Source organism: Bifidobacterium gallicum DSM 20093 = LMG 11596 (assembly GCF_000741205.1).
Lineage (GTDB): Bacteria > Actinomycetota > Actinomycetes > Actinomycetales > Bifidobacteriaceae > Bifidobacterium > Bifidobacterium gallicum.
In genome coordinates this window covers 115,343-230,685 of the sequence record NZ_JGYW01000004.1, presented here as the reverse complement: position 1 = coordinate 230,685, position 115,343 = coordinate 115,343, and the positions used below count along the sequence as shown (strand labels likewise).

Here is a 115,343-nt window from a genome sequence, read left to right as displayed (position 1 = left end):
TGCAACGTGAACGGTTGCGCCTGTCACGTGCCAACTTGAACGACATGCAAACCGCGCGCGCCGCCGACATGCAACGTGCACGCATGGCCGAGCGTACGCGCATCGCACGTGAAATCCACGACAACGTGGGACATTTGCTCACGAGCGCAATCATGATGGTGCAAGCCGACCAGGTCGTAGCCGCAACGATGGGTGACGACGAACATGCGCAATCGTTCGCGCGAGTCGGCGCCACGCTTGATGACGCGATGACCACTATCCGCCGTTCCGTCCATGATTTGCGTGATGAAGGCACTGATTTCACAGCTATGGTGGATGATGCCGTTGGTGTGGCCGCAGATGCGGCGTTGGACGTGCAGTTGCATAACAGCGTGGAGCATGCGCCGTCGCAAGTGGCGCATTGTTTCGCCGCAATCATCCGCGAATCGTTGACCAACACTATTCGCCATGGCACAGCACGGCACGCTTCCGTACGCATCAATGAATTGCCAGGTCTATGGCAGCTTGTGGTGCAGGATGATGGAGGACCTTCGGTAGGTGAACATGGGGACGGCACGCCTGGCATTGGTTTGCTCGATATTGAGGAGCGTGCGCGTGTGCTGGGCGGTCAAAGTCTATGCGGACCGCATGGCGAGGGTTGGCGCGTGTTCGTGTCAATTCCCAAAACGACAGTCAGCCCATGATGTTGACTCATGATTGTGCCCTACGATCCGCGTCACAGGCATACACACGCGAATGACGAACCGACGTTTCATACACAAAACACCTCCCCTACAGAAAGCGACACCAATGAAAGTAGCCATTGTTGATGATGATCCGATTGTATGCACATCGATCGGTACGATTCTCACGGCCACCAAAACGGCTGAAGTCATTTGGAGCGCACATGATGGCGTGGCCGCTGTGCGCGAGTATGAGCGTCACGAGCCCGATGTGCTGCTGATTGACGTGCAAATGCCTGATATGGATGGTTTGCAAGCCAGTGAACTCATCCTCAACGCTCATCCTCAGGCACGCATCCTGATCTTGACGACGTTCGCCGACCCCGAGTACATCCGTCGCGCCGTGGAACTGCATACCAAAGGCTATTTGATCAAGCAGGATGTGGCATCGGTCATCCCCGCCGTGCAAGCCGTGATGGCCGGCCAGGTCGTGCTCGGAGCCGAAGTGCTGCAACAGCTGCCAATGCTCGGAACGCAGGGGAGCGCCATGACGGATGCGGCGGCCATGGATGCCGGCCATAGTGATGAACGATTTGAAGGGCTCACCGAACGCGAACGTGACATTGCGGCGTTGGTGGCGGAAGGCCTTGATAACCGGCAGATTGCCGCGCAACTCTATCTCAGTGAAGGTACCGTCAGGAACCGCATCAGCGACATTCTTGCGAAAACCAACATTTCCAACCGTACCAAGCTGGCCGTTGAATGGCTGTCGTGCCACCAGTGAGCGCGCCAGTCGGCTGCGACAAGTGACCGAAAAGATCTGGACGGCGCAAGCAGTCCACACACACGCAAGATAAGGCGCGAGTAGGCGATTGCCAACCGGGCGCCTTAGGGGGAGGGGATGGGGTCGGGGACGTGCTGGGGCACGACACGGCGGAAATCGACAAAGCGGACCGCGCTCCGCCGCCTGCAGGAATCGTGCCGGAAGTATCATCGATTCGGGTCGATTGGTTCCTTCCCAACTCCCTGGTGTACAAACAGCGCCATTGACCCGGAAATGTTTATGCACGGACCCCGATGTCCATGACCTGTTCCGTTCAATGGGTTGCGTTCCACTATAGTCCGATACCCCCGTCGTGTCTGCCTGCGCGCGCGGAAATGAGCTATTTTGCCCGGAATATGAGTCAATTCAGAATTGTTGGAAACAATAGACGGATATCCCTGTGCAGATTTCTGCCACATTCAGCGAATTCACTGCTAACGTTAGTGTGAAGGAAGGGATGTCACCCGTACCATGGTGGCAGCAACACCATCATGGTGAACAGTAAAGGATGAATGTTATGACGTATGGACCGCAGCCCACGAACAATGGGCGCAACATGCCCAACTCCAATCCCTATGCGCAGCAGCCGTATGGTCAACCATACAATCCGCAATACGCGCAGGCCACCGCTTCGGCGCCGAACGCGGGCGCCTATCAGCAGACGCCGATCAACGCCATGTCGCAGGTCACCTATGAGCGCGCCACGCATGACGCGGTCACGCGCACGTATGGTGAAATGACAATCGGCCTGCTGATCACGGCCGCTGTGGCGTTCATCACGCAGATGACGGGAGCCTATATCAGCTTCATTCGCGCCACGGGCCTGATCGGCATCCTGCTCGTCGCCGGCGTGCAAATTGGCTTGGCCGTTTATCTGGGTGTGCGCGTCATGAAGATGCAAGCGTCCACGGCACGCATCTGGTTCTATGTGTTCGCCGCGCTGATGGGCTTTACACTCAGCACCATTTTCATGGCCTACAGTCTGGGCACGATTGGTGTGGCATTGCTCGTCACAGCAGGTTTCTTCTTCGCGCTGACCATGTTCGGCATGACAACCAAAGGCAACATGCTCAAGGCTGGTCCTGTGCTGCTGATCGGCTTGATTGTGCTGATTGTGGCGGAAGTCATTGTGATGTTCATCTTCCCGGGCGACACAGCCATGATGATCATCACGGCGCTGGGCATCGTGGTCTTCGCCGGTTTGACGATTTACGACACGCAGTTCATGAAGCGGGTGTTTGCCCAGTATTCCAGCCAGGGTCCGGAGGCCATCAAGCGTCTGTCGATTCTGTGCGCATTGAACCTGTATCTCGATTTCATCAACATGTTCCTCTACATTCTGCGCCTGTTTGGCAGCCGTGACTGATTGGTTGGCTCACTAATTCACTAGCGAGCTCATTCACTGAGCATGGTGTAGCGGTTGAACTGCACGGCAAGTAAGCAAAGAACAATGAAGGGCTTGGATGCTTCCTGACGGAACTCCAAGCCCTTCACTTTTTGTGGTATCGGTCGGTTGTTGATTGTTGATTGTTCGCTACAGCCACGAGAAATCGCTCAGGTCGTCGCCTTCCTCACGTCGCGGCATTTCCACAGGAGCTTCGCCCCCTTGCGGCGCGCCGTTGATGTCGCGATGGATTGTCTGCATTTGCGTTTCCACATTCTGCAACGATCTGGCGCAATCCAATAGTGTTTGCTCATGTTCGTTGAGTTTGGCGTCATCAATGTCCGATTTATAGCGCAACGCGTGCTCCAACGACGCCCAGTAGTCCATGGCAATCGTGCGGAACTGCACTTCCACAGGCGTGTAATGGGCGCCGGAAGACAAGAACACGGGCACGGCGTAAATCACATGCAATGACCGGTAGCCGTTCTGTTTGGGATTTTTGATGTAATCCTTGACACGTAGCACCTGGATGTCGGACTGGGCCGACAGGTAGTTCGACACGGAATACACATCATCACGGTAATTGCAAATCACGCGCACGCCGGCCACATCGAACAGATTGTTGCGGATCGACTCGATTGTCAACGGCAAGCCATGCCGTTCGAGTTTTTCCATGATCGAGTCCACTGATTTGAGACGGCGCTCCATATGGTGGATTGGGTCGTGCGCAAATCGCACTTGGAATTCAGTGTCGAGGATTTCAAGTTTGGTGCTGATCTCATACATCGCGCCTTCATAAATCTGCATTTGGTTCACAAAATCGGCGATTTCGAACAGCTGTTTGGGGGCGGCATCGTCCTCACCGTGTTCGACAAGTTGGTTCAGACGCATGCGCAGCTCGGCGGAGCTGAGGCGGTTTTGTCGATCAAGTATCACGGTGCCCATTCTAACGAACCAAGCTTGCATATTGTGTGAAATAGTGCTGGGTATGTGCGCAATACGGTGCGTCCGCCTGCCGGTTTTAGCCCGTGCGCGCTAGCATGGTGCCTCATGAATGAAGAGATGATGACGTCTGAGGAACGTAACGCCAGCCCGTCCGCTACCGCGCAAGATCGCGGCAAAGGCCTGTTTTATGTGCATACGCTGGGCTGCCAGATGAATGTGCATGATTCGGAGCGTATCGCCGGTGTGCTCGAAGCCGATGGCTATGTTCCGGCCACGCAAGAGCAGATGGACGCTCAGGATGTCGATCTCATTGTGCTCAACACCTGTGCCGTTCGTGAGAACGCGGCCGAACGCATGTATGGCACGGTTGGCTTGTGGTATCGGATCAAGCAGGAACGTCCGAATTTGCAGATCGCCGTGGGCGGCTGTATGGCCCAGCTCGACCGCGAGCGCATCTGCCGCAAGGCTCCGTGGGTTTCTGCCGTGTTTGGCACGAAGAACATTGGCGATTTGCCGGCGCTGCTTGACCAGAACCGTTTGACGGGGGAACCGCAGGTCAAGGTCAACGACAATCTGACCATGTTTCCGAGCGACCTCCCGGTGGACCGTGCGTCGAAGATTTCCAATTGGGTGTCCATTTCCGTGGGCTGCAATAATACATGCACGTTCTGTATTGTGCCGACCACGCGCGGTAAGGAGCATGATCGTCGTCCCGGCGACGTGCTCGCCGAAGTGCAGCGTTGTGTTGACAACGGTGCGAAAGAGGTCACACTGCTTGGCCAGAACGTCAATTCGTATGGCTATGGCATTGGCGACCGGTTTGCGTTTTCGAAGTTGCTGCGCGCCTGCGGTTCGATCGAAGGGCTGGAGCGCGTGCGTTTCACGAGTCCACATCCGGCCGCGTTTACGGACGATGTGATCGCTGCGATGGCCGAAACGCCGAACGTCATGCACCAGTTGCATTTCCCGTTGCAATCGGGTTCGGACCGCGTTTTGCGTGCGATGCGCCGTTCATATCGCACGTCCAAGTTCCTGACGATTCTCGACAAGATCCGTGCGGCCATGCCTGACGCGCAGATTTCCACCGATATCATTGTCGGCTTTCCTGGCGAGACCGAAGAGGATTTCCAAGCCACGCTTGACGTGGTCGAGCAGGCCCGGTTCGCTTCCGCGTTCACGTTCATTTATTCGCCGCGTCCGGGCACTCCGGCCGCCGCGATGGAGCAGATTGACCATGACGTGGTCCAGGAGCGTTTCGAACGTCTCGTGGCGCTGCAGGAACGTATTACCGCCGAGAATCTGGCTACGTTCGAGGGTCGCGACGTGGAGGTCATGATTACGGGTTCGGGTAGGAAAGATGACAATACGCATCGTGTCACGGGTCGCGAGCGCACGGGTCAGCTTGTGCATATTGGCGTGCCTGAAGGGTTTGACACGCCTCAGGTGGGTGATTTCGTCACGGCTACCGTCACGCATGCGGGCCGGCACAATCTGATTGCCGATCCTGATCCGTCGGCCGGTCAGACGTTCAGCATCCGTCACTGAACGTGGTCAGAATGTATTGATTATTGCCGTGTTGCCGTCCGTCGCCGTCACCCCGTCGGACAGCAACGCGTTGCGTAGGCGAAGGATGGAAGTGGCCATGAGGCAATCTGAGGAATCAATAAACGAACAACTGGAGGAAGTTCCACGTGTCGTGTCGATTGTGGGACCGACGGCCTCGGGTAAGACGGGACTGGGTATCGCTGTGGCGCAACGGCTTGCCCAACTGGGCCAATGCGCCGAAATAGTGAACGCCGACGCGTATCAAATGTACCGTGGCATGGATGTGGGCACGGCCAAAGCGAGCGCGGAAGAACGTGCCCAAGTGCCGCATCATCTGATCGACATCATCGAGCCGGATGACACGATGACGGTCGCACGGTTCCAAGAATTGGCGCGCCAGACGATCGCCGCATTGCAAGCGCAAGGCATCCGGCCAATCCTCGTGGGCGGATCGGGCTTGTATGCGCGAGCCGCCATTGATGACATTGCGTTCCCGGGCACGGACGCGCACATCCGCCAACAGCTGGAGCAGCGAGCGCAAACGGAAGGTCCGGGCGTGCTGTTTGCCGAACTCAAGACCAAGGATCCGCAAGCCGCGGCGCATATGGATTCGAGGAACGTGCGACGTACCATCCGTGCGCTGGAAGTCATCGCGTTGACGGGCCAACCGTTTTCCGCCACGTTGCCGCGCTACCGGTATGTGATTCCGTCCGTGCAGATTGGTCTGGACTTGCCGCGGCCCGAACTTGACGCCCGTATTGACAAACGTACGCAAGCGATGATGCACCAAGGATTTGTGGAGGAAGTCGAACGTATTCGGCCGCGGCTGGGCGCCACGGCGTCACGCGCGTTGGGCTACCAGCAGGTCATCGATTATGTGGACGGATTGCGTGACATGGACGAGACGATCGCCGATATCGCGCAGAAAACCAAGCGTCTGGCGCGCAAACAAATGGGCTGGTTCGGACGCGACCCGCGCATCCACTGGCTCAACGCGCTCAATCCCAAGCTCGTGGACAACGCGATGGCGATCATCGCCAACGCCGATGCCGGACGCTACGATGCGATCGACGCGAGGGCTGATGAGTATGTGCAGCATCATTTGGGCGCCGTGCAAGAGTGACGGACGAACCTGACGTACGTCCAGAATGCTGCTGCATGAGTATGCGCGACTGTCAGTGCGCGGGACCCTGGTCCCAACCCGCCACGAGAAACACGCGGCTCGGATTGGCCGGACGCGCGATGCGGTCGAACATGGCATGGAATCCTGACGTGTCACCGTGATAAGCCAGATGCTTGGCCTGCTCGTACTCGTCACGGTTAACCAGACCCCAATCCAAATCCCAACCGGCCGCATGCGTCAAACGCGAGATGAACATGCGCAGCACGGCCGCGTTTCCACCCACGAACGGATGCAAATAGCCGAGCTCATCATAAATATGGGCCAGCGCGTCAATCACGTCGGGACGGTCCAGACCGCGCAACTCGTGCAGTTCCTCAAGCTCACTGGCAATGTTGGCCGCACCCGTCTCAATCAGCGAAGCGGGAAAGAACACAATCGACGTGTCGGCACCGCGACGTTCGTTGGCGCTCGTACGCAGTTCTCCCGCATCATCGAACACGTCGTCATAGAGCCGGCGGTGAATCGCGACCAGTTCATCAAGACCACCCGATGGCTCCCAACCTTGTTCAGCCAGGCGCACAGTGCGTGCGAACACGGCATCGCGGTGGCTTGCGCCTTGTTCGTCGGCGAAACGCACAAGGTCGGCGCTGTCCACGTCGCCCTGTTCGTAACGCATGCAATAGTCCATGACAGGTTCGGAAGGCGTCATTGCCTCAATCGCGCAGTTTTTCAGTGCAAATGCGACTGCGCTCGCACGTTCTGCTGGTGTCATGCCCCTGAGTGTAGCGCAAGTCGGACGGGTGCAACAACGTAAATGAACATGGGTGACCCGATACGGGCGGCATTGTGAACGGAGCTGACATGCGGTGTCGCGCAACCGGTAGAATCGGGTACTGTTATGGCACGATCAACATCCTCAAAGCAATCCTCATCCGCCAGCAACCGTGCGGATGGCAGCAAACCCGTGCGCAGCGCGCAATCCGGTGGCGCCCAAACACAGGCGGACGACGAACAGGAATCCTTGGGCAAACGCATGTTGCTGGCCGTGCCGCGCGCGGTCGGATCGGGTGTGCGGCGAATCAGCGTGGGCGAATACGACCCTGCGTACCGGCGTGACGGCTTGTGCTTTGTGCTGATCATTTTGGCTGTGTTCTTTTGTGGTTCCGAATGGTTCCGCGTGGACGGCCCATTGGGCCAAGCTTTGCATGCGTTCGCTTCGGGGCTACTCGGCATATTCAGCATTGTGCTGCCCGTATTGCTCGTGATTGTGGCTGTTCGGCTGATGCGTAACGCCGGCAAGGATTCAGGCAATCCGCGCGTGATGTTGGGCTGGTTCCTGCTGTTGTGGTCGTTATGTTCGATCGTCGATGTGGCCATTGCGTCCAACCAGCATTCCTTCACGTGGGCGTCGGTGCAACGGGCCGGCGGGTTGCTGGGCTTCGCAATCGGTTCCCCGTTGGCGTGGGGACTGTCCCAAGGCTTCGCGATCGTTGTGTTTGTGGTGGTGGCAGTGTTTTCGATATTGCTGCTCACACAAACCCATGTGACTGATATTCCCGACCGTATTCGCACGCTGACTGGCAAGGGTGTGCCCGCGGACCATGCGTACGACGGTCTGGATGACGAAGACCGGTTGGATTCCAACGGGTTGCAGTTCGCCGCTGGAGTGCCGCTGCATGATGGCCATGACGATAATGAGGATGCCGTACCAAGCCGGCTGCCATGGTACAAGCGTCTGTTCCAACGGCGCCACCCACCGGCCGATGACACGATGCTTGACGAATATGCGGGCGATGAAGCGTTCCAACGCGCCGCCTCCCGGCACGGCCGCGCCGATGAAACCGAAATTGTGCCCAAAGCGCAGCGCGCCTCACAAACAATGGTCATGCCCACATCGAGCCGTGACCCCTGGGCCGCTATGGATGACGAACAAACAATGTTCGTTGACCCGGCCACCGGTGAACTGATGCCGGCCAGCGGTACGGCGTTGGCGGCGGCGCAATACACAGCGCCATCACCCACGCGTGTGATGCCCGTCTCGACAGGCCATGCGGATGCCGAAGCACATACGGTGCCCGATGCCGACGCGGCGCAGATGGAGACAGCCGCCGCGACGATGGCGGCCGGCCCGAATGCGGTTGGGCAGAATGCGACCGGAACCGCGCACGCTTGGTCCGGCGACGATGTTGATGACGATGGCGAGCATGGGGAAGCGCTCGCGCCCTACCAGCTGCCTGACCTTGGATTGCTGGCCAAAGGCAAGCCGCATGCGGCGCGCACGCCGGCCAATGATGCCGTGATTCGTTCGTTGACCAATACGTTTGAACAGTTCAACGTGGATGCCAAAGTGGTCGGATTCCTACGTGGACCGTCCGTAACGCAATACGAGGTTGAACTGGGACCGGGCGTCAAAGTCGAGAAAGTCACGAACCTGCAAAAGAACATCGCATATGCCGTGGCCAGCACGGACGTGCGCATTCTGTCGCCGATTCCGGGCAAGTCGGCCATCGGCATTGAGATTCCGAACGTTGACCGCGAAATCGTGCATCTGGGTGACGTATTGCGTTCGGGCAAAGCGCGTGAAGACCCCAATCCGATGATCGCAGGCGTCGGCAAAGACGTGGAAGGCCACTTTGTGACGGCCGATTTGACGAAAATGCCGCATTTGCTCGTGGCTGGTGCCACGGGTTCAGGTAAGTCGAGCTTCATCAACTCGATGCTGACCTCGATCATCATGCGAGCCACCCCTGACCAGGTGCGCATGATCATGGTCGATCCCAAACGTGTGGAATTGTCGGCTTACGCGGGCATCCCGCATCTGTTGACGCCAATCATCACTGACCCGAAGAAAGCCGCCCAAGCGCTCGAATGGGTGGTCAAGGAAATGGATGCGCGTTACTCGGACCTGGAATTCTTCGGCTTTAGGCACGTCAAGGATTTCAATGAGGCCGTGCGCGCAGGCAAAGTGCATGCGCCCGCAGGCTCGAACCGCAAAGTGGCGCCATATCCGTACCTGCTTGTTGTGGTCGACGAGATGGCCGATTTGATGATGGTGGCCAAAAACGATGTGGAAAGCTCAATCCAGCGCATCACGCAGCTGGCGCGAGCGGCTGGCGTGCATCTGGTGTTGGCCACGCAGCGTCCGTCCGTGGACGTGGTGACGGGTCTGATCAAGGCCAACATTCCTTCACGTCTCGCGTTCGCCACGTCGTCAGCCACGGATTCACGCGTCATCCTTGACACGACGGGCGCGGAAACCCTGATTGGTCAAGGTGACGCGTTGTTCCTGCCCATGGGCAGCGCCAAGCCGATCCGCGTGCAGGGATCATGGGTCAACGAGTCGGAAATTCGACGTGCCGTGGAATTCGTGCGCACCCAACGCAAACCGCATTACCGTGAAGACATTGAACAGATGGCCAAGGAAGTCGAGTCGAGCAAACTCGATCCTACAGAGGACATCGGCAACGATATGGATGAACTGCTGCAAGCGGCTGAACTCGTGGTATCAAGCCAGTTCGGTTCCACGTCGATGCTGCAGCGCAAACTGCGCGTGGGCTTCGCAAAGGCCGGTCGTCTCATGGATTTGCTGGAATCGCGTGGTGTGGTGGGCCCATCCGAAGGGTCCAAGGCCCGTGAAGTGCTCGTGCAACCCCAGGATTTGCCGCAGGTGTTGGCGTTCATCAAAGGCCAGACACCCACACTGACTACGGACCCGGACGGCCAGGAAGACGCCTGAGCGGACGGTGTGCAGTAAATGCTGTTGTCCGGTATGCTAGTTTGGCGTATCTTGGGGCAGCATAGCTTTATTATGGTGCCACATGGATGGTCGGAGCCTGCCAATGGCACGACCCACGATTGCATGATGAGGTGAGCGATAGTGCAACAAACGGATACTGCGGAGAAGCGTTCCCTATGGGACGGCTGGAATGCGCCACCGAACCTTGTGACCTTCTCACGCATCATCCTCGTCGTGGTATTTTTGATTCTCTATATTGCAGGCGGCCCTTGGGGATCGCATAATATGGCGCTGCGCTGGTGGGCCGGCGTGATCTTCATCATCGCCGCTTCGACCGATAAAATCGACGGCTGGATGGCGCGCAAATACAATCAGGTCACCGAATTGGGCAAGCTGCTCGACCCGATCGCCGACAAGCTGTTGACGTTGGGCGCGCTTGTGGTTGCCGCCTGTTTCAACGAATTCGGCAATCCGATTCTCGGTTGGGTTGTCACGTTGCTGTTTGCCGTGCGTGAGTTGGGCATCACGATCATGCGCTTCTTCGTGATTGAGGAAGGTGGCAAGGTCATTGCCGCATCCCAAGCCGGCAAATACAAGACGCTGACGCAATGCATTGGTCTGGGCATGTTGATGTTGCCCGTGTGGTCGTTGGCCGGCACAGGGCAGCCTGTATGGCTCAACATCTATCTGGTCATCATGTATGCGTTGATCTACTTCTCGTTGATCCTGTGCCTGTACTCGGGATGGGAGTACTTGTCAAACACGTTCGGCTGGGGCACCAAGCGCCAGTGAACCACCAAGCGTGATATCAGGGCCTGCAGGCGTTGCCAGCAGGCCCTGATTGCATATACCGGCAGATACGCACATGGCCAGTGAGGCGATGGCAATGTGGGTGGCAACGATATGGGAAAAGTGGGGAGATCATAATGAATGACAATGCGGCAGTGGATTTTCGGGCGAACTCGTTGACCACGGTGGACGAGCTGCAGCAGGCTTGTGATGAACTGGCTGCGCCGATCCTTGAATGGTGTGCCGAGCATGCGATCAAAATCGCGTGCGCCGAATCATTGACGGGCGGCCTGCTGGCAGACGCGTTTGTACGCATTCCGGGCGCGAGCCAAGTGTTTTTGGGATCGGCCGTAACGTACGATATTCGTGCCAAAGCAAGTGTGCTGCATGTGGACCCTGTTCTCTTGCAGGAAAGCGGCGCTGTGGACCCCCGTGTGGCCCGGCAGATGGCAAGGCTTACAGCGCAACTGTTTAGCCAACCGGAATATGACGGTCGCGTCATCGGACTGTCGACGACAGGCGTGGCGGGGCCCGGTCCTGACGGCGACAAGCCGGCGGGATTGGTGTATATCGGCGTGTCGTTTCCAACAATTTTCGACAATTTGCGCAACACCCCTGAAACGGCCTTACGCTTGCATTTACAAGGAACAAGAGAAATAATTAGACATAGGACTGTTTGCTGTGTTTTGGAAAACCTGAGCCATTTCACAGCTTGCTCACAGGATGCATTTCTGTACTGAATAGTGAATTGAGTGTTTGAAAGCGTGAAAGGGGATTGTCATGACCGTGGCAACAAAGGAAACCATCGAGGTTGAGAAGGTTGTAGAGGTCCCTTCTCCGATTCGCAGCGGCGGCGCCCGTATGCGCGAACTTACCCCTGCACAGCGTCGCGCTGTGATGTTCGCGCAGCAGCAAGTCCTGCGTGCGCGCGCCGCCAAGAAAGCCAAGGATGAGCGACAGGCCGCACTGGCCCGCATGTGGCAGGAGGAAGACGCCGAAACCAACAAGCCGCGTTCCGTCGTGCGCAAGCGCGAAATCATCGGCGGCGAAGTGAAGGAAGTTTCACTGCGTGAGGCCATCGGCCATGTCTTGCGTGATTTGCGCACACGTGACCACAAGACGTTGCGTGAGGTCAGCGAGAAGGCCGGTGTGTCACTCGGCTACCTGTCTGAAGTGGAACGTGGCCAGAAGGAAGCCAGCTCCGAGCTGCTCGCCTCCATCTCCGAATCGCTGGGCCTGTCCACCTCGCAGATGCTGCGCCTCGTAGCTGATTATCTGGATTCTGTGGAAGCCTGAAACGCCCCAAGCATTGCCTCGCTTCGTACGGGCATTGCATCATACATAGCACCAACGCCCCGCCACAACAGTGGCGGCGTTGGCGTTGGTTGGGTACGGCATTACGCCGGTTCGAACGATGGGCTAGTGTGGCGGCTATGCGTGAACGAGAGTTTTGGCAATTGGTTGAGGAAGTGTTCGGTCGCAGTTACGGCCGTGCATTGTCTCGCGACCAAGGATTGACGCGGTTGGATGGCATGACCGTCGTGGAAGCGCTGGATGCCGGCGTGGAACCACGCGTGGTGTGGAATGTGCTGTGCGACCAGATGGATGTGCCCGATGCCAAGCGATGGGGCAAGGACCATGCGGCACCGCCGCTGCCGGTGGATTTTCAAGGATGACCACGGGTTTGTGGTTTCTGTGGTTTCTGTAAATCCTGTGATTGCTATGGTCTGATCGTGTCGATTGCGTGTTTGCCACGACACGGCGCATAATGCAGCCATATTCGAACATTTGTTCGCATTGGTGCTATACTCGAATGCGGTACAGCTCATGATTGTGGCATGCAAGCGGTCATGGTGAATGTGGATGCGCGACTTGGTTCTCCACATTGCCCCTGCACTCTTGCCGGCCACAGGAGCCACACGGTAGCGTGACATGCAGACCGCTTGCATGGGTCATGCATGGCGCACTACAGCGAAGGAGAGGGCAATGGCTCAGTCGAAGAACGACCAGAAGAATACGGTGCAAGGCGGCATCGATCCCAAGCGTCAGGAAGCGCTGGACACGGCGCTCAAGCAAGTGGAGAAAAGCTTTGGCAAAGGGTCGGCCATGCGCTTGGGGGACCGTCCTGAACAGGATGTGGAAGTCATTCCCACAGGTTCATTGGCGTTGGACATGGCCTTGGGTATTGGCGGCCTGCCGCGAGGCCGCATTGTCGAAATTTACGGACCTGAATCATCGGGCAAGACCACATTGGCGTTGCATGTGGTGGCCAATGCGCAGCGCAATGGCGGTGTTGCGGCGTTTATCGACGCCGAACATGCGCTCGATCCCGTCTATGCGCGCAAGCTTGGAGTGGATACCGATTCGCTGATTGTCTCGCAGCCAGACAACGGTGAACAGGCGTTGGAAATCGCCGACATGCTGATCCGTTCGGGCGCGCTGGACGTGATTGTGGTCGATTCGGTCGCCGCGTTGGTGCCCAAGGCTGAGATTGAAGGCGACATGGGCGACAGCCATGTGGGCTTGCAGGCACGTCTGATGAGCCAGGCGCTGCGCAAGATGACAGGCGCTTTGGCGCAGGCCGGCACCACGGCCATTTTCATCAACCAGCTTCGCGAGAAAATAGGTGTGTTCTTTGGCAGTCCTGAGACCACGACGGGCGGCAAGGCGTTGAAGTTCTATTCGTCGGTGCGTCTTGACATCCGTCGCATCCAGACGATCAAAGCCGGTGATGAGGCTGTGGGCAACCGCACGCGAGTCAAGGTGGTCAAGAACAAGATGGCTCCGCCGTTCAAGTCGGCTGAGTTCGATGTGCTCTATGGTGAGGGCATTTCGCGTGAAGGCTCGATTCTTGATATGGCGTTGCAAACCGATGTGGTCAAGAAGTCGGGTTCCTGGTTCACCTACAATGGCGACCAGCTCGGCCAAGGCCGTGAGAACGTGCGCAAATACCTCAAGGACACCCCTGAACTGGCTCGCCAGATCGAGGACCAGGTCAAGGTGGCGTTTGGCCTGCTGGAGCCTGAGGAGCAGTTCGTGGAAGGCGCTGAAGGCGATGCCGAATTGGCGTCGGGCGCAACTGAGGATGTGGCATACTGAGCCAGACGGTTTGCACTGTCTGACACAGTTGCTCGTATTGAGGACCGGATTGGATCACCATGATTTCCGCTGAAGAATTCCTGTCACGCCATGCGGCGACATCACCGGGCGCCTCGGCATCGATGGATGCCAGCTCGGCCGATGCGTCGGACAATGGCGTCGTGACGGGAGAATGCAGTGTGGCGCGAGAATGCGGTGTGCCAGCAGAGTGTGGCATGTCGGCAGAACATGGTGGGCCTGCACGGTACGGCATGCCTGCTGGCGGTGCCCATGATGGCGTGCATCGTGGCATGCATGGTGATGCGCGCAAGCGTGACGGGAATCGCGGGACTCATGCCTCTCGGCAGGTATCGATGAAACGTCGTTCCCGCCACGGCGGATTCGCGTTTGTGCCGGCCGCCGATGGTATGGACCGGCAAGCCTGTATGGATACGGCATTGCGCCTGTTGGACGCGAGTTCGCGTTCCACGGGCGCCATGCGCGAACGGTTGGGTGAGCGCGGCTTCGAAGCTGAAGTCATTGAATCGGTCATGGACCGTCTCGCCGAGCTCGGATACATGGATGATGCTGCCGTTGGCCGCTCGCTCATGCGTTCATGCTTGCACAAGCATATGGGGGAGCAGGGTGTGCGCCATACATTGCTGCGCAAAGGCGTGGCGAGGTCCTGCGTGGATGCCGTGATTGCCCAAGGCCGTGATGAAGGCTTGTTTGAGCAAAGCGCGTGGGAGTTGGGACAAACCGTGGCTGCCAAGACGCGCGGGGTGGAGCGTCAGGCCAGGTTGCGTCGTTTTTGGAGCGCGGGCGCGCGCAAAGGCCATGGCAGTGCCGATCTGCGGCGAGTGGCCGATGAGCTGTTTGCCGCATAATCTGCTGCTTGATTCGGGAGTATGGGCCTAGGCTATAAGGCGCAGGCCATCTGGGAATGGTCATTCATGCACATGCGTCGAAGGCGCCGCAAGCTCTTTGCGGTTCTTGTTGCTTGGGATTGCCGATGAAGGTTGCTTGTAATCATTGGGAAGAATGAAGATGAGACCCCTCATACCCCGGGTTCTGTCGTACCGAATCGGTACGGATGGCCATCCATCTCGACCTGACGTCACCGCCAGGCTCTAGCAGCCTACCCGAAGGCATGTGGGCGAGCAACCCTGCCTTCTGCTTGGCCTTGCTCCCGATGAGGCTTGCCATGCGGCCGTTGTTACCAACGTCCCGGTGGTCTCTTACACCGCCGTTTCACCCTTACCTGCACGAGTGTGCAGGCGGTCTGTTCTCTGCTGCGCTATCTCTCAGGTCACCCTGGGCGGACGTTATCCGCCATCGTGCTCTATGGAGCCCGGAAGTTCCTCAACCATTGCTGATCGCGGCCATCGAGGGGTCTCAAGCACCCCATTGTAACCTGCCGATTGACAACGCCGTCACTCCCGCGCCGTCATACGGGCGATTGGTGCTCAAAATGACGACATTTTGACGACACTGGCATACAGTTGTCAGAAACTTCTCAGAAAACTTGCGTTTTATCTAGAACTGTCCATTACAATGTTTGAGTACATCGTTCGGGGGTTCCGAACGACCCATATATAGCGGGTAGCACCGCTTGAGTCTAGGGAGGTCCACATGGAGATCGTCATTACAGGGCGTCATACGCAGATTAAGCAGAAGTTCCGTGACGTCGTTGATAGCAAGATGAATCGTGTGACCGCTATCGCCCCCGATACACAGCGCATCCAGATTGTTGTGTCTCATGAGGGCAACCCGCGTCTGGCTGATACGGCCAAGCGCGTGGAAATCACCGTGATTGCCGGCAGCACCGTGGTGCGTGCCGAAGCTTCCAACGCTGACGAGTTCAGCGCACTGGACATGGCGCTCGACAAGCTGACGCTGCGTCTGCGCCGTACCCGCGACCGTCGTAAGGATCATCGTCGCGGTTACGCTCCAGTGCCGCTGGAGGCAGGCCACGAGGTGCCGCCGAGCGAGGAAACCGCCGATATCGAAGGTGATGTCGACGTGGAGAACAGCCCTGAAGCCGCTGTCGCTTCGGAGCTGGCACCGGGTGAGTCGGTTGAAGTGCAGGTTGGCGATACGCCGATTGTGATTCGTCGCAAGCTGCACGTGGCGGAACCGATGTCGATTGATGAGGCCCTCTACGAGATGGAACTCATCGGCCACGATTTCTTCCTGTTCGTCAACAAGGCCACGAACCGTCCGTCGGTCGTCTACCACCGTCACGGCTGGAGCTATGGCGTCTTCGAGATTGACACTCCTGAAAACGTGAAGAAGGAACAGGAAGCTCGCGAAGAGCACGAAGCCTGATTTCCGTAGATCCGGTTGAATACGCACGGGGACCCTTCGGGGTCCCTTTTTGTATGCATTGTTGCATGCATCAGTGTGTTGCTTACCGACGGATAGGCGCCGCTTCTCACATTGGAAGTGATAGCAATGGGCTGGTGTGGTGTGCAATGCGATTGGGTGGTGGGGGACGGTGATTGGCGGAACATGCTGTCAATATGACGCTGGGACAGCGCGTCGCAAGGGATGTATCGCTGTTTGTGCCTGGATAGAGAGGCGGGGAAATGGGGTGTTTGCAAAGCATTTGTGTGCGTGGCGGAAATAATTGAATAAAATGGTCGGAAAATGAGTTGTAGGGGGTATGAGAGCGCTAAGCTCTGAAGTGTTTTTGCAGCACCGAAACGAGGAGTAACTGTGGTTGATATTTTCGACAAGGCCCTGCGCATGGGTGAAGGCCACCAGATCAAGCGACTGGAGAACGTGGCCAAGGCAGTGAACGCGCTCGAAGATGAGATCAGCGCACTGACCGACGAGGAACTCAAGGGCCAGACCGCCAAGTTCAAGCAGCAGCTCGACAACGGAGCCAAGCTTGACGACCTGATGGCGGAAGCATTCGCCACCGTGCGTGAAGTTTCGAAGCGCACACTGGGCCAGCGCCACTTCGATGTGCAGCTCATGGGCGGCGCGGCCCTGCACTGGGGCAACATCGCCGAAATGAAGACAGGTGAAGGCAAGACGCTCGTGGCAACGTTGCCGAGCTACCTGAACGCGCTCGAAGGTAAGGGCGTGCACGTCGTGACCGTCAACGACTATCTGGCCAGCTACCAGAGCGAGCTGATGGGCCGTATCTACCGCTTCCTGAACATGAGCGTGGGCTGCATCGTGACGAACCAGCGTCCGCCGGAACGTCGCAAGCAGTACAACGCCGATATCACCTACGGTACGAACAACGAATTCGGTTTCGACTACCTGCGTGACAACATGGCGTGGGAAAAGGGTGAGCTCGTGCAGCGCGGCCACCACTTCGCCATCGTCGATGAGGTCGACTCGATCCTGATTGATGAGGCCCGTACGCCATTGATCATTTCCGGTCCGGCGGAAGGTGACGTGACGCGCTGGTACCGCCAGTTCGCAAAGCTCGTCGTCAAGCTCACGCGTGACGAAGACTATGAAGTCGACGAGAAGAAGAAGACGATTGGCATTTTGGACGCCGGTATCACCAAGGTCGAGGATTACCTCCGCATCGCCAACCTCTACGAGCCCGACAACACGGCTCTGATCGGCTACCTGAACAACGCAATCAAGGCCAAGGAACTGTTCCTGCGTGACCGTGACTACGTGGTCACGGGAGGTGAAGTGCTGATCGTTGATGAGCACACGGGCCGTATCCTGCCGGGCCGCCGCTACAACGAAGGCCTGCACCAGGCCATCGAAGCCAAGGAAAACGTGGAAGTCAAGGCCGAGAACCAGACGTTCGCAACGATCACGCTGCAGAACTACTTCCGTATGTACGACAAGCTGTCGGGCATGACCGGTACGGCTGAGACCGAGGCCGCCGAATTCATGGGCACCTACAAGCTCGGCGTACTGCCGATCCCGACGAACCGTCCGATGATCCGCCAGGACAAGGACGACCTGATTTTCCGTACGAAGAAGGAAAAGCTCGCGGCGATTGTGCGTGACGTGGCCAAGCGTCACAAGAAGGGCCAGCCTGTGCTGCTCGGTACGGCAAGCGTCGAATCCTCGGAAATCGTCTCGTCGCTGCTCGACGTGGCCGGCATCGAACACCAGGTGCTCAACGCAAAGCAGCATGAGAAGGAAGCCGCCGTTGTGGCCGTGGCCGGCCGCAAGGGAGCCGTGACCGTGGCCACGAACATGGCAGGCCGTGGTACCGATATCATGCTGGGCGGCAACGTGGAATTCCTCGCCGATGCCAAGCTCAAGAAGGAAGGCTACTCGCCGGAAGAAACGCCGGAAGATTACGAGCGCCTGTGGCCGCAAACCTTGAAGGAAATCAAGGATCAGGTCAAGGAAGAGCACGAGGAAGTCAAGGAACTTGGCGGCCTGTATGTGCTCGGCACCGAACGTCACGAATCGCGCCGTATCGACAACCAGCTGCGCGGCCGTTCGGGCCGTCAGGGCGATCCGGGCGAATCGCGCTTCTACTTGAGCCTTGAAGACGACCTGATGCGCCTGTTCAACACGCAGCTCGTGGCGCGCGTCATGGCCAAGGGCATGCCGGAAGGCGAGCCAATCGAGTCCAAGTCGGTGTCCAAGGGCGTGCGCACGGCACAGAAGGCTGTGGAATCGCGCAACTTCGAAATCCGTAAGAACGTGCTCAAGTACGACGACGTGATGAACAAGCAGCGTACGGTAATCTACGCCGAACGTCAGGCCGTGCTCAAGGGCGAAGACATCCATGAGGATGTGGAGCGTTTCATCTCCGACACGCTGGCCAGCTATGTGCGCGGCGCGAACCGTGGCTCCGACAAGCCTCGCGATTGGGATTTCGAAGGCCTAGTCAAGGCTGCCGCCGACCTGTACCCGACGACGGTGACTGTGGACCAGCTCAAGGAAGCCACTGACGGGCTCAAGGGCGAGAAGGCCGCGCAAGCCGCTGTGGACCTGCTTGTTGAAGACGCGCAGGACCAGTATGACGTGCTTGCCGAGCCGCTCAGCGACGACGATCTGCGCCAGCTGGAACGCCGTGTGGTTATGGCTGTGCTCGACCGCAAGTGGCGTGAGCACCTCTATGAGATGGATTACCTCAAGGACGGCATCGGCCTGCGTGGCATGGGCCAGCGCGACCCGCTCGTCGAATACCAGCGCGAAGGCTACCAGATGTTCAACTCCATGATTGAAGCGATCAAGGAGGAGACCATCCAGCTCATGTTCAACGTGGACATCCAGAGCGTGGCTCACACGCAGGATGTGACCGACGAGGATGAAGCCATTGCGATTGACGCCGACGTGGCGGAAATCACGGATGAGCAGACCCATGAGGATGCGCAGGGCACCGTGTCGAACTCGTTCGAGATTGACAAGGACAACGCCGAGGTTGAAATTGGCCAAAGCGAGGATGAGCGTATCGACGAGGCCGTGGACAGCGCACAGGAGGCCGAGGGTGATGACACGTCGCTCGAAGACGCGGTCAAGAACGTCGACACGGATCTGAGCGAACCGGCAGAGCCGGCCCAGATCGACAACCATGGTGATGAAGAGGCCACGGCTCAGGAGCTGCGTACCGAGCATGAACAGCGCCACTCGCACACGCGTGAAGGCAGCGTGGTGGGTCCCAAGCCTGTCTCGCATGCTGATGGCGCCGTCCCCGCGTCCAAGCGCCCCAAGAGCAACGAGCGCAAGACGCCGTGGGCTGACGGCCGCACGTTCCCGGGAACGGGTCGCAATGCCCAGTGCCCATGCGGTTCGGGTCGCAAGTACAAGCAGTGCCACGGTCAGAACGAGCAGTGAGCAGTGAGCAGCGAGTAGTGAGCTGTAGCAGTAGCAGTCCGCAGTGATGGAATTTCACTGCCCATGCGTGTCACTTGTAATGGCAATAAGCCACCGTGGCACGCATGGGGGAGCGGGCAGCAACGCAACAGAAGCGACACGAGCGACTCAAGCAACACAAGCGGCGTATTCGTTCCCAAGGGGGATGGGTACGCCGCTTGTGCATACGCAAGGCATAACGGGTGTCTCGGGTCCCTCGGGTGCGTCAAATAGACGGGCAGCATGGGAACGGGGTGCGGCAGTCCAGCATCTTAGGATGCGGACGAATATTTTTGACAATATATGGAATCGTTAAAATGATGCCACCTCGAACGGGGGCATTGGAAATGTAAAGGAAGTATGACCATGACACAGATCATGTGGAAATCGTTGTTGATGAAGCTGATGCACGGGGAGCATCTCAATGCCGACGAGTCCGAATGGTTTGTGGACGACTTGATGAAAGGCAACGCCAATCCGACGATGGTCGGTGCCGTGCTGGCCACACAGCAGAGCAACGGGTTGACGGCTGAGGAAATCGCCGGAGCCTCCAAAGCCATGGTCGGCCATGCCGTGCCATTGCCAGTAGCGGCGGAAGCCACCGATATTGTTGGCACGGGCGGTGACGGTGCGCACACGGTGAACCTGTCGACGATGGGAGCCATTGTGGCGGCCGCCGCAGGCGTGACAGTGGTCAAGCATGGCAACCGTGCATCATCGTCGCAGTGCGGAGCCGCCGACTGCCTCGAAGCGTTGGGCATGCCGCTGGACCTCTCGCCGCAATCCGTGGCCAAGATCGCCGGTGAAACGGGCATCACGTTCGCATTCGCCAAGACGTTCCATCCGGCCATGCGGTTCGTGGGACCCGTGCGCGCGGCGTTGGGCGTGCCGTGCGTGTTCAACGTGCTGGGACCGTTGACGAATCCGGCTCATCCCAAGCATGTGGCGATTGGCTGCGCCAACCGCGCGCTGAGCCCGATCATGGCCCAGGTGTACGCGGCCAACGGCCAGACGGGCATGGTGTACACCTCGGCGGAAGGCCTTGATGAAATGGCGCCGACCGGGCCAATTTCCGTATGGGAATTCCGTGATGGCACCGTGAGCGAGCAGGAGTTCGATCCGACAGTGGAACTCGGACTCGATGCAATCACGATTGATGATTTGCGTGGCGGCATGCCTGAGGTCAATGCGCAGGCTGTGCGTGACTTCCTGGCCGGCAAGGATGTGCCGTTCCGCACAACGGCATTGCTCAACGCAGCTTCGGCCATTGTGGCCGATGGCCGCCAGGTGCCTGCGAATGGCACGCTGGCTGAGCGGTTCCAGGCTGCCTATGCGTTGGCTGAGCAGGCTGTGGACAGCGGCAAGGCCGAAGCGCTGCTCAACACCTGGATTGAAACGGCGCAGCGCTACGCCAAAGCTGAGGCTGAAGCCGCAGCTGAAGCGCAAGATCAGGGCGAAACTGCAGTCGAAGCGTAAGGCTCAAGCACCAGCGCAAGCTGCATAAGCAATAGGCGGCGCCGTCGAACACTCAACAGGGCCGTGTCCAGCGAATCGAATCTCGCTTGACACGGCCCTGTTCGTGGTTATCAAGAGTTATTGAGGATTGTTGAGTATGTCCTGGGGTTTAGCCCGCGGCGGCACGGTCATCTGGCTGTTTTGCTGTTGTGCAGTTTTGCTGCCGCGCTGTCAGACGCGCGCCCCGTCATCATCCCACGTTATTTTCGTGTCATCATGACCGTGATGCATGGCCACCAAACCGCCCGCGCCAAGCAACACAAAAATCGCGCCAATCAGGCCGATAATACCCGACCAGCTCGGCAACAACGCGGCAATGATCACAGCAGCAACACCCAAGACGAGCAACGTCCATAGCAACGCGCGTCCGCGATGCACATCATGCAAATCAGGATTCGGCGGCACGAACGGTGACGCGTCATCCATCACCTGGTCCACATCCAGCCAGCTTGAGGCATGGAAATCACGCGGACCCGACGTGTGACCGCCAACAAAATCCTTGTCTGGCAGTTCATCTACCGACAGCATGCGTTGCTTGTGTTCCTTCTGCGCATGCGAGGCCTGCGCGGAGTGCTCAAGCTTGTCGGCTTTGCGTGAGAACTTCTTGGCCGTGCGCGACGTGCTGATGTCAGACAAGTCGTCGGCATGGTCCTGCATGAACGCGGCCCAGGCCGCATCGGTATCATCCAGCACGTCACCAGCATCCTGTGAACCCCCCGAGGCGTGTGGCGGCCGCTGCTCCTGCCCGTCACGCGGATGCATGTCGCGACGTGCGTCGAGTTCGTCCCCGTCGTTGCTATTGTTGAGTTCAGTCATACTTGACCACTGTAATCAGGCGGTGCGTCAACCTACGGGAGGTTTTCACCATGTTGTATTGGTTTTTTGTGAAAACGTTGGGACCGCTTGCTCGACGTCGATTCCAGCCCGAGGTCGAAGGTTTGCAAAACATCCCGCGCAAGGGTGGCGCCATTATCGCCGCGAACCATTTGGCCGTGATTGACGACGGTCTGCTGCCGTTGACCTGCCCGCGCATGATCCATTTCATGGGCAAGGCCGAATATTTTGAAGGCAAAGGCGTCAAGGGCGCGCTGAAGAAGTGGTTTTTCACGAATGCCGGCGTGTTCCCCGTGGACCGTTCGGGCGGTTCAAAATCGTTGGGTGCGCTCGAACATGCGCGTGAGATTCTTGACGAAGGTCACCTGTTCGGCATCCATGTGGAAGGCACTCGCAGTCCGGACGGTCGCTTGTACAAGGGACACACTGGTGTGGCCCGTCTGGCTTTGGAAACGGGTGCCCCGATCATTCCGGCAGCGTTGATTGGCACGCGTGAACTGCAACAGCCCGGCACTGTGATCCCCGGCAAGGGCCGTACAAAAGTGATATACGGCAAACCTATCGAAGTCAAGGTCGTGCCGTCCGACCAGGTGACGCGTGAGATGCTGCGTGAGCTGACCGACCGCGTCGTCAAAGCAATCCAGCAGCTTTCGGGCCAGGAATACGTGCCCGAATATGCGCAGGTCGTCAAGGAACAGATGAAGCAAGAGCAGGCCATCGTCGACGTCAACGACCAGAAGGCTGCTTAACCGTTCCACATCTTCAGACGCGTCCTCGCCTGCAGAGGCTGCGCGGGTTGCCTCGCGTCCAGCAGTTTGAGGATTGCCAACTGCCATAACGACATTGCCGCCCGGCTTCTGTCCGCTCTACACGGATAGGGAAGTCGGGCGGCAATCTGTTTGGCGTCTGCCGAGCAATCAGATCACGGTCAGTGTGACAACGGTCGGATTGCCGTTTTCGTCGTGCAGCCTTACTTGTTCACCGGCGCCAGGATTTTGGAACCGCACCGTGTGCAGCAAGTCGCCCAACGGCGCTGTGATCTTGACTTGCAACCCGAGTTCTTCGAGCTTCTTCGTGGCGTCATCCTTGTTGTCACCCACCACATTGGGAATCGTCACCATTTGCGGGCCTTTGGACACGCTGATCGACACGTTGTCACCCCAATGCAACTGCGTGTCCGCCGCCACTGATTGTGTCATGACCTGGCCGGCTTCCACCGTGTCGGAAAACTCCTCGTTGACGGTCACATTGAGTTTGACGGCGGCCAGCGCTTCACGCGCCTGGTCGATCGGTTTGCCCACCACGCTCGGCATCGTCACAGGCATGCGGCCTTTGGACAGTGTGATGGTCACCGGCGTGCTGTGCGGCACCGTTTCATCAGGCTTGGGGTCGATGCTGATGACAGCTCCTTCAGGCACGTCCATCGAATACTGGGCTTCGTCCTCCTGCACATTCGTGAATCCCGCTTGTTTGAGTGCGTCGACCGGGTGCTTGCCGGCCTCACTGTTCGCGTCCATGATGTCGGCGGGAACAGTGGCCTGTCGCACGCCTTTGGACACGACGACTTTGACTTTGCCGTCTTTCTTGGCTATATGGCCATCCACGTCGGCCGGCACGGTGGCGATGATGTCGCCTTGGGCGACCGTGTCGCTGAATTCTTCACTGGCTGTCCATGCAATGCCGACCGCTTTCAGCTGTTGCTGGTAATCCTTCCAGCTCACGCCTGTAATCGTGCAAGGGCCGTCCGTAGGGCATTTGAGCCCTTCCGGCTGTGGCAACGTGCGGTAACTGCCGGGTCCGAGCCACACATAGTAGGCCACGCCACCCGCCGATCCGCACACGAGCAGCACGACGAGCACAATGATGAGCGCAATCAGGCCACCCTTGCGTTTGCGCGGCTTGGGTTCGTTGTTTGCGGTATTGGTATTTCCGTGTGGCGGCATTGGCAATGACACCGTTGGCTCTTCGCCACCATGCTGTTGGGGCATAGCCGTGGTAGCGGGAAGGGGTTGTTCAGCGGCCACGGCGTCAGGCGCTGCGGCAATAGGCATCGCCTTTGTCGGGTCCTCAGGCTCGGCAGGTGACGGATCGGGCGCGGCCGCAGTTGCGTGCGATGTCGCGGACATGGCCGCCGTACCATCCGAGGCCTCGGAAGTGGAGTGCTGAAGCACGTCAGCATGCACAAAACGGCCCGAAGCCAAACCGTCGAGACCCACGAGCGGCATCGTGTGGGCGCGCGTGGGATCGTAACGGTAAGAGAGTTGCTGGGACGTCAATTCGCCCATCAACGCACGCAACCGCTGCAGCGCGGCCGCCGCGTCCACGGGACGGTCCTCGACCTTGCGCGCTGTCAAATACGAGATGAACTGCGACACTTCAGGCGCGATACCCGCACACACGGAAGCGACGGGCGGCACATCGTTGTTGACATGCTTGAACACGAGCGTGACGGGATTGTCGGATTTGAACGGCACTTCACCGGTCAACATTTCCCAAGCCATGATGCCCACCGAATAGCAGTCACCCTGCGCAGTGGCCTGGTTTTCAGCAATCATTTCGGGCGCCAAGTAGGCGGCCGTACCAAGCAGCATGCCGGTCGTCGACAGCGTGGCCTGGGAGACGGCTTTGGCCAGACCAAAATCGGTGATCTGCACACGGCCGCGCTGGTTGAGCATGATGTTCTCAGGCTTGATATCGCGGTGGACCACGCCGGCCCGGTGTGCGGCGGCCAAACCATCCAACGTCTCACCCACAATACGCAAGGTGTCGCGTACCGAATAGGTGCCATGCAGTTGCATGTCTTGACGCAAATTCACGCCCTGCACATACTCCATGACCAGGAAGTCCAAATCGTTGAACTCGCCCGAATCATACACCTGCACAATATGCGCGTTCGCAATGGCCGCGGCGCTCGTGGCCTCACGGCGGAAACGTTCCACGAACTGCGCGCGTTTTGGACCTTTGGCCAGCTGCATATGCATGACCTTGATGGCCACGGTACGTCCAAGACGCTCGTCTGTGGCCTTGAACACGCTGGCCATGCCGCCTTCGGCGATTTTGGTGATGATACGGTACCGACCGTCGATGACGGTGCCTTCCTGAACGTTCGGCGATTCGGTCATGATCGAGTGGAAGTCCCTTCCATGGCAAGGGTGGGTAGTCTCGTGCTCATTGTACATGGGCGCTTACGCCTAGGGCAGTCAAGCGGCCGGTGGTGGGCGACCGGTCGACAAGTCCCTACTGCCGGTACGCTGCTGATGCGCTCAGCGCAAATGCTGCGGGATGAACCGTGCGCACATGTCCATAAGGCGGCGCTGCACGGGCGTATCCAAAGCCAACGCGGTGATGGCCTGCTGGCATTGGGCCCACAGTTCGTTGATGCGGCGCTCGCTGGCGGTGATGGCTCCTGTGGCATGGAACATGCCAATGATGTCGTTGACGTCATCAGCATCGCGCTGCGCGGCTTCAAAGTATTGGGTCAATTGTTCGCGTTCGGGAGTGCCTGCCAGGTCGAGCGCATCGGCCAGCAACACGGTGCGTTTGCCTTCGCGAATGTCGCCGCCAATGGGTTTGCCCGTGTTGCTCGTGGAGCCCGTGACATCGATCAGGTCATCAGCGATTTGGAAAGCGATACCAAGCGGCAAGCCGATATCGATTGCATGGCGCAACGCTTCATCTTCGGGCATGCCTGCGGCCAACATGGCCAGCAGCAGCGGCGTAATCGTGGTATAACTGGCCGTTTTCCAGCGGAACACGTTCAATGAGGCGTCGGCGAGCGCCTGGGCGTCATCGAGGCTCATGCGTTCAATCGCCAAGTCGAGCACCTGGCCGATTTCCACTTCCTGTTGCATGCGCATGAACGCGCGTTCAATAGCATTGGGGTCGGGTAGCGCATGCGATGCTTCGCTGGCTACGACCGAACATGCGGTGGCCAGCAGGTCGCCGAGCATGATGCCCAGGCCGATGCCTGTGGACAGTGTGCCGCCCGCATTGGCCAATGCGCGGTGTGCTGCAGGTTTGCCGCGGCGCAAGTCGGCGTCGTCAATGATGTCGTCGTGTACGAGCGCGGCGGTTTGGAATAGTTCGATGGCGCAGGCCAGATCAAGGACGGATTGCTTGATGCGTGCTTGGTTGGTAGGCGTTTGGTCGCTTGCGGGGGTGGGCTGTGTCGGTTCCATGACACGGTAGGTTTCGAGCAGCAGCAGTGCGCGCAGGCGTTTGCCGCCCTCGCTGGAAATTACGGCTTGCCTGGCGACGGCGTTGAGCATCGGTTCCAGTGATGACGCGATGACATTGGCGCAGGCTGTTGGGTTGGTGTCGTTCGCATAGGAGTTCAGTTGCACGTCCATATGCGAACGGACCAGCTCGCCAATTCGCTGTTCAATCAATGCCAAATCGGATTCGATGATCGTAGCGCTCATATCTTGATTCACCCACAGTGTTGCGACATCGGGCTTCTGGCACGTCGTGTGGACCGCTCCCTGCGAGGCTGCTTCATGTCACCAAAATTAGCCGCGGAAGCCCCGCTGTTCACGGCGGGGAGGAAGCGCCATTATTCTTTGCTTTACCTACTCTCATTATACGCATAGTGATATACTGTAGTCATGTCTCAAAAAGTCGTCATTGAGCGCGTGCGGTTGCGGGGTGCGGCCCCGTATCTTGGCATGTGCAAGATTGACGACGGCGGATACGCCCCCTTCTATTCCGAGAACCCCGATGTGGTGATGGACTGGTTGTGTGACGCTTGGCGTTGCCGGTACAACCAGTTGCGTTCCCGCAGGCAGAAATGGGACAGGGAAAAGGAAGGTCTGGTGCCGGTGGGACGCGATACGGACATGCGCACGGACAGGCAGGTCCGTGAGGAATGCTCATGGCTTGCCGCTGTTCCCGCCATGGTGTTGCAGTCGCCTAACCGTATCGAGAACACAGACTGGTGGGCGGCGAACAAACGGCGCAAGACGTTGAAGAAAAAGGGGCAGAATCCGGGCAGTATGCCGCGTTTCAAAGAGAAGCACGGCAAAAGGATGTTCGTCTGCTGGTACAACAACGGTGCGAACGCACGCTACCGCCAGTTGAACAAGCATCACGGCGAAGTCGTGATAACAGGACAGAACCCCGGCAAGTACAAGCTGGACGGGCAGCCGTGCCGTTGGGAGCTGCACATCCGAGTGCGCGTCAGCCAGAGGATACGCGCCTACACGAGTGTCGGCGTGCATTGGGATGACCGCACGCTCGTGTTCATCAACGAACCGTTGCCGGTCGAGCGCAGGGTTACGGGCGCCATGGTCGGCATCGACCGCGGCGTGAAGCACACGCTCGCGTTGAGTGACGGCACTTTCCAAGACTTGCCGCACAAGAGGCTGAAAAAGATTGACAAGCGTATCCGAAGCCTACAGAAGTCGCAGGCGCGTCGCGTCAACATGAGCGGCAAGACCATGAAGGAATACCGCAAGAACCCATCCAAGACGTACAAGCGCGTCCAGAAGGAAATCGGTATCCTGCACCGCAAGGCGCACAACATCATCAACGACTGGCAGCAGAAAACCACAACCCGGCTGGTGCGTGACTACGACATCATCAGCATGGAGAACTTGCAGCTGTCCGACATGACCAAGAAGGCAAAGAAGAAGGAAGACCCGAACAATCCCAAGCGTTACCTACCCAACGGGCAGGCCGCGAAACGCGGCTTGAACCGCAGCATGAGAGCCGCATCCTTGGGCGGCATCAGCCAGAAACTCGAATACAAGACCCAGTTGAGCATGACCAACAGGCTCGTGCTCATTAATCCCGCGTACACGTCCCAAACATGCAGCGAATGCCACTATTGCGCGAAGGAAAACCGCAAGAGCCAAGCGGACTTCCAATGCGAACAATGCGGCATGAGCATGAACGCGGACGTGAACGCCGCAATCAACATCCTCCAACGAGGATACGAACATTTGTTGGGCGTGGACGACGCCCAGCGTGTCATAACGGAACAAGACACCCGACCCGCAAATCGCGGCAAGAGCGCATCCGCACGAACACGCAAAACCCCAACCTAGAAGCTGGAATCCCGCCCGTTCACGGGCGGGAGGACGTCAAGCCACTTGTTCGGCAGCAGCGCCAGCCCATGCAGCCAGCGCGCGTGGCTCATGGAATCCTCGGCGCGCGAATTCGTCGGCAATGGCCTGGGCCACTGCTTGCGAGCGCCCTGCATCCACGAGCGCAATGATCGATCCGCCGAATCCGCCGCCTGTCATGCGCGCACCATACGCGCCGCATTGCCGCGCCACGTTCACGGCCACATCGAGTTCGGGTATGGTCACTTCATAGTCGTCGCGCAGTGAATCATGCGACGCGTTGAACAACTGTCCCACGCGGCGCATGTCACCTTCCTGGAACGCGGCGATACACTCGTCCACGCGGCCGATTTCGCTGATCACATGGCGCACACGGCGCATCATCAGGTCATCTTCCAGCGCGCCATACACTTTCTCGAGCCGCCGCTCACGTGTCATGGCGCCATCATGAGCGCCGGCATCACCCGCGCCCATGCCGTTCGCACCGGCTCTACCCGCACCAACACTACCCGCACCAACACTACCCGCGTCAGCTTCCCCCTCTCGCGGCAGCCCCGCCACTTCATCGGCGATTTCACGCAACGTCGCCACACCCAACAGCGCGCACGCTTGTTCGCAGGTGCGCCGGCGCGCCTCGTACTGCCCATCGTTGAGCTGGTGCGGCGCGCACGTGTCGAGCACGAGCAGTTCAAGCCCATGGGCCTGCAAGTCAAACGGTTCCGGCTTCACTGATTCATGCGCATCCAATCCGGGCTTGCAGTCAAGTCGGATTGCATGCCCCGCACTGCAGCGCATTGAAGCGTTTTGGTCGAGCCCTCCCGTGGACGCTCCTGCCATGTCGTTTTCGGCGCTGATGGCCGCGTTGATCAACGTCATGCGTCCCTCGTCGCTGTCACCGAACCCGAGTCCGTACACGTCATCCAGCGCAAGCGCCGTTGAGCAGGTCATCGCAGCCGACGAACTCAGGCCCGATCCCAACGGCACGCACGAGACAAACGCCGCGTCGAATCCGTGCACATCGGCAAATCCCATGGTGCGCAGCGCCCAGGCCACGCCGACCGGGTACGCGCTCCAGCCGTCCACCTCACCCGCGTGCAACCCCTGCAAGTCGGCACTGGCCACGGCAGATTCGTCCACGTCCGACACCACACGCACAAGGTCGTCATCGCGCGCTGCGAGCGCCACATACGTGCGGTGCGGCAATGCGATTGGCAAGCATAACCCGCCGTTGTAGTCCGTGTGTTCGCCAATCAGGTTCACGCGTCCGGGAGCCGCCCACACGACCGCCGGCCCGTGGCCGTAGGTGCGCACAAACAGCTTATGTGCCGCCCTTGCGGCGGCAGCGTCATCCAATGGTTCAATGAATGGTACGGATGTCATCAATGCTCCTTCCCAGCCCCAGCATCGTTGTGCATAATGGGGTGGTCATTTGTGCACATGTGGATAATGCAGAAATCATTTCTCCACAAATACACAGCCGAAATGTGCGTAACTCAACGCAGGCCGCCAACTGCAGGCCGCCAACTTTCGTCCGCCAATTTCAGGCCGTCAATTTCAGCAAGACCGCCGACTCCAGTCATCCAACGTCAGCACAGCCCGCCAACTTCAGCAGCGCCCGCCAACTGCAGCACAGCCCGTCAACTTCAGCCCGCAATATCAACGGGCCCGAGCTCGTGGAAGCGGGCGGCGATCAGTTCGGGGGTCGTGTCGGAAAGCCAGGCGGCCATGCCGGATTCGGAACCGGCCAAATACTTGATTTTGTTGGCCGCGCGGCGGAACGAGAAGAACTGCAGGTTGAGCCGATAGTGCTCGCGCCGCGCGTCGTGCACGGGAGCCTGATGCCAGGCCGCGATGTACGGCAGGTCCATGCCCTGCCCGTCGCCGTGGTCGAAGAACCGGTTGCCGCGCTTGAGCAGCGTCGAATACATTTCGGCCAGATCCCAGCGTTCCTGGTCGTTGAGTTCGTCGAGCGTGAGCACGTCGCGCACGGGAACCACATGCACTTCGAGCGGCCAGCGCGCGGCGGCCGGCACGTAAGCCACCCAACTTGCGTTGCGCATCACGATGCGTTCGGCAGCCTGCAGTTCGGCGTCAAGAATGTCGCGCAGCAGGTTGCCGCGCGTGCGTTCCCAGTAGGCTTGCGTGTGCTGAAGTTCCGTCTGCATTTTCGGCGGGATGAACGGATACGCGTAAATCTGGCCGTGCGGGTGTGCGAGTGTCACACCGATTTCAACACCATGGTTTTCAAACGGAAAAATCTGTTCGATGCCCGGCAGTTGCGCAAGTTCGGCCGTGCGGAACGCCCATCCTTCCACGACCGTGCGCAGGCGACGCACGGGCAGGTCGGGCGGCAGGCCGTTCTCGTCAGGGTCGAAACAGATGACTTCGCAACGTCCTGCGGCCGGCTTGACTGGCCAGAGTGCGCAGCCGTCAACATAGTGCGTGTCGTTCGACACGCCGGGAACTTGCACCATCGACGGGAATCTGTTCTCAAAAATTACAACGTTGTAATCCGTGTCGGGCACTTCACCGTCCTGGTACGCCGAGCCAAGCTTGCGTGCGGCGAGCGGGTTGCCAGTGGCCGTCGCGCCCGGTCCCGTCGTGATCGGCCGGTTCATGCGGGCCGTGGCCATTGGGATCCAGTCACCGGTCAGCGGGTCCTGACGCATTTGCGGAGCCGGGTACGGTACGTGCGCACCGTCCGGCCCGAGTTGATCGGCAAACCGGTCGGACAGCTCGCGCGGGTCGGTCAGCTGCCGCCTCAGTTCGCCGCGCACGTAGCGTTCGTCGTCATCGAGATAGAAGAACTGCCGTCCGTCCGCCAACGTCGTCGGCGTGATGCGGATATGTTCGCGTGCATATGCCGCGGGTTCGTAGGCTGGCCGTTCGTTGACGGCATTGCTATTTCCGCATGACGCGACATCGGTGTCGCTTGCTTGCATGGCTCGTCACTCACTTTCGTCGGGGGTTTCAATTTGTTGGGCCAATACGAGCTCTTTGACAAGGTCGCGCGTTTTGGCCGCCGAATCGGGGTCGAGCCCGTCATCGGTGATTACGGTGTCGACTTGGTCGAACCGGGCGAACAGCGACAACGATGTGCTGCTCCATTTGGTGTGGTCGGTTAGGATTACCGTGCGGTCGGCAATGTCCATCATGGCCATGTCGGTGGCCGCTTCCAATGAATTGGGCATCAGGAACCCGCGTGGAATCGACACTGAATGCGTGCCGAGGAACACCGTGTTGACACGCAGTGACGCGATGACCTTGTCGGCGATCGGGCCGACCAACGAGTTTGACCGCGTGATCACGCCGCCTGTGACAATGACCTCCACATCTTTGGATTCGAGGGCCTGCACGAGTTCGGCTACGGGAATCGAGTTGGTCAGAATTGTGATGCCGCTGGCCTGCTGCGATTCGAGCAGATGCTGCGCGAATACGTAGGCTGTGGTGCCGCCGCCAATGGCGATCACATCACCGGGTTGCACGTAGTTGACGGCTTCCTGGGCAATCGCGTCTTTGAGACCGATGTCCATTTGCGATTTGACCGAGAACAGCGGTTCACTCAGCAATGTGCTCGTGGACACGGCGCCGCCATGCACGCGTTTGAGCAAGCCTTTGTCGGCCAGTTCGGCGATGTCACGGCGAATCGTCATCGCCGAGACACCAAGCTCTTTGGACAACGCCGTAATGCGCACAGCGCCTCGCGTACGCAGCCGGCTCACTATCAAATGTTGACGTTGTGATGAAATCATGTGAACATTTTCGCACATTTCATACCAAATACCAAACCAAAATAGACAGAAAATGTGCGAAAACGCGCGAGCGTGTGATGATACTGCCCAGTGTGGCGCAGGGATGAGCGATACTGCAAGAATTGAGCGCATTGCGGAGTTTGGACGCGATTGTTTCAATATGCGAATCAGTTGGCCACGGCATGGCCGCCCGCGATTAAAGTCGGCGCCACACGGATGGGCATGACGTGGCATTGCCACCATACTCCCCCAACGTTGCCATAAGCAGTCCGCCGGGACCAACGCACGCCCATCGCCAACTACACACACCAAACCAAAGAGGTGGACATGACCAGCAATGTGAAAGAATCCGACGTCCGTTCAGGCCCGGACCGCTATGTCAGCGAAGCCGGCGCCGCCAAACACGTGCCCGACTATTTGAGCGACTACGAGCGCCCACTGATTTTGACGGGCGTCAAGTCAGCGGACGCGTTCTTGAAGTACAACGAGACCGACGATTTCTTTGCTCCGGCCCTGCGCTATGACGGATCAGCGTCGGTCGAAAACGCCAAGGAACTCGTGGAGCAGGCCAAAGCCTACAACCCCGATGTCATTGTGGCCATCGGCGCCGGCAAGCTCAGCGACACGGCCAAGAACGTGGCCGAAATGATGAACCTGCCACTCGTGATCGTGGCGACGTTGTGCTCGTCTTGCGCGGCCTATTCGGCCTGCTCGGTCAACTATGACGCCCAGCACCGTTATCTGGGTTCCCCAATGCACAAGTCGAACAGCATGCTGCTGCTCGTCGACCCCGCGCTGATTGCCGAAGCTCCTGCTGAGAGCATGGTCGGCGGCATTGGCGACACGATCGCGAAGTTCTATGAAGCCGATCCCGTGTTCGAGATCAAGAAAGCCAAGGAAGGCCTGACGGCGTTCGACCGTCTGTCAGCCACGGGCTCGGCGCTGCTGCGTGACACGCTGATTGAGGTCAGCGAACCCGCATTGGCCGACATGCGCGCGGGCAACACGAAGAGCGCCAACGTGAAGATGCTGATCGACACGAACCTTGGCTTGGCCGGCATTGTCGGCGGTTTCGGTGGTGCTGCAGCCCGCCAGTCGGGTGCGCACGCAATCCACAACGGTTTGACGCAGCTGCCAGGTTCGGCCGCTTCGATGCATGGCGAGAAAGTGGCGTACGGCGTGCTCATACAGCTGCTCGTTGAAGGCAAAGTCGATGAGGTCAAGCGTCTGCTGCCGTTCTATGATGCCGTAGGCCTGCCACACACGATGGAACAAATGGGCCTCGAATACACGCCGGACAACGCTGCCGTCGTCGCAGCCCATGCCACACGCCCAGAATCGGCGTTCTACAACGCTGTGCCCGACCTGACGGCTGAGCGCATCGAACAAGCCATGGCCAATCTCGAAACAATCGCCAACGACTGATCGCCTCCCATTAAGCTCAGGCTACGGCCTGAACCGTCCTTATGTATGCATGCCATGAGCGGCTCCGACAGTTTGCTGTTGGAGCCGCTCATGTATTGGAAAAACGAGAAAAACACCAACTATGTGGCGGTGCTACGAGCATGCTGACGTGCATCACACGGCCATGCATCACGCAGCCATATGCGTCACGACAATGGTTTGCCGAGCATGCGGCGGATACCCCAAACTGTCACACGTCCCATGGCTTCGCGCACGATTGTGCTGTCCATTTTCGATTTGCCGCGCGTGCGCTCAGGAAACGTGATCGGCACTTCCTGCACGAGCGCGCCGGCATCCACAACGCGGCGCGTCATATCAATCTGGAACACATAGCCGTTGGCTTCGATGGCGTTCAAATCAACGCGACGCAACACCGCGGCGCGATACGCCCTGAATCCGCTCGTCATGTCACGCACATCCAAACCGAGCATGAACCGCGAGTAGAACGAGCCAGCTTTGGAGATGCCATCGCGATACCACGGCCAATCCTCCGTACTGCCACCAGGCACACGACGTGAACCCAACACCACATCCACATCATCGCGTTCTTCAAGCACACGCAACAAACGGCTCAAGTCTTCAGGACGGTGCGAGCCGTCCATGTCCATTTCGCAAATCACGTCGTAGCCATGCTCAAGAGCCCAAGTGAATCCCGCGATATACGCCGGTCCCAAACCTTGCTTGCTCTCGCGATGTAACACATAGAGATGCGAACCGTTCGTACACTTGTTGATGCGATGCGCCATGGCCAAGTCGGCTGTGCTGACCGATGCGTCCGACGACGCCCACAACGGTTCGGATTCGTCGTCGCCCGTAGGACGGGCGTCTGGTACGCCGGCACGCGAACCAATTACGCGCGCGATTACGTCGGCTGCCGTGCCCGTGCCGTCCGGCGAACCGTCGTCCACAATCAGCACATCGACGCCGACATTGCGCGCGAACAAATCACTGAGCGTCGGTTCGAGGTTGTCACGTTCGTCATATGTAGGCATCACCACGCATACTTTGCCACCACGCATGCCTCTCACCTCGCTTCCTGCAACGTTTTGCCAGTCCATAGCGCATCATGTTTCCAGCGGCCTATCCCCATTGCCGCCGTGCGCCATCATACACGTTCATGGCCCAACTTTAGCCGCGCCTCAGGCCGAATTCTGCAACGAATTTTCCCACAACCCACACAGCCGTTACCTTCACATGACGCCAAAGCATGGCACAATGGTCAAGTATGAGTTATGTTTCCGAGAATTCGCTGCACGACGCCGTGAACAAGGCGACGACGGATTTGTTCACGTTCGCCTACAAGCATGTCATCAAACCCAACTTCGTGTTCAACCACACGCCTGACGTGGCGCATGACCAGATGATCCGTTTCTGCCAGGTCACTTCGAAGATGCCACCGTTGATGTGGCTGCTGCGCACGATGCTCGATTACACCGATCCCGTGTTGGAAACCAATGTGATGGGTGTCAACTTCGCCAATCCGTTTGGCCTTTCGGCAGGACTCGACAAGAACTGCGATATGCCTGTGGTGCTCGACCACGCAGGCTTCGGGTTTGAAACGATTGGTTCCACGACTTCGCGCCCATGCGCGGGCAACGCACGCCCATGGTTCCACCGGTTGCCTGAATACGATTCGATGATCGTGCATGTGGGCTTGGCCAACGAAGGTTCCGACGTGGTCATCGAACGCGCCGAACATGCTTGGCGCAATACCGAAAGCATGCAGACGTCAATCTCAATCGCGCGCACGAACGACAATCTCGTGGGCGACCTGAATGAAGGCATTGAGGATTATTGCATCTCATTGGAACGTGCGGCAGGCCGTTCGGCCATGGTCGAGATCAATGTGTCATGCCCGAACACGATGGCCGGCGAACCGTTCACATCCTCCCCAGAGGCGCTTGACCGCCTGTTTACGGCGCTTGACAAGGTGGACCGCCCGCAGCCCACACTCGTCAAGATGCCATTGAACAAGCCATGGCCGGAGCTCAAGGAGCTGATTGATGTGCTGGCCGAGCACAATGTGCAAGGCTTGACCATCGCCAATCTGCAAAAAGACCGCACGGGCATGCAGATTCCAAGCACGTGGCTTGGCGGATTGTCGGGTTCGCCATGCTATGCGCCAAGCAACGAACTGATCAAGCAGGTGTATCGCGACTATGGCGAGCGCTTCGCGATTGCCGGCGTGGGGGGCGTGTTCACGCCACAACAGGCCTATGCGAAGATTCGTGCAGGTTCGAGTCTCGTCATGTTTATCACGTCGCTCATGTATCGCGGTCCGCAAACGATCACCGTGCTCAAGCGTGGCCTGGCCAAGTTGCTCAAGCAAGACGGCTTCGACCATGTCAGCCAGGCCGTTGGCATCGACGCCTGAAACGCGGCGCATCCCCTCAGCAGCTGATAATCAAGGCCTCTGGAAACGTAACGATTGACGTTTCCAGAGGCCTTGATTATGCGGTCATGCCCATGCGCACTGTTGTGCACTGTTGCACACTGTTACTCATGGTGATACGCAAATATGCTCGCTACTCCACACGATACGCGCCGCGCACATACGCTGGCGGATATGGCGTCTTGTCAACGGGTACACCGAGTTTGGCATAGGCGCGCAATGGCCAATACGGGTCGCGCAATGCGGCGCGGCCGATTTCCACGGCATCGGCCTCATACCCTTTGACGATTTTTGCCGCTTCCTTGGGTTTCGTGATTAGCCCCACGGCCGTGGTCGGGATGTTTGCGCCGCGACGCACTTCATCGGCGAACCGCACCTGGTAGAGCGGTTTGACTGGAACGGTCACGTGAGGTACGAGACCCCCGGTCGACACATCGATCAAGTCGACGCCATGGTCCTTGAGTTCACGCGCGAGCTCGATCGTCTGTTCCAAGTCCCAACCGCCTTCAGCCCAATCAGTGGCTGATACGCGCACGAGCAACGGCATGTCGTCACGGATTACACCGCGCACTTCGTCCACGGTTTCGAGCAGCATGCGCATGCGGTTGCGTAGGCTGCCACCATATTCATCCTCACGCAGGTTCGTCAACGGATCAAGGAACTCCGAGAGCAGATACCCGTGCGCCGCATGCAGTTCAATCGCATCAAATCCGGCTGTCATCACACGCCATGCGGCGTCACGGAAGCGGTGTTGGATCTCGTGGATTTCATCCACGGTGAGTTCACGCGGTGTGCGCTGGTCGCCATAGGCGATCGCGCTCGGCGCCACCGTTTGCCAACCGCCTTCTTCAAGCGGCACGCTCGTGCGTTCATAACCCAGCGAGAAGCATCCCATCGACCCTTTGCGTCCCGCATGGTTGAGCTGGATCGCCGCCGCAGCGCCCTGCGCCTTGATGCCGCGCGCAATCCAATTCCACGTGTCGATCATGTCGTCTTGCCACAGTCCCACATCGCAGGGGGAAATCCTGCCTTCCGGCGTGACGGCTGTCGCCTCCACAATGACCATGCCGAAGCCGCCTGATGCGCGGCTGACATAGTGCTCATAATGAAAATCGGTCGGTCGGCCATCATGGGCGAATACCGAGTAGGTATCCATCGGAGGCAACCAGATACGGTTACGCACGGTCAAGCTGCGAAGATGCAAGGGTTCGCACAGTCGCGGCATACGGAAATCATCATGAGTATTTTTCGATGACTTGCGTGATTTCTTGGCGGCCTTGTACTCGGGCGAGCCGGGATTGACGAGCTGTTCAGCCGACTGCTCTTCGGTGAGCAGCGGTTCCGGACGGGCGTGTTTTGCCATGATTCCTCCAAACCGCGGCCTTGTGCGGGCCGCAACACAATCATCTCCAGTGTGTCCAGCCTAACCGAAGATTCGCTGGGAATACGGCCCAACACGCAAGATAACGGGGGGAATCGCGCTCAGCCTTCCCCACAGCGCGCCACAAAACGCACGATGCCGCCCCGACTCGAAAGTCAGGACGGCATCGCTTGAGTTCACCTGCGCATCAGCAGTGCGGCAATCAACGCGGGCTGTGTGCCAAAAGCCGCGTGTCACAAGCCTTGCGTCACAAGCCGTGCGTTACGGCTGGGACTGCTGGGACTGCTGCTGGGGCTGGTTGTTGGTACCGGTGTTGTTCAGCGTGCTCGAGTTAGTAGACGAGTTGCCGGTACGTGAGGCCGCAACGGTCCTCATGTATTTGTCGACGGGCTGGCCGTAACTGTCGTCGACCTGGATGCCCTTCTTGTCCAAATACTTGTTCGTGAAACTCGCGTAAGCAGGCGCGGCGATCGTGCCACCATCCCAGTAGCTGCGATACTGGCCGTTGATCGCGATGTTGGCCACACGATGGTTGAGCGGGTCCTGCACGTCGCCGACGAGCACGAACGTGGCGATCTCGTGCGGCGTGAAACCGCCCGTCGTCAAGTAAGTGTCCTCGTTCGTACCGGTCTTCAGGAACGACTTGCGGTTGTTGGCGAGCTTGCCGAACTGGCCGGCGCCGTCGGGACGCACGACGCCCTGGTTCATCGTGTACGCGAGCGTCTGGATGATGTCCTTGTCCACAGCCTGATGGCAGTTGGCGCTCGGCACCTGCAGCTTGTCGCCGTCGGCCTTCTCAACTTCCTTGAGCGCGATTGGCGAGCACTGCACGCCGTTCGCCGCGTACGTGGCGTAGACGGAAGCCATAGTCAACGGCGAAACCGAGGCGGAACCGCCAATCAGCAGAGCCGGGTGCATGGAAACGTCGGAATACACGTCTTCCTGGCCAATGATCGCGTTGTGGTAGCCCACGGCCTTGGCCGCGTCAGCCACAGCGCACAGACCGATCTTTGCACCCATCGAAGCCATCGTCGTGTTGTGCGAGTGCACAAGGCCGAGGAACGGGCTTTCGGGGCTCACCGTGCCGTTCGTCAACGCGTTCGTGACGTGCCAGACGTCAGTGCCGCCCTGGTAGCCGTTGCAGCTGAACAAGCTCGTTTGGTAATCGGTGGGGTTGATCAACGATTCGTTGAGCGAACGGCCCTGCTGCATCCAAGCGATCAGGTTGATCGGCTTCCAGCTCGAACCGATCGGGAAGCCGCGGCCGCCGCCATCGATCTGGTCGACGGCGTAATTCATCGAAGCGCGCGTGGGATCGGTGGCCGCCGCGTCGGTGGCATCATAGGTACGGTTGAGGCCAAAGCCGAGCACTTCGCCCGTGCCGGGCTTGACGGAAGCCATCACGATTTCCATGCCCGACGGATCGTTGGCCGGAATCGTCTCCTGAGCCGTCTGCATCATCAGCGAGTTGGCGTCCACGTCGAGCGTGGTCACAATCTTCAAGCCGCCTTCCTGCAGCAGCTCTTCACGTTCCTGGGCCGTCTTGCCGAACTCGGGCGAGTTCTCGATCTTATGTACCACGTAGTCGCAGAAGAAGCCCGCATCATACGCCGCAGCCATGCAACCGCGAGACACATCCTGCACGTCAAGCGTGTCGACGAGCGGCTGCGCAACCGCTTCGTCATACTGCTGCTGCGTGATGAAGCCCTGGGCTTTCATCTGCTGCAGCACCAGGTTGCGCTGCTTTTCCGCTTCAGGCTGGTTCTCAGGGATTGAAGGATCATACTTCGAAGGGTTCTTCGTAACCATCGCGATGGTCGCGGCCTGCACCACATTGAGCTTGTCGGCCGTGGTGTTGAAGTAGCGTTCTGCTGCGGCCTGCACGCCGTAGAGGCTGTTCGAACCGAACTGCGCGATGTTCAGGTAGCCCTGCAGGATTTCCTGCTTCGTATACTTCTTCTCCATCTGCATCGAGATCAGCATTTCGCGCATCTTACGCGCGATCGTGTCTTCCGTGGCGTGATATTCGCCAATCGGATCATTGTTTTCACGGGCCTTCGTGGCCAACACGTTCTTCACATACTGCTGCGTCAGCGACGAACCGCCCTGTTGATCGCCCTGACTGATATAGGTTTGCACGAACGCGCGCATCACGCCCTGCACGTCCACGCCCGAATGCTCGAAGAAACGACGGTCCTCACGGGCCACCACAGCCTGCTGCATCGGCGTGGAAATCTGCTTGAGCGGCACAACCTCACGGTTCTGCGCATAAAACTCAGCGATGACCGTTTTGCCATCGTTGGCATACATGGTGGATTTCTGCGGCAGCGTCGTCACATCGAAATCGATGTTTTCGACTTCCATGGACGGCGTGACTGCCTTAACCACGTTGTTCGCCGCCACCACCGCGGGCATGAACAACATGCTCGTGACCACACCTCCGGCCACGCATAACGTCACGAATGCAAGAACCAGCGCGAGCGCGCGCTGGAACGTCATGGTTTTCTTCTTGGGCATGAGGTTCATTCTAAATGTCGGCCCTTACGAAGAAAAGGGTTTGTGAAACATTACACACAAACCTTTGCAATTCGCCGTGCAAGGCTTAGGTGCGCGTGGGGTGCGTGAGGTGCATTGGGTGCGTTAGGTGCAGTCTGCGGGTCGGCCGAGTTTCAATCTGCGAACCAACTTACCTGCGACCCAACGTTCCAGCCCACGGGTCAGCTGCGACTCACGGTAGTTTCAGCCCGCTGATCCGTAGCTCAGCATCGCACCGCGCAACTCAACGCTTCGACCTACGAATCAGCGCGCCCGGCTGATAAATGATGATTGTGCGCCCCTCGCGCGCGATCCAACCACGGTTCGTGAAATCGGTCAACGCCTTGTTCACGGTTTCGCGCGACGACCCCACAAGCTGCGCCATCTCTTCCTGTGTCAAATCATGCGGCACTTCCAGCCCGGCCTCCACGGGCCGCCCGAAGCGCGCTGCCAGATCCAACAACGTTTTGGCCAGACGTCCCGGCACATCCGAGAACACAAGGTCGGCGATGCGCTCATTGTTGGCGCGCATACGGTTGGCCAACACCTGCAGCATGTCCACGGCGACGCTGGGATTGTCTTCAAGCCAACGGAACAGATCGTCATGTTCCACCCACAGCACCGTCGTGCCGTTGACCATGGCCACAGCCGTAGCCGTGCGCGGGCCACCTTCCGGATCGAACACGGGAATTTCGCCGAGCAACTCGCCTCTGGTCTGGATGCTCAGCAGCTGGATGCGGTCGTCATTCGATGTGCGCATGAGTTTGACGCGACCCGCCTCAATCAAATACATGCGATGATCAGTGTCCCCCTCGCTGAAGATCACATCACCTTTGTTCACCATAAGACGATGCATGTGAGGCAGCAGGTTGCTTGCCTGTTCAGGAGTAACGCAACGGAACAACGCCGTGTGCAGCAGGGTTTCCAGATCATCGGATGCTTCCATGCACTCCATCATAGAGGCCGTCCCGCCGAGCCCGACCCCCTCGTCTTTCTTCGTGAGCGCCCCGCGAGCGCGCCGCCTAACCTTCCTTCACGCACGTCTGCGAGCGCGTCGCTAATTCCCGCCCCCTGCCCGAACCTTCCGCAAGACACGCCACCCCTCATGCTCAAGCCACGCTCAAGCCGCACCTGAACCGCACCCGATCCACGCCCGATCCACGCCCGAGCCGCACTCATTCACACACGCCGCACACGCGCCTCACACTCACTTCACACTCATTTCATGTTCATTCCATGCCCATGTTCATTCCACGCCCACGTCGCCCCGCGCCATATCCCTCGCGCATTGCACGAGCGCATCCTGCACGTCCTCTCGACTGAGCGTAGTTTGCGTCACAATCGGATCGACACGCCGTTTGGCCGACTGTACGGCTTTATCGACCAACTTGGCTTGCGCCGTGTGCAACACCTGGCTCATCAGCTCGCCGTCAAAATCGTAAGCCAACGTCGTGTGATGCAACAGCACGCCATGCCGACCCGGTTGCCGCTGCACAAATCCCCCATCCGCAGCTAACTGCAGGCCGGTGCGTAAATCTTGCACCGCATTGCGCCCCACGCCCATTCCCCGTTCTCCCGGCGCTTCCAGAGTCTCTTCCACCGCCCGATTTTCTTGCGTTTGTTGCCGCGCCGGATACTTGCGTTCGGCCGCCCCTCCGATTTTGCCGCGCGGCGACGCGATGTCGTTCAGTCCCGTGAACATCGCCCGCATACCGATGCTGTTCAGCGCAGCCACCGCGAACGCATCACACACACGGAACGTTTGCTCAGGGGTCAGCCCCTCGCTCCATTCGAGCGGCGTGACCAGTGAGTAGGTGATTGTTGCGTCAGGTTCCACGAGCATGGCGCCGCCACCTGTACCTCGCCGCACCACGGCAAATCCGAGCTGTTGCGCGGCTTGTTCGTTCACTTCGTTGCGTACCGACTGGAACCGCCCGATCACCACGGCGCGTTCCCCCCACCGCCAGAACCGCAATCGAGGACGACCATCTCGTGCCACAAGCTCCACCTGTCGCTCTTCCTCGAGCATCTGTTCAGCAGCCCCGCGCGCGCCATCAACAATAATCTCAATCCCCTGCTCCCCCAGCTCCCGCCAATACCGTCCAACCGTCACTTCATCCAGCTCTTCCGCCTCGTCCCCCGGCATCCCTGTCGCGTCGCCTACCCCTTCCGCCGCATCACCCGACTCACCTGTCCCTCTCGCCGTCACGGCCGCCGAACACTGCGGCTCACCTGCCGCATCGTCCAATCCGCCCGTCTTGTCCCCCGCTACAGCTGTTTCCGCACCCGACACACGAGTTCCGCCAGATACCCCGCTGACCCCGGCCACACTGCCCGTCACCTCTTCCGCCGCATCACCCTGGTGTTCCGCGCGTTTACCGATCTTCTCGCGCGTCACCCCATGCACGCCCCGCTCCCAGCCGCATGCCGTCACGAACGCCTGCACAATCGTCTGTGCATCCACGCCAATCAGCTGCGGTAACGAGGCATCATCAAGAATCTGCTGCACCGCCTGCCGCACACACGCCCGCAGCTCGTCACAGTCCCCCGCGTTCCCCTCGCTTGCACTGCCATCCCCCGTGCCGTCCGCCCCGAGTTCCGTACGCACGCGCTCCAACGCACGCTGAATCAGCACAATCGGATCGTCGCCGCTCCCCTGAGGTTCCCGACTTAAGAAATAATCCCCGTCAATACGCACATCACACGCGTCACCCTGATCGACGACATGCACGCGCACCATCTTGCCGCCCACCATCTTGCATTCCGCACTACGATCCACACCCATGTCCCCATTCTACCGACTCCCTTCTCTCCCCTTCTCCCCTCTTTCCCTTTCGCGTCCCACTTTTCTTCTTCCTCTTTTCCTTCTTCCTCTCTTATCCCTTCCCGCTTTTCTTTCATCCCTTCCCCCTCCTCTTCCTTTTCTCTTCTCATCACTCCCTTTTCTCTCCTCTTCTCCGACCTCCTTCTCTCTCTTCTCCTTCAGTTTCCTTCTTTCCCTTCTCGTCACTTCCGCCGCCCTTTCCCTTCTCTCCACTCCCGCCGCCCCGTCCCTTTTCTTCCATTCCGCCCCGTCCCTTTTCTTCCATTCCGCCCCTCTCAACCTCTGACCCCCAGGCGTCAAAGTGTCACCTCACGAATTCCCCACCCAACTACCAATTTCCCTTCCTCTTTTCCGCGCTCTTCCTTTCCTCCCTCTTTGCCAACTCGCTTCTTCCCTCCTTCTCTGACTTGTCTCTTCCTTTCCTCCTCCCTCTCCACCGACCTCTTTCCCTTTTCACTTTTTATTTCCGTCCAACCTCCATGGCATCCCCATCCAGCTACCGCATCCCCCCTCTCCTGCCGCGTCCTTCCCTTTCTTCCCTTCCAACTCATCACCACCCTCAACTTTGATCCCTAGGCGTCAAAGTGTCACTCTCACGAACTCCGCATCCAGCTACCAACCCTCCTCTTCCCACTCGTCCAAACTTTCACCCCAAAACCGCATCTCCCCTGACCAGGCTGGTCAGGAGAAATGCAGAATCCGTCCCCAAAGTGCACCTTTCCTGACCAGGTTGGTACGGAGAAACGCACAATCCGCCCCCAAAACGCATCTCCCCTGACCAGACCGGTCAGAAGAAACGCACAATCCGCCCCCAAAACGCATCTCCCCTGACCAGCCCGGTACGGAAAGATGCGGGATCTGCCGCGGGTGTATCGCGAACGTACCGCCATGGTACAAACGCGACACATTTTCCGAATTTCCCCACCAATCCGTAGTGCGTTCGTACCACGGTGGTACAAAAGCGCTACATCCAATCGAGGCGTCCACGTCAACTCCCCGCCAACCCACGCCACTCCACAACAAAAAGTGGCGCGTCTGACCCGTTGGGGTCAAACGCGCCACACGTTCAGTAATCAGTCGCATACGTCAGCGGCCACATGCCACAGGCAATCCTTCCGACTGCCCGCTTGACCGTCAAGTCGCCACGCGACGATGATCAATCAGTCAATTCCACACCCTTGGCATCGCGGTGCGCGGGCTGGCCCGGGTGGGAGCACAGGATCATGATGCCTTCGATCAGACCCCAGATGCTGGCGGCGATGGGACCAAGGCCGAGCACAATCCAGCCGAGCAGTGTCAGCAGCAGCTGGGCGACGGCTTTGCCCGTGAAGCCCAGATAGAAGTTGCCCACGCCGAAGCATCCGAGGAAGATGCTCAACAGGCCTGCGGCAATCTTGCTCTTTGGCGTATAACCTGCAGGCAGCACCTCGCCCGTAGCCGAGTACTGACCAGCCTGTGCGTAGTTGGGCTGTGCATACCCCGGTTGCGCATAGCCGGTCTGGGCGTAACCGGCCTGCGGCTGCGTAGGCTGCTGCGGCTGCGCATAGCTCTGCTGCGTGTATGCGGGTTGCGTGTACGCCGTCTGCTGAGCATAGCCGGACTGTCCGTATTCCGGCGCGGCATAGCCCTGCGCCGCAGACTGGTTATACGCCGGCGCACCATAGGCAGCAGTGGCAGCCGTAGCAGCGGCCGGTTCAGTATAAGCCGGTGCAGCTGCCGGTTCGCTTACCGAAGGCTGCGTATACATCGTGGTTTCCTCAAATACGGTTTCCGTATAGGTCGGAGCCGCAGGCTCACCATACGCCGGCGCTTCGCTGTTTGCACCGTACGAAGGTGCGGAAAGCGATGGCATCGCATCGGGTTGCGCGATTGACGTCGCATCCGACTCGCCATAGCTTGGCGCCTGCGGAGCAGCGGCGTAGTTCGGGGCGCCGTATTCCGGCGCGGCCTGCTGCGCATTGGGATCTTGCGGATTGAATTCGTTATTCACGTTGGTCACTTGGTATGTCACTTTCTCTCGTGTGCAATGTTGAGGGAAGCGTTGCCGCAACCTCATAGGGGGGCAGCCTACCGACCTTGGAATCCTTGCCATTCCCCAAGAACTCATGTGCATATTCATGCATACAAGAAATCGGTCGCGTGTATCAGCATACACAACGACCGATATTCCAGATATATTCCCGCATGATTTATGAGAACATTTGCATTGGCTTCACAACGCCAATCCAGCAGCCCCAACCACAATCACACGGGTCGGCGAAGCCTCTCGACAAAGCCTCTCAGCCAAGCCTCTCGGCAAAGCTGCTCGGCAAAGCCTCAGGCCACATACGTCGGACCATACTCGCCCGGCACATGCGTCGTGGCGATGTACGGACCGGCGGTGCCAGCGGCATAAGCCTGCATGCCGTTCGAGCAGTGCAGGTAGTTCGGATCAAACGTATCGGCGCAATCGCAGCAACCACACATGGTATACCTCGTTTCATCACGGCCCCGCCATCGGCAAGACCTGTTCCATTCGTGCCCCACTGTACAGGCGAGGCACGAAGAAGGGGGCTCGAGCCCACCATATGGTGCTCACCATATGGCGTGCTCACGCCCCCCCCAACTTCGTAAAAGCCATCGCTTACATACGCGCCAAAATATCGCGGCCGACTTCATCAGTGGAGCGCTGGGTGGACCCGAGCTCCTCAATGTCGGCTTCTACAGCGCGGTCGATGCGTTCGGCTTGCTCGTCGAATCCCAAGTGACGCAGCAGCATCGCGGCCGACAGGATTGCAGCCGTCGGATTGGCGATGTTCTGTCCGGCAATATCGGGTGCCGAGCCGTGAATCGGCTCGAACATCGACGGGAACTCATTCGACGCGTTGATGCAACCCGAGGCCGAGTAGCCCACGCCACCGACCACAGCGCCCGCCTCATCGGTCAGAATGTCACCGAACAGGTTGTCGGTCAAGATCACGTCGAAACGCTGCGGATCGGAGACCATGTAAATCGTCGCCGCATCAATATGGCAGTAATCGTGCGTCACTTCCGGGTACTCCTGCGCCACGCGGTCCACAATGCGCTGCCACATGTCACCCGCGTTGACAAGCACGTTCTTCTTGTGCACGAGCGTGACGTGCTTGCGCCGCTTCATGGCCAGCTCGAACGCGTAACGCACCACGCGCTCGGCACCGTAGGCCGTGTTGATCGACACTTCCGTAGCCACCTCGGCCGGCGTGTCACGACGCACAGCGCCGCCCGCGCCGCAATACAGGCCTTCCGTGCCTTCTCGCACGACGACGAAATCAATCTCGCCGGGCTCGGCCAGTGGGCTCGTCACGCCTTTATAGAGCTTCGAGGGACGCAGGTTCACGTACTGGTCGAGCGCAAAACGCAGCTTGAGCAGCAGGCCGCGCTCAAGAATGCCGGCCTTGATACGCGGGTCACCCACGGCACCCAACAGGATTGCGTCAGTCTGCTTGATCGCTTCCAGATCCTCGTCAGGCAGGATCTGTCCGTCACGCAGGTAGCGTTCGGCGCCAAGGTCAAAGTCCACATACTGGAACGACGCCGCGTCACCTGCGGCTTTCTCGAGAGCCTGCTTGGCCCATGGTGTGACTTCTTTGCCGATGCCGTCTCCGGGGATCACGGCAATGGTGTACTGCTTGGTTGCATCATTCATAGGGGCGAGACTACACGCGCCGATTCGGGGGGCTGCACAATCGCTCATTGTATGAAACGAATCCCGCAAAGCTCTCACATCGTGGAACGTCAGCCCGTCACATTCGCGCCCGTCACACCATGCTCGCAGCACCCGCAGCACCCGTCACGTCACGCTCGCCGTGTCCAGCGCGTGCGGACCGCCGCGTTCAACCCGCCACGCTCGACTCTTCCGGCCGTCACACTGCATCCGCAGCAGCACACGCCAGTCACGCCAGCACACGCCAGACACCGCCCGCCCCGCAGCAGCACACGCCAGTCACAGCTCGTCACGCCCCGCCGCCCACACCGCGCCCCTACCGCTCGATGCCCATCACATCCAAGCACCAGGCGTTTTCAAAGCAGACTTCCTCCCACTGCTTGTAGCGTCCCGTCGTGCCGCCGTGACCCGCCTGCACCTCGATTTTCATGATCGCGTCCACGCCGGCCGCCTGCAGACGCGCCACCCATTTGAGCGGTTCGGCCACCATCACGCGCGTATCGTTCATCGACGTCGTCACAAAAATCTTCGGGTACACCACACGCCCGGCGCCAGCTCCAGCCTCATCTGCGCAATCAGCCTCACCTTCCGCAGAACTCGTCTTCTCCCTCGGCAACGGCGCGTTCTCATACGGCGAGTACGACTTCATATAGCGGTAGACCTCCGCATCATGCAGCGGGTCGCCCCACTCGTCCCACTCGGTCACCGTCAACGGCAACGACGGGTCGAGGATCGACGTCAGCGCGTCCACAAACGGCACGTCGGCTTCAATGCCCGCGTACCGTTCGGGAGCCATGTTCGCGATCGCACCCATCAGCAGGCCGCCAGCTGAGCCGCCGTTGGCCACCGTGCGCGCCGTGTCGGCAAGTCCGCTGTCTTCAAGCGCCGCCGTCACGTCCACAAAATCCTCGAACGTGTGCTTTTTGTTCAGCATGCGGCCCTGCTCGTACCAGGCGCGCCCCATTTCGCCACCGCCGCGCACGTGCGGCACGGCATAGAGCACGCCGCGGTCGAGCATGCTCAGTCGCGACACCGAAAATCCCGGATCAGAACTGATTTCGTAAGCCCCGTAGCCGATCACAAACATCGGCATGCCAGCTTTGAGCTGCCCGCGCTTCCACACGAGCGAGACGGGCACGCGCTCGCCGTCACGCACGTCCACCCACGCGCGCGCTTCCGTGTAGTCGCGCGCATCAAACCCGCCGAGCACGTTCGCGCGCTTGAGCAGCCGGTCCTCGCCCGTGCGCACGTCAAGTTCGTGCAGTTCGCTCGGCCGCGTGTACGAGCCGAACGAGTATCGCATGCGCGGCGCGTCATAGTTCGGGTTGCCGCCCGCCCCGATCGAGTACAGACGTTGCGTGGTGAGGTTGAGTTTCTTGGTTATTTCCGCCATTTCCTCAGTGGCCGTCGCATCGTCGCATGTGTCCACATCAAGCGTAGGGGGCACAACCTCCGTAAATCGCCACGGCCGCCCCTCCACAAAGTCCTGCGCCGCATCATCTTTGGCGCATACGGCCAGATGTGGCACGCCCGACTCACGGTATGACAGCGCCACAAAATGGCGGTGTATCGCAATGCCTTCAATGCCCAGACCTTTGGCGCCTTGCAAAATGGCGGGGTTCGTGTCCACGCTCCAAGGTGTGGCTATGGGTTCGTGTGAGGCGCCTTCGACCACGAGGTCACCTTGTTCGCACCCGTAGGGCGATCCGACAGCTACGCGCACACCTTCGCCAAGCGTGTATGGCGGTTTGTGGTCGCGCATGTCGATCACGTCGATTTCAAAGTTCGGGTTGTTCGCATTGTGATAGACGATGGCCAGCGGAATGTCGGCGCGTTGGCCGTTGGCATCAGGTGCGCCGGCCTGCTCGAAACAGGCGAAACTCACGTCGTATTCCACGTCGGGTTGGCGTGCGATGAACACTTGGAATTCGCCGGTCGGATCGTCAATCGGCAGCATCAGCACTTCGGTTGAGGTTTTCGACCCTGTGCCGATCACAATGTGACGTTCGTCGAATGACAGACCCACGCCACACCAGAAGCGTTCATCGTGTTCGTGGAACACTTCCACATCTTCGCTGACATCGGTGCCCACGCGGTGGCGCATCACGGCGTAGGGGCGCCATGCGTCGTCGAGCACCGAATAGAACACCCATTGCGCATCTGGCGTCAAACAGGCTCCGCAGATGCCGGGCAGCAAATCGGGAAGGTCGCGTTGCGTGGCGTCGGATTGCCACAGGTCGCGAATGCGGAAATCATACCGTTCAGCGCCGGTCGTGTCCACGCCGTAGAGCATGAAACGGCCGTCACGCGAGAGATCCATGCCTCCCAAACGGAAGAAGTCGTGACCTTCGGCCTCGGCGTTCATATCGAACACAATCTCCTCGCCGTCGAGCGAACCCGGAGCGGACGCAGGGTCGATGACGGGCGCGTCCCAGTCGTCGGCGCCGCGGATCGGCAGACGGCATTGCACGGCGTACTGGCTGCCCTCCTGCGTGCGTGTGAAATACCAGTAGTCGTCGATACGCGTCGGCACCGACAGGTCAGTTTCTTGCACGTGAGAGCGGAACTCGTCGAGCAGTGTGGCACGCAATGTCCCCAGATGCGCGGTGCGCGCGTCACAGTACGCGTTCTGCTCGGCCACATATTTCGCCACCTCCGGAGAGTCTTTGTGACGCATCCAAGCGAAATCGTCGATGAACGTGTCGCCGTGGAACGTGCGCGGCTCGCCGTGACGCGCGGCCTGCGGCACTGCCAACGCTGCCGGATCCGTTGAAGAATCGGTCGTACAGGAAGAAGTTGCAGCTAGGGAAGAAGTCGTGGCTAGGGAAGAATCAGAAGGCTCACAAGCAGGGTGGAACAGCGCGTCCTCGGCATTTTCAGTCATGCCGGGATTATAGCGCGGCCGCGCGCCCGCAAGCCCGAAGCAAACGGGCGCTACGGAAGTGCAACCAGCGCCGAGCCGAGCGCACGGGACAGCGGTGGACCGGACAGCGGTGGACCGGATGGCAGTGAGCTAGCTCGAAGTGGAACGGATACCAGCGCAGCGAATAGAAGCGCACCAGTTGGAGATGGGCTGGTTGGCAGTGAGTTAGTTCGAAGCGGGCTGGTCGGACGCGGGCTGCTCGGACGCGGGCTGGTCGGGGTCCTCAACGAACTGCTCAAGGTAGGGCAGCATTGTTTTCATGATGTTGACGCCCGTGGCGCCGCTGAACACGGGCACGTCCGTCTCGGGCATCGGCTGCGTGGATGCGGTGCCGCGCATGACCGAAATCGTCATGCCGCCCGAAGCTTCACGCACGGAAAGCTGACGGATGCCAATTGCCAACACGCGACCCGGGTAGCGACTGGCGATTGTGGCGTACGTCGTCGGGTCTTTTTGACCGTCGTCGCCGAGCAGAATGAAACGCATGTCGGGAAAGTCGGCCATGAGTTGGTCCACATACTCGAGTTTGTGCGTCACGCCTGACGGGATGAATGTTTTGGGACGCGGGTCAAGGTCGCGCAGCAGCAGCGGGCCGTCGGGGAACCCGTAATCGTTGATGAACCCGCGGATCTGGCTCTCCACGTTCCACGGCGACGTGGACAGGTAAAAGAACGGGGCCTGCGGGAACATGTGGTGCAGTTTGTTGTACATCACGGCCATGCCGGGCACACTCGCGCGTTTGCGCGGGCTCATCAGCAGCAGATTGTAAGCAGCCTTCCACAGCGTGGGCACTTGCGTGACCATGATCGTGTCGTCAATGTCGGAAATGATGCCGACTTTGCAGTGTTCCCGGATTGTGAACAGCTCGGAGGTGACGGGCTTGCGATGCGGCACACGGCATGTCATCGTGTGTACGCCGGGTTCGAGCGGATATTCGGCGAGCAAATCGAGGTAGCCAGCTGCATCGGAAATCGCATAATCCGACGTGCGTGTGCGTGTGGGATTGTTGCGTTCGAACACTTCAATCGAACCAAGCTGAATTGTGCGCAGTTTGGTGCCGTCAATTGACAAACGCACGCATTCGCCGGGAGCCGGCACCTCGAGCATCGCGCGGATGCCACGTACGGGACGGTGCGGGTCGGCGTTGCGCGGCGCGTAGACGGTGCGGCAAATCAAGCGCGAATATTCCTCAGTGCCGTAACCCACGTACGGCTTGACCACGGGATACCAGCCCATGCGCTGCACGTATGACGTGGAAAAGCGCGTCCAGATGCCGAACACTTTGATGATGGCCTTGCGGACCAGGCGTTTGACGCCGCCGAGTTTGCGCCGTGCGCGACGCAACGTGTCGCTCGTGGTCAAATAGGCGGCCGCGCGGTGCGACATCATGGATGCACGCCGCTGCTCAGGCGACGCGAGTTGCACATCGTCAATGGCCGTGGCCACCGACGTGGTCGGCAGCGCGACGGCGGGAGCCTGCTCGTCGCTGTTGGTGGCATGGCTTTGCTCATGCTCGATGGCGCGTTCGAGGATCCGCTTGTCTTGTGTGGTCACACTCTGTTTCACTCGGATCATCCTCCCCTTGCATGGATGTCATTCCATCATTGCACGGATGTAATTACACGGGCGTAATTGCACGAATGGAATTACTGGGCGGTACTGGACAGTAATCGCTTAAGAATCACTTAAGCAGAGCGGCGTATTGTTCAGCGGCCAGCAAATCGGGTTGGTCATCGTCAAGCTCCATCTTGACAATCCAGCCTTCGCCATACGGGTCCTCATTGATGATTTCCGCATCGGTTTCGAGCGCACGGTTGACGTATTTGACTGTGCCGGCGACGGGACTGATGACGGGCTGCACGGTTTTGGCCGATTCGACCTGGGCCAGGTCGTCGCCGCTGTTGATATGCGTGCCTACGTCGGGCAGATCCACGAACACGAGGCTGCCCATCTGTTCGGCCGCGTATTCAGTGATGCCGAGCACAGCGGGTTCGTCTTCGGCGTTCACCCACACGTGGTCGTCGGAGTATTCAAGGTCATCGGGAATGTCGAGGCGCGGTTTGTTGTCGGTCATGGTCGTTGCCTTTCTGTTGGATCGGTTCTGTTGGAGGGTTGGTAAGTGGTGTATGCAGCCGAGGTCTGGCGGGAGCCACCGTGTTTCACGAACGTTTCACTCATACTGTGCGCGGTATGCACGAGTATAAACGCAGTGGCCGCGCTTCAGTCGATGGCGTGACCGAGCCACTGTTCAATCATGACACGCGCAATGGCCGCTTTGACGGGCGGTTCCATGCGTCCCATGATCAGCGCGTTGCGATACTCGTCACGCGTCATCCACTGGGCGTCCACTGTTTCCTGACCGTCCACCTGAATGTCAGTCGTATTGGCCACAGCTTTGAACGCCATCATCAGCGAACCCGGATATGGCCACGGCTGGGAACCCAAATACTTGACCTCACCAAGCGCAATGCCCGTTTCCTCAAGCGTCTCGCGCCGCACAGCATGTTCCAAGCTCTCGCCAGCTTCCACAAAGCCTGCCGATACCGAATACAACAGCGGATTGCTCCATGCGCTGTTGTGCTGCAGCAGCAGACGGTCCCCATGGTCCACGACGGCCGTGATTACGGCCGGTTCCACGCGCGGAAACAGTTCACGGCCATCGTCAGGATTCGTGCAGCGTTGCGCCCAGCCCGCGTGAATAATTGCGGTAGGTGCCGCGCAAGCCGGACAATACCGCTGCGAATCCTGCCAGTTGGCCACACTGATCGCCGACGTGGCCTGCCCGATTTCACGCGCGCTCGCACGCGGCACAAACGTGCGCAAATCAATCCACTCGAACTTGCTGCAGGCTTCCACAAGCACCTGCGCATCGGCACGCAGCGCCGCGAACCTGTCTACAGGCAGCGGTTGCACTGGCGAATCCGGTGAGTCTAGTGAGTCCGGTGAGTCCAGGAATGCGGAATCCCGAGTCGTCAAATCCAGCGCTGTCAAATCGAGGGCCACCACGCGCCCGGCGTCCGCGGCGGTGCCGTAGGAACCCAGGAAGATGGCCGGGATACGTACATGCAGGTCCTGGCACAGCGTTTCATACGCTCGTGCCACATACTGGGCCGGCACGGTGGCCAAGTGTATGCGTGGCTGGCGGCTGGAGCCTTGCGGCACGGCCACCAAACCGTTGCGCACGAGCATGACCTGCGTATGCGGGCTGGCGAGCAGTTCTTCAATAATGCCGTCTTGCTCACGGCGCTCAATCTCGTAATCAATGTCGCCTTGGGCCAGCGGCAGCAATGGCAGCGCGGGCGTCAATGCCAACGGGGAAAACAACGTCATAGCCATACTCCTTGATTGCTTGCAGGACTGACTTCTTGCCGATCTGACCGCTCATCGGGCGTCGCGGACGCGGCGCACGAGTGCGAGCAACGCGTCGGCCACATCTTCAGGGTGTTCCCACGCGCTGAAATGCCCACAATCCTCAATGGCAGTAAGCGTCACCTCCGTGTGCACCATGCGGTCGGCCATCGGTTGCATAACGGCCGGTGAACTCGATGGATCCTGTTCGCCACACACGATTGCAGCCGGAGCCGTGATGCGCTCGAACTGGTCGTTCAAATCGGGGCGGCCCGCAGCCATGCGTTCACGCCAAGCGATGCCTTCGGGATCCTGCTCGTTGATCCACGTGCTGAACTGCTCGATATAAGCAGCCGAACGCTTGATTGAGGAATCGTTGGGATTAGGCTCCACGAAGAACATGACGGGAGCCACGCTGTGCTCACGCTCGCATTCGTCGGCAATGGCCAGGCGGTTCGCACGGGCAGCCGGCCGATCAGCGTCACCTTTGGTGTCAAGTAATGCGATACCGGCCACGGATTCAGGGTGACGGCGTTGGATGTTCAGCACCAAGTAGCCGCCCATCGAAAGCCCTGCCCAAATGGCCTGCTCATAGCCCGCATCATGCAGCATCTGCACGTAGGCGTCGGCCATCAGATCAAGCGCGTCTTCGTAGGCGCCATCAGGTGCGATGCGGCCCACGTCATCCGGGTCCACAATCGGGGCGTCGCCGGCTCCGGGCATATCGGGCGCCCAAATCGGGAAGGGTACGAATTCCTGTTCGTCGGCCAGTTCCATGAGAGAGGTCGCGCAACGATCCCACATGCGATGGTCCACAGGGAATCCATGGCATAGGATCAGTGGCAGCTCATTGCCTTCACGATACATATGGTTCACAACCTCAACAGCCATGGGCATTCCTTCCTGCCGCAACACACGCACGCGCCATTGCTTTCCGTGGCGGTGCCAGCGTACTTCGTTACCTCCACACTACGCGCATGCGCGAAAAGACGGCTGGGACGGTGACGCAAGAAGCGGAGCCGAGCGGGTTGCTGCATGACGTGCACACGGGTTGTTTGCTATGCGAATGCGTATATGTTGCGTAGGTATTAGGTATATGGCGCAGGCAGCCACTTGGTCGGCGTCGGCCAGCAAGTGGCACCGTTATGGTCATCGTTATGGTTCAGAGCAATCCCGCGTCATTCAGCGCTTGAGCCAGGATGCGACCATGACCATACGGCATTTGATCCACAATGGAACGGATGCCATCACTGGCCACATGCGTCCATTCCACATCGATAGTCTCGTCTTTGGCCTGGCATTCGCCAGTCATCGTCACGACATAACACAGAGCGATGGCATGTTGGCGTTTGTCATAGAACGGCGTGATGCCTTGCATCGGAAAGTATTCGGCCACCATGAACGGTTGCATCGTATGCGGCATCGCAGGCAATGCGAACGGACCCAAATCACGCGTGATATGGCGCATCACAGCATGACGCAATTCTTCGCCATAGGTCACGCGGCCAGCAACCAGTGCACGTTCCACAACTGCTCCATCGTCGCTGACGCGCAGCAACGTGCCCACTTCCTCAATACGACCAAGCTGGTCCGTATGCACGGGCACGACGACCACGTATGGCATTGGCGTGCGCGTGCGAATGTAATTGAGTTCGTATTCAGGCAGCCAACCGTCCGGCTCCAAAAAGTCGTTGCCGTAATCGTCGCCGCCGAATCCGCCCGACCCAAAATCGCCGCCATCAGACCCGTTCGGCGCATCGAAATCATCCTCGCCCGGAATCTCCCCACCCATCACGCGCATGCCGCACTCCTTCACTGGCCACTGCCACATTGTTACGTTGCAGTATCCCACAAGAACCCCTCACAGCCAACCCCCCGATTACACAATGAAGCAGCAAAGAAAATATCAGAGGTTAGTTGAGGCAGATAAATATGCGCAGTTGAACGCAATGCACAATCAACAAGGCATATAACAGCACACTTCAAAACTTGAGACGGATTCGCAGGATGCCTCCAGCTTTCCCCAAGCTTGGGATTCAATACTCAAGTGTGGAACGCGGCAAGCCGGTCGCGTTGAATGAAAGCTTCGATCCCGAGCGCAGCATAGCGGGCGCCGGATCCATGAATGGAGGAATCATGGCAACTCACGAAGTTACTTCCGAAACTTTTGACAGCGTTATTGCAGACAACGAACTCGTGTTCATCGACTTCTGGGCGACCTGGTGCGGACCGTGCCGCGCATTCGGCCCGATCTTTGACAAGGCTAGCGACGCCAACCCAGACATCTACTTCGGCAAGGTCGACATCGACAAGCAGCAGGACCTGGCCAACCAAGCTGGCATCCAAGCAGTGCCGACACTGCTGATCGCCAAGAAAGGCCACATCGTCTACCAGCAGGCAGGCGCTCTGCGTGCAGCCGATCTGGACAGCATCATTGAGCAGGCCAAGAAGCTTGATGTTGATGCGGCGCTCGCGGAGGCAGCAGCCCAGAACTGACAATTCCAGACTTCAAGTCTGCACATCCAATATGTCGTGGCGGTCGGAACTTCCCCAAGGTTCCGACCGCCACGCGTTTATATAGCCACGTAACATACATATGCAAAAGGTCTGGCTGCCACGATTGCACTGGCGCATCGCTCATGTTCACGACGTGATCCGTGTTTTTCTCAACGATTAATCGTTTTACACGTTGATAAGCATAGGTTTGGAATGTCATAGGTGTGAATTTTGTAGCTTTTGGGAACAAGTAGAGGGATATTCAGGTAGAATATGGCACTGGGTGCCTTTCCGACGGTGGCTGCGCTGGATTGCGTGTGCGAGGTTCGCAAACGATTCCAACGATTCATACGAGATGAATCAGCCCGGCACCTACTGCACATACCATTCTGGTGAGGTTGACGAAGTGCAGTGCTGAACCGTCGAGGATTACCGTCTGATGCTGAGGAGCATAATGACTGACCATCGCGCGGCAAAAACGCCGACTCTCCGGTCGCTAAGCAAACGCCAGTGGATCAAGATCTGCGCAGGAGCAGCTGTGATCGCATCGGTCGTGGGCGGCGGATTGGCAACTCGCGGTATCTATACCCAGCACCATCAGCAGACTCCCACCGCTCAAGTCACAGCGTTCTCCGCCACGGATTCCGAGGCTGCATCGCGTGGCGATGTCCGTACTCCTTTGGATGGCACGTCGTATGTCAAGGTTGTGGTCAACGGCAAGTCGCAGAACGTGTTCGGCACAAACTTCACCGATGTAAAGTCCGTGCTGGATGCCGCTGACATTACGTTGGAACCTACCGACACGGTCTCCCCCGCCCTCGATCAGAAGGTGAGCGAGAACACAACGATTACGATTGAACGCGCCGACGCCAAAATGCAGACTGTGGAACAGAAGGTGCCGTTCAATACGATTCGTAAGGAAGATCCGAATCTTGCCAAGGGTGAGGAAAAGGTCGAGACTGAGGGTCAGGAGGGCATTCTCGAGAACACGAATCTCGTGCAAATGGCCGGTGACAAGGTCGTGTCCTCCAATACGTTCACATCGTGGCTGAAGAAGGCTCCTGTCGACAAGGTGATTCTGGTTGGCACGAAGACTGAAGCCCCGAAGGCTACCAGCAATACGAATAGTTCCAGCAATGCGAATAGTTCCAGCAATTCGAACAACTCTAGTAGCTCAGCTGCAAGCTCCAACATCGGTACCACAGTGCCTGTGGGCGAGATGCAGCAGTGGGCGCACGATTATCTGCTCGCCAATGGCGGCACTGAAGCTGATTTCACGGCGACGGTGTACATCATCGGTCACGAGTCGGGCTGGTCGGTGTCTGCCACGAACCCATCTTCGGGTGCGTACGGCTTGCCGCAGGCTTTGCCTGGCAGCAAGATGGGCTCGCATGGCGCTGATTGGGCCACGAACTACCAAACGCAGTTGCGTTGGTTCTGGGACTACTGCAAGAGCCGTTACGGATCCATCCAAGGCGCCTACGCCTTCTGGCAAGCCAACCACTGGTACTGATACTGTCCACGCCTCCATTTTGAGGTGAAACGGTTCAATAAGAGGAAGCCGGGCAACCACACAGTTGCCCGGCTTCTTTATTGAAGTAACACCTTATTGGTTAAGTGATTCATCACTCTTCCGTGTCGGGGGTTTCCCAATCGCCGTCTTCGTTGAGATTGACATCAGCATGAGTCTTCTCGGCACGCGGCTTGCGGCCACGCTTGCGTGTCAGGCTGACCTTGGCACCGGCAACATCGAACACCAATGCGTTGCCTTCGGGAGTGAGCAGACCACGCAGTGCCACAGTCGGGATCTCATCGCCTTCACCTTCCGGCATATCGAAATAACGCAGGATGGATTCAATCACACGTGGGTTGTAGATATGTGCAGATGCCGAAATCGATGGCTTGAGACCAAACGGGATGGCATTGGCATCGCGCTCAGGAACAGGCATAACAGCAATCTGCCTGGTCGTGTTATTAATCAGGAACTTGACGAATTTGGGAGCTTCGAGCTCCGCTACTGCATATTTATTGAGACGTATACCCTTGTTCGTAACAGTCATAACGGCCTTGCCGCTACGACGCTTAGGGCTCACAGCCTCAAATCCTTGCAATGACGACATAATAGGGGAAGTCCTTTCTGGACGAGAATATCGTCGCAATAAGCTGTTCCGCTTGTGTTTTCTTATCTATTACTCTTGTTGATAACCGACATAGCAACACTGCACACACCATGATAATGAATTAAACAATGACCCATCATGCTACAAGTATGCATTTCTTTATTGTTCTGACATCCATTATCAACAATATGGTCATTATTGCAGTAATCTATTATATTTGCAAATTGAGGTATGTTTTTTTCGCAGAGCTTGTATGGATTCAGAGAAGATTCGAGTAAAGCCCTATTCCCTCGAACTCCTATAGTATTGCCCATTGCAACGCAAACCGATAACTCTCATCCCCTCGTACATATGTGATATCAAAGAAGGGTGCCACCTAACCATAGTTAGTTGGCACCCTTAAGCGCATCTCACTATTGAGCAATTATCAGGCTTTATGATTTGACTTGCGACGTTTTTCCGATGAGCCATCGCCACTACCGTAATAGTAGTAATAATTGGATCCAGCCAGCGACGACTTATCATTCTTCGCTGAGTTGAACACAAATCCGGTAACGGTCACATCCAAATTCTTCACTTCGGTAGCCATTGCAACGAGTTGTTTCTTCAGTGTCATGCCACGTCGGGCCACGACGACCAATCCGCCGCCCTGTTTCGCGAACAATGCTGCATCATTGGCCACAACCATAGGAGCCGTATCGACCACCACGAAATCATACTGATGCAAAGCCTGCGCCAACAATTCCCTCATCAGCGGTGAGTTCAGTAACTGCGCAGGATTCGGTGGCTTCGGACCAGCCGGCATCACATGCAGGTTCGGACGCCAGAACGGCTGAATCACATCCTTGACCGACGCTTGTCCGGAAAGCACATGGGCCAAACCAGTCTCACCATCAATATGCAGCTTGTGCGCTACGGAAGGATGACGCAAACCAGCATCAATCAACAACACTGAGGCACCGTTCTCTACAAGAGCAGTAGCAATATTGGCAGCAGTCGTTGTCTTACCTTCACCAGGCCCCGCAGAAGAAATCACAATCAGCCTGGACTTTGTGCCATACACAGGAGTAACAAACGACAGATTCGTGCAAATACGTCGATAGCTTTCAGCCACAGAACTTGAGGGAGATGAGATAATCACCGAACTCTTGCCATCAATCACATCCTCTTCAGGAATGCGTCCCAGAGTCGGCGCTCCAAGATACTCACTCAGTTCCCTCTCGTCCTGGATCTTGCGCGTAAACATGTCTCTCAACAGGGCAGCAAAAATACCAGCAACCAAGCCACCCGCAATTCCAACAAGCAAGACCAATGTCTTTTTAGGTTCGCTTGGCGCTGTAGGGACGGTAGCCTTTTTCACAATTGTGATTTTTACCGGCGATACAGTGCCGTCCGTATACAGAGAACCTTTCACCACTTCTTGAAATGATTGTGCGACAGCATTCGCGATAATCTGCGCCATCTGAGGGTCAGATGAGGTTACGGAGATATTGATGAACGCAGTATTGGCTGGATTCACCGCATTTATAGTGGACGCTAGTGCATTCACGCTCTCGTTCAAATGCAACTCATTAATCACTGGCTGCAATACCACATCAGTAGCAACCAACGCTGGATACGATTTCACCTGAGTGTTGATATATGAAGCGGCATTCCCTAAATTTGAATAATTATTATCCGTTGTAGCCGAATCCTCGCTGTAAGTAGCAAAGGTTTGGGCTGTAGCTGAATACACAGGTGCCTTCAATACTAGATAGAAACATGCGCAAGCCACTATTATTACAAATGTGACAATAGCGGCAATAACATGCTTCATAATAATATGAAACAAACCTGCTAGGGTGAGATTGCTCTCCTGCCTCTCTCCTTCCGTAGGAGTGGATATTACATTATTGGACGTTTGTGACACCATCTTCCCTCTATCAGCTAGCAAATGACATCATTCGTATTCCACCAATGTAATGCACGGTAAGGAGCATCCTCCATCGATACTGAAAAACCATTAATCCAACCCTAAGCATTTCTCTAGAAATTCACATTTTCAATCTTCTGATCATTCACTTCAATAATCATCGGGCAATAGTCCGTTCAGCCACATTCATCAGGTATTGCCCGTATGCGCTTTTCCCGTAAGCTTTGGCCGTCTTCTCCAAAGTGGCCGTATCAATCCAGCCATTTTCATAGGCGATTTCCTCAATCACGGAAATCGGGAGCCCCTGAGCCTTTTCCACCGTGCGTACAAATTCACCGGCCTCATAGAGCGACTCCATGGTTCCTGTGTCCAGCCATGCGTATCCGCGCCCCAATGTCTGAACGTTCAAAGAACCATCATGCAAATACATGCGGTTCAGATCAGTGATTTCCAATTCTCCTCGCGGAGACGGCTTGATTTGCCTAGCGAAATCACAGACACGCCCGTCATAGAAATACAACCCGGTAACTGCATAGTTCGACGCGGGATGTTCCGGCTTTTCTTCAATGCCGATTACTTTCTTGTCGCTATCGAACTCCACCACGCCGTACCGTTCCGGATCTTCCACGTAATAGCCAAACACAGTGGCACCATGTTCCACCGAAGCGGCATCACGCAGCACTCGGCCCAAACCATTCCCATAGAAAATATTGTCGCCCAGCACCAGCGCACACGGATTCCCGTCGACAAAATCCTCACCGATGATGAACGCCTGGGCCAAACCATCAGGGCTTGGCTGCACCTTGTACGACAGATTGATGCCATAGCGGGAGCCGTCACCGAGCAAACGTTCAAAGTTAGGCAAATCTGTGGGCGTAGAGATAATCAGAATGTCACGGATACCCGCCATCATCAGCACACTCAACGGATAGAAAATCATAGGCTTGTCATACACCGGCAACAACTGTTTGGAAGTCACAGTCGTCAGCGGATACAAGCGGGTGCCTGAACCGCCAGCAAGAATGATACCTTTCATAAAGCTTTTCACCCCAATCATTCACTACGTAAAACGCTACTTAATGCTCAAGCTCGTGCGCCACGTATTCTTCCAACGATTCTTCCCAATCCGCAGGAATGAATCCCGCTTCCTCAAGCTTTCCCAAATCCAGCGCGCTATTCGTGGGGCGCGGGCTGACCGGGGCATTCGCGTTCAAAAAGTATTCCTGGGTGGTGATTGGTTTGACGGCCTCACCGTTACCACTGGTAAGATTGAATACTTCTTTGGCAATCTGCGCCCAGCTCGTCACGTCGCCCGAACCGGTCATATTATAAGTTCCATATGCTACTGAGGAACCCAACAAGAAGAAAATGGCCGCGGCCATCTCATCAGTAAACGTCAAACGACCGAACTGGTCATTCACCACGGTCACCTGTTCCAATTGATCGGTTGGATTCGCGACGCGTTTGGACAAGTTCATCATGGTCTTCACAAAATTGTGGCCATTACCAATCACCCAGCTGGAGCGTAGAATATAATGTTCTGGCACATTGCTGACCGCAATATCACCCGCCGCTTTAGTCTGTCCATACACTCCCAATGGAGAGAACGCCTCATCTTCTGTATGCAGTTGTTGAGTGCCGTCGAACACGTAGTCCGAGCTGATATGTACCAACACAATATGATGGTCAGCTGCGACTTTGGCTAGCAAAGCTGGCCCCTGGGCATTGGCTTTCCACGCCAGCTTGCGCCCTTCCTCCGTTTCCGCCTTGTCCACAGCAGTGAACGCGCCCGCATTGATGATTGTGCCGTACAAGCTCCAATCATATTGCTCATACGACTTGGGATCGGAGAAATCAAATTCGTCGATATCAGTGAACTCGAATCCTTGCAAACCATGGTTTTCCACATACTGACGAATAGAACGTCCCAGTTGGCCATTGCAGCCCGTAACCAACGTACGTTTTGGTTCCATAGGCTTGGCGTCCTTGAGTAGCGGATGATGCAGATCGGCTTCACTCAACTCGCAATCCTCCAACGGAATCGGCCATTGGATGGCAAGCTGCGGATCGGCCAAGTTCACGAACGTGTAGTTCTTCTTCTGGTCCAACGACCAATGCGCATTGACCAGATACGAATACGCCGTACCATCCTCCAGCGCTTGGAAGCTGTTACCAACACCGCGTGGCACAAAAATGGCTTTGGACGGATCCAGTCGAGTGGTGAATACCTCACCAAATGTCACTCCTGGACGCAGATCGACCCATGCGCCGAAAATCTCGCCGGTCGCCAACGAGATGAACTTATCCCACGGTTCGGCGTGTATACCGCGTGTCACTCCGCGCTTCGCGTTGAAACTGATATTGTTCTGCACGGGCTCGAAGTCTTTCGGCAAACCGAGCGCTGTCATTTTCGCTTTCTGCCAGTTCTCCTTGAACCATCCGCGATTGTCCCCATGCACAGGCAAATCAAACACGATAAGCCCGGGAATATTCGTCGTCGTAGCCTTCAGTCCCTTCTCAAATTCCATATTGGTACGCTTCCCTGTAATAGCAATAGTCTTGAAAATCTGAAACACTATTCGCTGCATACGTAGTATGCGCTGCAACCGACAATATCACTGTCCTTGAGCCTTATATTTCGCTTCCGTGGCAGCTTTAACAGGCTCCCACCACTGGGGGTTGTCAATATACCATTGCACCGTCTGGCGCAATCCGGACTCGAAATCGGTATGCGTCGGTCGCCAGCCGAGCTCGGTTTGCAACTTCGTCGAATCGATTGCATAGCGGCGGTCATGGCCAGGACGATCCTTGACCCAATCGAATGCGTCCTCGGGCTGGCCCATGACACGCAGGATGTCCTTGAGTACCGTCAGGTTGTTACGCTCCCCGTTCGCCCCAATAAGATACGTTTCACCTATACGTCCTTGGGTTAGGATTGTCCACACCGCACTCGAATGGTCCTCCGTATGAATCCAGTCGCGCACGTTCAAGCCGTCACCATACAGCTTCGGTCGGATGCCTTCGATGATGTTCGTAATCTGACGCGGAATGAACTTCTCCACATGCTGATACGGACCATAATTGTTCGAACAGTTTGAAATCGTCATGCGCAATCCGTACGTGCGATGCCACGCGCGCACAAGCATGTCCGAACTCGCCTTCGTTGACGAATATGGGCTCGAAGGATGATAAGGCGTCTCCTCGGTAAACTTCGCTGGATCATCAAGCGCAAGGTCGCCATAGACTTCATCGGTACTGACATGATGGAACCGCACATCGTATTTGCGCGCCGCCTCGATAAGACGGAACGTGCCCTCGACGTTCGTCCGTAGGAATGGCTCCGGGTCAGCAATCGAATTATCATTATGCGATTCAGCGGCGTAATGCACAATCGCGTCATGCCCCGGAACGAGTTCGTCGAGCAATTGCGCGTCGCAGATATTACCGTGGACGAATTCCACATGGTCGCCGAGCAACAGCTTGATGTTCTCTAGATTGCCGGCGTACGTCAACGCATCCAACACCGTAACATGCGTCTCAGGATGGTTATTAACAACGTAATGCACAAAATTCGAACCAATGAACCCACATCCACCAGTCACGATGATGTTCTCAGGAAAGAAATAATCGGTCATAGGTTTTAGTGTAAAACCACGTGCCTATATCAATGTGCTATGCCAGATTCAGCTTCCTCGTCACCAAGCTTGCCACTTCATGTTCTAAGGCAGTGCTACCTGAAGGCACTATTAAATATATCTATGCACAAACACTCACTTACAATACCTATGCCCACCACTCCTGTTAGAGTATCAAATGCTTGAAAGGCTGGTTTCATATTATGGATAATTATTTTCACCAAGCGCTACGCAAAACGGCACATTATCTTCGCTCACATTCTACATATCGCCTTGATACATATAAATCACTAACAGCTGTTCAATATACGCAAGATAAAAACGATAAGCCACGATTGAATTTAATTATACCTAATATAGAAAAATCACGTATGTATGGTGGTCAAAAAACAGCGTACCGTTTTTTTTACATCTTTACTTAAATTTTTTGATGGTGATGCCCGTATTCTCACAGAACAATCTTACGATGCTCGCGAATTAAATCGCATCCGACTACAGTATCCAGAATGGAATATTACATCCGTAAATAAGCACAGCGAAGCCTCTCGTCAAATCATACCGCTAGACCCTGGCACTCGTTTACATAACAAATTGCCCCTTCGACCCCATGATTTCTTTGTCTTCACCTATTGGACCGGCGCCTACGCGTCAACCGGATACCACGCTTTCCAAGAGAAGACTTTTGGAAAAGCAATGCCACATATCCATTTAATCCAAGATTTTGAGCCTGGATTCAACGCATGGAATGATAAATATTTATTAACAGATACGCTATACCATATGCCGGATACTATTGCTGTATTCAATTCTCATGAATTAAAGGAATGGTTTGAAGAACTCCGTTATAATTTTTTTAGATCTTATGTATTTAGTCCAAAGTTAGATCCTGATATCGCCCGGCATCTCAACGATGAGAATATCAATCAAAATCGTGAAAAACTTCTGATATTTTATGGGCGTCCAGGAGTCCCACGCAACTGTTTTCCATTGGTTATCAATGCACTTAATAAGTTACTCACTGATCATCCCGAGGTATCAAAAGAGTGGCGGATCCTGTCCATCGGCAGTGACATTCCACGCATCAAGCTGGCCGATGGACAAACTTTGCAGTCGCCTGGCAAGATGACCCTGGATGACTATGCGACCTTAATGCACCGAGCCAGTATTGGCGTATCTCTTATGTGCTCACCTCACCCCAGCTACCCTCCGTTGGAAATGGCGGCCTTTGGAATCCGTACTATTACCAATAGTTTCGGTCCTAAGAATTTGGGAGATATTCCAAATATCATTTCATTGGATTCCGTATCCATTGAAAAGTTGGCAGATACCATTTGGCAAGCTATGCAACAATATGGCAGTAAACCATCCACGGCAGCCTGGCCCGACCGGTATTCCCGATACCTCAATCCGCAAGCCGATTTTTTCGACGACATCATGGAACCTCTAGCCCAATGCCTCAATCAGGCAATGTGATCTCAAATCATCCTGACATTTCGTAAGAAAGAAGCAGCTCCATCATGGCAGCATCTGAGAAAACTCCATCTTTGACGCGTAACGCCATGCTCAACTCACTGAAGACAGTAATGGGCATGATTTTCCCACTTATTACCTTCCCATATGTTTCACGCATTCTGGGTGCGGCCAATATCGGTAAAGTCAACTATGCGCAATCCATAGTCAGCTACTTCGCGCTTTTTGCTGGATTAGGCATCTCCTCATATGCTATACGAGAAGGTGCACGTATACGCGACGATCGGGAACGTCTGACGAGGTTTGCGCGGCAAATATTCACCATCAATCTCATTACTTCCGCCATTGCCTATATCGCGTTCTTCATCACCATTGTCGCCGTGCAAAGTCTACACGCTTACATGGCGCTGCTCATCATCATGTGCCTAAACATCGGTTTTACCACGATTGGTGTGGATTGGTTGTATTCCATCTACGAGGACTATTTTTATCTATCCATACGCACAATCCTTGTGCAGTTCGTATCGCTTATCCTGATGTTCGTGTTTGTACATAAAGCATCTGACTTCGTCATTTATGCAGGCATAACCGTTTTTGCGTCCTCAGCGGCCAATATATGGGGATTCTTTCATGCAAGCAAATTTTGTTCATTGGCTCCTACAACGGAAACAGATTTCAACCGGCATATCAAGCCACTTATGACGTTGTTCACAAACAACATCGCAATTACGATTTACAGCAATGCAGGCACGACATTCGTGGGTGCTATGCTGGGCGATGTACAAGTGGGTTTGTATACGGTCGCGATGAAAGTTTATACAATCGTCAGACAGGTCATCAATTCACTTACTGCCGTTTCGCTGCCACGTCTCTCCTATCTCGTAGAAAACGATCACCGTGGATTCATCAACCTCTTGAATCAATTGTTCAATACAATTGTGATTGCATGTGTTCCTGCGACAATTCTCGTTTACACATTACGGGAACCAATCGTACTTATTCTGAGCGGTCACGAATATCTTGGCGCAACTCCATTGCTCGGCATTGTCGCATTCGCGCTGCTAATGGCGACTCCGAACGCATTGATGACAAGCGCCATCCTGATTCCGATGCGGCGAGAAAGCAAAGTCGCGCTTGCGACAACTACTGGAGCGGTTGTCAATATCGGGCTTGATTTTCTGCTCATTCCCCATTTCGGTATGATTTCTGCATGCTATAGCATTTTGGCAGCTGAATTTTCCGTGTTTGCAGTTTCAGCGGTATGCGCAGCGGACCAATTGCGTAAACTACGGTTATGGTCAGCGCTGTGGCATGCACTGTTAGGCGGTGCACTCATCATCAGCGCTGATGCGCTTATGGAATGGTTCACCACTTTTTCGAACCCGTTTGTCGACTTGCTTGTGCGCGGTTGTGTGTATGCAGCAATTTACGTGTCCGTCATGCTCGTCACACGGGACACGAGTTTCAAGTTCCTTCTTGAACGCTTCCTGCGCCGCAAGCCAAAAACAGCGAAGCAAGTGGAACAAGAGGCCAAAGAAATCCTTGAAGAAGACCGCGAAGTGCGTCAAGATAAACGTTGATTCGCTCTTGCCAGTTCACGTATCGGCCAAGCACCTGCAATGACCGTAGATAATTCGTCAGCACGAATATCCGCTTGTCACGGCGATGGCGCTTCATACTATCGGTCGTCGCGTCTTCGATATGCTCGACGCAAATATCCGGTTCATAAAGCATCGTCAACTCGACGTGTCGGCACCGCAGCGTGAGAACATGCTCCTCGAAATACGGGAAAGTACTCGCAGTGAATACGTCCTCAAACCACTTGAGATACGCCGTGCAGCTTATACAGGATCTTGATGGCAATCGGCATGGCATCCGCATACATAATTATCCCCCACTTAGACAATATCGACGCCTACGAATTAGGCTTCGGCAGCAGAGGAAAACAAGTTGTATAAACAACAAGCAGGAATAATAGACATGTTTTGTCTATTTACTCGGACATGAAGCCTAGATAGCTCCTTAAGGAAAATCGTAGGGATAGATGTTGAACCGTATTGCCTGATTCTCAACAAAACCTTACAATCATATGCATGTGCCGCAAAAGCAGTAACTAATCACTCTATTCTAATTCGGTCTCCTTGCCTATTACAGGTCAATCAACGGTATCTCGCAGAAACACAATATGCCTGAGCACTACTATTCCCCGTATTTTCAAACAAGTTAATCATATAGTTCAAGGACCGTAATCGGATTCATAAGAAATCTGCAATGAGCAATCTTCCTTTGGAAACTCATGGAAAGACTATATTTTTATAAACCAATCACACATATACCGGTTATTTGGATAAATGTTGATGATAATCACTCATTCACTATCAAATATACTGCTTCAATACATTCAATGAATGAATATAATTATTCCAAACAAAAATTTGTTTATCACGAGCATTCTGCTTCATACTATCCGTCGACGCGTCTTCCATATGTTTAACACAAAAACGGGAATCATATAACATCTTCAAGCCAGCTTTACGGCAGCGCATTAAAAGAATGTCTTCCTCAAAATACAAGAATGTTCCTGGATCAAAGCAATCCTCATAACATTGTATATAATTAGGAGTAAATATTAAACATGCACCATGCAATTTATAAGGAATATCTAAATTTGCACTAGCTGTATTCCTCTTATACGGGCTTGAACTATTCATGCCTGCACCTGTAAGCATTCCTCTGAGAACAACTAGCGGTTGGTATAAGTGCAATTTTTCAAGTTTGAGCAGCAATGTGAAGTGTCGGATTTGACGCTTGACTTCATCATGCGTATCAATAATGTCATAGATAGGATTCTGATGAAGATTATCTCTTGTCGAGATGATATCAGGACCTATCACACCACAACCAGTATCTTCAAAATCGGCAATACAGAGTGGTATAAACCGATCATCAGCAAGCATCGCATCATTATTGATGGCCACAATAAATTGGCACTCTAATTTATCTCGACATAGCCGATACCCTACATTGTTGCCACGCGCAAAACCTTCATTTGTCGCATTATGAACAAGTAATATATCCGCGTCATTACCATAATTATCTAGTAAACGCTCATAACTGCCATTAGATGAATTGTTATCCACTACCACAATTCGATAATCATAATTTTTGCAATATCTCCGAATAGAATCGACACATTGCATAGTCGCTTTATCCGATAAATAATGTAATACAATAAAACCAAACCTCAATTCAGTCTTCTCTCTCACAAAACCCTCCCAAACATACTGGCATCCGGAAACACATGGCGTTTCATCCTCTTAAATCCTATTATGAATTCAACCACACAATTCCATACCCGATTACGGATACAGAAATGAAGTCCTTATTCATATCCTACTCTTACGACATACTCATCCTGAAATTAGAAGCATGACTCCCCTATCACAATTTACCTCAAGATCTTAGACCATTTATCACAATTCACCTTTAAGCAGTGCGTTATATACCGTCGGTTCATTATCTGCACTCATCTTAAAGGCCCTTTTATAAGTTAATTTATTAATGTATTCTTCTTGAGGTAAGACGAGTGAAGACAAAGGCTTGTTTAATTGATCCCCCAATGCAAATCGTTCTGGATTGTTCACAGGAACCGCATCCAGATACTTCCGAACGTTAGCATAATGTCGATATGCGGCCATGAGAAAAACATCAAGCATAAAGTATTCCGGATTATCATCCAAATCCTTATACATATTAATAAATGCCTGATAAACCAACGAGCAGAGGGGATTGCCTTTACCACATCCCATAAAATATATAGTCCAATGCGCTTCAGGAACTGCCCTATATGACTGCGAACTATAGAATGGATATTCTGACAATGATTCAGGAATATCCTGCGTAAGATACACGGTCGCATCTAACCATATACCACCACGTTGCGAGAGGAGTGCCATTCGTATGATATCAGATAACTGCGTTACCGGAATACCTCCTCTATTGAATTTTTCAATAATTATATCATCGATTGTAATGTAATTTTTATAATTATACTTGCTAACTATGATTACATCCCGGCCTGCAGCATGTCTCTGTACACTAGATATGCAAGCATTCACAAGAGGAATATCGCACGCGTCTAAACCCTGCCACCAAAAAACCCAAATAGGTCCTTTCTGAGGAATGTTTTCCCACAATTGCGCATTATCGTCATAATGTATAGGAATGATATAACGCTCATAGGCACACTGCTCCAATTTCTGGTAATATCGTTTTCCCATAACTCCAAACAAATGAAACACCAGGCCGTACATAGCGATTGAAAACCCTATATGCTTTCGTGCGCTCTGAAATTCTTTCCAGTTACGCCGCAACACGTTACTTACTTTATGCAAATAGTCCACAATCTTCACTTTAGCATCATTCATTCCACACACTTCCTGCCGCTATTATCCGTTATCGATAAACTACGATTCCGCAACAAACCGTTTTCATTCAATCTTGAATCGTCCACATTCGATAGCATGGGGTAGAGTAATGTACACCAATCTCATTCGTTTTGCAATTTATAATGTTCACCATTGGTCACAGTTCCCGTGAAGAGGTAATAATGATAAAGCAAGGACCCACGCAAACCCAATACATGCTCACTGGGTTCCTATGTGTATTAATCTTCCTTAATTCCGAAAACGTCTATTTCAAGAGAAGTGACCTTGTATCAGCACTGTTCGAAATCATTCTTATTATCACATGCCTAATATACATATATGTAAATAAATTATACAAGAAATTAAATAGTAGTTACGCTATTACTTTATTATTGATTTCTCTTATATATATATCTGTAGTACTTATTATTTATGCAACGAATTTAAGAGATTCGTCTATAAATAATACTTTACAAAAACTTTCCGTACTTGGCATACTACTGCCTTTGCTGATTTTAATTTTCAATGGCTTAGGTTATCCAGTCACTCTATCGACGATTATTCGCACATACATTAACATTGCGGCTACAGTCTCTTTTCTCGGCCTCATCCTTTGGTTTCTGTCTAACATCGGTATCCCTTTACCTGTCATCCACACTCCTTATCAGTGGGGTGGACCAAAAATCGGAACAGGAGTATTTGGGCTTACTTTTGACGTTCAGTATTCTGACATCGCGTTTGCGAGAGGATGGTCTCGCTACACATTGTTCTACATTGAAGGAGGAATTGCTGCAGCATACTTTGGCCTAGGTGGTATTCTAGAGGCAACTTGCATGCCAGAACCTCGAATGCCAATAGTGTTTATGTTTGCGATTTGCACATTCTGTACGCTGTCTGGATTCGGAATGATTCTATCCCCTATTGTAATATGTATCGGATTACTCTGCAGTGGACATCTTAAAAACATAGCTCGCGCAAATGCGGTCACGTTCGCAGTGACAAGATTATTAATACCGACTCTGATTCTTATTACTCCAATTATAATTAATTCTTTGTTTTCCCAGAAAACAAACGAAGGGTCTATCGCAGCACATTCAAACGACTTTACCTATGGCTTCAAGGTGTTCCAGGATAGACCGATTCTAGGATATGGCATAGGGAATTATTCTCCTCTCGTGAATACAGTGGATGGAATATCTGGAACATCTAGTTCTCTCATGATTGGACTCATTCAAGGTGGCTTCATATATGTTGCAGCAATACTCGCTCCTCTATTATGTGCTAGTGTTTTAGCAATAGCTAACAAACAATATCGCTCAGCAGCTTTATTTGCATCTTTGATTCTTCTTTACATCAATGGTATGTCCGATAATTCTCCTATGTATATTTGCATGATGGCACTAGCATTTGCATATATACATAGATTGTCTATTAATCATTCCATAAAGAATAAGGATATTATCACAAAGAACTACATAACGAACCGTCAAGCCTAATTAATCTCTTATCTACTACCGCATTCAACATTCATCATACCTATGAAACATTTATTATTTGAAACAAATATCTCACCCATATATAACAATCAGTAATATATCAGCTTGATAACTCAGGTGATGTAATATATAGATTCTGCAACCAAGACAGCGAAAACAACTAAGATTGGGGAAATTATGAAGCATGCATTTCTCATTATGGCGCATGATCGACCAGAGGAACTATCTCACCTCATCTCATCTTTGGATAATTCAAATCACGGAATTTTCGTTCACCTTGACGCTTCCTCTGATCTTGAACCGGAACAATTTATCCCCGTTGCAAAACTATCTCGTCTTGTGTTTGTGAAGCGACATAAAGTCGTATGGGGCGGAACCAGTCAGATCCTGGCAGAACTCGAATTATTCTCTAGAGCCTTTCTCGAAGGTGGGTTCGATTACTATCATTTACTCTCCGGCGTTGATTGTGTAACGCATTCCAATGAGTACATTGATAATTACTTCAGCATGAATAATGGATATAACTTTATTACGTTATCGCCTGTCCCACCACGCCTGACTTTGAGATACAATCAATATCATTGGTTGCATGAATCATTGGTCGGGAAAAAACGTAACATCTGGAAATACTTGGATTTTGGATTATGTTACGCTCAGCAGCTCATAGGAATCAAACGTTTTGGTGACATTGACATCCCTAAACATCAGACTTGGTGCAGTCTGACTAAAGAATTCGTGGCATGCCTAGTAAAAGACAAAGATCAGATTGCTCAACTTTTCAAGTATACATATTGTTGCGATGAAATATTCTTAACATATGAATTACGTAAACATGGGATGTGGGACACACTTGCCCCACAGGGATCTTTACGATTCATAGAATGGGAGAATAAAACACATCGTGATTCCTCACCCCGCGTACTTACTATTAAGGATTTTGATTCTGTTACAAATCCAGACATTCTGTTTGCACGTAAAATCAACTTCCCTCTCTCAAAGACACTTGTTAAACGAATTGATGAATACAGAACAAGAGAGCATTAGAAAATGCATCTATCCAATGTACTCAATGATAGTATTCAGACCATGTCCATTCTTATCACTAAAATGAAAATAATGATTGAAAAAGAAGATTTCGAATACATATACAGCGTTCGAATTATTAATCGATAGAATGCTATATACTTCGAAATTGTAGGCATAGATAAATTTTTCATATGGCAAATAATACATTAGAGATGCAAGACACAGACACGACCATCGGCATTGCGATGCATAAGCCCTACCCAGTCCCAGACTGCAGCATTTATATGCCAATTCATGTGGGAGCAGCGCTAAAACCAGAGATACTAAAGCAGATCCAAGGCGATAACACTGGGGATAATATCTCCACACTCAACCCTTATTTCTGTGAACTTACAGCTCTCTATTGGCTATGGAAAAATAACCATAGCGCTTTCAAGGGACTCGTACACTATCGACGATACTTTACTACTCATAATGTCTTCAAGCAGCACAGCCTGAACAGGTTTGAACGCATAATAAAGAGCCCTGAACTAAGCCATATGCTCGCACAGCATCCTGTAATTCTGCCAAAGAAACGTCACTATGTGATTGAAACGATTTATTCACACTATGCTCATACTATGCACGCAATTCAGCTTGATATCACTGAACAAGTACTTCAAGATATTGAGCCTGAATATGTAGATTCATGGCGCAAGCTTATGCATAAACGGAGCGCCCATATCTTCAATATGATGATTATGGATAGTAAACATTTTGATGCGTATTGCAGCTGGTTATTCCCAATCCTATTCGAATTGACTAGGCGGCTTGACCCAAAACAATATGACGCTTTCCACGCTCGTTATCCAGGGCGTATTAGCGAAATGCTACTGAACGTCTGGATTATGAAGAATGAAATATCTGTAGGTGAACTCCCTACTACCTTTATGGAACATGTGGATTGGTGGAATAAAGGCACCAGCTTCCTTAAAGCAAAGTTCTTTAAACAGAAATATACAAAAAGTTTTTAACTATGCTTCCCATTTCCAATCAATCAGGCCGAAGTCGACTGTTTACCTCTAGCACGCCACGTGATTAGTGATCCCAGCAATCCATCAAAGCAGCGCATGCGAAGTACAGTTGCAAAAACCGCAACATCACGAGCACCTCCTCTGCGTTTAAAATTTTTGAGTGCATTCTTGTACGTATCCTTTTTAAGAATATTTTTAAGTGCTTTACGCTTCTGAACACTAGTCATTTGATTTTTGGGATGATAAAGCCAAAACTTCATATAAGAATGAATACTCTGTATAACACGCCCATAATATGCTTGACGCATTTCCTCTGTTGGACGTTTTGCATTAATAAATATAACAGTCTGATCAAGGACTTTCTCAAAATCTTGTACGACATCCGGTGAATACCTAGTGGAACGCGACGATTCCAATTTCAGATAATGCATCATGGGCTTATTTACATATACCACTTCTTCTGCTGCATCAAAGGCATAAAGATTAAATATATTATCTTGCATACGACGCAATTCAGGCATGAATGTCAGATTGTTTTCCAATAAGAACGTACGCCGATACAATTTTGCCCATGGAACCCCAATCGCAATTTCAGGAGGATTATAATATTTATTATGACCCATAATTTGAAGTAAAGTCTTTTTTCTCTGATCTTCATCCCATTGAAAAGATGCTGATTCGGGGAAAAAATGATTAGTGGCAGTATGCGATGCATATTCTACATAAGCATCACATACAACGATATCCGGTTCAATGCCATGCGCCGCATCAACCATTGTTTTCAGCAAATCAGGCTCAGCCCAATCATCTGCATCAACGAAGGCAATCCACTTGCCTTGAGCTATTTCTATGCCATGATTTCTAGCTACAGAAACTCCTCCATTCTTCTGGTGTACAACTACACATGAATCCCGGTATGAATCGCATGCATTGACAAGCTCTTTATCTTTACTACCATCATCAACGATAATGATTTCCACATCCGACTGCGTCTGGGCCTTAAGGGAGTCAATACATTTCCGGAAGAGTCTTACTGGAACAGAATATACGGGAACAACCACAGATACCATCACATTACCCATTTTCGCTTTTCTGCACCCTTTCACCATACAAGCTAACTATGTTCCAAATTAATGAGTCGAACCGTTGGCTCAGTCTCGCTTGAATAAATCACGCGAGTAGACTTTGTCTGTTACGTCTTCAAGTTCGTCGTTCCAACGATTTGCGACAATCACGTCAGCACGAGACTTGAAATCATCCAAATCATGTGTCACTTCACTACCAAAAAACTCAGTGTCAGCGAGAGTTGGTTCATAAACCACAACCGGGATTCCCTTCGCCTTGATGCGTTTCATGACGCCCTGAATCGAGGACTGGCGGAAGTTGTCGGAACCAGATTTCATGGTCAACCGATAAATACCGACAACCGGCTTATCCGCATCTTCAATTTTGGAAAGAATCTGGTCAGCAATGAAATCCTTGCGCGTGCTATTAGATGCCACAATCGCTTCAATGAGGTTCTGCGGCACATCGGCGTAATTCGCAAGCAACTGCTTCGAATCCTTCGGCAAGCAATACCCGCCATAGCCAAATGACGGATTGTTGTAATGACCACCGATACGCGGATCCAGACATACACCGCGAATAATCTCAGCCGTGTTCAAATCACGCGACTCAGCATACGTGTCAAGCTCATTGAAATACGCGACACGCAACGCGAGGAACGTATTGGCGAACAACTTGATCGCCTCCGCCTCCGTCGTGCCACAAATCAGCTCAGGAATGCCAATAGTGCCGTCCGCGTTCACACGTTCATGTTCTTCAGGAGCCGCTCCCTGGGAGAGCAACTCAGCGAATGTATGAGCAGCTTCAGTTGCATCCTTGTCATCCATCGGCGCGCCAACGACAATGCGGGAGGGATGCAGATTGTCATACAAGGCATGGCCTTCGCGCAAGAACTCGGGAGAAAAGATGATTTTGCTATCACCGGTCTTTTCGCGCAGCTGCGCGGTATACCCTACCGGAATCGTGGATTTGATCACAATCCAGCAGTCGGAGTTGTATTCACGGATGGCCTCAATGGCCGCCTCCACACTGGAAGTGTCGAAATAGTTTTTCTTAGGGTCATAGTTAGTTGGTGTCGCAACTACCGCGTAGCCAGCACCGCTGTATGCGGTAGCCGGATCTGTCGTAGCTTGAAAATCAAGCTCCATTGTGCCTGCATACTTACCATTAAGGAACCGCGTAATCTCCGTATCGACAATCGGGCTCTTGCACTGGTTCAACTTTTCCACTTTTTCAGGGACAATATCCAGTGCATGCACTTCATTATGTTGCGCAAGCAACAGAGCCACTGAAAGTCCAACATATCCAGTACCAGCAACCGCAATCTTCATGAGTATATTCTCAGTTCTTCGTTAGGCTATTAGATTATTCGATATATTGAAAGTATATATTTAGTACACGCCATTTGCATGAACAGTGATGTCGAACAAGCCTGAGTGTCTGTAAATACAGGTTTTGCAACATGGTCTCCATAGGCCACCCCAGCTTACGCAGTCTTGTCCAAAGAATATGAGCTGAATACTGGATTTGGATTAACAGCCATGGGCAGCTGTGTCCGTTACGATGTGCGCCACCCGTTTGCCGGTAGTCTTACTGATGCATTAGCCAATGCAATGGAAACGCTATGATTCTTCTTAACGGTAGAAGATCCATACACTCTATGAGTTATCACATGGGGGTTATACATGATGAAGGTGCTGTTCGTTTGTACGGGCAATATTTGCCGGTCCCCTATGGGCGAGTATCTATTCCCGCTATTTTTCAACGACAGTGGCCTAGTTATGGACAGTGCTGGCGTACAGGGGCTGCCTGCCAGTCCGATTGACCCATCGAGTGAACGACTATTGCAGGCGGATGGCATTGACGCATCCGCATTCCGTTCCAAACGTCTTGTGCCGCAAATTGCGCGTTCGGCTGATTTGATTCTGTGCTTCAGCACTCATCAGCGCAATGAAATTGTGCGTCAAAACCCAACCGTGGGACGACGTACGTTCACATTGAATGATTTTGCCAACATCTGCTCCTACTGTGCTCAACATCATTTGGTTTCAGGTGACACGTTGGAACAACGCCTGGCATCGGTGCTTGAGCAAGCACCGATGCTTCGTAACACGTTGCCTCCCGCATCAGATATAGCCGATCCTTTTCGTAAGGATTTTGCCGCTTTTGAACAAGCCCATGCCGAGATTCTTCAAGCCTTGGGTACCATTGCAGACGCGCTTGATGTGAAAGGCGCACACGCATCCGTATAGTCAGTTCCACGCGGCTATTCATAGCACCAAGGCCTGTGGCCCCTTTGTCTCTTAAGCCATATTGTCACTTGCGAGCATTGATAGCCGTTTTGAGGAATTCGCGGATATTCAGCACGGCATTCTTCGATACGGCAAACTGAACGGCTGCTGCAATCAACGCCGAGGCAGCTGATAACACTACCGCCCATACACCCCATGGCATAACGATGAAGACCGTGGATGTCACCAGGAAAGCCGCCACTCCAATGGCAGGCAGCGGGTGCACCGTAATTGTGATGATATGTTTCGAATCCACCATACGGGTGAGCCATACCACCACATTACTAATCGCTGAAGCAATGCCGGCTCCCTGCAATCCCACGGTCTGCACCAGAATCCAAGTGCCGATCACGCAGGTCACAGCGCCATAGAGCGTGGTGGTGAACAACGCTTTGGTCTTCAAACTGGCGGTGTAGAGCGATCCATAGAAGGCGCTCAACGATCCGTAGTAGAACGAGACCAGCAGCACTGGAGCCAGCAGCCACGCTTGGTAAAAGTCTTTTTGGAACAAGAATTTCGCTATGAACGGTGAAGCGGGAATCAAAATCACAGCACAGAGCAGAACGGCGAAATTGAACAGCTGATAAATGTTGTTGAAGAAACGCTCACGTTCCTTGCTCTCGCTCTCCTGAAACGCCGAGAGGTTCCACGCCTGCAGGAAAATGCCGGAAACCATGTTCAAAAAGCTAGGAATCTTGCTTGCGGCAGCAAACAGGCCCGACGCGCCAATGCCCAGCATTCCAGTGATGAAGAACCTGTTGATGCACTGTGAAGCCCACCAAAACAGCGTATTGGGAATGAGCGGCAGCGAATAGAGGAACAGCGTCTTGTACATGGCACGCTGCTTCAATGCCTGGAAACGCAGCAACGCAAGCGGATGCCCACCCAGCACATAGGTGAGGCATCCGACTGAATACCCCAGCACCATCGACAGGAAGAAGCCGTTGATGCCCATGCCCATGAACGCAATCGTCAACACGCCCACGCCGATGTTAGTCAATGATGAAAACACCGAGGACACAGCCATCAGCGTGACCTGATCCAAACCACGCGCCACGTTGGAAAAGAAGTTATTGAATGAGAGCGTGGCGAAACACAGGATATACCATAATTTGTAGTCACCCAGACCGCCAAAAAACGGAAGATCCAGCACAGGTATGCAGACCGCGGCCAACACGCAGCTCAATGCCACCACAGTGAAACCGATGGTGACGTAACTGCTTTGCTGCAGTTTGTTGCCTTTGGCCTCGATGCAGTAACGCAGCACAGCGTCCGAGACAGAAAGGCTAAACACGGGAGTCGCAATCCACATTACGGTATTGAGCATGTCGGTCAAACCGTATTCCGCCGTGGTCAGATAATACGTGTACAGCGGAATAAGAATGAACGTGATCAGCTTAAGCGCGATGTTGCTAATCGTAAATAAGCCGATGTTTTTCAGCAGGTTACCGTATTTAGACATTGACAATCTTTCCGATGTTCAGCGCTGGGTCGTGAGATTCAAAATCAGGAGTTGACCGCCGTATCACAAACAGCCAGTTCGCCGCGCAGTCAGCACAGCAAATCACGCAAAGCCACCAGTATCTGACGATAATCAGCAGGCTTCATATATTTGACAGGCGGACGAAGGATGCCCCTGCAAATATAACGTCGCAGTATGGCCAGAAGATGCTGCTTGGTCTGCTGCTCCTGGTTGGGAACCTGCAGGCGCTTGGTAGAACGGTACATGACGCCCGCGCCACGCATAATGTCGAACAATGCCAGACGACGATACTGGGGGCATGCACTCTCGATAAACGCCAGTTCGGCGTTGGCGCGCTTAGGCCAGTCCAAACGGTTGCCGAGACGCTGTTCACGCGAAATGGAAGTGCTCACGTCTTCATAGTGGTAACCGTCGGTGCGAGGAATGATGCACAGTGTTTGCACGCCCCACATCAAATGGCACAACATCAACGCATCCTCGCCTATTGTGAAGGATTCAAAACGATGGCCTTCATATACTTGAGCCTTGGCACAAGTGACCCACATGGTTTTCTCCACACGATTTAGCAAGTAGGCTTCCAAGGGATCCGGATGCTGCAAAAGCCGGGTGTCATCGGCACTGGAAGTCTTGCCACAGGCCACAATATCGGCGCCAGAGGATTGCTGGGCGTCAACGAACATCGCTACCCAGTCAGGTTCCATCCAATCATCGGCATCCAGCCACATGATCAAATCACCTGTCGCCGCATCCAGACCGGCATTACGGGCTTGGGCTGCGCCGGCGTTCGCTTGGTGGACCGCAACGCAATGTTGAGTGCCAAGCCGCGCTGCATATTCATCGACGATAGCCGGTGAATCATCGGTGGAACCATCATCAATCAATACGAGTTCGATTGAAGGGTAGGTTTGCGCGAGCACGCTATCAATAGTTCGTGCCAAATGATCAGCCGCGTTATAGATAGGGATGATTATGCTCACACGGGCTTGTTGATCAGCCGGCTGAGGTTGCGTTGACGCTGTGGCTGGTGACGCTGTTGAGAGTGTTTCAACTGATTTATTGGTGATTGATGCAGTCATGGCGATATTCCTGTGTTCCTGTATTTCTGTACTGCCGATACCTATTCTGGGATGGCAGTATTACGTGATGTGGTTGATGTGGGCATCGGTGCGGGTGTTGTTATCGAAGAAAGCTATATAAACCGATGGTATAGTGCATCCAACGAATGCGCTGTCTGATTGCCTCCAAATCCATGCGCACGCACCTTCTCCATGGCCTCTACGCGCTGCTGCTCCAGCTGTTTTCGGTCTGCCTGTGGATCTCGGCGCAAATACTCGTTGATCATGTGTGCCCACTGGGCTGCAGGTTCGTGCAGCGAAGCAAATGACACATTCCCTGTCACGTCAATATCACGGGTCACAGTGTCAGAAACCACGAGAGGCAACCCTGTTCCCTGGGCTTCAATAAATGCATAGGGGAACCCTTCCGAAAGCGAAGGAAACACTGCAATATCTGCAGCCATCAACAGCTGCGGTACATCCTTGCGCAAGCCAAGGAATCGTGTGTGGCTGTCGATGCCGAGTTCGCGAGCGCGCTGCCGCAACATCTCGCGGTCTTCCCCATCGCCAACCAGCAACAAGATCGCGCTGGGGTCATCCTGTAAGTATTCACGGAACACCTCGAGCAGGAATCGCTGGTTTTTGCGTTGAGCCAGTGTGGCAACGTTGATGATTACGTGTGTGTCAGCGCCAATTCCAAGCTCCGCGCGTTTGTCTGCACGCGTTTGCTTGTTGAACAGGAATGTCTGATCGTCAATGCAATTGGGAATGATTGCGACTGTTCCTGCATCTACCGCTTTTTGTCCGAACATGTAGGTCCCAGCCACTTGCGAGCATGCCAGTTTGGCATTGGCGAGTCGGCAGACCAGAGGACGGAAGAGGTAATGCAGTTTGCCTAGTGGGCCTTGTTGGGAGGGGGCTGTGTTGTGTGATTCCACAACGATGGTTGATCGCGAGGCAAGCTTGGCGAGCAGAATCGGTATGAACAATACGGCTGAATTCTTGTTGAAGTGAATCACATCATAGTTTTTGCGAAACTGTGTCCATAATGTCCGCAGATATCGCAATGACAATGCATTGCCTGGAGCAATGATTACATGGTCTTTGCTGGTTTGAATGCGATCATTGATTTTCCGGTCTTCCGTCCGGGCGATCACTTCCACATCATATGAGTCTTGAAGATGCAGCGCGGCATTGGAGATGAATGCTTCAACGCCTCCCCAGTTATTGCTGACTTCCAAGAACAATACAGAAGGTTTCTTTGGCATGGCGTTTATCTCCTGTTCCGTTCATGCAGCAGCTGGAGATACCAATCGCCTAGCCGTTTGCCGCTATCACGCACGTCATAGCCTGATTCGTAGAATTGTTGGATGCGCGATTCACGGTGGTTTTGGTTGCGCATGACTGCTTGATGTAATGCCTGGGCCCACTTGCCTGCGGGTGCAGACAACGGCAGAAAGGTCATCAGAGCCGGTATGATGGAGGTTTCCGAGGTCACTTCTGTCGACAACACCACGGGGCAACCCGCTGCTTGGGCTTCCACTGCAGATAACGGCAGTCCCTCATATTGAGAGGGCATCAGCACAACGTCAAATGCTTGTTCCAGCTCATCCACATCAGTGCGCATTCCTAAGAATCGCACTGCATGGTCGATGCCCAATCGGCGAGCTTCCTGCCGCAATTGGGCTTCGTCATCGCCCACTCCGGCGAACAGCAGCACTGCAGATGGTTCGATTTTTAAGAGCTCGGCAAAGATCCGCAACGAAAACATCTGGTTCTTTTGGAAGCACAGACGACCTACTTGACCTACAACCAGAGCGTCATCAACACCAAGTTCTTTACGCTTGCGCTGGCGCACAGATTCGTTGAATTGAAAGCGTTGCACATCGATAGCGTTGGGCAGCATCTTGACTTTGCCGGAGTTCATGAGCTTCTTGCCAAACAGCCATTCACCGGACTTCCACGAACACGTGGCGAAGTCGGTCGGATAGATGTGTGACAGTGGACGAAGCACGGATTTCATGGCGCTCTTGAAATGCTCTTGCCGATTGTCGGTGCTGTGGCTATGTGCAATACGCACCGCAACATGGGCTTGTTTGGCCGCATATAGGGGAAATACACTCAACGCATTGACGTTGGAATGCACAATGTCAGGCTGCTCTGTGGTGAACAAATCCCTGAGCCCCCGCATATATGCATGTGGCGAGCTATACGAGGGTACGTAAAGTACACGCCCTCCCAAATCCTCGATTTCCTCTTGAGGTACTACAGTCGAGTTTTCTTGGGCAATAAAATCGAACCGGAAGCGCTCCCGATCGATGTTGCGATAGTTATTGAGCACCACAGATTCTACGCCGCCAGCTGTCATTTTTCCGACAACTTGTGCGATGACGATTTTGCCATCACGCTCTCGAGACATCACCAAAGACCTTTTCTTCGAGCCCGGCTGAAGTTTGGTGTTGACATTCGCGTCTATTCCCCACTCCGCATGGCTGCCATAGTTTGGCCAACGTATCTGCCAAATCGTTATTTATTGCAGATACGGTTGGGTAACAATTTGCTTCAGTAAATAAATTCATGGTCTAATCCAGCAACAAATCACGTTCGATTGGATTGGACCTGCTTGTGCTTGCGGCGGTGCTTGCGCTTTGCAGAACCATCGGAAGACTCGCCATCGCGGTAATAGTAGTAATAGTAATAACTGCTACCTTCAAGTAATTTTTTGTTCTCACGCGCAAAGTTCGCCACGAATCCGGTGACGGGCACATTCAGATTGGCAAGTTCCGCCGCCACATCAGCCAACTCGTGCTTCATCGTGGCGCCTCGCTTCGATACGAGCACTAGGCCACCGCCCTGCTTGGCGAAGGAAGCGGCATCATTGGCCACAATCATCGGGGCCGTATCAACAATCACATAGTCGTACTGGTGCAATGCTTGCGTCAGCAATTCCGTCATCAACGGCGAACCGAGCAGTGTTGCCGCGTTCGGTGGCTTCGGACCAGCAACAAGCACATGCAGATTGGGCTTCCAATAATGCTGCACCACATCTTTCACACTTGCCTGACCAGACAGGATATGTGCCAAACCAGCCGCCCCGTCAATGCCAAGTTTCTTGGCGACGGATGGATGGCGAAGATCGGCGTCGATCAGCAGCACGGAAGCGCCACTTTCGGCAAGCGCGGCAGCAACGTTGACCGATGTCGTAGTCTTCCCCTCATTGACGCCAACTGCGGAAATAACAATGAGCCTGGCGTGAGTACCTGCGGCGGGAGCGATGAACGAAAGATTCGTGCACACGCGCCTGTACTTCTCAGAAAGGGAACTGCCGGGCTGTTTGATCACGGGAACCGTGTCGTCAAGCGTCGTATCTTCAGGGATGCGGCCCAACACAGGCGCGTCAATATAATTCGAGAGCTCTTCCTCATCCTGGATTTTGCGCGTGAACAGATTCTTCAGCAGCGCCGCGATCACACCCAGCACAATGGCCACGGCAATACCCAGCACGATGATCAGATTCTTCTTCGGAGCACTCGGAGCACTGGGAATCACAGCCGGCTGCACGATGGAAATAGTGACCGGAGATTGCTGATCAGCCGGATACAGCGAGGTTTCCACAAGCTTTTTCAACGATTCAGCGCACGCATTGGCGATGTCTGCCGAAAGCTGCGGGTCATCGGTGGTGGCGCTGATATTGATGAACGCCGTATCGGTAGGGTTCGATGCAGAAACCATGCTTTGCAGCGACTGCATGGTGCCCTGATAATGCAGCTGCTCAACCACGGGCGCAAGCACAGCCTTGGTCACCACCAAGTCAGGATAGCTTTTCACCTGCGTACTGATATAGGAACCCGCACTATTCAAGCTGGAATAATTTTCCGTATTGTTGGTGCTGCTATAGGTGGCAAACAAACGCGACGTTGCCGAATACTTGGCCGGCGCCACAGCAAGATACGTGATCACACCGGCCAACACGATAGCGGCGGTCACCACGGCCGTAATCCAGTGTTTGGCCAGCGTGCGCAGCAATTCGGTCAACGTGAGTGCAGCGTTGTCTCCTTCTTTGGTTCCTTGAGCACGAGTTGTGCGCGCGTCTTCACGACGCTCGTCATCGGACCGTACCATATTTCTCTCCCCAAATGTAAATTCTTTAACGACAATATATTGAATTATTATTACGTACCATGCTTATTATTTATTATTTGAATCAAGTAATACTTACCTCCGGTGCAAACACGGGATGATACGGCAGTACTGCCGAGGACCCATTGGCGATCGGTCCGTAGATCATCCAAATGCAGAAGGCCACAAGCACAACGCCATTGACCATGTAATAGAGGCTTCCGCGCGTCGCTTTACCAATGAAATACGGGATTGAGAAACACTGGAACACCATGAAGTACCACACGAGGCGATAACCCACGGGAATCATGGATTGCAGTAACGTAAACGAGAAACATACACTTTGTGCAAACAAAAACATTGTTGCGCGTTTAGAACTCAACAAATCTTGCTGACGCAGGAAATACACCACTATGAAAGCGATATAAAATACCAGATTCACAGCCACTAATGATTTATCGGTATACCGTGTATCGAACTCACCGGAAATGTAGTACGCAAATCGGCTCCCCTGCACCAGGTACGCCACAATTGCACGCGCCACCCCTTGAAACAGCAACGCCAACGCAGGCAGCACAAGCGAGACAATGGCCAGCACCCTGTTTCGCAAGAAATAACACAGAAAAAACGGAAGAAGCAGGAACGCGCTAATGTGCAGGAATCCCGCCAAAATCACCAAGCCAAACGCCCACCACCAGCGTTTGCGCAGCAGCAGCACAAACGCCACACACGCCACGGCCATAGTCACGTACTGCGCCACAAAACAGAACGCACGCAAGTAATGGAAGGAAAACAGGAAGTAAGCTAGTGGCAGCACAATGAACTTGGAGTTCAAATAGAACGCCACATACATGAGCACAATCGTGATGACCGACATGCCAAAGAAGAACCACTGGTTGTCGTCAAACTTGGCAAACAGCGCGATGATCCAGTTGAACAACGGATCATAATGAGATTTGTCGCCTCGGCGGTTGTCATTCAGCGATGGAACATAGGAGTACACATAGTCATAGCCCGTGTTGTAACGCAAGCCCATCAGCAGGATCAGCACCAGGGCGGAAATGGCGGCAAACGCGTTTCTGGTCCCGCGGATAAAACCAAGCGACCCCAAACGGCTTTTCCTTGCCGGCCCCGCCTGCTCATCATCCGCCATCAATTGGCGTTGGCAGGTGTCGGCCAAGAAAGCAAACACCAAAGAGGTCAGGAATACGCTGATATAAAGAACCATCTGCTCAGATTCCTAACCGCATTGCCGTGCCACGCAGACCGATATTCACCAGCAAAGGCGAAAGCAAATACGCAAGCACACATGAAAACGCAAGCTGCATGTCGCATTGTGTATGGCCCATGATGATTGTCGTGATTCCCTCGCTCTTGTGCTTCAAATGGTTCAGTTACTTCGAGTGCCTCAAATACGTCAACGTACATTGAGTTCAGGCTGACTTGTTATTATAGCAACGCTCGCAATGCCTCAAACTGTTGCAATATGCGATCACGCGGATACGTCGTGGGAGCGTTCATGACTTTGCGCAAAGCGGCCCGTGCTTCTTGTGCGGATTCAATGAATGCGATATAAGGCAGATCCTTGATCCACTGATACACTCCGCGTATTTTGTGGTTGGAATTTGACAGCACCACGCAAGGGGTTTCAGTGATCGCGGCGAAAATCATGCCGTGCAAGCGATCTGTCACCACACATTGTGCGGATGCAAACGTCGTCAATATGTCAGACAGCAGCAGCGTGCGCCCCTCAATGCTGACGTCCTGATCCGGCAGCACCGTATCGGCCGTCGTGACAGGCAACCCGGATTCTTCAGCCGCGCTGAACAGCATCTGCCAATCCTCATCAGACAAACTGCGTTCCTCATCATTACGCAGCACCATCGCCAGACCGCACCGTGAAACGTGGCGTGGAACAAAAGGTGTCGGGTCGAGCGTCAGCACAATATCGGGCACCAGTTCCACATCAGTGGTGGGAAACTCCTCAGCCATTTTCTGTGCGGAAATATGCTCGCGCGCAAACAAATGCAAATCAGAACAGCGGCCATACGCTTGCTTGGCATATGCCAACAACTCCGAATCGTCTGAACTATACGAGATAGTTTGAGGAAACATGATGATGCGCTGGTCCGGGAAACATTCAGCGATTGCGCAACGCTCAAATTCGAACCAATAATACAAATCCCCCATGTTGCCGCCGCCTTGCAACAAAATAAGGTCATTGGGGCGCATTGCACGCCGCAACCACAGTTCATATTCCCAGAATTTTGTGGTCTGAATTTCCATCACATCGCCATCAAAATAACGCCGCACATACTGCATCTGCGCTTCCGAGATGGCCAGGTCGCCCAGATTCGCGTAGTTGGCCGTACCAATGACGAACGCCGTGCGCCGATCACTAGACAACGCCATGAACTCGTTGCGGTGGCTGCCATACCCCTTCATCACGTCAGACATATTTGATAGTCGGCCCACACGCGAAGCTCCGAGCTTCAGCTTGAATGCCGCACGTTTATCCACACCAAACCGCCCTCTTCATTCACCGACGCAATCTGCAACCGATAAACTCTATCATAACGAGGGGTAGTACGAAGGGATACAGCATCTTACAGGTTTGCAATTATTACTGAAATCGCACATTTCTTTTCAGCTGTCATACCCCCCCCCCACAGAATAAGGGTATAGAAACCCCAGAAATCACAGCATTCAATTGACTATATTTATTAGAGAATCTTTTACCCACCGCACCCCCGTTCATTGATGTTCGCCCGTGCAACGCTATACTGAAATCCGGTTCTAGAAATAGATGAGGTATGCCGTGACAACTCAGCAAGAACATCAGCACAGCAATCCGTTAGTTTCCGTCATTGTTCCCATATATGGGGTGGAAGCGTTCCTTGATCAGTGCGTAGAATCCATCGTCAATCAGACGTATGCCAATCTGGAGATTCTGCTCGTTGACGACGGTTCCAAAGACAACTGCCACGCGATGGTGGATGAGTGGGCGCGCCGGGATTCGCGCATCATCGCGCTGCACAAGCCGAACGGCGGCCTGTCAGACGCACGCAATTACGGGCTCGAGCGCGCTTCCGGCGAGTATGTGTACTTTGTGGATTCCGACGACTGGATTGAGCCGCAGCTCGTGCAGACCGCGTTGCGCACCTCCCAGGACACCGACTCAGATATGGTTGTCATCGCCTACAACTCAGCCAACGAGGACGGCAGTCACGTCTTTCCCTCCAAAGATTCGGAGAAATTCCCGGCCGAGGGACGCCGTTCCAGCGCTGAGGCGTTGACCGAACTGTGGAATGACAAGATTCAAAATTTCTCGTGGTCCATTTTTGCCAAGCGTTCCGTGTATGACGGCATCCGTTTCCCGCTCAACCAACTCATGGAAGACATGGGAACCACATACAAACTCTATGACGCCGCCAACGCCGTGTATTTTCTGCCAGTTTGTTTATATAACTACCGCGTGCGTTCCAACTCGATTCTCGACCGCAAGCCGCCGGCCATGAGCGCCGACACGGTCAAAGACATCAAGGCGATTGACATTTTCGCACAACAGCGCTATCCCGAGCTGCTCGAAAAGGAACTCAACTGGTCGGTGCGTTATCTTTCGGCCGCTATCATTTGGGCCAGCGAGTCCAAACAGCAGTTTGATCGACCCTCTTCCTACCGCGCTTTCGTGCGCTCCACACGCAAGTACATGACGAGCCGCATCAAAAAACTGGGCGTTCGCCGCATGACGCTGACCAACATGTTGAAGGTCACGCCCATTTATTTGCATTGTCAGCCGGCTCTTACAGCCGTCTCCAAGTTGCGTGACCACCGGCGCATCTAGGGCCCGCTTTCCCCACACAAGCAAGGGCTGCTCTGTGTTGCGTTACGCAGCACAGAGCAGCCCTTGTGTTTTTGTATCGTGCTTTTTTGCTTCCGCTCAACAGCTCAGCAAATCAGCAGATCAGCAATTTTTATTTCTGAATTGCGTCATGGGTCCTCTTGAGGAACACACCCATATCCTGTCGCATAAGGCGGCTGGTACCGCCAAATGTGCCATCCGAGTTGCCATTCGTAATGTGCTCGGACGCCATCCACAGAATCTCCTTGGACGCGAACGTGTCTTTGTTCACATCCTTGAACTTGGCATAATCCTCATCCGTAGGAGCAAACGTCTTTGCAGACTTGCAGCCTTCCAACTTGGCCAAACGGTACAGGAAGATTGCAGCGTCCTGACGCGTGAGCTTGGCACTGCCTTTGAATGTTCCATCCGGATTACCCAAAGTGATACCCTTCGCGGCCATCCAAAGGATTTCCTTGGCGCCAAAGCTGTCCTTCTTCACATCCTTGAAACGGGTGTAATCCTTATCCGTGGGCTTGAAGTTGATCGCGCTTTCGTCACCCTCCAGCTTGGCCAAACGGTAGATGAACACAGCCATGTCTTGACGAGTCAACGTTTGGCCATACCCAAACGTGCCATCGGAATTGCCCTGAGTGATACCAACCGTATACAACCAGTCGAGCGCATCGGCGAATTGCGCATTCGCGGGAACATCCTTGAACCGGTCGCGCACTGTGACCGTGATGGACGATTCCTTCTGACCAATCTTCGCCGTGATCTTCACAGTTCCCGTCTTGGTGGTGGTGCGGATATAACCGTTCACACTAACTGTGGCAATGGACTCATCGGAGCTCAACCAAGTCACCTTGGTATCCGTCGAGTTCGCGGGCATTGGCCTGGCGGTGACGTTATGCACCGACTGCGCCATCATCTTCAGCTTTCCATCGCTTACACCTTCGCCCTTGACTACTACGGACTCGGCGGGCACCGGCACCGCTTTGACTGTAACCGTGCACTTCACGTCATGATTGCCACGAACCAAACCATGCACCTCAAATTTGCCCGGCTTGGCATACTGGCTTTCGGTAATGGCATCCCAAACAACGGGTTCATACGTTGTCTGGCCGTTGCTCCATTCCACGGACGCAATACCCAAATCCGGTTTGGTGCCAGCCTGCGTTTCCTTATCCCACACCTTGATCTTGGTAATTGTGGCATCGGAAACCGTGACCTTGCGACCAGCCCAAGTGCCGTTGCCTGCACTGTCTTCCACGTAATAGCGGATGCCATACGTGCCGGCAACGTTGACGTTGAGATCATTCTTACGAATCACAATGCGGTCGGTGATATCACCGTCCTGGTCATCAGTGGCTGTCACACCATACATCCAGTCGTACTTCTCACCAAGCGTGACATTGGTATCGTATACACCATTGAACTGCGGCGGCGTCTTGTCGTTATGTTCCACCGTGACATTGGCTTGAACCTTGCCGCTGTACAAATAATCTTGGGTATCCGACTCGCTGAACGTGAACTGATAGATGCCACTATTCTTGACGTTGTTCCACGTCACCTTTCCAGTAGTGGCATCAAATACGCCACCTTCGGGAGACATGGTCTTTGGCTTGAGGTAATTGCCTTGGCGCCCCTTGACCGACAGCATCGAAACGCTGCCAGCCTCATCCGCGGTAATATCATCACGGCGGATGGTTTGGTTGTCGTTCATCGAGTATTCGGTTGGCGTTGTATTGACCAACGGCGACATGTCTTCAATGGAGTTGCTTTCCAACTGGATGCGGCGCAAATCCTTGACATCGGCCAGCGGGGACACGTCCTTGAACGGATTGCCCGACACCCACAATGCATTGAGTGTGGGCCACTGGCGCACAAAGCTCAAATCACTGATCAGGTTGTCGTAAATATCCGCCCAAGCCAGCTTGGGCACGTCGGTCATGGCGGCAAAATTCTCAATGTAATTGTTGCCCATGCCCAAGCCCCACAATTCCGGCTTGTTGGCCAGCGGGGAAACATCGGTCACACGCGCGTTGTAAATCTGCACATCATACAAGTGCGTCAAATCACGCAACGGCTCAATATTGTCGATGGCATTATTGGAAGCGTGAATCGTGCGCAGGTTGGTCAAATGTTCAAGACCAGCCAATGATGTGATACCGGCACCATTGACATACAACTCGGTAACGCTGTCGAGCACTTGCTGCGTCACCACATCAGTCACCGCCGCCTTGGCAGCTTCAGCCACTTTCGCAGCCAACTTCGCGTCAGCAAAGCAGTCAGCAAATGTGGATTGGTCTGGTGTGCATGTGGTAGCGGCAAGCGGCGTAGGGGTCGGCTTTTCCTTGGCACGCTTGATCCAAACCGGATCCTGGATTGGTGAAGGATCTTCAGGGTATTCAGAGCCCTGAATGGTCACATCCACACGTACAATGCCCGAGAATGGTCTATCTCCAGAAACACCACCGCCCTGGCTGGTATAGGTGGCAATAAGCCCAATACCCGAATAGATATTGTTTGGCCACGTCACCGAACCGGTTGCCTCATCATAGGTACCGTTGTTGTTGATGCCGCTAGGCACAATCGGCTTGCCATCATAACCGGTAGGCATAGGAACCGTGATGGATCCGCCATATTCCACGGTACGGTTGTAGTGGTTGACATTGCCCGTCATCACCAAGTACTTCGGTGGGTCAGCCGTCACGCCGCTTGCCGTGGCAATAGTGTTGCTGCTGATATCAGCGCCCTTCAATGCGGTGAGACCATTGACTGGCGTGGCATCAGTAATGACATTCGAAGAAGCCCAGAGCCACTCCAACTTGGAAGCCGAAGCCAAAGGCTGGATTGAAGAAACGTTGTTATGCGAAATATTGACCGACGTCAGATTCGGCATATTCGACAGCACCGAGATATTATCCAGCTTGTTGTCACCAACACCAAGCGTTTCCAACGAGGTGTTGTTCTTCAATGGATCGATACTGACTATGGCGTTATTGTATGCCTCGAACGACTTCAATGTGGTCAAGGCCGACAACGGCTTCAACGACTCGATATTGTTGTCGGACAGTTGCACATGTTCAAGCGACGTAAACGTGCCCAGTCCAGTCAAATCCTGGATGTTGGCATTACGCGCATTGATTTCAGTCACAGACGCACGCGCCTGCTCACTAATGACATCGCCCACAGATGCACCTGCAGCCTTGGCCACTACGGATGCCAAATTCTTGTCTGGCATACACTGCGTATAAGTATTGCTACCAACCGCGCATTCCGAGGCGACAACATTGTCTTGCTCCTGGGCGAATGCATGATTAACCACGCCAATAAATGAAGCTGCAGCAAAAACGCTGGATAAAACCGCTGCAATCGCGCGAGTAGGGCCTTCCCCCATAGTCCTTCTCATCTTCACCACCTTGAGTTATATATAGGGAAATAAAGCTTTCCCACAATATTTCTTCCTTACAATACTACGTTATATTGCAACTTATCCTCCATTATTCAACCACTTTGCAAGCTACTTTATTCCAAATATTTGCAATGTGTGGGCATATGTGCACAATTGTTTTACATTTCCCATTTCTTTTGCCTGCCGTTCATAATCATGGCCGGAATATGAAAGGAGGACCCGGTATGCACCGGGCCCTCCTTGGCGATGACATGTTCACACGCTTAAACCGGGCAGTTCACTACCCGGTCTGGGCTTATTTGTTCAGATGGTTGTGTGTGCGGTGCAGGAACACGGCCATGTCCTCACGAGTGAGGTTGCTGCCACCACGGAACGTGCCGTCCGTGTTGCCCTTGACAATGCCCACACTGGTCAACCACAAAATCTCCGTGGCACCAAACGAACCCTGCTTGACATCCGAGAACCGCGCGTAATCCGCAGCCGAAGGCTTGAACGACGACGCCGAAGCGTCACCCATCACCTTCGCGAAACGATACAGGTAAATCGCCGAATCCTGACGGTTCAACGACTTGTCCCCACGGAACGAACCATCCTCGAACCCCTTGATCACACCCTTGGACGCCAACCACAACACCTCGGTCGCACCAAACGACCCCTGCTTGACATCCGAGAACCGAGCATAATCCGCAGCCGAAGGCTTGAACGACGCCGCCGAAGCGTCACCATTCAACTTCGCCAAACGATACAGGAAAATAGCCATGTCACGACGGTTCAACGACTTGCCAAACCCGAACGTGCCATCACCATTGCCCATCGAAATGGCATTGTCAGCAAGCCACTGAATATCAGACGCCTGCCACGCCGACACCGGCACATCCGTAAACTGCACCTTACGCGGTGTCACCTTCACTTCAACCGTGGCCGCATGACCATTCGCGAACACGATGATCGAAGCCGAACCCTGCGCCTTCGCCGTCACTACACCCGAAGTGGATACCGAAGCGATTGAGGCGTTCGTGGACGAATACGACACTGTTTGGTCCGTTGCGTTCGACGGGGTCACCGAAGCCTTGACCTGGTGCGAAGCGCCAACAGTCAACTCCAGCTTGCCATCCGCCGGATCGGACACCTGCACACCCGTCACCGGCACCACCGTCGTCTCCGTCACCGACACCGCGATCGCCGAAGACGCCATACCACCAGCCGTAGCCGTCACCGCGGCCACACCAGCCTTGAGCGCCGTCACCTTGCCATCCGCGTCAACCGACACCACAGCAGGATTGCTCGAACGCCACGTCACCGTCTTGTCCGAAGCGTTCGACGGGGCAACCGTGGCCGTCAACTGGCCCGACTCACCCTTCTTCAACGACAACGACGACGGGGAAATCGTCACCGACGACACCGGCACCGAAGCCGAAGCCACCGTCACCGTCACCGACGACGACTTGCCACCAGCCGAAGCCGTAATCGTGGCAGTACCAGCCTTCTTCGCCGTCACCTTGCCCGAAGCGTCAACCGTGGCGACAGCCGCATCCGACGACTTCCACGACACGACCTTGTCCGTCGCATTCGAAGGAGCAACCGTCGCAGACAACTGCTTCGACGCGCCTTCCGTCAGCGAGAAATCGCCACCAGCAATCGACACCGAAGAAACCGGAACCTCGACCACACAAGGAGCGATAGTTCCTACCTTGCCGTTCTCGATAACGAGGTTGGCGCCGGTACCGGTGTAGTTCTTCTTACCGTTGTTGTCCCAAGCGCCAGCACCGTTGTTGATCACGAACTCGACTTCGTCTTGGTTCGGGTTGTCAACCGTGTACTTGACCCAGCCATCGCAAGCGGCTTCCATCTTCACACCAGGAACCGTGGTCCAAGTGCCGGCAGCACCGTTCTTGTTCACGCGGTAATGTAGGTAAGTGGAGTTAGCACCAAACTTCGAAGCCGGGTAATAGATGGTCGTGGAGGCCACCACAGGAGGTTCGCCCGTCACCGTCACGGTAACGGAAGCGGACTTGTCGCCAGCCTTAGCGGTGACAGTGGCCGTACCCTTGGCAACACCAGTGACGACACCATTGTTGACCGAAACCACTTTGGCGTTGGACGAAGACCACGAAACCTTGGCATTGGCGGGATCAACCACAGCCGTCAGCTTGGCGGTCGGAGCATCTGCCAGATCAAGCGAGAGTTGACCGTTGTTCGCACCGTTAATGGAGATGGAATTGACCACGATTGGTGCGCATGCTGCCTCAGTCCACGAAGTCGAGGAAACAGTCAGGTTGCCATCCCACACATAGGAACCATCGATTTGGAGGCCTGCTGCGTCCACATGATCCTCGGGATCAGTCGACACGGCATCGCCTGGGAACTTGTTGCCGGCAATCTGGCCAGGGCCACCATTATTGAAGATAATGCGGATTGGGGAATCGCCCGCTTCTTCAATCATTTCCTCAGGAATCTCATAAACCTGATCGGCAGTGCCATTGCAGGCATCCGACTCAGCCGTCATCAACTCACCAGGCCAAGCGGCATTCTCAATGACGTTCGAGCCCGTGGCGTTGTTATCGACATAGGCATATGCATAAATGCTGCTCCACGTCGACGGCTTCTTCGCATATGCGGTGTAGCTCACCACAGCATTCGGGTCCTTCTTCAGAACTGTCAACGAATCCGTGACTTGGGAGCCGTCTTCGCAGGTACCTGTCACGGTAACGGTAATCGAGCTGCCATACGAGGTGTTACGGCCAATCGTGATGGTCTGTCCATCCGTATAGGAGCCGGATGCGCCCTCGCTTGTGGTGTAACGGGTATTGGTCACATTGCGGGAGTTCAGCGTAACCGTGGTGGTATCAGTCTTGAACGACTTGGCGCCGGACACGGAAACGACACCGCGCTTGGATGCGGAACCATTGAAGTACACGGCAATCTTGCCTGCAGGAGCGTTACCAGAAGTGATCTTCTTGTTCTGCACCGTCAGCGTGCCGCCATAGACCTGATCGGTATATGTGCCATCATCAAGCGTGGTGGCCATGCCAGCGAGATTCTTCTCGCCACCCATGTTGACAACGGTGACACCATCATTGTTGCTGTTGCCATCGGTCTTGTAACGCTCAATCATCAGGCACTGGTTGCCGCCCTGGCAATTGCGCATAAATTCCGCGTTGCCTTCCATGGCATTGCGGAAATGGTTGACCGCCACAACTTCTGGATGCTTCCACTCGTCATCGCCAGCATCACCCAACGAGGAGCGCTCGGCAAATCGGGGGTTGCTACCGCCGGAACCGGCCGGACGGTTGAAGAACAGTGGAGCGCCACCGGACTTGGATGCCACAACACCCCAGCCCATGCGCATCTGCCATGCATTCAACTGCGAAGAATACTCGTTCGTGTTGGCATATGTATCGTGCGATTCAACCCAGGTGACAAGCTGGTTGTCGCGCACACCATCACCTTGCAGGTTGGAAAGGTTGCCTGCGTTCAGGTTGTAGCCTTGCAGGGCGCCACGCAATGCATTGCCGAACTTGGATGCGGTGTTGCCGCCACCATTCGTTGAATACTTGGAGAACAGGGCAGGATAAGCCGGAGCGTTCAGGCCGTTGTCGCCTTGGAGCACTTCGCCATACTGGTACTGTGCACCGTTGGGAAGAATCGTGTCGTAGTAAGGCGAATATGTGCTGAACTCGTTTGGAAGCTCAATATGCTTCGCCGCATCATAACGGAAACCGTCAATGCCGGCATCCACTGCGCGAACCAGATAGTCCTTCATCTTGTTGGCGACGGTCTGGTTTTCAGTGTTCAGATCCCACAAGCTCAGCAAATGGCAGTGAGTAACCTGCCAACGCTGACTATAATTGATGGCAGTACCGTTATCACCGCAGTTACCTTCAGTACGCGTGTGGAAATACTCGCTGCGCTGCCATTCAGGATCGATGGCATTCCAATCCGCAGTGAAATGGTTGATCACACCGTCAGCAATGACTCGAATGCCATATTTATGGGCTTCAGCAGTCATAGCCCTGATTTCAGCTTCGGTACCAATGACCTTGTTGCCAATCTTGGTGCCGGAAGGCTGATATACGTAATACCAGTTTTCAGTGAACTGGCCTCCATGCATGGGGCCCTTGATTTCAGAAATGGGAACAGTCTGGATGGTGGTATAGCCAGCATCGGCAATCTCAGCCATATGGGCTTTGATCGTGTTGGCCGACCACATCCAGGCGTGAAGGATTGCGCCATAGCTCATCTCTTTGGCAAGGCCATTGGCTTGGCGCGCAGCCTCAAACGTGGGATTGCCGAGTGTGCGATCGTAGCTGGTGGTGGGTCCATTGGCGGCTTGCGCGGTATTCGTGACAACAGCCATGCCACCAAGCATGGTCGCTGCAGAAATCACGAAGGCTGTTGACTTCTTGCCAATGGTCCGGGCAGTGGAATGCCACGATGTATTCACATCATTGACACCCTGTGACGCCCGCGATTCTGGTGCAGGATGGGACACTGCTAGGTTCCTTTCCTATCCTTCGGCAACATCCGAAATACTGCTTGCCGAAGCTCTCTCTACATTCCGATTGAAAGAAGCTGCGATAACGACATCACGGTATCTTTCATTCAGCTGCCAGTCGATTATGCTTTTCCACGTTGTTTGTACTGAAAGCCTTGAAATAGTAGGATTCTCGAACTTCAGTACCAACTATCATCAAGCTCACACTCCATAGTGCAATCGTTGGCATTAGGACAAGTATAAAGTATCTGTCGCACACAAACCGTGGTTTTCCCGAAATTGTGACAACGTTGGCATCAGAAACAATGCAAAGAGGAAATGCTCATAAGCATTTATTGACTGTTTTCCAGCAACTCAAGAGGATAGATGATTAACCTTATATCAGTGATGCGTCCACGTTATGAAACAATAAAAGGGAGGTTTGGGTGTGTTGTTCCAAACCTCCCCAGAAAACCGGTGGCAACGGCGGCAAGCCGCCGTCACACTACTTGTTCAGATGGTTGTGTGTGCGGTGCAGGAACACGGCCATGTCCTCACGAGTGAGGTTGTTGCCACCACGGAACGTGCCGTCCGTGTTGCCCTTGACAATGCCCACACTGGTCAACCACAAAATCTCCGTGGCACCAAACGAACCCTGCTTGACATCCGAGAACCGCGCGTAATCCGCAGCCGAAGGCTTGAACGACGACGCCGAAGCGTCACCCATCACCTTCGCGAAACGATACAGGTAAATCGCCGAATCCTGACGGTTCAACGACTTGTCCCCACGGAACGAACCATCCTCGAACCCCTTGATCACACCCTTGGACGCCAACCACAACACCTCGGCCGCACCAAACGACCCCTGCTTGACATCCGAGAACCGAGCATAATCCGCAGCCGAAGGCTTGAACGAAGCCGCCGAAGCGTCACCATTCAACTTCGCCAAACGATACAGGAAAATAGCCATGTCACGACGGTTCAACGACTTGCCAAACCCGAACGTGCCATCACCATTGCCCATCGAAATGGCATTGTCAGCAAGCCACTGAATATCAGACGCCTGCCACGCCGACACCGGCACATCCGTAAACACCGTCTTACGCGGCGACACCGTCACCTCGACCACCTGCGCGAAACCGGAAGCCGAAACCAGCACATACGCGGTACCAGCCTTGACACCCGTGACCATGCCATCAGCCGAAACCTTGACAACCGTAGGATCGGTCGACGAATACACCACAGTCGGATCCGACGCGTTCCACGGCGTCACCGTCGTGCGGATCACCTTCGACGCGCCCTCCTGCAACCCCAGCTTGCCATCAGCCGGATCGTCCACCGTGATACCCGTCACCGGAACCACCGTGTCCGTCACCGTCACCGATACCGCCGACGACACCACACCACCAGCCGAAGCCGTGATCGCGGCCACACCAGCCTTGAGCGCCGTCACCTTGCCCGAAGCGTCAACCGAAGCCACAGCAGGATTGCTCGAATACCACACCACCGACTTGTCCGACGCATCCGACGGGGCAACCGAAGCCGACAACTGCCCCGACTCACCCCTCCTCAACACCAACGACGACGGAGACACCAACACCGACTCAACAGGAACATCAACCGAAGCGGCCGACACAGTGACCGTCACCGACGACGACTTGCCACCAGCCGTAGCCGTGATTGTAGCTGTACCAGCCTTCTTCGCAGTCACGTTGCCCGAAGCGTCAACCGTGGCGACAGTCGCATTCGAAGACTTCCACGACACGACCTTGTCCGTCGCATTCGAAGGAGCAACCGTCGCAGACAACTGCTTCGACGCGCCTTCCGTCAGCGAGAAATCGCCACCAGCAATCGACACCGAAGAAACCGGCACGACAACCGGATCCGGAGTGGTCTTGCACGGCACTGTTACGCCAATTTGACCCTTCTCCACCACAAGGGTCGTGCCCTTACCGGTGTAATCCTTGCCTCCGTTGTTGTCCCAAGCGCCGGCACCGTTGTTGAAATCGAACGTCACGGCCTTGCCGCCTGTCGTGATGCGCTTGGAAACCCAGCCATCGCATGCTTCACTCATCTTTTCGCCAGGCGCCACAGTCCATGCGCCGTCTCCGACACGGTAATGGATATAGGTGGAGTCTTTGCCATAGGTGCTAGATGGGTAATAAATAGTTGTCATCTGGTCGACGGGAATATCGCCAGTCACACGCACAGAAATCGACGTGGTCTTGTCACCTGCAGTCACGGAGATTGTAGTCGAGCCGGCCTTGATCGCCTCGACAGCGCCCGTCGACGAGACGGTCGCAACAGTCGGATCAGAAGAAGTCCAGGTGACCTTCTTGACGGTCGCGTTCGCAGGAGTATACGTTGCCTCAAGCTGCGCGCTCGTGGCGGACGCGAGATCGATAGTGAGCGTGTTGTTCGAGACACCGTCGCCGGAAATCGTCAACGTATCAACTGGAGTGACTGTTTCCTTCGTGTAGGTGAAGGTCTTGTTCACCTGCTTGCCGTTGTTGCCGGTACCGCTCACGGTGACGGTCACGGTGCCGCCGGAACCGGTAGAACCGCCAATTTCGATGATGTCGCCGTCCTTGAACGAACCGGAAGCGCCTTCGGACGTGCTGTACGAGGCGTTCGCCATATTGAACGAACGCAGCGTGACGCTCTTCGTGTCTTCAATAACACCCTGATTAGGAGCGGCAGTCGCGGACGAAATCGGCGTCGTGTCAACCTTGGCGTTGTAGAACGCGGCGACCGTGTTCGGGCCGATTTCAGTGGCGGAAATCTTGCCGCCGGAAACAGTGAGCTTCGCGCCCGAGACTTCATCGGTATACACACCGTCGTCGAGCTTCGTGCTCATGCCATTGATTGACGAACCGCCACGTTCAGTCGTTGCGACGAGCAGACCGTCATCGGCAGAGCTGCCGTTCTTCTTGTATCGCTCGACCATGACGCACTGGTCACCGCCGCAGTTGACGGTGTTCATGTCGTTGCCAACCATAGCGTTACGGAAATGGTTCGACGCGACAATGCCAGGCTGCTTCCAATCGTCGGCGCCAACGTCACCGATCTTTGACTTCTCAGAGAACCACGGCTGCGTACCACCCGAAGCGTAAGGGCGGTTGAAGAACAGCGTCATCGTCTCACCGCGTGCGTTCATCGTTGCATAGGCGCCGCGAACCTGCTCTTCAGTGAACTTCTCGGACTGGCGATCGCAGTAATTGTCGTGCGATTCAATCCAGGTGACAATCTTGTCGGGGCTGGTGCCCATGCGGTAGTCGGAGAAGAAACGTGCAGAAAGCGAACGGTCGTTCATCGAGTTGCGCATTTCCTGGCCGTAATCGGAACCCGTGACACCGCCGCCACCGATCGAGGATTGCGAGAACATGTTCGCGTAATCCACTTCGCGCACGTTCTTGTCTTGCAGCACTTCACCGTACTGGTACTGCGAACCATTGTTCAGAATGCCGGTCCAATACGTTGAGCCACCGAATTCTCCCGGCAGCTCGATATGCTTTGCAGCATCATAACGGAAACCGTCGGCACCCAGCGCGACGACCTGCTTGTAGAAGTCGGCCATGCGGTTTTCGACTTCCTTGCTCTGCGTATTGAGATCCCACAGGCCCGACAGCTGATTCTGCGTGCAGTCTTCACGATCGTTGTAATCGCTGATATTGCCCTTGTTCACATGGAACAGGGATTTGTCTTGCCATGCCGGTTCGATCACATCAAAGTCGGAGGTGAAATGGTTGGCGACAGCATCGACGATGACGCGCACGCCATACTGATGAGCGGTATCGCACATCGTCTTGAACTCTTCGGCAGTACCGAGGATGTAGTTGCCAACGGTCGTGTCGGTCGGCTGGTAAATGTAGTACCAGTTGAGATACCAGTTGCCTTTGCCGAGTTCACTATTGTCTTTGACAGCCGAAACATTGTTCGTCTGAATTGACGTATAGCCGGCCTGTGCGATTTCCGGCATATGCTCAGTAATCGTCTTGAACGACCACATGAACGTATGCAACGTGGAACCATCACGCATGTTCTTGGTCAGGCCGTACTTGTTGCGGGCTGCCTCAAACGACGGATTGCCGATCGTGTCGGAGTAGCTGTCTCGCGTTGCTGCCTGGGCGGCCTCTGGCTGCGAAACGGATACCGCTAGCCCTGCTCCCATTGTGGCCACTGCCAGCAAGCCAGCAATAGCTTTCTTCCTCATGGCGAGGAAAGACGAAGAAAATGACATTCGTTGCTTCCTTACAAGAATGAGTATCCACAAGAATAATGTGTAAAAATAGGGGGCGGGACTACCGTCTCGCCCCCTAGGCGACAAAGATATCTGCTATGTAATCAGCCAATTATCCTGTCATTGTTGCCGGTATACCGACGTTTGGGCTTATTTGTTCAGATGGTTGTGTGTGCGGTGCAGGAACACGGCCATGTCCTCACGAGTGAGGTTGCTGCCACCACGGAACGTGCCGTCCGTGTTGCCCTTGACAATGCCCACACTGGTCAACCACAAAATCTCCGTGGCACCAAACGAACCCTGCTTGACATCCGAGAACCGCGCGTAATCCGCAGCCGAAGGCTTGAACGACGACGCCGAAGCGTCACCCATCACCTTCGCGAAACGATACAGGTAAATCGCCGAATCCTGACGGTTCAACGACTTGTCCCCACGGAACGAACCATCCTCGAACCCCTTGATCACACCCTTGGACGCCAACCACAACACCTCGGTCGCACCAAACGACCCCTGCTTGACATCCGAGAACCGAGCATAATCCGCAGCCGAAGGCTTGAACGACGCCGCCGAAGCGTCACCATTCAACTTCGCCAAACGATACAGGAAAATAGCCATGTCACGACGGTTCAACGACTTGCCAAACCCGAACGTGCCATCACCATTGCCCATCGAAATGGCATTGTCAGCAAGCCACTGAATATCAGACGCCTGCCACGCCGACACCGGCACATCCGTAAACTGCACCTTACGCGGTGTCACCTTCACGGACACCAGTGCAGCATGGCCCGAAGCGGACACAATGATGTTTGCAGTGCCTTCAGTCTTCGCAGTGACCACGCCGGTCGACGAGACACTCACCACCGAAGCGTTGGTCGACGAATACGACACTGTTTGGTCCGTTGCGTTCGACGGGGTCACCGAAGCCTTGACCTGGTGCGAAGCGCCAACAGTCAACTCCAGCTTGCCATCCGCCGGATCGGACACCTGCACACCCGTCACCGGCACCACCGTCGTCTCCGTCACCGACACCGCGATCGCCGAAGACGCCACACCACCAGCCGTAGCCGTCACCGCGGCCACACCAGCCTTGAGCGCCGTCACCTTGCCATCCGCGTCAACCGACACCACAGCAGGATTGCTCGAACGCCACGTCACCGTCTTGTCCGAAGCGTTCGACGGGGCAACCGTGGCCGTCAACTGGCCCGACTCACCCTTCTTCAACGACAACGACGACGGGGAAATCGTCACCGACGACACCGGCACCAAAGCCGAAACCACCGTCACCGTCACCGACGACGACTTGCCACCAGCCGAAGCCGTAATCGTGGCCGAACCAGCCTTCTTCGCCATCACCTTGCCCGAAGCGTCAACCGTGGCGACAGCCGCATCCGACGACTTCCACGACACGACCTTGTCCGTCGCGTTCGACGGAGCAACCGAAGCAGAAAGCTGCTTCGTGGCATCCACAGCCAGCGAGAAATCGCCACCAGCAATCGACACCGAGGAGACAGGCACATCCACCACGCATGGAGCGGAGTCAACAGTCAGCGTGCCGTTCTGGAGCTTCAGGGATTCACCCGTGCCCTTGTAGTTGGCTTCACCGTTGTTATCCCAAGCGCCAGCACCGTTGTTGATCACGAACTCGACTTCGTCTTGGTTCGGGTTGTCAACCGTGTACTTGACCCAGCCATCGCAAGCGGCTTCCATCTTCACACCAGGAACCGTGGTCCAAGTGCCAGCAGCACCGTTCTTATTCACGCGGTAATGCAGGTAAGTGGAGTTAGCACCGTAGGTTGCGGACGGATAGTAGACCGTCGTGGTGGTCGGGATTACGAGCTCACCAGTCACCGTGACCTTAATGGAAGCGGACTTGCCACCGGCCGTTGCGGTGATAGTAGTCGTGCCAGCCTTGGAGGCCGTGATCTTGCCATTCTTGTCGATCTTGGCCACAGCCTCGTTCGACGATGCCCACGTGACCTTCTTGGAAGTTGCGTTAGCCGGGCTGACCGTAGCGGAAACCTGAGCCGTGCGAGACGTGCCAAGGTCGATGGAGATGTCGCCACCGGCAATTGTCACAGAATCGACCGGAATGATTTCTACTTCGCCACCAGCGTTGCCGATGCGGGCCATAGGCACCGAGAACGAATCCTCATCGGACTTCTCGTAAGAGTTGTTCTCCTGGGACTGCGTATCGGGCAGATCAGCGTTGTCATTGACCGTCAGATCGTAAGGCAGGGAGTCCATACCGGACAGACCCATGGTTGCCACAACCTGCACGCCAACACCGGTCTTCTCAACGTCAGCAGCAGAGATGCCGAGTTCCTCGAGCGGAATTGCAATCTCGCAGATTGAATCCTGCGTGCTGGGGTTGTGCCCCTTGGACATGAAGTCAACCCAAGGACCATTGTCGTTCTTCATGTCGCCTGGCAGACGGTTGTTGTAGTGACCCCAACCGCCTTCGAGACCCATGACGGACTTGCTCAGCAGGCCGGTTCCAGCAGCATACTGGATGTTGCTCTTCTGAGTACCCGACTTCGGATCAGCACCGGGACCGTAGAGTGCTGTAGCGCTCAGACCGGTTTCGTCACCGCCGTACACCCACGGACCGTTCTCGCCCTTCTTCACAGCAAGGCCAATGACGTTGTTGACATTCTGCTCCCAAGAGATGCGAGAATCCCAGATGGTGCCACCAGTTTGCAGATTGGCATTCTTGCCAACACGGTTGTCAGGACGACCCGTGTCCAGAGCGATCCAGATTGCAGGGCCCTTCTCCACATGGGCAGGACGGCCGATTGGATAGTTGTCCATTTGGTCAACGACATCCTGGACGTTCGTCATTTCCCACATCAGGTACAGGTTGTTGTCATCGTAGGTACCGTAAAGCGCATAGAGATCGATAGGCATCTCATACATCGAGTTTTCACGGTAAATACGCGGATCATCGTTGGCCGTACCCTGGGCGATCAGCATGGAGCTGTCCCAGTCACCAGCAGCACCATCAACCGAGATCGTCTTCTTGATCTTCTGACCCGTGGTGTTGGTGGTGTAGTACTTGGCCAGGTTCTGAGACGAGCGCTCGGTCTTCGTGTAGGTATAGGTCTGCTTGAGGCTCTTGCCTTCAGCGCCGGTGCCCTTACCCGTAATGGTCAACGTGATGGTGTCGCCGACCTGTGCCGAGGCACCGACCGTGATCTTCTCGCCGGATGCGAACGTGCCCGACTTGCCATCGGAAGTCGTCCACTTCAAATCGGTGGCGTTCTGTGCGCGCAGTGTGACTTCGATACCGTTGCCCGTGAACGTGGTATTCATCGGAGCGGCGCTGATGGACTCTGCACCAATATTGGAGCCGCCTTCGTTGTTCCAGAAGACGCTGACCTTGTTGCCGGCAGCGCGGCCGGAAGTGATCTTGCCGCCCGACACAGTGATGGAACCGCCATTGACCTGGTCCTTATAGGTACCGTCGTCAAGGATGGTCGACATGCCGGCAAGATCCTTGTCACCGCCGCCCAGGTTGACAGCGACGAGGCCGTCGCTGCCGCTGTTGCCATCAGCAATACCACGTTCGATTGTCACACAGGACTGGTCGCCGTTGCAGTTCTGCAGGTTCTCAGGCGAGCCTTCCATAGCGTTACGGAACTTGTTGACCCACTTGACCTCAGGATGCTTCCATTCGTCATCGCCAGCGGAGCCCAGCTGGGTCCGCTCAGAGAACTGCGGCTGGCTAGGACCACCGGAACCGACCGGACGGTTGAAGAACAGCGGAGCGCCACCAGCACGTGATGCAATCAGGGCCCAGCCCTTACGAATCTTTTCGGCCGAGATGGCCGAGGAAACGCCGTGGCCATCCATTTCCTTGTTGGCGTAGTTATCGTGCGACTCAACCCAAGTGACAAGCTGGTTGTCGCGCACACCATCGCCCTGCAAGTTACGCATGGAGGAGGCAGAAACGCGGCCCGAGTTGATAGCAGCACGGATAGTACCACCGAACTTGGAAGCGGTGTTACCGCCGCCGTTCGTCGAGTACTTATCGAACAGGGCCGGATATGCGGCTGCGTTCAGACCGGAGTCACCCTGCAGCACCTCACCATACTGGTACTGGGCGCCGTTCGGCAGGATGGTGTCGTAGTAAGGAGAATACGTAGCGAATTCGTTCGGAAGCTCAATGTGCTTGGCCGCATCGTAGCGGAAGCCGTCAATACCGTCAGCCACTGCACGCGACAGATAATCGTGCATGCGGTTGGACACTTCCTGGCTCTGCGTGTTCAAATCCCACAGACCCAACAGATGGCACTGAGTGACCTGCCAACGTTCGCCGTAATTGATCTTGTCGCCATCTGCGCCACCGCAAATGCCGTTACGCGTGTGAAACAGGTTCTTGTCTTGCCACTCGGGATCAATGGCGTTCCAGTCGGAGGAGAAGTGGTTGATAACGCCGTCGGCAATGACGCGGATGCCGTACTTATGGGCTTCAGCCGTCATAGCCTGAATTTCAGCCTCGGTACCAATAACCTTGTTGCCAATCTTGGTGCCAGTGGGCTGATACACGAAGTACCAGTTCTCGTCGAATTGCATACCGCGGACAGGTCCCTTGATTTCTGCAATCGGAACTGTCTGAATCGTGGTATAGCCTGCATCGGCAATCTCTGCCATCTTGGACTTCAGTGTGTTGGCCGACCACATCCAAGCATGCAGGATGGAGCCGTAGCTCATCTCCTTGGCCAAGCCGTTCTGCTGGCGTGCCGCCTCGAATGTGGCATTGCCAAGAGTGCGGTCGTAGCTCGTAGTCGGGATCGCCGCTTGTGCGGTTGAAACACCAAGCGACAGGCCACCCAGCAATGTGGCCATAGACAAAACAAGGGCAGTAGCCTTCTTGGCTGCTCCCCTGTTGGTATTACGTGAGCCGGTCATGGCAACTGAAGGTTCCGTTCCTTCAACACCCTGAGCCCGGTTCGTCACCGTGTGCGACACAGTGGTTCCTTTCTCTCTCATTTCGATGCTCCTCATTGGACATCGGGTAAGCGAAGCGACCTCTCTTTTGGCAGATATTCCGAATGATTCAGCTTCGCTCTGCGAACGTTCTCATGGCGTTCTCACATGATTATTCTTCTGTCAGTGAAGATTATGCCTTGATGGGCAGTTGTGAGGGTCGGTGATGAGAACGTTAGCAATTGATTTCAGTATAGTACAAATCGCGGCTTCGTATGGGTCAGATCAGGCAAATCTTGTAAAATATGAGACAGCTCGAGACGTATCCGCGTGTCGCATTCCAACAATGTCAATCACTCAAGCAATAAGACATGTGGCTGCAATCATTTGCAGCATTGCTCACAAGATGGACGGCTGTTGATTTATTGTCCACGGGAGGCACATACAGATTCAACCGCATCTTTCATTGGTCTCCACCACGATTCATGCGCGGCATACCAGCACACAATCTCCCGCAACCCTTGCTCAAAGTCAGTATGACAAGGCTTCCATTGCAATTCACGTTGGAGTTTTGACGCATCAAGCGCGTAACGAAGGTCATGCCCTGGACGGTCCTTGACCCAATCAAATGCATCGTGGGGCTGACCCATCAATTGCAACAGCAACCGTAGGACCTCTATATTGCTGTGCTCCCCTTGGGCTCCTACCAGATAGGTCTGCCCAATACGTCCCCGCGTCAGAATTTCCCACACCGCACGCGAATGGTCGTCCACATGGATCCAATCACGCACATTAAGACCGTTGCCATACAGTTTTGGACGTTTGCCATCCAAGATATTGGTAATGGTACGCGGGATGAACTTCTCCACATGTTGGTACGGACCATAATTGTTCGAGCAATTACTGATGGTGGCTCGCAGCCCATGCGTTCGATGCCATGCCCGCACTATATGGTCCGACGCCGCTTTTGATGCGGCATACGGACTTGAGGGTCTATACGGCGATGTTTCAGTGAACCGGCTCGTATCAGCGAGCGCCAAATCACCATACACTTCATCGGTGCTGATGTGGTGGAATCGCACATCATGGCGTACTGCGGCCTCAACCAACCGCATGGTGCCAATGACGTTGGTCTGCATGAATGGTTCCGCATTCGCAATGCCCGCATCATTATGTGACTCGGCGGCAAAATGCACAATGGCATCTTGCCCAGGCACCACTTGATCAAGCAATGCCGCATCGCAAATATCACCGTGTACGAATCTGAGTCGGGAGTCCGGCAATCCAGAGAGATTGTCCCTGTTACCCGCGTAGGTCAACGCATCCAGCACGGTCACGTGCACATCATGATGGTGCTGCAGCACGTAACGCACAAAATTGGATCCGATAAATCCGGCTCCTCCGGTCACCAATAGAGCCTGCGGATGCACCATTGCTCCTCCCCGGGAAAAGAAACCACCGCTGCCACTATAGTCCGATAGTCCGCGATACTCCTACTATCACAGTGCCTGCGCTGAAATAATACCTGTGGTGGAGTAGCGCCTGCGCTTGTTTACTCCATTTCCGCTTCCTCATCGTCCTCGCCGAGTTCCGCGGACTCTTGCGCATAGGTGGCCAAATGGTAGGCCTTGCCAATCGTATGGAACGCGTTGAACATGCTGAACGCTTGCGAGAAGATGATTAGCGAGAAGACTTCATGCGTGATTTGTTCAATAAGGTTGGCACCTCCTGGCAAGCGGCTCAGCAACAAGAACAAAAAGAACATCGTAGGGTAAATCAGCTGACGTTGATAGGTGAAGTAGAACACGCGACCCGCCAAATGATGCCAAATAATCGGCACCAGATTGATGCAAAGGAAAATGATCTGGATCAAAAACAGAATGCTGATGCCATGGTCAGTCGTCACATAGGTCATATATCCAAAAATCGCAAGAAACACAATGCAGTAGAGATTGGCGAACACCAAGTAGATGAACTGCATGCGGCGCGTGGTCATAAAGAATCCGGCAATAAAGAGCACAAGCACCGAGATTTCAACAAGCACATCGCTCGATACCACGAAATCATCGCACAGCGATACCACTAATCCCACAAGCGATGCCACAAACAACACGACGCAAACCACGAACCCTTTGGATCCACCTCGCTGTCGGTTGGATACACCTCGCTGCCGGTTTTTGGATGCCATGGAACCGCCCCACTTCCAATAATGATCAACTCATAATCAACACAACAAACAACAGTTCCATTGTGCACGGTTCTACTCAAGCCGCATGCACAATGCGCTGCTGGGATAAGCTCAAGCTTCCAACATCTTCCAACGTTGTTCAGTCTCGCTTTTCCCAGCAGCGCATGGCGCATTTAGCAATCAACAATCACTCACCAGCGCCCAACCGCAACCCAGAACCGTCAGTACCGTCCAAGACCGTTCGAAACCGCCCCAGCCCGTTCGAAACCGTCCAGTACCGTTCCAGCCCATCCGACTACCTGCTACTTCACCGCCCTATTCAGCAACACCATTAATACGCGCCGCTTGGCCGCAGCACCGTGCCCACCGTACGAAGAATGTATACGATGTCTCCCATCACGCTCCAGTCCTGCACATACGACACATCAAGCTGGCGGCTTTCTGCCTCATCCAGATCATTGCGGCCGGAGACCTGCCAAGGACCGGTAATACCGGGCTTGACGAGCAAACGCGAAGCATAGACACGGTCATATTCACGCACTTCAAAATCGCGCTGTGGTCGTGGACCCACCACACTCATGGCGCCCCGGAACGAGTCAAAGAACTGCGGCAACTCGTCCAGGCTCGTCTTGCGGATGAATGCGCCGACCTTGGTGATACGCGGATCATGCTTGAGCTTGTATCGGGCGCCAAGTTCCTGACCTTGTTCTTTGAGCACTTCCTCAAGGCGCGCGTCCGCATTGACATACATCGACCTGAACTTGTGGATATAAAACGGCTTGCCGCGCAATCCGATGCGCTCCTGCTTATAGAACACTGGGCCGCCATCTTCCATCTTGATGGCCAAAGCCACGATGGCCATGATTGGCGACGACACCACAAGGGCCACACTCGAAACCACAATGTCGAAGATGCGCTTCTTGATTTGCTCATATGGCGAATACTGCGGCAAGTAAATCGTCATGATCGTCAGGCCGTTACGGTTTTGGATGCGCGTGGCATGGCCCGCGATGTCCACTGCGGACGTGACGAGCGCGACCTCAAGGTTCATGGCTTCCATTTGCAGCGAGAACATGTTGAGGTTGTCGGAGAACCGGTCGAGCACATCGGTAACCATGATCGTCTGCGCGCCAAGCTGGGCGAACCGCTCCCCCATGTTCTCGCCATAGCGCACCGGCATAATGCCGTGGCCACCATGGCCTTTCATCTGTGTCTTGAGCGCCTCGTAATCGTCATCAGCCTCAATCAAACCCGTCTTGCGGTTCACGCGGATCGGGCACACGGCAATGGCCTTGTAATTGAGTTGCTTGCGATTATTAATGAATTTGAGCGCCTGCCCAATACCCTCCGGAGACCCGACAATTACTGTCGGGTAGGTATAGGCACCTTTACGCCGGCGGCGCGTCACAATAAAGCGCACAATCATACGCATAATCATCGTGGCGATCCACGCGAACAGCGACGTCAGCACGACCATGCGGATGCCGATTTTAGATTCGAGCACATAATTGAGCGAGCACACGAGGCAGAAATCCATTACGGCCGCTTTGAGCAAACGCACGTTGAGCTCATAACCGTCACCAAGCACATGGCGATGATACACGCCAGACATCTTGAGGCAGCACACATAAATCAGCGAGCAAATAACGATGTACCAGAACGCGTTCATCGGCACATCAAAACGGAAAATCACCGGCTGCCTGAGCTCGTCAAAGTCCTCGATAAGAATGAATGACACCACGGCATACACAAGAAAATCAAGCACCATCAGCAGCAGAATCAACGAGAATCGCCACCGCAATGTATGCGCTGACCTCTGTTGCGTAAGGTCAGCGAGTTTAGCCGTCTTGGCCTGTGACATAGATCCTCCCCGTCTCGCCGCACACATTCATGCTACCGTGCGTTCTCCTGTTCACACACAAAACCTAGGCTTTACTCTGGGCTTTATTACGCGAACGACATAACTATACAATTCCATATGCCTAATATTGCTATCGCGTTTCAAGAAATTTGAACGTCTCCACGCTTCTCCCTGAGCTCACCATCTCCACCGGCATCTAAGTTGTTGTATAGAGACTCATACAATGGCTACTATCCGCCCGTTTCAACGCCCCGCTCACAACAACGTAACGCAGCGGAAGGCATCAGAGGAAGGCAATGGCCTCACCCAAGGCATGCAAAGGAGATGAGTGCAATCATGACCACGTTGAACGACGATTTGACAAACGACTCGAACGCTTCACCCCACGCCGAGCCCGTACAGGCTGCCAACTCAGCTTCACGAGCTTCAGCAACAGCACAAACCCCCCCCGCCGATTCCGCCATCACCCAAGACACTCCCGTCATCCAATCCTCAGCGGACTTCTCCACTCCAGATGACGCATTAAATACCGAAGAATTTGCTTCCACAACCATCACCGCCTCTACATCCGCAACAGACCCCGCTTCCAGCGAGCAGGACCTGCTGTCTTTTGAACAGGAAATCAACACGATTCTCGCCACAGGCGCTTTGGATGAGACGCTGCGTGTCATTGATGCCGAGGGCGTGGCCCAGGTGCTGCCCGTGCTCGACAGCGAACCAATCGCACATCTGCTCGACGGTCTGGAAGAAATTGGCGGCAAAGGCAACGTGTTTGTGCGCACGTCGCGCGGCATCGCCGTGCTGAGCGTCATGGAATACAGCCCTGAAGACCAGCCTTGGAACTCGGCTGAGTTGGAAGAGCACATCAAGGAAACTGCTGAAACCACCGTCGACAACAACGCCGACACAGACAATACTGGCGAAACGTTCAGCGCAACCGTCACTGCGTTCACCGACACTGCCTCCGATACTGCCAACAGCGATCAAGCAGGTGATACTGACGAACAGTAACGACCACAACACCGATCCCGAACAACCCCAAGGCTCCGCTCAGAACCAGCAAGATTCGCAGGACCAGCAGGCCCAGCACAATCAGCAGCCTCAGGATCAGCGCAACCAGCCGCCCCAGCAGCCGTCCTCGACCGCGCTCAAGCCCTACACTCGCGACGTTCACCATGAGACCGTCGACGATTCGCCCGCGCACAAGCATCAGGGGCTCGCCCGTTTTTCGCAGACGCTCTCGCGCAACCAGTCGTACCGTGACGGTCACTTGACGCACGCCGCGTTCGTGTCGCTCGCAATCCTCACGTTCATCACGTTCATGGGCAACTTCACGCAGCTGCAATTGAGCGCCGCGCTGCCCACCATCGTTGAGGAATTTGGAATCACCGTGACCACAGGTCAGTGGCTGACGTCCGTATTCCAGCTGATCATGGGCATCATGGTGCCGTTGACCGCGTATCTGACACGCCGTTTTTCGACACGCCAGATTGTGTTGGCTTCCATGCTGATTTTCACGCTCGGCTCCGCTCTGGCGTGGCTCAGTCCTTCATTCTTGCTTGTGTTGGTCGGCCGCATGTTTGAGGCTGTGGGCACTGGCGTAATGTGGCCCGTGCTGCAGATCACCGTGTTCTCGATTTTCCCGCTCGACCGCCGCGGCGCCGCGATGGGCCTCGTGGGCATGGCCATGAGCGTCGCCCCCGCCATTGGCCCCACGCTGGGTGGCATTCAGACGGACGCGAACGGCTGGCGATCAATTTTCGTCACACTCACGTTCTGTGGCGTGGCCGCAATGCTGCTTGCGTTCTTCTTCTTACGTAATTTCGGTGAAGTTGAGAAGAATTCTCATGCTGATTTCTTTTCAGTGGCTCTGTCAGTATTCGGCTTCGGCGGCCTGATGTTCGGTTTCACGAACATCCAGTCGTATCCAATGTGGCATCCAATTGTGTGGGCTCCAATGCTGATTGGCGTCATTGGTATTGTCTGGTTTGTGGTGCGCCAAACACGCAACACGCGCCGCTTCAAGGCCGGTCAATCCAAACAACCCGCCTTGCTTGATCTGTCGGTATTGAAAAACCGCAATTTCCGCACGGGTACGATTATCGCCGCATTGAGCTTCTTCGCATTCTCGTCCATCGTGGTCATCATGCCGATGTACATCCAAACCTGTCGCGGCTATTCAGCCACAATCTCAGGTCTCGTGATGTTGCCAGGCGCATTGGGCCAAGCCATTTCCCAGTATTTTGGCGGCCGTGCGCTCGACAAGTTCGGAGCGCGACCCGTGGCGTTGACCGGCACAATTGTGCTGTTGACAGGCACGATCATGATGAGTTTCGTGTCGATGACCTCGTGGATCTGGTGGGTCTCGATCAGCCAGTTCACGAGGCAGATTGGCATGGGCTTCGTGTTGATGCCATTGACCACATGGTCATTGAACTGCCTGCCCCCAGCACAAGTCGCAGCCGGTTCGGCCGTAACCAATACGGCACGCCAAATCGCCGGCGCGATTGGTGCTCCCGTGTTGATCCTGATCATGAGCACACTGACCGTATGGCGTCAAACGCAGCTTGGTGGCGGTGCGAACGTGCTGATTGAGGCTAATGTGTTTGGCGTGCAGTGGGCGTTGCGCGTTTCCGCATGCCTGAACCTGATCATGGTGCTGATGGTGCTGTTCCTCGTGCGCGGCAAGGGCGCAGGCTCGGCACATGATGTGGCGCGTCGCGCCATTGCACACGTGCGCCACACGTCGCAACCAGCGGCCACGCATACGGCTTGACAGAAATAAAGAAATAAATTAAAAAGGCGGCTCTCTTAAGGGAGCCGCCTTTATTAACGGTCTTCGGGGATGGACTGGCCGGGGCAGCCGTGCAGAACGGAAAGCATGGCCTGCTTCTCAGCTGAGGTGACGGTCAGATCGTACTTGTCTTTGACACCGATCTGACGGGCCACATAATCGCAACGATAGTCACCGTTCGTTGGCAGCCAATACGCGGCGGACTTGGAACCCTTGTCTTGATTGGCGGGACCGTCCACAGCCAGTAGATTGTACATGTCGTTGCCAAACTGCAACCGCTTGGCCTCATCCCACGAACTTGCCCCGGAACGCCAAGCGTTCTCAAGCGCCACCACATGGTCGATCTGTACGGCTGAACTCGTCTGCTGGCCACGCTGAAAATGGATTGTCTGCCCAGTATACGGATCGGCCAACACGCCCGTCTTGACTTTGCAACCGCCGGACTTTGTGTACGTCACGTCGGTCATGTCACGAGCAAGCACGTCGTCGCGCACGTCACAACCATTGCCGTCGTCATCAGTCGTGCGATAGCCGAACGCGTCGCGGTCATATCCCGACGCGCCACCTGAGTCGTCCACCGTCAGCTTCTGCAGCGTTTCGGCAGCCGTGCCCGTCGCCGTGTAACGGCCGGTCAGACGGGCGGCGCCATCGTTGATGTTCGGCAGCACGAGCCCCACCACAATGCCCACAATGATCGCGAGCACCAGCAGCACGAGCACGCGCTCCAGAGGCCCTTGCGCACGCAACTTGCCAGTGGCGAGTTTGCGCACGGCCTGCGAGAACGAATCGCTCGAAGCGGAGGAACGGCTGCGCGAACGCGAACTCGACGAACGCGACGTAGATGCGCGGCCGGAATGGTTGGAGCGGTTGGAATGTGGGCGCTGAGTTGCCACTGGATCGTGCCTTTCTACCAATTTCTACAAAAACGCGGGGATGATTGCCGTATCACTCAACTGTAGGAAGTTGAGGGCTGCGCAATTGATGGTGCGTGCATAACTACGGTTTACTGAATAACTACCGGACTTGGCATAGCTGTGAGGCTAGGCAAGGCAGCCTCACTACGCAAACCTGCGGGGCTACGCAAACTTTCTGGCTACGCGTAGCTGAACGTGGCGGGATCGTGGCCGGCACGCGTGGGACCGTCGAGCTCGTCAATCGCGCTGTATTCCTCGGGGGTCAGGCTGAAATTGAATAGGTCGAGGTTTTCAGCCTGGCGCGAGGCATGCACGGATTTGGGGATGATGATTGTGCCGTTTTCAATATGCCAGCGCAGGATTACTTGAGCCGGACTGACGTTGTGAGCGGCAGCGATGCGCTCGATCACACCGTCACCTGCTTGAAGATCGGCGCCGCGGGCCATTGGTGAGTAGGCTTCTACGGCGATGTTGTGGTCTTTGCAGAAGCGCACTACCTCGCGCTGCTGCCAGGTGGGATGCAGTTCAATCTGGTTGACGGCCGGCCACTCACCGGTTTCGTCATGCAAACGCTCGAGGTCGGACGGCATGAAGTTGCACACACCCAAGGTGCGCACGCGGCCCTGGTCACGCAACTCTTGCATAGCGCGCCAAGTTTCACCCGAACGCCAGTTGAATGGGGTCGGCCAGTGAATCATATACATGTCCACATACTCAAGCTGCAGTAGCGCCAGTTGGCGGTCGAAAGCGGCCAATGTGGAATCGTAACCTTGCTCGGAATCCTTGAGCTTGGTGGTCACCCACAGATTCTGGCGGCGTTGCTGCGCCAAGGTCTGGGCGTCGGCACCAGTTTCTTGCGCCAGCTGCTGGATTGCCGGGGATTGGGCGTCGCCGTTCCAACCTGCTTGCGCAAGCGCACGGCCCACTCCGGCTTCGTTGTTGTATCCGGCCGCACCGTCGATATGGCGGTAACCAAGGTCCAGCGCCGATTCGACCACAGGCACCACGCCTTCATCATCAATACGCAACACCCCAAGCCCAATCTGAGGAATGGTATTGCCGTCGTTGAGCGTGATGGTAGGTATAACAGGCAGCGCCTTTACAGTCCCCTCATCAGTGAGTCCGGCAGCGACATATTCGGAAGCGACATTGCTTGCGGCATCATTGCCTGCAGCATCATTGCCGGCAGACACGGCACTGGTAGATACAACATCCATTGATACAAGCTCCACAACTAACAGAAATAACAGCGACTAATCCACCAGCCATCCTACTAGCCTCCCTGAGCCAACCACCCCTAGCCGATTCCCACCAATCCATCCCCGTCAATCCCACCCCGTTACTCCCACTTCCGCCAATCCCACCCTGCCATCCAACTGCACTGCACCTCAATCTCATCCCTCTCTTCGCCTCCGCGCCCAAACATCAGTGTGCAGCCGGCACCATATCATCCGCTATGAGGCCACTCCTCATCACAAACCGCACCCACAACGCTGAGAACAATGTGGGTTGGCGTTAATCTGTACCGTTTTTGTACCACGGTGGTACAAAAAGGTACGGGTTAGGTCAATCTGTATCGCAGTTGTACCACGGTGGTACAAAGACGATACGGATTTAGGCCAAAAATGCACGCGTTTGTACCACGGTGGTACGAACGCGTGCAAAACGAGGCGAAATCCGTAGCGTGAATGTACCGGTGTGGTACATTCGCGATACATCCGGGCAAAAGTTGTAGCGCAAACGTACCACCGTGGTACAAAAGCGATACGAGTTGATACGAAAATGCATGCGTTTGTACCGCCGTGGTACAAAAACGACACATCCGGGCACAAGATGGATCTCCGTTGTGACCACTGGGTACGCAAAAACATCCCTAGCTAGGTGAGGCGGAACGCAGCGGCACGCGTTGGCCCCGCAAAGTCACTCAAAGTCGCACAAAGCCTCTCATAGGAGCACAAAAGGTACGCCCGGCAGCGTGCACAATAGGTGTTGGCGGCTGCCGGGCTTGCGATGAGCGGCTGCCTACCGCACAATGGGCACCTGCCGGGCGTGCAGTAGGCAGCTACCGGGAGCACACCCACCCCACATCCTCACAGGCTCAGGAAGAATTCGTGGATTCGTGTGTCATCGGTCAGTTCGGGGTGGAAGGCCGTGGCGATCAGATTGCCTTGGCGCACGGCCACCACCTGGCCGTTGACCATTGCCGCCACGTTGGCCTCTTCCCCAACGTTTGACACCAGCGGGCCGCGGATGAACACGACGGGATAGTCGTCAATGCGCGGATTGACCTCACAAGCCACATAATCCGCCTCCGCTGCGTCTCCGGTCACTTCCTCACCCAAATCACCATCCGCCACATCCACAGAAAAGTCGATATCGGCATCGGCGCTGAATGACCCCAACTGGCGACCATACGCATTGCGGCGCACGGTCACATCCATCGCACCAAAATGCACAGTCGGGTCGTCCTCAAGTTCGCGGGCGAGCAGAATCATGCCAGCGCAGGTGCCGAACACGGGGCGCCCTGCTGCAATGTGGGCCGCAATCGGCTCATACAGTCCCGTTTGGTGCAGGAGCTTGCCTTGCGTCGTGCTTTCGCCGCCCGGCAGGATTACGCGCGCAATCGAATCGTCAAAATCCTCACCGTTGCGCAGCAGTTTCCAGGGGACGCCGAGCCGGTCCAGCATGGCCGCATGTTCCGCAAACGCGCCTTGCACGGCCACAATGCCTGTGACCGATGGCGCTCCAAGCATCACATCCTCAAGATGGTCCGAGGTTTCCTTGCTTATGTAGCTCACATCAACAACCATTGCCGTCCCTTCAACTCACTTCAGCCGCTTATTTCAGCCAATCAGCCGATTAGCGCCGTTCACTGCCCAGCGTTGCCATTTCAGCCGCCCAGCAGCGCCGCTCACGATCCGGCGACCCAACTGCTGCGCGGCCATTCACTCACCGTGCGCCGGCTCACTCGCCGCGCGCGGCCATAATCGTTTCGATTTCGTCCTCGTTGATGCCGACCATGGCTTCACCGAGGTTTTCCGACAAGCGCGCGAGCAGATCGGAATCCTGCCAGTTGGCCGTGGCCTGCACGATTGCGGCCGCACGCTTGGCCGGGTCGCCCGACTTGAAGATGCCCGAGCCCACGAACACGCCTTCCGCACCAAGCTCCATCATCAACGCCGCGTCGGCCGGAGTGGCCACGCCACCGGCAGCGAAGTTGACAACTGGCAGACGGCGGTTCTCGTGCACATACATCGCGAGTTCATACGGCACGGCGAGCTGCTTGGCCGCCTCATAGACTTCATCGTCGCGCAGCGAGGCGAGTTCGCGGATCTGACGGTTCATCGTGCGCATGTGGCGCACGGCCTGGATTACGTCGCCCGTGCCCGGCTCACCCTTCGTGCGGATCATTGAAGCGCCCTCTTCAATGCGGCGCAGCGCCTCACCCAGGTTCTTCGCGCCGCACACGAACGGCACGTCGAACTGGCGCTTGTCGATGTGGTACACGTCATCGGCCGGCGAGAGCACTTCCGACTCGTCAATGTAATCAATTTCAATCGCCTGCAGAATACGCGCTTCAGCCATGTGCCCAATGCGCACCTTGGCCATGACGGGAATCGACACGGCTTCCTGGATGCCTCGGATCATGGCCGGATCAGACATGCGGCTCACACCTCCCGCCGCACGGATGTCGGCCGGAATGCGTTCCAGCGCCATCACCGCGCACGCACCCGCATCCTGCGCGATACGTGCCTGCTCAGGCGTCGTCACGTCCATGATGACGCCACCTTTGAGCATCTGTGCGAGGTTCTTGTTCAATTCATTGCGTTCTGCAAAGGCCATGGGGGCTCCTTGGGTCGCTTCTATCTCCCGTCGACGGCGATATCCGTCAACGGGACGTTTTAGCACACCACCCCCGTCGCGCTGCGTAACATTCCTCATAGTGGCCATGTCGCCTCACACACCCGCAACACGCAACAGGCCCGCACTCCACTTTCGTGGGTACGGGCCTGTGAAAACCATTGCGATTCCTTAGATTTGCAGCACGCTGTCGCAGATGCGCATGGTGGAATCCCGGTGCGAGACGAGCACGACGGCCAGGCTGCGCGAGCCGCCCTGCACTCCCCCTTCCTGAACGTCGGGGGCTGCCCCCTTCATGTCCGGTTCCGGTTCGCTGAGTTTATTGCGGCTTTGCGCCAGCTCGTTGATTGACTGCAAAATATAGGCTTCATTCAACGCGTCCAAACGGCTCGTGGGCTCGTCCAGCAAAATCAGGTCGGCATCGCGCAGGAACACGCGCGCCAGGCCGATGCGTTGGCGCTCACCTTGCGACATGCGGTTGCCAAGTTCCCCGACTTGCGTGTCGAGCCCGTCCGGCATCGACTGCACAAGTTCGAGCGCCGACGCTTGCTCGAGCGCATGCCAGAGCTGTGCATCGGAGGCTCCGTGGTTGGCGATGCGCAAGTTGTCGCGCACGGTGGCGTCAAAC

At 55.1% G+C, this 115,343-nt stretch carries 82 protein-coding genes and 1 other RNA gene (2 of these 83 running past the window's edge); 30 read left to right on the top strand and 53 right to left on the bottom strand.

Annotation, left to right across the window (positions count from 1 at the left end; all coding sequences use genetic code 11):
• The 3 genes from BGLCM_RS03775 to BGLCM_RS03765 all read left to right on the top strand — a co-directional run.
• Positions 1 to 683, top strand: the 3' portion of a protein-coding gene (locus tag BGLCM_RS03775) for a sensor histidine kinase (protein WP_160268335.1). The gene continues 526 nt to the left of window position 1, outside the view; the window shows 683 of its 1,209 coding nt (coding positions 527-1,209); its start codon lies off the left edge, out of view; the stop codon is at positions 681 to 683.
• Positions 684 to 789: 106 nt separating this feature from the next.
• A complete protein-coding gene (locus BGLCM_RS03770; protein ID WP_006294381.1) occupies positions 790 to 1,446 on the top strand; it encodes a response regulator transcription factor in 657 nt (218 codons plus the stop codon).
• A gap of 556 nt (positions 1,447 to 2,002) precedes the next feature.
• Positions 2,003 to 2,851 (top strand): Bax inhibitor-1/YccA family protein, encoded by an 849-nt coding sequence (locus tag BGLCM_RS03765; RefSeq protein WP_044084793.1) that lies wholly within the window; start codon positions 2,003 to 2,005, stop codon positions 2,849 to 2,851.
• A gap of 168 nt (positions 2,852 to 3,019) precedes the next feature.
• Here the strand turns inward: BGLCM_RS03765 and BGLCM_RS03760 are convergent, their stop codons facing one another.
• Entirely contained in the window at positions 3,020 to 3,814 is a 795-nt protein-coding gene (locus BGLCM_RS03760) for a GTP pyrophosphokinase (protein WP_044084792.1), read from the bottom strand.
• A gap of 105 nt (positions 3,815 to 3,919) precedes the next feature.
• Between BGLCM_RS03760 and miaB the strand changes: the two genes are divergently transcribed.
• Positions 3,920 to 5,359, top strand: coding sequence for a tRNA (N6-isopentenyl adenosine(37)-C2)-methylthiotransferase MiaB (gene miaB / locus BGLCM_RS03755; protein WP_006294384.1), 1,440 nt, complete (start codon positions 3,920 to 3,922; stop codon positions 5,357 to 5,359).
• A gap of 97 nt (positions 5,360 to 5,456) precedes the next feature.
• Positions 5,457 to 6,482, top strand: a complete 1,026-nt coding sequence (gene miaA / locus BGLCM_RS03750) for a tRNA (adenosine(37)-N6)-dimethylallyltransferase MiaA (protein WP_044084791.1) — start codon at positions 5,457 to 5,459, stop codon at positions 6,480 to 6,482.
• A gap of 52 nt (positions 6,483 to 6,534) precedes the next feature.
• Here miaA and BGLCM_RS03745 read toward each other — a convergent pair whose 3' ends face one another.
• The gene (locus BGLCM_RS03745) at positions 6,535 to 7,254 is read right to left on the bottom strand and encodes a Fic/DOC family protein (RefSeq protein ID WP_006294386.1); all 720 of its coding nucleotides are present in this window, start codon (positions 7,252 to 7,254) and stop codon (positions 6,535 to 6,537) included.
• Positions 7,255 to 7,380: 126 nt separating this feature from the next.
• Here BGLCM_RS03745 and BGLCM_RS03740 point away from each other — a divergent pair, with 126 nt between their 5' ends.
• The 7 genes from BGLCM_RS03740 to BGLCM_RS08635 all read left to right on the top strand — a co-directional run bounded on the left by BGLCM_RS03740 (position 7,381) and on the right by BGLCM_RS08635 (position 14,972).
• On the top strand, positions 7,381 to 10,218 hold the full coding sequence (locus tag BGLCM_RS03740; protein ID WP_044084789.1) for an FtsK/SpoIIIE family DNA translocase: 2,838 nt from the start codon (positions 7,381 to 7,383) through the stop codon (positions 10,216 to 10,218).
• A 141-nt stretch (positions 10,219 to 10,359) separates the two neighbouring features.
• Positions 10,360 to 11,010 carry a CDP-diacylglycerol--glycerol-3-phosphate 3-phosphatidyltransferase gene (gene pgsA, locus BGLCM_RS03735; RefSeq protein ID WP_006294388.1) on the top strand — a complete coding sequence of 217 codons (651 nt, stop codon included), beginning with the start codon at positions 10,360 to 10,362 and terminating at the stop codon, positions 11,008 to 11,010.
• Between the two features lie 191 nt (positions 11,011 to 11,201).
• Positions 11,202 to 11,747, top strand: coding sequence for a CinA family protein (locus tag BGLCM_RS03730; protein WP_044084888.1), 546 nt, complete (start codon positions 11,202 to 11,204; stop codon positions 11,745 to 11,747).
• 40 nt (positions 11,748 to 11,787) lie between these two features.
• Positions 11,788 to 12,303, top strand: a complete 516-nt coding sequence (locus BGLCM_RS03725) for a helix-turn-helix domain-containing protein (protein WP_006294390.1) — start codon at positions 11,788 to 11,790, stop codon at positions 12,301 to 12,303.
• A 137-nt stretch (positions 12,304 to 12,440) separates the two neighbouring features.
• The gene (locus tag BGLCM_RS03720) at positions 12,441 to 12,683 is read left to right on the top strand and encodes a DUF3046 domain-containing protein (protein WP_006294392.1); all 243 of its coding nucleotides are present in this window, start codon (positions 12,441 to 12,443) and stop codon (positions 12,681 to 12,683) included.
• 310 nt (positions 12,684 to 12,993) lie between these two features.
• Positions 12,994 to 14,106 (top strand): recombinase RecA, encoded by a 1,113-nt coding sequence (gene recA, locus BGLCM_RS03715; protein ID WP_044084788.1) that lies wholly within the window; start codon positions 12,994 to 12,996, stop codon positions 14,104 to 14,106.
• 59 nt (positions 14,107 to 14,165) lie between these two features.
• Complete coding sequence (locus tag BGLCM_RS08635; protein ID WP_238548623.1) at positions 14,166 to 14,972, top strand: regulatory protein RecX; 807 nt, start codon at positions 14,166 to 14,168, stop codon at positions 14,970 to 14,972.
• A 157-nt stretch (positions 14,973 to 15,129) separates the two neighbouring features.
• On the opposite strand, the gene rnpB is transcribed toward BGLCM_RS08635, so the two are convergent.
• Positions 15,130 to 15,483, bottom strand: an RNA gene (gene rnpB, locus BGLCM_RS08050) — RNase P RNA component class A.
• A gap of 234 nt (positions 15,484 to 15,717) precedes the next feature.
• Between rnpB and hpf the strand changes: the two genes are divergently transcribed.
• The 3 genes from hpf to trpD all read left to right on the top strand — a co-directional run bounded on the left by hpf (position 15,718) and on the right by trpD (position 21,354).
• The gene (hpf, locus tag BGLCM_RS03705) at positions 15,718 to 16,413 is read left to right on the top strand and encodes a ribosome hibernation-promoting factor, HPF/YfiA family (protein ID WP_006294397.1); all 696 of its coding nucleotides are present in this window, start codon (positions 15,718 to 15,720) and stop codon (positions 16,411 to 16,413) included.
• 390 nt (positions 16,414 to 16,803) lie between these two features.
• Positions 16,804 to 19,860: a preprotein translocase subunit SecA gene (gene secA, locus BGLCM_RS03700; RefSeq protein WP_044084787.1), complete on the top strand. Its 3,057-nt coding sequence runs from the start codon at positions 16,804 to 16,806 to the stop codon at positions 19,858 to 19,860.
• Between the two features lie 384 nt (positions 19,861 to 20,244).
• Positions 20,245 to 21,354 carry an anthranilate phosphoribosyltransferase gene (gene trpD, locus BGLCM_RS03695; RefSeq protein WP_044084884.1) on the top strand — a complete coding sequence of 370 codons (1,110 nt, stop codon included), beginning with the start codon at positions 20,245 to 20,247 and terminating at the stop codon, positions 21,352 to 21,354.
• 210 nt (positions 21,355 to 21,564) lie between these two features.
• Here the strand turns inward: trpD and BGLCM_RS03690 are convergent, their stop codons facing one another.
• A complete protein-coding gene (locus BGLCM_RS03690; protein WP_006294403.1) occupies positions 21,565 to 22,209 on the bottom strand; it encodes a MerC domain-containing protein in 645 nt (214 codons plus the stop codon).
• Positions 22,210 to 22,259: 50 nt separating this feature from the next.
• Between BGLCM_RS03690 and BGLCM_RS03685 the strand changes: the two genes are divergently transcribed.
• Positions 22,260 to 22,976 carry a lysophospholipid acyltransferase family protein gene (locus BGLCM_RS03685; RefSeq protein ID WP_006294404.1) on the top strand — a complete coding sequence of 239 codons (717 nt, stop codon included), beginning with the start codon at positions 22,260 to 22,262 and terminating at the stop codon, positions 22,974 to 22,976.
• A gap of 168 nt (positions 22,977 to 23,144) precedes the next feature.
• On the opposite strand, the gene BGLCM_RS03680 is transcribed toward BGLCM_RS03685, so the two are convergent.
• Both BGLCM_RS03680 and BGLCM_RS03675 read right to left on the bottom strand, forming a co-directional pair.
• Positions 23,145 to 25,349, bottom strand: coding sequence for a Stk1 family PASTA domain-containing Ser/Thr kinase (locus tag BGLCM_RS03680; RefSeq protein WP_044084786.1), 2,205 nt, complete (start codon positions 25,347 to 25,349; stop codon positions 23,145 to 23,147).
• Between the two features lie 141 nt (positions 25,350 to 25,490).
• Complete coding sequence (locus tag BGLCM_RS03675) at positions 25,491 to 26,648, bottom strand: polyprenyl synthetase family protein (protein WP_006294406.1); 1,158 nt, start codon at positions 26,646 to 26,648, stop codon at positions 25,491 to 25,493.
• A 183-nt stretch (positions 26,649 to 26,831) separates the two neighbouring features.
• Here BGLCM_RS03675 and BGLCM_RS03670 point away from each other — a divergent pair, with 183 nt between their 5' ends.
• Complete coding sequence (locus BGLCM_RS03670) at positions 26,832 to 28,271, top strand: RNA-guided endonuclease InsQ/TnpB family protein (protein WP_006294407.1); 1,440 nt, start codon at positions 26,832 to 26,834, stop codon at positions 28,269 to 28,271.
• A 36-nt stretch (positions 28,272 to 28,307) separates the two neighbouring features.
• Here BGLCM_RS03670 and galK read toward each other — a convergent pair whose 3' ends face one another.
• From galK to BGLCM_RS03655, 3 genes are all read right to left on the bottom strand, one after another.
• The gene (galK, locus tag BGLCM_RS03665) at positions 28,308 to 29,669 is read right to left on the bottom strand and encodes a galactokinase (RefSeq protein ID WP_006294408.1); all 1,362 of its coding nucleotides are present in this window, start codon (positions 29,667 to 29,669) and stop codon (positions 28,308 to 28,310) included.
• 263 nt (positions 29,670 to 29,932) lie between these two features.
• On the bottom strand, positions 29,933 to 31,231 hold the full coding sequence (gene galT / locus BGLCM_RS03660; RefSeq protein ID WP_006294409.1) for a galactose-1-phosphate uridylyltransferase: 1,299 nt from the start codon (positions 31,229 to 31,231) through the stop codon (positions 29,933 to 29,935).
• Positions 31,232 to 31,237: 6 nt separating this feature from the next.
• The gene (locus tag BGLCM_RS03655) at positions 31,238 to 32,041 is read right to left on the bottom strand and encodes a DeoR/GlpR family DNA-binding transcription regulator (RefSeq protein ID WP_044084783.1); all 804 of its coding nucleotides are present in this window, start codon (positions 32,039 to 32,041) and stop codon (positions 31,238 to 31,240) included.
• A gap of 327 nt (positions 32,042 to 32,368) precedes the next feature.
• Between BGLCM_RS03655 and BGLCM_RS03650 the strand changes: the two genes are divergently transcribed.
• A complete protein-coding gene (locus BGLCM_RS03650) occupies positions 32,369 to 33,466 on the top strand; it encodes an iron-containing alcohol dehydrogenase family protein (protein WP_006294411.1) in 1,098 nt (365 codons plus the stop codon).
• A gap of 185 nt (positions 33,467 to 33,651) precedes the next feature.
• Here BGLCM_RS03650 and BGLCM_RS03645 read toward each other — a convergent pair whose 3' ends face one another.
• Positions 33,652 to 34,563 (bottom strand): polyprenol monophosphomannose synthase, encoded by a 912-nt coding sequence (locus BGLCM_RS03645; RefSeq protein WP_006294412.1) that lies wholly within the window; start codon positions 34,561 to 34,563, stop codon positions 33,652 to 33,654.
• Between the two features lie 167 nt (positions 34,564 to 34,730).
• On the opposite strand from BGLCM_RS03645, the gene BGLCM_RS03640 reads away from it, so the two are divergent.
• Complete coding sequence (locus BGLCM_RS03640) at positions 34,731 to 35,879, top strand: quinone-dependent dihydroorotate dehydrogenase (RefSeq protein WP_006294414.1); 1,149 nt, start codon at positions 34,731 to 34,733, stop codon at positions 35,877 to 35,879.
• 151 nt (positions 35,880 to 36,030) lie between these two features.
• Here the strand turns inward: BGLCM_RS03640 and BGLCM_RS03635 are convergent, their stop codons facing one another.
• The 15 genes from BGLCM_RS03635 to BGLCM_RS03575 all read right to left on the bottom strand — a co-directional run bounded on the left by BGLCM_RS03635 (position 36,031) and on the right by BGLCM_RS03575 (position 54,391).
• Positions 36,031 to 37,122, bottom strand: a complete 1,092-nt coding sequence (locus BGLCM_RS03635) for an NADH:flavin oxidoreductase/NADH oxidase (protein ID WP_044084879.1) — start codon at positions 37,120 to 37,122, stop codon at positions 36,031 to 36,033.
• Between the two features lie 417 nt (positions 37,123 to 37,539).
• Positions 37,540 to 39,795 (bottom strand): transglycosylase domain-containing protein, encoded by a 2,256-nt coding sequence (locus BGLCM_RS03630; RefSeq protein WP_044084779.1) that lies wholly within the window; start codon positions 39,793 to 39,795, stop codon positions 37,540 to 37,542.
• A gap of 262 nt (positions 39,796 to 40,057) precedes the next feature.
• Entirely contained in the window at positions 40,058 to 40,768 is a 711-nt protein-coding gene (locus tag BGLCM_RS03625) for a Crp/Fnr family transcriptional regulator (protein ID WP_420796149.1), read from the bottom strand.
• Positions 40,769 to 41,059: 291 nt separating this feature from the next.
• Positions 41,060 to 42,598 (bottom strand): lipoate--protein ligase family protein, encoded by a 1,539-nt coding sequence (locus tag BGLCM_RS08630; protein ID WP_006294420.1) that lies wholly within the window; start codon positions 42,596 to 42,598, stop codon positions 41,060 to 41,062.
• 9 nt (positions 42,599 to 42,607) lie between these two features.
• Positions 42,608 to 42,937, bottom strand: a complete 330-nt coding sequence (locus BGLCM_RS08430; RefSeq protein ID WP_044091215.1) for a hypothetical protein — start codon at positions 42,935 to 42,937, stop codon at positions 42,608 to 42,610.
• Positions 42,934 to 43,188, bottom strand: coding sequence for a hypothetical protein (locus BGLCM_RS03615; RefSeq protein ID WP_044084777.1), 255 nt, complete (start codon positions 43,186 to 43,188; stop codon positions 42,934 to 42,936). The genes BGLCM_RS08430 and BGLCM_RS03615 overlap by 4 nt, the downstream gene beginning before the upstream one ends.
• A 605-nt stretch (positions 43,189 to 43,793) precedes the next feature.
• Positions 43,794 to 44,636, bottom strand: a complete 843-nt coding sequence (locus tag BGLCM_RS03610) for a TM2 domain-containing protein (RefSeq protein ID WP_420796145.1) — start codon at positions 44,634 to 44,636, stop codon at positions 43,794 to 43,796.
• Positions 44,637 to 44,953: 317 nt separating this feature from the next.
• Positions 44,954 to 45,103 carry a hypothetical protein gene (locus BGLCM_RS08555; protein WP_006294424.1) on the bottom strand — a complete coding sequence of 50 codons (150 nt, stop codon included), beginning with the start codon at positions 45,101 to 45,103 and terminating at the stop codon, positions 44,954 to 44,956.
• A gap of 157 nt (positions 45,104 to 45,260) precedes the next feature.
• Entirely contained in the window at positions 45,261 to 46,301 is a 1,041-nt protein-coding gene (locus tag BGLCM_RS03605) for a 3-isopropylmalate dehydrogenase (RefSeq protein WP_006294425.1), read from the bottom strand.
• Positions 46,302 to 46,635: 334 nt separating this feature from the next.
• Positions 46,636 to 49,203: a S9 family peptidase gene (locus BGLCM_RS03600; RefSeq protein WP_081450362.1), complete on the bottom strand. Its 2,568-nt coding sequence runs from the start codon at positions 49,201 to 49,203 to the stop codon at positions 46,636 to 46,638.
• Positions 49,204 to 49,407: 204 nt separating this feature from the next.
• Positions 49,408 to 50,817 carry an App1 family protein gene (locus tag BGLCM_RS03595; RefSeq protein ID WP_006294427.1) on the bottom strand — a complete coding sequence of 470 codons (1,410 nt, stop codon included), beginning with the start codon at positions 50,815 to 50,817 and terminating at the stop codon, positions 49,408 to 49,410.
• Between the two features lie 106 nt (positions 50,818 to 50,923).
• Entirely contained in the window at positions 50,924 to 51,316 is a 393-nt protein-coding gene (gcvH, locus tag BGLCM_RS03590) for a glycine cleavage system protein GcvH (protein ID WP_006294428.1), read from the bottom strand.
• A 146-nt stretch (positions 51,317 to 51,462) separates the two neighbouring features.
• A complete protein-coding gene (nudC, locus tag BGLCM_RS03585; protein ID WP_044084776.1) occupies positions 51,463 to 52,572 on the bottom strand; it encodes an NAD(+) diphosphatase in 1,110 nt (369 codons plus the stop codon).
• 51 nt (positions 52,573 to 52,623) lie between these two features.
• Positions 52,624 to 53,481, bottom strand: coding sequence for an alpha/beta fold hydrolase (locus tag BGLCM_RS03580; protein WP_044084774.1), 858 nt, complete (start codon positions 53,479 to 53,481; stop codon positions 52,624 to 52,626).
• A 271-nt stretch (positions 53,482 to 53,752) separates the two neighbouring features.
• Positions 53,753 to 54,391 carry a DUF4916 domain-containing protein gene (locus BGLCM_RS03575; protein ID WP_044084773.1) on the bottom strand — a complete coding sequence of 213 codons (639 nt, stop codon included), beginning with the start codon at positions 54,389 to 54,391 and terminating at the stop codon, positions 53,753 to 53,755.
• Positions 54,392 to 54,726: 335 nt separating this feature from the next.
• On the opposite strand from BGLCM_RS03575, the gene trxA reads away from it, so the two are divergent.
• A complete protein-coding gene (gene trxA, locus BGLCM_RS03570; RefSeq protein WP_044084872.1) occupies positions 54,727 to 55,086 on the top strand; it encodes a thioredoxin in 360 nt (119 codons plus the stop codon).
• Positions 55,087 to 55,540: 454 nt separating this feature from the next.
• Complete coding sequence (locus tag BGLCM_RS03565; RefSeq protein WP_044084771.1) at positions 55,541 to 56,599, top strand: aggregation-promoting factor C-terminal-like domain-containing protein; 1,059 nt, start codon at positions 55,541 to 55,543, stop codon at positions 56,597 to 56,599.
• A gap of 112 nt (positions 56,600 to 56,711) precedes the next feature.
• Here the strand turns inward: BGLCM_RS03565 and BGLCM_RS03560 are convergent, their stop codons facing one another.
• The 5 genes from BGLCM_RS03560 to rfbB (BGLCM_RS03540) form a co-directional block, all read right to left on the bottom strand.
• On the bottom strand, positions 56,712 to 57,206 hold the full coding sequence (locus BGLCM_RS03560) for a hypothetical protein (RefSeq protein WP_006294435.1): 495 nt from the start codon (positions 57,204 to 57,206) through the stop codon (positions 56,712 to 56,714).
• 427 nt (positions 57,207 to 57,633) lie between these two features.
• Positions 57,634 to 59,118 carry a tyrosine-protein kinase domain-containing protein gene (locus BGLCM_RS03555; RefSeq protein WP_006294436.1) on the bottom strand — a complete coding sequence of 495 codons (1,485 nt, stop codon included), beginning with the start codon at positions 59,116 to 59,118 and terminating at the stop codon, positions 57,634 to 57,636.
• 157 nt (positions 59,119 to 59,275) lie between these two features.
• Positions 59,276 to 60,154, bottom strand: a complete 879-nt coding sequence (gene rfbA / locus BGLCM_RS03550; protein WP_044084769.1) for a glucose-1-phosphate thymidylyltransferase RfbA — start codon at positions 60,152 to 60,154, stop codon at positions 59,276 to 59,278.
• Positions 60,155 to 60,194: 40 nt separating this feature from the next.
• Positions 60,195 to 61,646 (bottom strand): sugar nucleotide-binding protein, encoded by a 1,452-nt coding sequence (locus tag BGLCM_RS03545; protein ID WP_044084768.1) that lies wholly within the window; start codon positions 61,644 to 61,646, stop codon positions 60,195 to 60,197.
• Positions 61,647 to 61,733: 87 nt separating this feature from the next.
• The gene (rfbB, locus tag BGLCM_RS03540; protein WP_006294439.1) at positions 61,734 to 62,753 is read right to left on the bottom strand and encodes a dTDP-glucose 4,6-dehydratase; all 1,020 of its coding nucleotides are present in this window, start codon (positions 62,751 to 62,753) and stop codon (positions 61,734 to 61,736) included.
• A 375-nt stretch (positions 62,754 to 63,128) separates the two neighbouring features.
• Between rfbB (BGLCM_RS03540) and BGLCM_RS03535 the strand changes: the two genes are divergently transcribed.
• Both BGLCM_RS03535 and BGLCM_RS03530 read left to right on the top strand, forming a co-directional pair.
• Positions 63,129 to 64,226, top strand: a complete 1,098-nt coding sequence (locus BGLCM_RS03535; protein WP_044084767.1) for a rhamnosyltransferase WsaF family glycosyltransferase — start codon at positions 63,129 to 63,131, stop codon at positions 64,224 to 64,226.
• A 44-nt stretch (positions 64,227 to 64,270) separates the two neighbouring features.
• Positions 64,271 to 65,803 carry a flippase gene (locus BGLCM_RS03530; RefSeq protein WP_052295076.1) on the top strand — a complete coding sequence of 511 codons (1,533 nt, stop codon included), beginning with the start codon at positions 64,271 to 64,273 and terminating at the stop codon, positions 65,801 to 65,803.
• 798 nt (positions 65,804 to 66,601) lie between these two features.
• Here the strand turns inward: BGLCM_RS03530 and BGLCM_RS08265 are convergent.
• Positions 66,602 to 67,489: a glycosyltransferase gene (locus BGLCM_RS08265; protein WP_238548621.1), complete on the bottom strand. Its 888-nt coding sequence runs from the start codon at positions 67,487 to 67,489 to the stop codon at positions 66,602 to 66,604.
• A gap of 207 nt (positions 67,490 to 67,696) precedes the next feature.
• Positions 67,697 to 68,650 (bottom strand): capsular polysaccharide synthesis protein, encoded by a 954-nt coding sequence (locus BGLCM_RS03520; protein ID WP_006294444.1) that lies wholly within the window; start codon positions 68,648 to 68,650, stop codon positions 67,697 to 67,699.
• Between the two features lie 506 nt (positions 68,651 to 69,156).
• Between BGLCM_RS03520 and BGLCM_RS03515 the strand changes: the two genes are divergently transcribed.
• The 3 genes from BGLCM_RS03515 to BGLCM_RS03510 all read left to right on the top strand — a co-directional run bounded on the left by BGLCM_RS03515 (position 69,157) and on the right by BGLCM_RS03510 (position 72,185).
• A complete protein-coding gene (locus BGLCM_RS03515; RefSeq protein WP_148401490.1) occupies positions 69,157 to 70,146 on the top strand; it encodes a hypothetical protein in 990 nt (329 codons plus the stop codon).
• Between the two features lie 198 nt (positions 70,147 to 70,344).
• Positions 70,345 to 71,190, top strand: coding sequence for a beta-1,6-N-acetylglucosaminyltransferase (locus BGLCM_RS08260; protein ID WP_162013707.1), 846 nt, complete (start codon positions 70,345 to 70,347; stop codon positions 71,188 to 71,190).
• A gap of 173 nt (positions 71,191 to 71,363) precedes the next feature.
• Positions 71,364 to 72,185 (top strand): DUF4422 domain-containing protein, encoded by an 822-nt coding sequence (locus tag BGLCM_RS03510; protein ID WP_006294448.1) that lies wholly within the window; start codon positions 71,364 to 71,366, stop codon positions 72,183 to 72,185.
• A gap of 23 nt (positions 72,186 to 72,208) precedes the next feature.
• Here BGLCM_RS03510 and BGLCM_RS03505 read toward each other — a convergent pair whose 3' ends face one another.
• Both BGLCM_RS03505 and BGLCM_RS03500 read right to left on the bottom strand, forming a co-directional pair.
• Positions 72,209 to 73,267, bottom strand: a complete 1,059-nt coding sequence (locus tag BGLCM_RS03505; RefSeq protein ID WP_160268331.1) for a glycosyltransferase — start codon at positions 73,265 to 73,267, stop codon at positions 72,209 to 72,211.
• A gap of 69 nt (positions 73,268 to 73,336) precedes the next feature.
• Positions 73,337 to 74,581, bottom strand: a complete 1,245-nt coding sequence (locus tag BGLCM_RS03500) for a nucleotide sugar dehydrogenase (RefSeq protein WP_006294450.1) — start codon at positions 74,579 to 74,581, stop codon at positions 73,337 to 73,339.
• A gap of 354 nt (positions 74,582 to 74,935) precedes the next feature.
• Here BGLCM_RS03500 and BGLCM_RS03495 point away from each other — a divergent pair, with 354 nt between their 5' ends.
• Positions 74,936 to 75,502, top strand: a complete 567-nt coding sequence (locus tag BGLCM_RS03495; RefSeq protein WP_006294451.1) for an arsenate reductase/protein-tyrosine-phosphatase family protein — start codon at positions 74,936 to 74,938, stop codon at positions 75,500 to 75,502.
• Between the two features lie 64 nt (positions 75,503 to 75,566).
• On the opposite strand, the gene BGLCM_RS03490 is transcribed toward BGLCM_RS03495, so the two are convergent.
• The 7 genes from BGLCM_RS03490 to BGLCM_RS03460 all read right to left on the bottom strand — a co-directional run bounded on the left by BGLCM_RS03490 (position 75,567) and on the right by BGLCM_RS03460 (position 84,655).
• Positions 75,567 to 77,003 carry a lipopolysaccharide biosynthesis protein gene (locus BGLCM_RS03490; protein WP_006294452.1) on the bottom strand — a complete coding sequence of 479 codons (1,437 nt, stop codon included), beginning with the start codon at positions 77,001 to 77,003 and terminating at the stop codon, positions 75,567 to 75,569.
• 89 nt (positions 77,004 to 77,092) lie between these two features.
• Positions 77,093 to 78,100 carry a glycosyltransferase family 2 protein gene (locus BGLCM_RS08025; RefSeq protein WP_052295077.1) on the bottom strand — a complete coding sequence of 336 codons (1,008 nt, stop codon included), beginning with the start codon at positions 78,098 to 78,100 and terminating at the stop codon, positions 77,093 to 77,095.
• Between the two features lie 113 nt (positions 78,101 to 78,213).
• The gene (locus BGLCM_RS08020) at positions 78,214 to 79,347 is read right to left on the bottom strand and encodes a glycosyltransferase (RefSeq protein ID WP_006294455.1); all 1,134 of its coding nucleotides are present in this window, start codon (positions 79,345 to 79,347) and stop codon (positions 78,214 to 78,216) included.
• A 5-nt stretch (positions 79,348 to 79,352) separates the two neighbouring features.
• On the bottom strand, positions 79,353 to 80,447 hold the full coding sequence (locus BGLCM_RS03475; RefSeq protein ID WP_081450370.1) for a glycosyltransferase family 1 protein: 1,095 nt from the start codon (positions 80,445 to 80,447) through the stop codon (positions 79,353 to 79,355).
• Positions 80,448 to 80,677: 230 nt separating this feature from the next.
• Positions 80,678 to 82,201 (bottom strand): tyrosine-protein kinase domain-containing protein, encoded by a 1,524-nt coding sequence (locus BGLCM_RS03470; RefSeq protein WP_006294457.1) that lies wholly within the window; start codon positions 82,199 to 82,201, stop codon positions 80,678 to 80,680.
• 82 nt (positions 82,202 to 82,283) lie between these two features.
• Positions 82,284 to 83,426 carry an EpsG family protein gene (locus BGLCM_RS03465; protein WP_006294458.1) on the bottom strand — a complete coding sequence of 381 codons (1,143 nt, stop codon included), beginning with the start codon at positions 83,424 to 83,426 and terminating at the stop codon, positions 82,284 to 82,286.
• A gap of 221 nt (positions 83,427 to 83,647) precedes the next feature.
• The gene (locus BGLCM_RS03460) at positions 83,648 to 84,655 is read right to left on the bottom strand and encodes a polysaccharide pyruvyl transferase family protein (protein ID WP_006294460.1); all 1,008 of its coding nucleotides are present in this window, start codon (positions 84,653 to 84,655) and stop codon (positions 83,648 to 83,650) included.
• A gap of 361 nt (positions 84,656 to 85,016) precedes the next feature.
• Between BGLCM_RS03460 and BGLCM_RS03455 the strand changes: the two genes are divergently transcribed.
• Positions 85,017 to 86,042 (top strand): glycosyltransferase family 2 protein, encoded by a 1,026-nt coding sequence (locus BGLCM_RS03455; protein ID WP_052380772.1) that lies wholly within the window; start codon positions 85,017 to 85,019, stop codon positions 86,040 to 86,042.
• A gap of 130 nt (positions 86,043 to 86,172) precedes the next feature.
• Here the strand turns inward: BGLCM_RS03455 and BGLCM_RS03450 are convergent, their stop codons facing one another.
• The 7 genes from BGLCM_RS03450 to BGLCM_RS03395 all read right to left on the bottom strand — a co-directional run bounded on the left by BGLCM_RS03450 (position 86,173) and on the right by BGLCM_RS03395 (position 107,146).
• Positions 86,173 to 89,286, bottom strand: coding sequence for a leucine-rich repeat domain-containing protein (locus tag BGLCM_RS03450; RefSeq protein WP_044084763.1), 3,114 nt, complete (start codon positions 89,284 to 89,286; stop codon positions 86,173 to 86,175).
• 466 nt (positions 89,287 to 89,752) lie between these two features.
• The gene (locus BGLCM_RS08015) at positions 89,753 to 93,814 is read right to left on the bottom strand and encodes an Ig-like domain-containing protein (protein WP_162176552.1); all 4,062 of its coding nucleotides are present in this window, start codon (positions 93,812 to 93,814) and stop codon (positions 89,753 to 89,755) included.
• A 622-nt stretch (positions 93,815 to 94,436) separates the two neighbouring features.
• On the bottom strand, positions 94,437 to 98,171 hold the full coding sequence (locus tag BGLCM_RS08010) for an Ig-like domain-containing protein (protein ID WP_052295140.1): 3,735 nt from the start codon (positions 98,169 to 98,171) through the stop codon (positions 94,437 to 94,439).
• 150 nt (positions 98,172 to 98,321) lie between these two features.
• Positions 98,322 to 103,160 carry an Ig-like domain-containing protein gene (locus BGLCM_RS08005; protein WP_162176551.1) on the bottom strand — a complete coding sequence of 1,613 codons (4,839 nt, stop codon included), beginning with the start codon at positions 103,158 to 103,160 and terminating at the stop codon, positions 98,322 to 98,324.
• A gap of 359 nt (positions 103,161 to 103,519) precedes the next feature.
• Positions 103,520 to 104,530, bottom strand: a complete 1,011-nt coding sequence (gene rfbB, locus BGLCM_RS03405; RefSeq protein ID WP_006295737.1) for a dTDP-glucose 4,6-dehydratase — start codon at positions 104,528 to 104,530, stop codon at positions 103,520 to 103,522.
• Positions 104,531 to 104,649: 119 nt separating this feature from the next.
• Positions 104,650 to 105,222, bottom strand: coding sequence for a hypothetical protein (locus BGLCM_RS03400; protein ID WP_148401488.1), 573 nt, complete (start codon positions 105,220 to 105,222; stop codon positions 104,650 to 104,652).
• A 394-nt stretch (positions 105,223 to 105,616) separates the two neighbouring features.
• Positions 105,617 to 107,146: a sugar transferase gene (locus tag BGLCM_RS03395; protein WP_006295739.1), complete on the bottom strand. Its 1,530-nt coding sequence runs from the start codon at positions 107,144 to 107,146 to the stop codon at positions 105,617 to 105,619.
• A 336-nt stretch (positions 107,147 to 107,482) separates the two neighbouring features.
• Here BGLCM_RS03395 and BGLCM_RS08755 point away from each other — a divergent pair, with 336 nt between their 5' ends.
• Positions 107,483 to 108,157, top strand: coding sequence for a hypothetical protein (locus tag BGLCM_RS08755; protein WP_420796144.1), 675 nt, complete (start codon positions 107,483 to 107,485; stop codon positions 108,155 to 108,157).
• The gene (locus tag BGLCM_RS03385; protein ID WP_006295741.1) at positions 108,138 to 109,922 is read left to right on the top strand and encodes an MDR family MFS transporter; all 1,785 of its coding nucleotides are present in this window, start codon (positions 108,138 to 108,140) and stop codon (positions 109,920 to 109,922) included. The genes BGLCM_RS08755 and BGLCM_RS03385 overlap by 20 nt, the downstream gene beginning before the upstream one ends.
• A gap of 53 nt (positions 109,923 to 109,975) precedes the next feature.
• Here BGLCM_RS03385 and BGLCM_RS03380 read toward each other — a convergent pair whose 3' ends face one another.
• The 5 genes from BGLCM_RS03380 to BGLCM_RS03360 form a co-directional block, all read right to left on the bottom strand.
• Complete coding sequence (locus tag BGLCM_RS03380) at positions 109,976 to 110,710, bottom strand: HNH endonuclease family protein (protein ID WP_006295747.1); 735 nt, start codon at positions 110,708 to 110,710, stop codon at positions 109,976 to 109,978.
• Positions 110,711 to 111,033: 323 nt separating this feature from the next.
• Positions 111,034 to 112,071 carry an aldo/keto reductase gene (locus tag BGLCM_RS03375; RefSeq protein ID WP_006295748.1) on the bottom strand — a complete coding sequence of 346 codons (1,038 nt, stop codon included), beginning with the start codon at positions 112,069 to 112,071 and terminating at the stop codon, positions 111,034 to 111,036.
• An 873-nt stretch (positions 112,072 to 112,944) separates the two neighbouring features.
• Entirely contained in the window at positions 112,945 to 113,664 is a 720-nt protein-coding gene (pdxT, locus tag BGLCM_RS03370) for a pyridoxal 5'-phosphate synthase glutaminase subunit PdxT (RefSeq protein ID WP_006295750.1), read from the bottom strand.
• A gap of 154 nt (positions 113,665 to 113,818) precedes the next feature.
• On the bottom strand, positions 113,819 to 114,697 hold the full coding sequence (gene pdxS / locus BGLCM_RS03365; protein WP_044084762.1) for a pyridoxal 5'-phosphate synthase lyase subunit PdxS: 879 nt from the start codon (positions 114,695 to 114,697) through the stop codon (positions 113,819 to 113,821).
• A gap of 189 nt (positions 114,698 to 114,886) precedes the next feature.
• Positions 114,887 to 115,343: the 3' end of a thiol reductant ABC exporter subunit CydD/CydC gene (locus tag BGLCM_RS03360; RefSeq protein WP_006295752.1), read on the bottom strand. Its footprint extends 3,536 nt past the window's final position; the window shows 457 of its 3,993 coding nt (coding positions 3,537-3,993); its start codon lies beyond the right edge, outside the window; it ends in the stop codon at positions 114,887 to 114,889.

Excerpts from the sequence above, each read along its gene's own strand:
- BGLCM_RS03685 (WP_006294404.1), top strand. The coding sequence starts at position 22,260 with ATGTTGTATTGGTTTTTTGTGAAAACGTTGGGACCGCTTGCTCGACGT.
- BGLCM_RS03530 (WP_052295076.1), top strand. The coding sequence starts at position 64,271 with ATGGCAGCATCTGAGAAAACTCCATCTTTGACGCGTAACGCCATGCTC.
- BGLCM_RS03470 (WP_006294457.1), bottom strand. The coding sequence starts at position 82,201 with ATGGTACGGTCCGATGACGAGCGTCGTGAAGACGCGCGCACAACTCGT.
- trpD (WP_044084884.1), top strand. The coding sequence starts at position 20,245 with ATGACACAGATCATGTGGAAATCGTTGTTGATGAAGCTGATGCACGGG.
- BGLCM_RS08260 (WP_162013707.1), top strand. The coding sequence starts at position 70,345 with ATGGCGCATGATCGACCAGAGGAACTATCTCACCTCATCTCATCTTTG.
- BGLCM_RS03745 (WP_006294386.1), bottom strand. The coding sequence starts at position 7,254 with ATGACACCAGCAGAACGTGCGAGCGCAGTCGCATTTGCACTGAAAAAC.
- miaB (WP_006294384.1), top strand. The coding sequence starts at position 3,920 with ATGAATGAAGAGATGATGACGTCTGAGGAACGTAACGCCAGCCCGTCC.
- BGLCM_RS03450 (WP_044084763.1), bottom strand. The coding sequence starts at position 89,286 with ATGCCAGACAAGAATTTGGCATCCGTAGTGGCCAAGGCTGCAGGTGCA.
- BGLCM_RS08630 (WP_006294420.1), bottom strand. The coding sequence starts at position 42,598 with ATGGGTGTGGATCGTAGTGCGGAATGCAAGATGGTGGGCGGCAAGATG.
- BGLCM_RS03760 (WP_044084792.1), bottom strand. The coding sequence starts at position 3,814 with ATGGGCACCGTGATACTTGATCGACAAAACCGCCTCAGCTCCGCCGAG.
- BGLCM_RS03720 (WP_006294392.1), top strand. The coding sequence starts at position 12,441 with ATGCGTGAACGAGAGTTTTGGCAATTGGTTGAGGAAGTGTTCGGTCGC.
- BGLCM_RS03765 (WP_044084793.1), top strand. The coding sequence starts at position 2,003 with ATGACGTATGGACCGCAGCCCACGAACAATGGGCGCAACATGCCCAAC.
- BGLCM_RS08635 (WP_238548623.1), top strand. The coding sequence starts at position 14,166 with ATGATTTCCGCTGAAGAATTCCTGTCACGCCATGCGGCGACATCACCG.
- BGLCM_RS03500 (WP_006294450.1), bottom strand. The coding sequence starts at position 74,581 with ATGAAGATTGCGGTTGCTGGTACTGGATATGTTGGACTTTCAGTGGCT.
- hpf (WP_006294397.1), top strand. The coding sequence starts at position 15,718 with ATGGAGATCGTCATTACAGGGCGTCATACGCAGATTAAGCAGAAGTTC.
- BGLCM_RS03655 (WP_044084783.1), bottom strand. The coding sequence starts at position 32,041 with ATGATTTCATCACAACGTCAACATTTGATAGTGAGCCGGCTGCGTACG.
- BGLCM_RS03630 (WP_044084779.1), bottom strand. The coding sequence starts at position 39,795 with ATGCCCAAGAAGAAAACCATGACGTTCCAGCGCGCGCTCGCGCTGGTT.
- galK (WP_006294408.1), bottom strand. The coding sequence starts at position 29,669 with ATGACATCCGTACCATTCATTGAACCATTGGATGACGCTGCCGCCGCA.
- BGLCM_RS03465 (WP_006294458.1), bottom strand. The coding sequence starts at position 83,426 with ATGGTTCTTTATATCAGCGTATTCCTGACCTCTTTGGTGTTTGCTTTC.
- galT (WP_006294409.1), bottom strand. The coding sequence starts at position 31,231 with ATGCAAGCAAGCGACACCGATGTCGCGTCATGCGGAAATAGCAATGCC.
- BGLCM_RS03555 (WP_006294436.1), bottom strand. The coding sequence starts at position 59,118 with ATGGTGTCACAAACGTCCAATAATGTAATATCCACTCCTACGGAAGGA.
- BGLCM_RS03575 (WP_044084773.1), bottom strand. The coding sequence starts at position 54,391 with ATGCGCGTGATGGGTGGGGAGATTCCGGGCGAGGATGATTTCGATGCG.
- rfbB (WP_006294439.1), bottom strand. The coding sequence starts at position 62,753 with ATGACCGATTATTTCTTTCCTGAGAACATCATCGTGACTGGTGGATGT.
- BGLCM_RS08025 (WP_052295077.1), bottom strand. The coding sequence starts at position 78,100 with ATGACTGCATCAATCACCAATAAATCAGTTGAAACACTCTCAACAGCG.
- BGLCM_RS03375 (WP_006295748.1), bottom strand. The coding sequence starts at position 112,071 with ATGGATGTTGTATCTACCAGTGCCGTGTCTGCCGGCAATGATGCTGCA.
- BGLCM_RS03565 (WP_044084771.1), top strand. The coding sequence starts at position 55,541 with ATGACTGACCATCGCGCGGCAAAAACGCCGACTCTCCGGTCGCTAAGC.
- rfbB (WP_006295737.1), bottom strand. The coding sequence starts at position 104,530 with ATGGTGCATCCGCAGGCTCTATTGGTGACCGGAGGAGCCGGATTTATC.
- rfbA (WP_044084769.1), bottom strand. The coding sequence starts at position 60,154 with ATGAAAGGTATCATTCTTGCTGGCGGTTCAGGCACCCGCTTGTATCCG.
- BGLCM_RS03490 (WP_006294452.1), bottom strand. The coding sequence starts at position 77,003 with ATGTCTAAATACGGTAACCTGCTGAAAAACATCGGCTTATTTACGATT.
- BGLCM_RS03680 (WP_044084786.1), bottom strand. The coding sequence starts at position 25,349 with ATGACCGAATCGCCGAACGTTCAGGAAGGCACCGTCATCGACGGTCGG.
- BGLCM_RS03690 (WP_006294403.1), bottom strand. The coding sequence starts at position 22,209 with ATGACTGAACTCAACAATAGCAACGACGGGGACGAACTCGACGCACGT.
- BGLCM_RS03640 (WP_006294414.1), top strand. The coding sequence starts at position 34,731 with ATGAGTTATGTTTCCGAGAATTCGCTGCACGACGCCGTGAACAAGGCG.
- BGLCM_RS03535 (WP_044084767.1), top strand. The coding sequence starts at position 63,129 with ATGGTGGTCAAAAAACAGCGTACCGTTTTTTTTACATCTTTACTTAAA.
- BGLCM_RS03595 (WP_006294427.1), bottom strand. The coding sequence starts at position 50,817 with ATGATCCGAGTGAAACAGAGTGTGACCACACAAGACAAGCGGATCCTC.
- BGLCM_RS03560 (WP_006294435.1), bottom strand. The coding sequence starts at position 57,206 with ATGTCGTCATTGCAAGGATTTGAGGCTGTGAGCCCTAAGCGTCGTAGC.
- BGLCM_RS08555 (WP_006294424.1), bottom strand. The coding sequence starts at position 45,103 with ATGTGTGGTTGCTGCGATTGCGCCGATACGTTTGATCCGAACTACCTG.
- BGLCM_RS03770 (WP_006294381.1), top strand. The coding sequence starts at position 790 with ATGAAAGTAGCCATTGTTGATGATGATCCGATTGTATGCACATCGATC.
- BGLCM_RS03505 (WP_160268331.1), bottom strand. The coding sequence starts at position 73,267 with ATGGGTAATGTGATGGTATCTGTGGTTGTTCCCGTATATTCTGTTCCA.
- BGLCM_RS03545 (WP_044084768.1), bottom strand. The coding sequence starts at position 61,646 with ATGGAATTTGAGAAGGGACTGAAGGCTACGACGACGAATATTCCCGGG.
- BGLCM_RS03520 (WP_006294444.1), bottom strand. The coding sequence starts at position 68,650 with ATGAATGATGCTAAAGTGAAGATTGTGGACTATTTGCATAAAGTAAGT.
- recA (WP_044084788.1), top strand. The coding sequence starts at position 12,994 with ATGGCTCAGTCGAAGAACGACCAGAAGAATACGGTGCAAGGCGGCATC.
- BGLCM_RS08020 (WP_006294455.1), bottom strand. The coding sequence starts at position 79,347 with ATGCCAAAGAAACCTTCTGTATTGTTCTTGGAAGTCAGCAATAACTGG.
- BGLCM_RS08010 (WP_052295140.1), bottom strand. The coding sequence starts at position 98,171 with ATGTCATTTTCTTCGTCTTTCCTCGCCATGAGGAAGAAAGCTATTGCT.
- BGLCM_RS08015 (WP_162176552.1), bottom strand. The coding sequence starts at position 93,814 with ATGGCTGTTGTCACGAATACCGCGCAAGCCGCCAATGGACCCACCACC.
- BGLCM_RS03395 (WP_006295739.1), bottom strand. The coding sequence starts at position 107,146 with ATGTCACAGGCCAAGACGGCTAAACTCGCTGACCTTACGCAACAGAGG.
- BGLCM_RS03600 (WP_081450362.1), bottom strand. The coding sequence starts at position 49,203 with ATGACTGAAAATGCCGAGGACGCGCTGTTCCACCCTGCTTGTGAGCCT.
- BGLCM_RS08755 (WP_420796144.1), top strand. The coding sequence starts at position 107,483 with ATGACCACGTTGAACGACGATTTGACAAACGACTCGAACGCTTCACCC.
- gcvH (WP_006294428.1), bottom strand. The coding sequence starts at position 51,316 with ATGACCGACAACAAACCGCGCCTCGACATTCCCGATGACCTTGAATAC.
- BGLCM_RS03615 (WP_044084777.1), bottom strand. The coding sequence starts at position 43,188 with ATGAGTTGGAAGGGAAGAAAGGGAAGGACGCGGCAGGAGAGGGGGGAT.
- BGLCM_RS03650 (WP_006294411.1), top strand. The coding sequence starts at position 32,369 with ATGACCAGCAATGTGAAAGAATCCGACGTCCGTTCAGGCCCGGACCGC.
- trxA (WP_044084872.1), top strand. The coding sequence starts at position 54,727 with ATGGCAACTCACGAAGTTACTTCCGAAACTTTTGACAGCGTTATTGCA.
- BGLCM_RS03675 (WP_006294406.1), bottom strand. The coding sequence starts at position 26,648 with ATGAGCGCTACGATCATCGAATCCGATTTGGCATTGATTGAACAGCGA.
- BGLCM_RS08005 (WP_162176551.1), bottom strand. The coding sequence starts at position 103,160 with ATGAGAGAGAAAGGAACCACTGTGTCGCACACGGTGACGAACCGGGCT.
- BGLCM_RS03605 (WP_006294425.1), bottom strand. The coding sequence starts at position 46,301 with ATGAATGATGCAACCAAGCAGTACACCATTGCCGTGATCCCCGGAGAC.
- BGLCM_RS03625 (WP_420796149.1), bottom strand. The coding sequence starts at position 40,768 with ATGGAGTGCATGGAAGCATCCGATGATCTGGAAACCCTGCTGCACACG.
- pdxS (WP_044084762.1), bottom strand. The coding sequence starts at position 114,697 with ATGGCCTTTGCAGAACGCAATGAATTGAACAAGAACCTCGCACAGATG.
- BGLCM_RS03495 (WP_006294451.1), top strand. The coding sequence starts at position 74,936 with ATGATGAAGGTGCTGTTCGTTTGTACGGGCAATATTTGCCGGTCCCCT.
- BGLCM_RS03725 (WP_006294390.1), top strand. The coding sequence starts at position 11,788 with ATGACCGTGGCAACAAAGGAAACCATCGAGGTTGAGAAGGTTGTAGAG.
- nudC (WP_044084776.1), bottom strand. The coding sequence starts at position 52,572 with ATGACGTTGTTTTCCCCGTTGGCATTGACGCCCGCGCTGCCATTGCTG.
- BGLCM_RS03645 (WP_006294412.1), bottom strand. The coding sequence starts at position 34,563 with ATGGACTGGCAAAACGTTGCAGGAAGCGAGGTGAGAGGCATGCGTGGT.
- BGLCM_RS03635 (WP_044084879.1), bottom strand. The coding sequence starts at position 37,122 with ATGCCGCGACTGTGCGAACCCTTGCATCTTCGCAGCTTGACCGTGCGT.
- BGLCM_RS03740 (WP_044084789.1), top strand. The coding sequence starts at position 7,381 with ATGGCACGATCAACATCCTCAAAGCAATCCTCATCCGCCAGCAACCGT.
- BGLCM_RS03510 (WP_006294448.1), top strand. The coding sequence starts at position 71,364 with ATGGCAAATAATACATTAGAGATGCAAGACACAGACACGACCATCGGC.
- pdxT (WP_006295750.1), bottom strand. The coding sequence starts at position 113,664 with ATGGTTGTTGATGTGAGCTACATAAGCAAGGAAACCTCGGACCATCTT.
- BGLCM_RS03475 (WP_081450370.1), bottom strand. The coding sequence starts at position 80,447 with ATGACAGCTGGCGGCGTAGAATCTGTGGTGCTCAATAACTATCGCAAC.
- BGLCM_RS03670 (WP_006294407.1), top strand. The coding sequence starts at position 26,832 with ATGTCTCAAAAAGTCGTCATTGAGCGCGTGCGGTTGCGGGGTGCGGCC.
- miaA (WP_044084791.1), top strand. The coding sequence starts at position 5,457 with ATGAGGCAATCTGAGGAATCAATAAACGAACAACTGGAGGAAGTTCCA.
- BGLCM_RS03460 (WP_006294460.1), bottom strand. The coding sequence starts at position 84,655 with ATGTCTGACGTGATGAAGGGGTATGGCAGCCACCGCAACGAGTTCATG.
- BGLCM_RS03580 (WP_044084774.1), bottom strand. The coding sequence starts at position 53,481 with ATGGCTGTTGAGGTTGTGAACCATATGTATCGTGAAGGCAATGAGCTG.